Annotated in this window: 101 protein-coding genes and 1 rRNA gene (1 of these 102 only partly in view); 68 read left to right on the forward strand and 34 right to left on the reverse strand. The window is 63.0% G+C overall.

Features of this window, described 5'->3' with window-relative positions:
• Positions 1-158 precede the first annotated feature (158 nt).
• The 3 genes from rrf to J5J83_RS17030 all read left to right on the forward strand — a co-directional run bounded on the left by rrf (position 159) and on the right by J5J83_RS17030 (position 2,301).
• A 5S ribosomal RNA gene (gene rrf / locus J5J83_RS17020) occupies positions 159-272 on the forward strand.
• Positions 273-399: 127 nt separating this feature from the next.
• Positions 400-1,563 (forward strand): UbiH/UbiF family hydroxylase, encoded by a 1,164-nt coding sequence (locus tag J5J83_RS17025; protein WP_212351142.1) that lies wholly within the window; start codon positions 400-402, stop codon positions 1,561-1,563.
• 15 nt (positions 1,564-1,578) lie between these two features.
• Complete coding sequence (locus tag J5J83_RS17030; RefSeq protein ID WP_212351143.1) at positions 1,579-2,301, forward strand: DsbC family protein; 723 nt, start codon at positions 1,579-1,581, stop codon at positions 2,299-2,301.
• Positions 2,302-2,335: 34 nt separating this feature from the next.
• Here the strand turns inward: J5J83_RS17030 and J5J83_RS17035 are convergent, their stop codons facing one another.
• Positions 2,336-3,634, reverse strand: a complete 1,299-nt coding sequence (locus tag J5J83_RS17035) for a murein transglycosylase A (RefSeq protein ID WP_212351144.1) — start codon at positions 3,632-3,634, stop codon at positions 2,336-2,338.
• A gap of 202 nt (positions 3,635-3,836) precedes the next feature.
• Between J5J83_RS17035 and J5J83_RS17040 the strand changes: the two genes are divergently transcribed.
• Complete coding sequence (locus tag J5J83_RS17040; RefSeq protein ID WP_212353349.1) at positions 3,837-4,700, forward strand: ATP-binding protein; 864 nt, start codon at positions 3,837-3,839, stop codon at positions 4,698-4,700.
• A 3-nt stretch (positions 4,701-4,703) separates the two neighbouring features.
• Positions 4,704-5,642, forward strand: a complete 939-nt coding sequence (locus J5J83_RS17045) for a Nudix family hydrolase (protein WP_212351145.1) — start codon at positions 4,704-4,706, stop codon at positions 5,640-5,642.
• Positions 5,643-5,667: 25 nt separating this feature from the next.
• Here the strand turns inward: J5J83_RS17045 and J5J83_RS17050 are convergent, their stop codons facing one another.
• The 11 genes from J5J83_RS17050 to J5J83_RS17100 form a co-directional block, all read right to left on the reverse strand.
• The gene (locus J5J83_RS17050; RefSeq protein WP_212351146.1) at positions 5,668-5,856 is read right to left on the reverse strand and encodes a DNA gyrase inhibitor YacG; all 189 of its coding nucleotides are present in this window, start codon (positions 5,854-5,856) and stop codon (positions 5,668-5,670) included.
• Positions 5,853-6,608 (reverse strand): cell division protein ZapD, encoded by a 756-nt coding sequence (zapD, locus tag J5J83_RS17055; protein ID WP_212351147.1) that lies wholly within the window; start codon positions 6,606-6,608, stop codon positions 5,853-5,855. The genes J5J83_RS17050 and zapD overlap by 4 nt, the downstream gene beginning before the upstream one ends.
• A 103-nt stretch (positions 6,609-6,711) precedes the next feature.
• On the reverse strand, positions 6,712-7,323 hold the full coding sequence (gene coaE, locus J5J83_RS17060; protein ID WP_212351148.1) for a dephospho-CoA kinase: 612 nt from the start codon (positions 7,321-7,323) through the stop codon (positions 6,712-6,714).
• Complete coding sequence (locus J5J83_RS17065) at positions 7,320-8,030, reverse strand: SPOR domain-containing protein (RefSeq protein WP_212351149.1); 711 nt, start codon at positions 8,028-8,030, stop codon at positions 7,320-7,322. The genes coaE and J5J83_RS17065 overlap by 4 nt, the downstream gene beginning before the upstream one ends.
• Before the next feature lie 76 nt (positions 8,031-8,106).
• Positions 8,107-8,823 (reverse strand): type III pantothenate kinase, encoded by a 717-nt coding sequence (locus J5J83_RS17070; RefSeq protein WP_212351150.1) that lies wholly within the window; start codon positions 8,821-8,823, stop codon positions 8,107-8,109.
• Positions 8,820-9,629 carry a biotin--[acetyl-CoA-carboxylase] ligase gene (locus J5J83_RS17075; RefSeq protein ID WP_249115768.1) on the reverse strand — a complete coding sequence of 270 codons (810 nt, stop codon included), beginning with the start codon at positions 9,627-9,629 and terminating at the stop codon, positions 8,820-8,822. The genes J5J83_RS17070 and J5J83_RS17075 overlap by 4 nt, the downstream gene beginning before the upstream one ends.
• Positions 9,630-9,711: 82 nt before the next feature.
• On the reverse strand, positions 9,712-11,139 hold the full coding sequence (gene ntrC, locus J5J83_RS17080; protein ID WP_212351151.1) for a nitrogen regulation protein NR(I): 1,428 nt from the start codon (positions 11,137-11,139) through the stop codon (positions 9,712-9,714).
• 40 nt (positions 11,140-11,179) lie between these two features.
• Positions 11,180-12,247 carry a nitrogen regulation protein NR(II) gene (gene glnL / locus J5J83_RS17085; protein WP_212351152.1) on the reverse strand — a complete coding sequence of 356 codons (1,068 nt, stop codon included), beginning with the start codon at positions 12,245-12,247 and terminating at the stop codon, positions 11,180-11,182.
• 52 nt (positions 12,248-12,299) lie between these two features.
• On the reverse strand, positions 12,300-12,767 hold the full coding sequence (locus J5J83_RS17090; RefSeq protein WP_212353353.1) for a DUF4124 domain-containing protein: 468 nt from the start codon (positions 12,765-12,767) through the stop codon (positions 12,300-12,302).
• A gap of 134 nt (positions 12,768-12,901) precedes the next feature.
• A complete protein-coding gene (glnA, locus tag J5J83_RS17095; protein WP_212351153.1) occupies positions 12,902-14,311 on the reverse strand; it encodes a type I glutamate--ammonia ligase in 1,410 nt (469 codons plus the stop codon).
• Between the two features lie 206 nt (positions 14,312-14,517).
• On the reverse strand, positions 14,518-15,705 hold the full coding sequence (locus tag J5J83_RS17100) for a cation diffusion facilitator family transporter (RefSeq protein ID WP_212351154.1): 1,188 nt from the start codon (positions 15,703-15,705) through the stop codon (positions 14,518-14,520).
• Positions 15,706-15,784: 79 nt separating this feature from the next.
• Between J5J83_RS17100 and J5J83_RS17105 the strand changes: the two genes are divergently transcribed.
• From J5J83_RS17105 to clsB, 4 genes are all read left to right on the forward strand, one after another.
• Positions 15,785-16,237, forward strand: a complete 453-nt coding sequence (locus tag J5J83_RS17105) for a rhodanese-like domain-containing protein (RefSeq protein ID WP_212351155.1) — start codon at positions 15,785-15,787, stop codon at positions 16,235-16,237.
• Positions 16,238-16,323: 86 nt separating this feature from the next.
• Positions 16,324-17,424: a quinolinate synthase NadA gene (nadA, locus tag J5J83_RS17110; protein WP_212351156.1), complete on the forward strand. Its 1,101-nt coding sequence runs from the start codon at positions 16,324-16,326 to the stop codon at positions 17,422-17,424.
• Between the two features lie 32 nt (positions 17,425-17,456).
• A complete protein-coding gene (locus J5J83_RS17115; protein WP_212351157.1) occupies positions 17,457-18,206 on the forward strand; it encodes an endonuclease/exonuclease/phosphatase family protein in 750 nt (249 codons plus the stop codon).
• Positions 18,203-19,360 (forward strand): cardiolipin synthase ClsB, encoded by a 1,158-nt coding sequence (gene clsB, locus J5J83_RS17120; RefSeq protein ID WP_212351158.1) that lies wholly within the window; start codon positions 18,203-18,205, stop codon positions 19,358-19,360. The genes J5J83_RS17115 and clsB overlap by 4 nt, the downstream gene beginning before the upstream one ends.
• Before the next feature lie 27 nt (positions 19,361-19,387).
• Here clsB and J5J83_RS17125 read toward each other — a convergent pair whose 3' ends face one another.
• The 4 genes from J5J83_RS17125 to J5J83_RS17140 form a co-directional block, all read right to left on the reverse strand.
• Entirely contained in the window at positions 19,388-19,801 is a 414-nt protein-coding gene (locus J5J83_RS17125) for a CoA-binding protein (protein ID WP_212351159.1), read from the reverse strand.
• Between the two features lie 12 nt (positions 19,802-19,813).
• The gene (gene gluQRS / locus J5J83_RS17130; protein WP_212351160.1) at positions 19,814-20,722 is read right to left on the reverse strand and encodes a tRNA glutamyl-Q(34) synthetase GluQRS; all 909 of its coding nucleotides are present in this window, start codon (positions 20,720-20,722) and stop codon (positions 19,814-19,816) included.
• Entirely contained in the window at positions 20,719-22,293 is a 1,575-nt protein-coding gene (locus tag J5J83_RS17135) for a Na/Pi symporter (protein ID WP_249116049.1), read from the reverse strand. The genes gluQRS and J5J83_RS17135 overlap by 4 nt, the downstream gene beginning before the upstream one ends.
• Before the next feature lie 258 nt (positions 22,294-22,551).
• Complete coding sequence (locus J5J83_RS17140) at positions 22,552-23,463, reverse strand: MerR family transcriptional regulator (protein WP_212351162.1); 912 nt, start codon at positions 23,461-23,463, stop codon at positions 22,552-22,554.
• Between the two features lie 88 nt (positions 23,464-23,551).
• Here J5J83_RS17140 and J5J83_RS17145 point away from each other — a divergent pair, with 88 nt between their 5' ends.
• The 15 genes from J5J83_RS17145 (at position 23,552) to J5J83_RS17215 (ending at position 35,859) form a co-directional block, all read left to right on the forward strand.
• On the forward strand, positions 23,552-23,791 hold the full coding sequence (locus J5J83_RS17145; protein ID WP_212351163.1) for a hypothetical protein: 240 nt from the start codon (positions 23,552-23,554) through the stop codon (positions 23,789-23,791).
• 186 nt (positions 23,792-23,977) lie between these two features.
• Entirely contained in the window at positions 23,978-25,315 is a 1,338-nt protein-coding gene (locus J5J83_RS17150; RefSeq protein ID WP_212351164.1) for an FAD-dependent oxidoreductase, read from the forward strand.
• A complete protein-coding gene (locus J5J83_RS17155) occupies positions 25,315-26,109 on the forward strand; it encodes a DUF1365 domain-containing protein (protein WP_249115769.1) in 795 nt (264 codons plus the stop codon). The genes J5J83_RS17150 and J5J83_RS17155 overlap by 1 nt, the downstream gene beginning before the upstream one ends.
• Complete coding sequence (locus J5J83_RS17160) at positions 26,109-27,338, forward strand: cyclopropane-fatty-acyl-phospholipid synthase family protein (protein ID WP_212351165.1); 1,230 nt, start codon at positions 26,109-26,111, stop codon at positions 27,336-27,338. The genes J5J83_RS17155 and J5J83_RS17160 overlap by 1 nt, the downstream gene beginning before the upstream one ends.
• A 3-nt stretch (positions 27,339-27,341) precedes the next feature.
• Entirely contained in the window at positions 27,342-27,902 is a 561-nt protein-coding gene (locus J5J83_RS17165; RefSeq protein ID WP_212351166.1) for a chalcone isomerase family protein, read from the forward strand.
• A complete protein-coding gene (locus J5J83_RS17170; protein WP_212351167.1) occupies positions 27,899-29,188 on the forward strand; it encodes an MFS transporter in 1,290 nt (429 codons plus the stop codon). The genes J5J83_RS17165 and J5J83_RS17170 overlap by 4 nt, the downstream gene beginning before the upstream one ends.
• Entirely contained in the window at positions 29,188-29,721 is a 534-nt protein-coding gene (locus J5J83_RS17175) for a DUF3833 domain-containing protein (protein ID WP_212351168.1), read from the forward strand. Before J5J83_RS17170 ends, J5J83_RS17175 begins: the two co-directional genes overlap by 1 nt.
• Positions 29,718-30,512 carry an SDR family NAD(P)-dependent oxidoreductase gene (locus J5J83_RS17180; RefSeq protein WP_212351169.1) on the forward strand — a complete coding sequence of 265 codons (795 nt, stop codon included), beginning with the start codon at positions 29,718-29,720 and terminating at the stop codon, positions 30,510-30,512. Before J5J83_RS17175 ends, J5J83_RS17180 begins: the two co-directional genes overlap by 4 nt.
• Positions 30,512-30,952: a nuclear transport factor 2 family protein gene (locus J5J83_RS17185; protein WP_212351170.1), complete on the forward strand. Its 441-nt coding sequence runs from the start codon at positions 30,512-30,514 to the stop codon at positions 30,950-30,952. Before J5J83_RS17180 ends, J5J83_RS17185 begins: the two co-directional genes overlap by 1 nt.
• A 198-nt stretch (positions 30,953-31,150) precedes the next feature.
• Positions 31,151-32,281 carry a cytochrome c oxidase subunit II gene (gene coxB / locus J5J83_RS17190; RefSeq protein WP_212351171.1) on the forward strand — a complete coding sequence of 377 codons (1,131 nt, stop codon included), beginning with the start codon at positions 31,151-31,153 and terminating at the stop codon, positions 32,279-32,281.
• Between the two features lie 123 nt (positions 32,282-32,404).
• Positions 32,405-34,003: a cytochrome c oxidase subunit I gene (gene ctaD / locus J5J83_RS17195; protein ID WP_212351172.1), complete on the forward strand. Its 1,599-nt coding sequence runs from the start codon at positions 32,405-32,407 to the stop codon at positions 34,001-34,003.
• Between the two features lie 87 nt (positions 34,004-34,090).
• Positions 34,091-34,207: a cytochrome oxidase small assembly protein gene (locus J5J83_RS17200; protein ID WP_212351173.1), complete on the forward strand. Its 117-nt coding sequence runs from the start codon at positions 34,091-34,093 to the stop codon at positions 34,205-34,207.
• Positions 34,204-34,794, forward strand: a complete 591-nt coding sequence (locus J5J83_RS17205; protein ID WP_212351174.1) for a cytochrome c oxidase assembly protein — start codon at positions 34,204-34,206, stop codon at positions 34,792-34,794. The genes J5J83_RS17200 and J5J83_RS17205 overlap by 4 nt, the downstream gene beginning before the upstream one ends.
• Positions 34,791-34,991 carry a DUF2970 domain-containing protein gene (locus tag J5J83_RS17210; protein ID WP_212351175.1) on the forward strand — a complete coding sequence of 67 codons (201 nt, stop codon included), beginning with the start codon at positions 34,791-34,793 and terminating at the stop codon, positions 34,989-34,991. The genes J5J83_RS17205 and J5J83_RS17210 overlap by 4 nt, the downstream gene beginning before the upstream one ends.
• 16 nt (positions 34,992-35,007) lie before the next feature.
• Positions 35,008-35,859: a cytochrome c oxidase subunit 3 gene (locus J5J83_RS17215; protein ID WP_212351176.1), complete on the forward strand. Its 852-nt coding sequence runs from the start codon at positions 35,008-35,010 to the stop codon at positions 35,857-35,859.
• A 51-nt stretch (positions 35,860-35,910) separates the two neighbouring features.
• On the opposite strand, the gene J5J83_RS17220 is transcribed toward J5J83_RS17215, so the two are convergent.
• Positions 35,911-36,111, reverse strand: a complete 201-nt coding sequence (locus J5J83_RS17220; protein WP_212351177.1) for a DUF2909 domain-containing protein — start codon at positions 36,109-36,111, stop codon at positions 35,911-35,913.
• 90 nt (positions 36,112-36,201) lie between these two features.
• Between J5J83_RS17220 and J5J83_RS17225 the strand changes: the two genes are divergently transcribed.
• From J5J83_RS17225 to J5J83_RS17245, 5 genes are read left to right on the forward strand one after another with little or no spacing between them, the layout of a single operon-like run.
• Positions 36,202-36,936: an SURF1 family protein gene (locus J5J83_RS17225; RefSeq protein ID WP_212351178.1), complete on the forward strand. Its 735-nt coding sequence runs from the start codon at positions 36,202-36,204 to the stop codon at positions 36,934-36,936.
• Complete coding sequence (locus J5J83_RS17230; RefSeq protein ID WP_249115770.1) at positions 36,902-37,540, forward strand: hypothetical protein; 639 nt, start codon at positions 36,902-36,904, stop codon at positions 37,538-37,540. The genes J5J83_RS17225 and J5J83_RS17230 overlap by 35 nt, the downstream gene beginning before the upstream one ends.
• Positions 37,537-38,583, forward strand: coding sequence for a COX15/CtaA family protein (locus tag J5J83_RS17235; RefSeq protein WP_212351179.1), 1,047 nt, complete (start codon positions 37,537-37,539; stop codon positions 38,581-38,583). The genes J5J83_RS17230 and J5J83_RS17235 overlap by 4 nt, the downstream gene beginning before the upstream one ends.
• Before the next feature lie 30 nt (positions 38,584-38,613).
• A complete protein-coding gene (cyoE, locus tag J5J83_RS17240) occupies positions 38,614-39,513 on the forward strand; it encodes a heme o synthase (RefSeq protein WP_212351180.1) in 900 nt (299 codons plus the stop codon).
• A 9-nt stretch (positions 39,514-39,522) separates the two neighbouring features.
• On the forward strand, positions 39,523-40,101 hold the full coding sequence (locus J5J83_RS17245; RefSeq protein WP_212351181.1) for an SCO family protein: 579 nt from the start codon (positions 39,523-39,525) through the stop codon (positions 40,099-40,101).
• 56 nt (positions 40,102-40,157) lie between these two features.
• Here the strand turns inward: J5J83_RS17245 and rpoH are convergent, their stop codons facing one another.
• Positions 40,158-41,012 (reverse strand): RNA polymerase sigma factor RpoH, encoded by an 855-nt coding sequence (gene rpoH / locus J5J83_RS17250; RefSeq protein ID WP_212351182.1) that lies wholly within the window; start codon positions 41,010-41,012, stop codon positions 40,158-40,160.
• Positions 41,013-41,213: 201 nt separating this feature from the next.
• Between rpoH and J5J83_RS17255 the strand changes: the two genes are divergently transcribed.
• Entirely contained in the window at positions 41,214-42,686 is a 1,473-nt protein-coding gene (locus J5J83_RS17255) for a cobyric acid synthase (RefSeq protein WP_212351183.1), read from the forward strand.
• Positions 42,687-42,834: 148 nt separating this feature from the next.
• Here the strand turns inward: J5J83_RS17255 and J5J83_RS17260 are convergent, their stop codons facing one another.
• Positions 42,835-43,617, reverse strand: a complete 783-nt coding sequence (locus tag J5J83_RS17260; protein WP_212351184.1) for an enoyl-CoA hydratase-related protein — start codon at positions 43,615-43,617, stop codon at positions 42,835-42,837.
• Between the two features lie 251 nt (positions 43,618-43,868).
• Between J5J83_RS17260 and J5J83_RS17265 the strand changes: the two genes are divergently transcribed.
• The 4 genes from J5J83_RS17265 (at position 43,869) to J5J83_RS17280 (ending at position 48,789) form a co-directional block, all read left to right on the forward strand.
• Entirely contained in the window at positions 43,869-44,189 is a 321-nt protein-coding gene (locus tag J5J83_RS17265) for a DUF485 domain-containing protein (RefSeq protein ID WP_212351185.1), read from the forward strand.
• A complete protein-coding gene (locus J5J83_RS17270; protein WP_212351186.1) occupies positions 44,189-45,865 on the forward strand; it encodes a cation acetate symporter in 1,677 nt (558 codons plus the stop codon). The genes J5J83_RS17265 and J5J83_RS17270 overlap by 1 nt, the downstream gene beginning before the upstream one ends.
• 151 nt (positions 45,866-46,016) lie before the next feature.
• Positions 46,017-47,438 carry a class II fumarate hydratase gene (gene fumC, locus J5J83_RS17275; protein ID WP_212351187.1) on the forward strand — a complete coding sequence of 474 codons (1,422 nt, stop codon included), beginning with the start codon at positions 46,017-46,019 and terminating at the stop codon, positions 47,436-47,438.
• A gap of 61 nt (positions 47,439-47,499) precedes the next feature.
• Positions 47,500-48,789 (forward strand): hemolysin family protein, encoded by a 1,290-nt coding sequence (locus J5J83_RS17280; RefSeq protein ID WP_349251916.1) that lies wholly within the window; start codon positions 47,500-47,502, stop codon positions 48,787-48,789.
• Between the two features lie 9 nt (positions 48,790-48,798).
• Here J5J83_RS17280 and J5J83_RS17285 read toward each other — a convergent pair whose 3' ends face one another.
• Positions 48,799-49,470 carry a GntR family transcriptional regulator gene (locus J5J83_RS17285; protein WP_212351189.1) on the reverse strand — a complete coding sequence of 224 codons (672 nt, stop codon included), beginning with the start codon at positions 49,468-49,470 and terminating at the stop codon, positions 48,799-48,801.
• A gap of 304 nt (positions 49,471-49,774) precedes the next feature.
• Here J5J83_RS17285 and scpA point away from each other — a divergent pair, with 304 nt between their 5' ends.
• From scpA to J5J83_RS17320, 7 genes are all read left to right on the forward strand, one after another.
• A complete protein-coding gene (gene scpA / locus J5J83_RS17290; RefSeq protein WP_212351190.1) occupies positions 49,775-51,940 on the forward strand; it encodes a methylmalonyl-CoA mutase in 2,166 nt (721 codons plus the stop codon).
• A gap of 81 nt (positions 51,941-52,021) precedes the next feature.
• Positions 52,022-53,032, forward strand: a complete 1,011-nt coding sequence (meaB, locus tag J5J83_RS17295) for a methylmalonyl Co-A mutase-associated GTPase MeaB (protein ID WP_212351191.1) — start codon at positions 52,022-52,024, stop codon at positions 53,030-53,032.
• 85 nt (positions 53,033-53,117) lie between these two features.
• Positions 53,118-54,650, forward strand: coding sequence for an acyl-CoA carboxylase subunit beta (locus J5J83_RS17300; protein WP_212351192.1), 1,533 nt, complete (start codon positions 53,118-53,120; stop codon positions 54,648-54,650).
• Between the two features lie 22 nt (positions 54,651-54,672).
• Entirely contained in the window at positions 54,673-56,664 is a 1,992-nt protein-coding gene (gene accC / locus J5J83_RS17305; protein WP_212351193.1) for an acetyl-CoA carboxylase biotin carboxylase subunit, read from the forward strand.
• A gap of 208 nt (positions 56,665-56,872) precedes the next feature.
• Complete coding sequence (locus tag J5J83_RS17310) at positions 56,873-59,317, forward strand: EAL domain-containing protein (protein WP_212351194.1); 2,445 nt, start codon at positions 56,873-56,875, stop codon at positions 59,315-59,317.
• A 224-nt stretch (positions 59,318-59,541) separates the two neighbouring features.
• Positions 59,542-60,933, forward strand: a complete 1,392-nt coding sequence (locus J5J83_RS17315) for a lysine 2,3-aminomutase (RefSeq protein WP_212351195.1) — start codon at positions 59,542-59,544, stop codon at positions 60,931-60,933.
• Positions 60,934-61,048: 115 nt separating this feature from the next.
• The gene (locus J5J83_RS17320) at positions 61,049-61,912 is read left to right on the forward strand and encodes a neutral zinc metallopeptidase (protein ID WP_212351196.1); all 864 of its coding nucleotides are present in this window, start codon (positions 61,049-61,051) and stop codon (positions 61,910-61,912) included.
• 35 nt (positions 61,913-61,947) lie between these two features.
• On the opposite strand, the gene J5J83_RS17325 is transcribed toward J5J83_RS17320, so the two are convergent.
• Both J5J83_RS17325 and J5J83_RS17330 read right to left on the reverse strand, forming a co-directional pair.
• Entirely contained in the window at positions 61,948-62,427 is a 480-nt protein-coding gene (locus J5J83_RS17325) for a VOC family protein (protein ID WP_212351197.1), read from the reverse strand.
• Positions 62,428-62,541: 114 nt separating this feature from the next.
• Positions 62,542-63,444: a LysR family transcriptional regulator gene (locus J5J83_RS17330; protein ID WP_212351198.1), complete on the reverse strand. Its 903-nt coding sequence runs from the start codon at positions 63,442-63,444 to the stop codon at positions 62,542-62,544.
• A 118-nt stretch (positions 63,445-63,562) separates the two neighbouring features.
• Between J5J83_RS17330 and J5J83_RS17335 the strand changes: the two genes are divergently transcribed.
• From J5J83_RS17335 to J5J83_RS17410, 16 genes are all read left to right on the forward strand, one after another.
• Entirely contained in the window at positions 63,563-63,988 is a 426-nt protein-coding gene (locus J5J83_RS17335) for a heme-binding protein (RefSeq protein ID WP_212351199.1), read from the forward strand.
• Between the two features lie 9 nt (positions 63,989-63,997).
• Positions 63,998-65,008: an amidohydrolase family protein gene (locus J5J83_RS17340; RefSeq protein WP_249115771.1), complete on the forward strand. Its 1,011-nt coding sequence runs from the start codon at positions 63,998-64,000 to the stop codon at positions 65,006-65,008.
• Positions 64,974-65,930: a VOC family protein gene (locus tag J5J83_RS17345; protein WP_249115772.1), complete on the forward strand. Its 957-nt coding sequence runs from the start codon at positions 64,974-64,976 to the stop codon at positions 65,928-65,930. Before J5J83_RS17340 ends, J5J83_RS17345 begins: the two co-directional genes overlap by 35 nt.
• Positions 65,931-65,948: 18 nt before the next feature.
• On the forward strand, positions 65,949-66,815 hold the full coding sequence (locus J5J83_RS17350; protein WP_212351202.1) for a fumarylacetoacetate hydrolase family protein: 867 nt from the start codon (positions 65,949-65,951) through the stop codon (positions 66,813-66,815).
• A 1-nt stretch (position 66,816) separates the two neighbouring features.
• Positions 66,817-68,358 (forward strand): bifunctional 3-(3-hydroxy-phenyl)propionate/3-hydroxycinnamic acid hydroxylase, encoded by a 1,542-nt coding sequence (locus tag J5J83_RS17355; RefSeq protein WP_212351203.1) that lies wholly within the window; start codon positions 66,817-66,819, stop codon positions 68,356-68,358.
• A gap of 11 nt (positions 68,359-68,369) precedes the next feature.
• Positions 68,370-68,996: a glutathione S-transferase family protein gene (locus J5J83_RS17360; protein WP_212351204.1), complete on the forward strand. Its 627-nt coding sequence runs from the start codon at positions 68,370-68,372 to the stop codon at positions 68,994-68,996.
• Positions 68,997-69,034: 38 nt separating this feature from the next.
• On the forward strand, positions 69,035-70,108 hold the full coding sequence (locus J5J83_RS17365) for a YCF48-related protein (RefSeq protein ID WP_212351205.1): 1,074 nt from the start codon (positions 69,035-69,037) through the stop codon (positions 70,106-70,108).
• The gene (locus J5J83_RS17370; protein WP_212351206.1) at positions 70,108-72,540 is read left to right on the forward strand and encodes an MMPL family transporter; all 2,433 of its coding nucleotides are present in this window, start codon (positions 70,108-70,110) and stop codon (positions 72,538-72,540) included. Before J5J83_RS17365 ends, J5J83_RS17370 begins: the two co-directional genes overlap by 1 nt.
• Before the next feature lie 9 nt (positions 72,541-72,549).
• Entirely contained in the window at positions 72,550-73,602 is a 1,053-nt protein-coding gene (locus J5J83_RS17375; RefSeq protein ID WP_212351207.1) for a universal stress protein, read from the forward strand.
• An 18-nt stretch (positions 73,603-73,620) separates the two neighbouring features.
• Positions 73,621-74,853: an amidohydrolase family protein gene (locus J5J83_RS17380; protein ID WP_212351208.1), complete on the forward strand. Its 1,233-nt coding sequence runs from the start codon at positions 73,621-73,623 to the stop codon at positions 74,851-74,853.
• The gene (locus tag J5J83_RS17385) at positions 74,850-75,755 is read left to right on the forward strand and encodes an alpha/beta hydrolase (RefSeq protein WP_212351209.1); all 906 of its coding nucleotides are present in this window, start codon (positions 74,850-74,852) and stop codon (positions 75,753-75,755) included. Before J5J83_RS17380 ends, J5J83_RS17385 begins: the two co-directional genes overlap by 4 nt.
• A gap of 65 nt (positions 75,756-75,820) precedes the next feature.
• Entirely contained in the window at positions 75,821-77,464 is a 1,644-nt protein-coding gene (locus J5J83_RS17390; protein ID WP_212351210.1) for a DUF1302 family protein, read from the forward strand.
• Between the two features lie 25 nt (positions 77,465-77,489).
• The gene (locus tag J5J83_RS17395) at positions 77,490-78,836 is read left to right on the forward strand and encodes a DUF1329 domain-containing protein (RefSeq protein ID WP_212351211.1); all 1,347 of its coding nucleotides are present in this window, start codon (positions 77,490-77,492) and stop codon (positions 78,834-78,836) included.
• Positions 78,837-78,852: 16 nt separating this feature from the next.
• Positions 78,853-79,857 carry a formylglycine-generating enzyme family protein gene (locus J5J83_RS17400; protein WP_212351212.1) on the forward strand — a complete coding sequence of 335 codons (1,005 nt, stop codon included), beginning with the start codon at positions 78,853-78,855 and terminating at the stop codon, positions 79,855-79,857.
• 29 nt (positions 79,858-79,886) lie between these two features.
• A complete protein-coding gene (locus tag J5J83_RS17405) occupies positions 79,887-81,026 on the forward strand; it encodes an MFS transporter (protein ID WP_212351213.1) in 1,140 nt (379 codons plus the stop codon).
• A gap of 131 nt (positions 81,027-81,157) precedes the next feature.
• On the forward strand, positions 81,158-82,840 hold the full coding sequence (locus tag J5J83_RS17410) for an arylsulfatase (RefSeq protein WP_249116054.1): 1,683 nt from the start codon (positions 81,158-81,160) through the stop codon (positions 82,838-82,840).
• A 326-nt stretch (positions 82,841-83,166) separates the two neighbouring features.
• Here the strand turns inward: J5J83_RS17410 and J5J83_RS17415 are convergent, their stop codons facing one another.
• From J5J83_RS17415 to J5J83_RS17425, 3 genes are all read right to left on the reverse strand, one after another.
• Positions 83,167-83,892, reverse strand: a complete 726-nt coding sequence (locus tag J5J83_RS17415) for a response regulator transcription factor (RefSeq protein ID WP_212351215.1) — start codon at positions 83,890-83,892, stop codon at positions 83,167-83,169.
• A gap of 1 nt (position 83,893) precedes the next feature.
• On the reverse strand, positions 83,894-85,945 hold the full coding sequence (locus J5J83_RS17420; RefSeq protein WP_212351216.1) for a PAS-domain containing protein: 2,052 nt from the start codon (positions 85,943-85,945) through the stop codon (positions 83,894-83,896).
• A gap of 125 nt (positions 85,946-86,070) precedes the next feature.
• Positions 86,071-87,150 (reverse strand): AraC family transcriptional regulator, encoded by a 1,080-nt coding sequence (locus tag J5J83_RS17425; protein ID WP_212351217.1) that lies wholly within the window; start codon positions 87,148-87,150, stop codon positions 86,071-86,073.
• 137 nt (positions 87,151-87,287) lie between these two features.
• Between J5J83_RS17425 and icmF the strand changes: the two genes are divergently transcribed.
• The gene (icmF, locus tag J5J83_RS17430) at positions 87,288-90,554 is read left to right on the forward strand and encodes a fused isobutyryl-CoA mutase/GTPase IcmF (protein WP_212351218.1); all 3,267 of its coding nucleotides are present in this window, start codon (positions 87,288-87,290) and stop codon (positions 90,552-90,554) included.
• A gap of 196 nt (positions 90,555-90,750) precedes the next feature.
• Here the strand turns inward: icmF and pepA are convergent, their stop codons facing one another.
• A complete protein-coding gene (gene pepA / locus J5J83_RS17435; RefSeq protein ID WP_212351219.1) occupies positions 90,751-91,572 on the reverse strand; it encodes a flocculation-associated PEP-CTERM protein PepA in 822 nt (273 codons plus the stop codon).
• Positions 91,573-91,983: 411 nt separating this feature from the next.
• On the opposite strand from pepA, the gene J5J83_RS17440 reads away from it, so the two are divergent.
• The 8 genes from J5J83_RS17440 (at position 91,984) to J5J83_RS17475 (ending at position 101,926) form a co-directional block, all read left to right on the forward strand.
• On the forward strand, positions 91,984-93,948 hold the full coding sequence (locus J5J83_RS17440; protein ID WP_212351220.1) for an AMP-binding protein: 1,965 nt from the start codon (positions 91,984-91,986) through the stop codon (positions 93,946-93,948).
• A 10-nt stretch (positions 93,949-93,958) separates the two neighbouring features.
• A complete protein-coding gene (locus tag J5J83_RS17445; protein WP_212351221.1) occupies positions 93,959-94,780 on the forward strand; it encodes an ABC transporter ATP-binding protein in 822 nt (273 codons plus the stop codon).
• 33 nt (positions 94,781-94,813) lie between these two features.
• Positions 94,814-95,740: a branched-chain amino acid ABC transporter permease gene (locus J5J83_RS17450; RefSeq protein ID WP_212351222.1), complete on the forward strand. Its 927-nt coding sequence runs from the start codon at positions 94,814-94,816 to the stop codon at positions 95,738-95,740.
• Positions 95,741-95,812: 72 nt separating this feature from the next.
• Positions 95,813-96,880: a branched-chain amino acid ABC transporter permease gene (locus J5J83_RS17455; protein WP_212351223.1), complete on the forward strand. Its 1,068-nt coding sequence runs from the start codon at positions 95,813-95,815 to the stop codon at positions 96,878-96,880.
• Between the two features lie 98 nt (positions 96,881-96,978).
• Positions 96,979-98,301 (forward strand): ABC transporter substrate-binding protein, encoded by a 1,323-nt coding sequence (locus tag J5J83_RS17460; protein ID WP_212351224.1) that lies wholly within the window; start codon positions 96,979-96,981, stop codon positions 98,299-98,301.
• A 175-nt stretch (positions 98,302-98,476) separates the two neighbouring features.
• Entirely contained in the window at positions 98,477-99,313 is an 837-nt protein-coding gene (locus J5J83_RS17465; protein WP_212351225.1) for an ABC transporter ATP-binding protein, read from the forward strand.
• 83 nt (positions 99,314-99,396) lie between these two features.
• Positions 99,397-100,629 carry an AMP-binding protein gene (locus J5J83_RS17470; protein ID WP_212351226.1) on the forward strand — a complete coding sequence of 411 codons (1,233 nt, stop codon included), beginning with the start codon at positions 99,397-99,399 and terminating at the stop codon, positions 100,627-100,629.
• A gap of 130 nt (positions 100,630-100,759) precedes the next feature.
• Positions 100,760-101,926: a CaiB/BaiF CoA-transferase family protein gene (locus tag J5J83_RS17475; protein WP_212351227.1), complete on the forward strand. Its 1,167-nt coding sequence runs from the start codon at positions 100,760-100,762 to the stop codon at positions 101,924-101,926.
• A gap of 24 nt (positions 101,927-101,950) precedes the next feature.
• On the opposite strand, the gene J5J83_RS17480 is transcribed toward J5J83_RS17475, so the two are convergent.
• The 4 genes from J5J83_RS17480 to J5J83_RS17495 all read right to left on the reverse strand — a co-directional run bounded on the left by J5J83_RS17480 (position 101,951) and on the right by J5J83_RS17495 (position 107,253).
• Positions 101,951-102,364: a PhaM family polyhydroxyalkanoate granule multifunctional regulatory protein gene (locus J5J83_RS17480; RefSeq protein ID WP_212351228.1), complete on the reverse strand. Its 414-nt coding sequence runs from the start codon at positions 102,362-102,364 to the stop codon at positions 101,951-101,953.
• A gap of 87 nt (positions 102,365-102,451) precedes the next feature.
• Positions 102,452-104,374 carry a response regulator gene (locus tag J5J83_RS17485; RefSeq protein ID WP_212351229.1) on the reverse strand — a complete coding sequence of 641 codons (1,923 nt, stop codon included), beginning with the start codon at positions 104,372-104,374 and terminating at the stop codon, positions 102,452-102,454.
• Complete coding sequence (locus J5J83_RS17490) at positions 104,371-105,258, reverse strand: ABC transporter substrate binding protein (RefSeq protein WP_212351230.1); 888 nt, start codon at positions 105,256-105,258, stop codon at positions 104,371-104,373. Before J5J83_RS17490 ends, J5J83_RS17485 begins: the two co-directional genes overlap by 4 nt.
• 48 nt (positions 105,259-105,306) lie before the next feature.
• Positions 105,307-107,253 (reverse strand): TonB-dependent receptor, encoded by a 1,947-nt coding sequence (locus J5J83_RS17495; protein ID WP_212351231.1) that lies wholly within the window; start codon positions 107,251-107,253, stop codon positions 105,307-105,309.
• 226 nt (positions 107,254-107,479) lie between these two features.
• Here J5J83_RS17495 and J5J83_RS17500 point away from each other — a divergent pair, with 226 nt between their 5' ends.
• A complete protein-coding gene (locus tag J5J83_RS17500) occupies positions 107,480-108,109 on the forward strand; it encodes a response regulator transcription factor (protein WP_212351232.1) in 630 nt (209 codons plus the stop codon).
• A gap of 98 nt (positions 108,110-108,207) precedes the next feature.
• On the opposite strand, the gene J5J83_RS17505 is transcribed toward J5J83_RS17500, so the two are convergent.
• From J5J83_RS17505 to J5J83_RS17520, 4 genes are all read right to left on the reverse strand, one after another.
• Entirely contained in the window at positions 108,208-108,915 is a 708-nt protein-coding gene (locus J5J83_RS17505; protein WP_212351233.1) for a hypothetical protein, read from the reverse strand.
• A 97-nt stretch (positions 108,916-109,012) separates the two neighbouring features.
• Positions 109,013-109,768 carry a class I SAM-dependent methyltransferase gene (locus tag J5J83_RS17510; RefSeq protein ID WP_212351234.1) on the reverse strand — a complete coding sequence of 252 codons (756 nt, stop codon included), beginning with the start codon at positions 109,766-109,768 and terminating at the stop codon, positions 109,013-109,015.
• Positions 109,769-109,843: 75 nt separating this feature from the next.
• Entirely contained in the window at positions 109,844-113,380 is a 3,537-nt protein-coding gene (locus J5J83_RS17515) for an indolepyruvate ferredoxin oxidoreductase family protein (RefSeq protein ID WP_212351235.1), read from the reverse strand.
• 183 nt (positions 113,381-113,563) lie between these two features.
• Positions 113,564-114,967 (reverse strand): FAD-linked oxidase C-terminal domain-containing protein, encoded by a 1,404-nt coding sequence (locus J5J83_RS17520; protein WP_212351236.1) that lies wholly within the window; start codon positions 114,965-114,967, stop codon positions 113,564-113,566.
• 134 nt (positions 114,968-115,101) lie between these two features.
• On the opposite strand from J5J83_RS17520, the gene J5J83_RS17525 reads away from it, so the two are divergent.
• Positions 115,102-115,343: the 5' end (the start) of a GTP-binding protein gene (locus J5J83_RS17525; protein ID WP_212351237.1), read on the forward strand. It continues 895 nt past the right edge of the window; the window shows 242 of its 1,137 coding nt (coding positions 1-242); its start codon is at positions 115,102-115,104; its stop codon lies beyond the right edge, outside the window.

Genomic DNA, 115,343 nt, shown 5'->3' on the forward strand with positions numbered 1-115,343 from the left:
CTAATTGCCCGTGAGGCTTGATCCTATAACCTTACACACACAGTCGATACTCGTTCTGATTCAACGGCCTCAACAGCCGTGAATCACCAACGCAATCACAACACCCAATCATTACTTCTTCTCGCTTTGCCCTGCCACACGCAGGTGACAAGTCATAGTCTGACGACCATAGCGTCTGGGTCCCACCCCTTCCCATCCCGAACAGGACCGTGAAACCAGACCGCGCCGATGATAGTGAGATTCGCTCTCGTGAAAGTAGGTCATCGTCAGACTAACCCCACGCTTAACCCCTTCAGCTGATCGCTGAAGGGGTTTCTTGCTTTATGGGAGCAGAACTCAGTCGTGACCTCGTATCCGTCATCGTGCAGAATCATGGGCTCGGAGTGTATGGCGAACGGCATGAAATTCGATCTGATCATAGTTGGCGGCGGACTCGCGGGTGCGGCGCTTGCCGTTGCACTGCGAAAGAGCCGCCTTTCCATTGCGTTGGTGGAGGCGGCCGCGCCCCGTCATGCGCAGGGCTGGGACCAGCGTGTCTATGCCTATAGTCCTGCAAATGCGGCCTTTCTGCGTGAGCTCGGCATCTGGGAGCGCCTCGATCACGACCGCTTGTGTGCGGTTGAGCGCATGGACGTAAGGGGCGACCGGAATGGGGCATTGCAGTTTTCTGCCTACCAGAGCGGGCTTGCCGAATTGGCCTGGATTGGTGAGTCCAGCTTGATCCACTGCGAGTTGTGGGAGAGCCTCAGGCGTCAGCACAACGTTATGGTCTTCGCCCCGGCGCAACTCAAGGACATGGTGCTCACGGAGGAAGGGGCCGCTCTGGTGCTTGAAGACGGGCGTAGCCTGTGCGCGGATCTGGTGGTCGGTGCGGACGGGCGCGACTCCAGGGTGCGTGAGCTGGCCGGCATCGGGTCGAGTGTGACGCCCTATGGTGAAAGAGGTGTCGTGGCCAACCTGCGCTGTGAGCAGGCGCACCGGGGCACCGCGTTTCAGTGGTTTCGTGAGGATGGCGTGCTTGCCTGGCTGCCTTTGCCCGACAAGCTGGTTTCGATCGTGTGGTCGGCGCCTGACGATGTGGCCGCTGACCTCTTGTCCTCCGACGATTCGACCTTTTGCGAACGGGTGGCGGCTGCGGGCGGCCAGGCGCTGGGGGCCATGACGCTCGAGACGCCCCGTGCCGCATTCCCGCTACGGCTGATGCGCGTGGATAGCATGATCGGTATGCGCGTTGCTCTGATCGGAGATGCCGCGCATGCGATACACCCCTTGTCCGGACATGGCATCAATCTGGGATTTCAGGATGCGAAGGAACTGGCGGCGTTGCTGTGCGGATTGAAGCCTTGGCAGGGGGCGGGCGATCATGCGCTACTCAGGCGCTACGCGCGCGCCCGCGCGGAGGAGCCCTTCGTACTGCAATATGCGACGCACGGGCTGAATCGTCTCTTCTCGAGCCGGCACCCCGCTGCAGCCCTGCTTCGTAACGTCGGGATGAACCTCACCGATCGGTTGCCGGTCATAACCAACGCGCTCACCCGCTATGCGGTGAGCGGAAAGCTTTAATTCCTGGAGATCCTGATGTCCTTTGTTTCCGGCTACGGCCGAGTGTTGGCGCTGAGCCTGTCATTGTTTTCCATTGGCGCGCATGCCGACGAGAGTTCGGTGCGCAAGAGCATGGAGGCGTTTATTGGCGGACCTGCGGTGGAGACCGTGACGCGGACGCCGTATGGCGGGCTTTACGAAGTGGTACTCAAGAGCGGCGAGCTGGTGTACACCGATGACAAGGTGAGTTTTGTCATCGACGGCCGGGTGATAGACGCCCAGACTCGACGCGACATGACCCAGTTGAGACTGAATCAGCTGTCTGCGATCGATTTCACGTCGTTGCCGCTTGACCAGGCCATCAAGCACGTCAAGGGCAATGGCAAGCGTGTGATCGCAACCTTCGAGGATCCCAATTGTGGCTATTGCAAGCGTCTGGGGAAGGAGCTTGCGCAGATGAAGGACGTGACGATCTATACCTTCCTGTATCCGATCCTGAGTCCGGATTCAACGACGAAGTCCCGTGATATCTGGTGTGCCAAGGACAGGGCCAAGTCATGGAATGACTGGATCGTGGATGCCAAGGTGCCGGCAACGGCCGAATGCGAGGCGGGGGCAATCGATCGCAACGTCGCGCTTGGCCAGAAGCTCCGGATCAATGGCACGCCGACTATTTTCCTGTCGGACGGCAGTCGTATCGGTGGTTACGTTCCTGCAGCCGAGCTAGAGAAGGCCATCGCGTCGATCGCGGTCAAGTAAGTCATGGGGGGCGGCCGGCGCTGTCCCCCTGTGCTCAGTTCCGGGCCAGGGCGTTGCCCGGGCTCACGCCCTTGGGCAGCAGGATCCACATGCGGCCCTGCTGACGCATCTTTCCGGCCTGGGCCCCTGCATCTGCCCCGAAGCCCCAGAAATAGTCAGCCCGAACCGGGCCCTTGATTGCACTACCGGTGTCCTGAGCGAGGACCAGTCGGTTCAGCGGGCGGGTGCTATTGGGCCAGGTGGTGGCGAGAAAAACCGGTGCGCCCAGCGGAACGACGGTGGGATCGATGGCGATGCTGCGTTCATCGGTGAGCGCGACGCCGAGCGCACCAGTGGGGCCGCCGCTCGCAGGCAGCTCGCGAAAGAAGACGTAGCTCGGATTGGTGTTGAGCAACTCCGACAGGCGCGCAGGATTGTCTCGTGCCCACTGCCGGATGCCTTCCATCGACGCGCGTTCCAGCGGTAACTGCCCCTGACTGACGAGCCAGCGCCCGATCGATTGGTAGGGATGACCGTTCTGGTCGGCATAGCCGATCCTGACCAGGCTGCCGTCCGGGAGCTTGACGCGCCCGGATCCCTGCACCTGCAGGAAGAAGAGATCGATCGGATCGTCCGCCCACAACAGCACCTTGCCGGCAAGGCGATCCGGCTGCTGTTCGATTTCGGCTCGTGTCCAGTAGGGGACAACGCTGTTCCCGACCAGCCGGCCGCGCAAGCGGAGCGACTTGAGCTCGGGGTAGAGGCTGCTCAGCTCGACAGTAATCATGTCATCGGGTGGCATATATACCGGCCACCGGCTTTGCGCGGAGCGTGTGCGGCTGCCCTTGATCAGCGGTTCGTAGTAACCGGTCACCAATCCGGTGTCGGTTCCGTCGGCGTTGAGTGATTGCCACGGGGTGAAGTGCTTTTCGAAGAAGGAATGGATATCGCGTGAGGTCATGGTGGCGTGCATGCCGGCAGCCGATTCGCATGCGGTTTTCCACGCGGTCTTGCGCACGAGCGCCTTGCATGATTCAACGAAGGCCGGCCATGCGGCCCCGAGATCGTCGTCAGGCCAGCCTGGCAGCGTCGCCCAGTCCGTGGCAACGAGCATGCCGGGTTGGCTTGCGCCGGACGCGGCAGGCGCGGGCGTCGGCACCGCGGGTGCGGCGGCTGGAGGGGGGCAGGCGGGGCAGGCCGGACAGCTCATTGGTGTCGGCGCCGCGCATGCGGCAGTGTGCGCGCCAACGGCGGGTGTCGGCGGCGTTGGCGGATGCGATGCGCACGCCACCAGCAGGCCGGCCGTCAGGACCGCAACGACAGCGGAAGGAAGAATGCGATGCGTCGGACTCATGATGGGATCGGTTAAACTCGGGACATCAGGTCCGGCAGTATACCGGCGGCCGGCACTGGTGGCCGCTAAACAGGATCGACCGCCTGGAGGGATGCGATGTGGGTGATTTTCCTTGAGGCACTGCTTGCGTTGGTGCTGCTGCTGATCATCGTATGGGCAACCTGGCCGCGGCGCAGGAATGAATTGGACGACGACGATGGAAATGACTGAACTGAGTGCCCTGATCGGCAGGGCGGAGCGCGTGCTCGAGCGGCTCGAGCGGGTACTGCCGGGGCCGGCGGAGGCGCCCGACTGGTCCGCGGCCCATGCCTTCCTGTGGCGGCGCAAGCATGGAAGGGGAAGCCTGCAGCCGGTCACCGTTCCGCATGGCATCCGGCTCAAGGACTTGCAGGATATTGATGATCAGAAGGCTCGCATCGATCGCAACACCCGGCAGTTCCTGGCCGGCAGGCGGGCCAACAATGTCTTGCTGACCGGGGCGCGCGGGACCGGGAAATCCTCGCTGATTAAGGCCTTGCTGAACGAATATGGCGACAGGGGCTTGCGCGTGATCGAAGTCGACAAGAGTGATCTCGTCGATCTGCCGGAGATCATGGACATGCTGGTCGGCCGGCCCGAGCGCTTCATCCTGTTCTGCGATGATCTCTCGTTCGAGGAGGGTGAGGGCGCATACAAGGCGCTCAAGAGCGTACTCGATGGGTCGGTGTCGGCGGTAGCAGACAATGTGTTGCTCTATGCCACCTCGAACCGCCGTCACCTGATGCCCGAGTACCACGACGAGAACCTGCAGGTGCGCCATGTCGATGGCGAGATACACCCCGGCGAGGCAGTCGAGGAGAAAGTGTCGCTGTCGGAGCGGTTCGGGTTGTGGATATCTTTCTATCCGTTTGGCCAGGAAGCGTATCTGGAGATTGTGGATCACTGGCTGCGTGCCTTTGGCGTTCCGAAGCGCAAGGCGGCATCTGCACGCCAGGAGGCGCTGCAGTGGGCAATGATGCGCGGATCGCGTTCGGGACGAGTCGCCTGGCAGTTTGCCCGGGATTTCGCCGGCCAGCTCGAGGATTGAAGGATGGCGAGAAAGATCGTTGATGTCGCGGCGGGCGTCATCACGCGTGCGGACGGCTGCTTTCTCATCGGGCAGCGTGCGCCTGGCACCTTCTATCCGGGTTACTGGGAATTTCCGGGGGGCAAGGTGGAGGCGGGCGAGACGGCCGCGGACGCGCTGACGCGAGAGCTCGATGAAGAACTGGGCATTCAGGTCGAGCGCCTCAATCCGTGGCTCGTGCGCGAACATGACTACGAGCATGCCAAGGTCAGGCTGCATTTTTTCGAGGTGCCGCAATGGCGCGGAACGGTGAGCGATCACGTGCATAGTGCGCTGGCATGGGTGCGGCCGGGCGGCGTCGACCGCGGGCCGATGCTGCCGGCCAATGGTCCGATCCTGAAGGCGCTGAGTCTGCCGCGCAGGATGGGTATCACCTGCGCGGCGACGATGGGTGTCGACGCGCAACTGTCCGCGCTCGACCGTGCGCTGGATCAGGGGCTGCGGCTGGTGCAAGTGCGCGAGGCGGGGCTGGCGCAAGACGCACGTCAGGCCTTCGCCGCGGCGGTCGTGGCGCGCGCGCGTGCTGCGGGCGCGCTGGTGCTGATCAACGACGACGAAGTGCTGGCCGATGCAGTGGGTGCCGACGGCGTGCATCTATCGTCACGGCGGCTGATGATGACCGAACAGCGGCCAGACCGGCCTTGGGTGGGCGCCTCATGCCACACGCGAAGCGAACTGGAGCATGCCGCCGCACTGGGGCTGGACTATGCGCTGTTGGGGCCGGTCAAGGCCACGGCAAGCCACCCGGAGCAAGCCCCGCTGGGTTGGGAGGCATTCTCGGCGCTAAGCGCCGGGCTACCCTTGCCCGTACTGGCGCTGGGCGGCATGGGGGATGCCGACATGCGCGAGGCCCGCAGCGCAGGTGCACACGGGTTCGCCGCCATCCGCACATGCTGGGCATGATGTGATCCTGATGAAGCAATCCTGATCAGGGCGTGATATCTTCGTCGTTGTCAGGCGGAGATGCCGGAACGCGATAGCTTTCCGATGCCCACGCGCCGAGATCAAGCTGTTTGCAGCGTTCGGAACAGAACGGGCGGTAGCGGTTCTCGGTGCGCCATTCGGTCATCTTGCCGCACTGCGGGCAGCGAACAAGTCGGGGCGGAGCGTCGGTCACAGGCTGCAGAAGGTCAGTTCGAAAGGAGTGTCGCGCTCGGCTACGCGCGGGCGGAGTACGGTTTCGGGCATCATGAAGCGGATGTTGAGGGCGTACTTGTTGGCGCTGATCTCCGGAATGACAGGCTCGGAGTTCGGAATCCGTATCCTGAGCATCTGCGCGGTGCGCCCTGCCATGGTCATCTGGAAGGTGCCTGCCTTGGCCCGCAGTTCCTCCGGACGGCCGCTGCTGCGCAGCAGGCGCAGCACGATCTCCAGGCCACCGCGGATTGGCGCCATCGGCCGTCCCCAGGTTTCGAGGTCTCGTCTGCGCACCTCTGCGTCTCCACTGAGCCAAAAGTGGTAGGAGGGAAGGTCGAACTGGCACACCCCACCGGGAATCGCGGCCCGACTGCGAATGCTCATCAACCACTCATTTTCGCGCAGGTACTGCCCGATTTTGCCTGCCATGGCCAGAAGGCCGGAAGAGGCCTGCTCGATCTCGTAAAGGGCGCCAGAGAGTGCTTCTTCGGAGATTTCCGGATTGTTGCGAAACGAGATCAGTATCTGGCGCTGGCGTTCGAGTTCCTGCACGAGGTCGACCTTGAGATCAGCGCGTCCGGCGACTTCGAGGATTTCGAACAACCCGAGCAGGCCGGCGTGGTGGTCGAGCGGAGCATCTCCGCTGCAGAAATGAGCATGCTTGCGAAACAGGTCCTCGAGGCGCAGCAGGGTGCGGATACGCTCATTGAGAGGATATTCGTAACTGATCACGCACACGTTCCGAAGGCTGGTGTAAGTACCGGGTTAGCGGACGATGATAGCACAGGGGTCGAACATGCTCGGCGCAAAGCACCGGTTTGCCGGAAGTGCGGCATCAGCCGGCAAGCGACAGGTAGCGCTGATGCAAGGCATCGACCTGTTGCCACAATGCCTCCAGAGATGAACTGTTATCGATCACGTCATCCGCGGCCGCAAGCCTTGCTTCGCGGCTGCTTTGAGCGGCAATGATGGCTTCCACCTCCTCGACGGACAGGCCGTTGCGTGCGCGAACCCGCTCGATCTGAAGCGACGGCGGACAGTCCACCACGCAGATCCGGCTACAGCGTTCGCGATAGGCGCCCGATTCAATCAGCAACGGAACGGCGAGGATGACGTAAGGGCTGCTGGCTGTCGCGCATTGACGTTCGCTCTCGAGCCGAATCATCGGGTGCAGGATATGTTCGAGCTGCTGGCGTGCCTCGGGGTTGGCAAACACCAGCGTGCGCATGCGGGCGCGGTCGAGCCGTCCGTCGGCAGCGATCATGTCTTTGCCAAAGGCTTCGCGTATCAGCGGGATTGCCGCGCCGTCAGGGCCGGTGAGCGTGTGCGCAATCTGATCGGTATCCACGATGGCGATACCATGAGCGGCAAAGCGCGATGCGACTGCGCTCTTGCCGCTGCCGATTCCACCCGTCAGGCCGATGGTCACGGGATCTTCCCGACTCATGGCGAACATGGATTCCGATGCTGGGCGAGCGCATCATTGGCGATGATGGCGGTCAGGGCAGCGCGTTCGTCCGTGACTTCGATCCGGTAATCAACAGTTGACCGAATCGCAATGCTGGCGCCGCGAACGCCTTTCGCCCGCATCTGCGCAAGGTGTTGGTTGGAGGACGCTTCGGTCTTGAACAGGCCGAGCGAGATGGCAAACTGGTTGGGCCCCGCGTCCTGCACGATGAAAAGATCGGACACGCCCTGCGCGCGCAATTCCTTGACCCTGCGTTCCGCAGCGTCGCGACTTCCCAGCGGGGGAATGCGCACCCACCACGAGCTCGGTGTCTCGCTGCTGGTTTGCGACGGCGTGATGCCGGCAGCGGTCAATCGGGCGCTCAGGCGGTCCGCGTCCGATTCATTGAGCCCGGACCAGACCAGGCAAAGCCGGTCCGGTGCCGCAGCGGCATCGGCTTCCGTTGTGCTCGATGTTGCGGGGGCGACGGTTGGAAGGGGTTCGGCGGGGGACTGGCGCGGTGTCGGCAGTGGCGCACCGTTTGCAGTGCCTGCATCGAGCAGCTTGATGCGCTCGGGATGCAACTGGTTCGAGATGCGCTCCGGTTCGCCATCCGGGGGCGCAAAGCCGAACCAGCCCTTGATCGCACCAAAGGCGAGTGCGTTGAGAACGAGCAGCAGGATCAGCAGAAAACGCAGCATTGTCATGGATGAAGCATACCTGATCGGCACTTTACCGCAGAAGCTCGCCCGCGCATCGTGTTCCGGGTGGCGGTACCGAATCCTAAGCGTCGTCGGCGATACGGGCCAGGCCGTCCAGCACGAGATTGTCCACCCTTTGCACTGGCACGCTCAACAGGTCGGCAAATGCGTCAGCCGCGCCACCGCCGAGCAGGCAGCATGCGTGCGGCGAGGTTTCGATGTGACTGAACATGCGTTCTACCGCGCCGGCCTGCGCCTGCAGGCAACCGGAGAGTATCGCGTCGGCGGTATTGCGCGGGGTGTCGCTGAAGTGACCGGCCAGTAGCGGCAACTGGGCCGTGTTCGACGCCAGCGCGCGCTGCATCAATTCCACGCCGGGCAGGATCAGGCCGCCGAGAAAGTCACCCGTCGCATCGAGGAGGTCGATAGTCGTGGCAGTGCCTGCCATGACGACGACACAGGCACCGGGGTGACGTGCACGGGCGCCGATCAGTGCAGCCCACCGGTCCGCGCCGAGCTGGGTGGGCTGATGGTAGAGATTGCGCACGCCGCAGCGCGAAGCATCCGGCCGCAGCCATTCGAGTTCGAGCCCGCGCTGTGCCGCCATTTCCGCGATGCGTGCGGCGACGCCCGGACCCGCGACGTTTGCGCCGAACAGGCGCTCGATGTCGGGGCAGCGCTCGAGCAAGGCGTCCAGGCGCGCGAGCTGATCGTGTTCGCTCGCGCCTTCGGTCGTGTTGCCGGGTCCTGCCAGTCGCCATTTGATCCGTGTGTTTCCCGCATCGATGAGCAGGATCATGTGACGGGCCTCAACGATACTTCACCCGACAGGATGCGGCTCACTTCGTGGTCTGTGCGGATCAGCAAGGCGCCGTCTTCATCCGCGCCGAGGCAAATGCCGGTGATGTCCTTGCCCTCGCCGCTGATCCGGACCGGTAGTCCGGCAAAGGCATTGCGCTGTTGCCAAGCGCCGCGCAACGCGTCAAAACCGGCTGCCGCATAGGTGTCGAGCAGCTTGTGCAATTCGCCCAGGACTGCAGCGAGCATCGTTTCCTGCCTGGGCGGTGTGCCCAGTTCGGCTGCGAGGTCGGTGACGCCGGCCTGCTCGGGAATCGACACGTCCGGCGGCAGCTGCAGGTTGATGCCAATGCCAATGACGGCGGCCGGGGTAGGGCCTCTGCCCGGCAAAAGCTCGATCAGAATGCCCGCAAGCTTGCGCCCGTGTACCAGCACATCGTTCGGCCATTTCAACTGTACGCCGTGAACCCCGAGCTTTTCCAGCGTGATGGCCAGGGCGAGCCCGACCACCAATGACAGGCCGGCAGGGGCAGGCACACCAGGGTCGAATCGCCACAGGGCGGAAAAGGTCAGGCTGTGGCCGGGCCACGATTGCCATTGACGACCGCGTCGGCCGCGCCCCGCGGTCTGGGCGCCGGCGATCAGCACGTGAACCTGGCCGTCGTCAGCCGGCGTGTGCGTCATCAATTCGGCGTTCGTCGACGCGCAGGTCTCCAACCAGCGCAGTGAGAACGCGGATGCGAGCGGACCCAGCGCAGTGCTGACGGCGGTCAGGTCGAAGGGAGGAGGGGCAGGGAACGAGCTCAAGCGGATAATCCCGGGTGGCGTTTTTCCGGGGATTATCCTTCATCCGGCGTTTATCGACGAGAACTTCGCCTCGCCAGCGTGCTCAGGTGTCGTGATTACCGTCGTGTGTCGTGGCGCGATCGTCGTCCATGCCCAGCTCCTGGATCTTTCGCGTGATGGTGTTGCGACCGATGCCGAGCAGTTGAGCCGCCTCGATGCGGCGTCCGCCCGTGGCCGTCAGTGCGCGCCGGATGAGCGTGCGCTCGAACTCCTTGGTCAGGCGGTCGAAGACTTCGCCGGGCGTGGTGGCGATCAGGCGATCCGCTTCTACTCCGAGACCGTCTGTCCAATTGACTGGAGATTCACGCATGGGCTGATCGCGCATCTCGGGCGGCAGGTCAGCCACCTCGACGATCTGGCCAGGCGCCATGACGGTCAGCCAGTGGCACAGGTTCTCGAGCTGGCGAACGTTGCCCGGGAACGGCAGCGCCTGAAGGTACTTGAGCGCGGCCTCGGAAATGCGTTTGGTTTCGACGCTCAGTTCCTGCGCGCTTCGCTGCAGGAAGTGGCGCACCAGAATGGGGACATCTTCACGTCGCTCGCGCAGCGGCGGCAGGCGAAGACGGATCACGTTGAGACGGTGAAAGAGATCTTCGCGGAACAGGCCTTGTCGCACGCGCTCCTCGAGATCCTGATGGGTGGCGGCGATGACGCGTACGTTGGCGCGAATCGGTTGATGACCACCAACCCGGTAGAAATTGCCATCCGACAGGACGCGCAGCAGGCGCGTCTGCAGCTCGGAGGGCATGTCGCCGATTTCATCGAGGAACAGCGTGCCGTCGGCGGCCTGTTCGAAGCGGCCGCGGCGCTGCGTGGCTGCACCGGTAAAGGCGCCCCGCTCATGACCGAACAGTTCTGATTCGAGCAGGTCGCGCGGAATGGCGGCCGTGTTGATCGCGATGAAGGGCGCATCGCGGCGCGGGCTGTGGCGGTGGAGAGCCCGAGCCACGAGTTCCTTGCCGGTGCCCGACTCGCCATTGATCATCACCGTGGCATGCGACTGCGCCAATCGGCCGATGGCGCGAAAGACTTCCTGCATGGATGGGGCCTGACCGAGAATCTCGGGTGCGACCGTGGTCTCCTCGATCGCACCTTCTTGGTGCGGACTTTGCTCGAGCGCACGGCGAACGAGCGCGACCGCCTGATCGACGTCAAATGGCTTCGGTAGGTATTCAAAGGCACCGCCCTGAAACGCCGACACCGCACTCTCGAGATCGGAGTAGGCCGTCATGATGATGACCGGCAACTGCGGGAAGCGCGTCTTTACCCGTTGCAGCAACGTCAAGCCGCTTTCGCCAGGCATGCGGATGTCCGACAGCATGACGTTGGGTGGCTGGCTGGATGATTCGAGCTCCTCGAGGGCCTCGTTGGCCGAGGAGAAGCTGCGATGGTTGATCTCCTCGCGACTGAGCGCTTTCTCCAGCACCCAGCGGATGGAACGGTCGTCATCGATGATCCAGACGGTATTCATAATGTATGCACTTTTTTGGTGCGGACGGCTGGGCTTATGCTCAACTCCGCTCGGTAATCGGAATCAGAATGGTGAAACAGGTGCGTCCGGGCTGGCTTTCCACATCGATCATGCCTTGGTGCTGTTCGATGAAACTCTGCGCCAGCGACAGACCCAGACCGCTGCCGCCTTCCCGCCCCGAGACCAGCGGATAGAAGATCTTGTCGCTGATCTCTTCTGGAATGCCAGGGCCGTTGTCGATGACTTGCAATTCCAGTGCCAGCTTGAAGCGGCGCTTCGCCAGCGTGACCTGGCGCGCCACCCGGGTACGCAGGCTGATTTCGCCGCGACCATCGAGCGCCTGCGCCGCGTTGCGCGTGATGTTGAGAATGGCCTGGATCAGCTGCTCCCGATCAGCGGTGAGTTCGGGCAGACTGGTGTCGTAGTCACGGCGGATGACCAGCTCGGGGAACTCGGCCAGGATCAGGCGTCGCACCCGCTCGAGCACGTCATGGATGTTGAGTTGAGCAGGCCGCATCATGCTGTGCGAGGTCAGCAGCCGGTTCATCAGATCCTGCAGTCGATCGGCTTCGGCGATGATTACTTCGGTGTATTCGCGCAGCACGGGGTCGGCCAGCTCACGCTCCAGCAACTGCGCGGAGCCGCGAATGCCGCCGAGCGGATTCTTGATTTCATGCGCGAGGTTGCGGATCAGCTCCCGGTTCGCCTGCTGTTGCTGCAGCAGCTGTTCCTCCCGCGCGACCCGCAACTGCGCGTCGATGGGGCGGAATTCGAGCAGAAGCCTGACACCGTCGGCCTCGATCGGGCTGACGGTGCAGTCCAGATGAATGGCCTCGGTACCGGAACGTTGTATCTTCAGGTCCTGCCCGGTATAGCTCCAGCTGGTGCGCAAGGCATTGTGCAGGGCGTTTCCGAGACCGGGAGGTTCGCCGAGCAGGCGCATCAACGGCAGACCGACGAGCTTGCGCCGACTGATGGCGAAAAGATTTTCGGCGCCGGGGTTGATGTAGCGCACGATCAGCCGCTCGTCGATCAGCACGACGGCCGACGACAGAAGCTCAAGTCCCGCAAAGGGCCCCGTGACGGGTAGATGCGAAGGATGTGCCATGGGTGGTTTCAGTTGTTTGCGTAATGCTACGCAAGAACCACGCCAGGCTGAATCAGCGCAGGCCGGAGATTTCCTTGCGTAGCGCGTCAACATTGCGCTGGTGGAGTTCGACCTTGTCCTTGAAGGGCTGTAACCGGTCCAGCACTTTCTGGTAATTGCGCTCGTCTCCGAGGCGGATCGCCTCCTGCTCGGTCAGGGCTTTCCGGGCATCGGCAAGCGCACTCTCCTCGGTTTCGAGTTCCTTCTCGAGCACTTGTCGCCGTGCGTCGTCGCGCTCGCGCTGTGCGTTAGGCGTGACACGGGGAAAACTCGATGGCGTGGCCTGACTGGTGGATGGCCGTGGTGCGGGTATCGAGGAGACAGTCTGGTCGGAATCGAGCGCCTTGCATCCGCGGGCGAGATTCCTGTCGTTGGTATAGGTCGTCCGCCCGCTGTCGTCCACGCATTTGAAGACCTGTGCGTGCGCCAGGGGAGCGGTCAAAAGAACAAGGTACAGCGGCAGTTTTCGCATGGCACTCATGACATTGTCGGATTCCTGGCCTTGCAGGGCAGTCATGCGGCATGACCACCGTGGATCCAGCCTGAGCGGGGATTAAACCCCATAAAAAAGGGACGGGCAATGCCCGTCCCTTCAATGCCGATGTGATCCGGAGATTACAGGCTGTAGTACATGTCGAATTCAACCGGGTGCGTGGTGACGCGCAGACGATCGACTTCTTCCTGCTTCAACGCGATGTAGGCGTCGATGAAGTCGTTCGAGAACACGCCGCCACGGGTCAGGAAGTCGCGATCCTTGTCGAGGTACTCGAGGGCCTGATCGAGGCTGGTACACACGGTCGGGATCAGCGCATCTTCTTCCGGCGGCAGATCGTAGAGGTTCTTGTCAGCCGGATCGCCCGGGTGGATCTTGTTCTGGATGCCGTCCAGACCTGCCATCAGCAGTGCGGCAAAGCACAGGTAGGGGTTGGCCAGAGGATCCGGGAAACGTGCTTCGATACGGCGGCCCTTCGGGTTGGCGACGTAGGGGATGCGGATCGAGGCAGAACGGTTGCGGGCGGAGTAGGCCAGCTTGGTCGGCGCTTCGTAGTGGGGAACCAGGCGCTTGTACGAGTTGGTGCCCGGGTTGGTGATTGCATTGAGTGCGCGAGCGTGCTTGATGATGCCGCCGATATAGTACAGCGCGGTCTCGGACAGGCCTGCGTAGCCATTGCCGGCGAACAGGTTCTGGCCATCCTTCCAGATCGACTGGTGCACGTGCATGCCGGAGCCGTTGTCGCCGACGATGGGCTTGGGCATGAAGGTGGCGGTCTTGCCGTACTGGTGCGAGACGTTGTGCACGATGTACTTCAGGACCTGGGTCCAGTCGGCACGCTGGGTCAGGGTGCTGAACTTGGTGCCGATTTCGCACTGGCCGGCGTTGGCCACTTCGTGGTGGTGAACTTCGACCGGCACGCCGGCAGCTTCGAGTGCCAGACACATTGCGGCGCGAATGTCATTCAGGCTGTCGACCGGGGGAACCGGGAAGTAGCCACCCTTGACGCGCGGGCGATGGCCGGTGTTGCCGCCTTCGAACTTGTCTGCGGTGGACCAGGCCGCTTCTTCCGAGATGACCTTGCTGTAGACGCCGGACATATCGACCGACCATTCGACGGCGTCGAAGATGAAGAACTCGGGCTCCGGGCCAAAGAAGGCGGTGTCGCCGATGCCAGTGCTCTTCAGGTAAGCCTCGGCGCGCTTGGCGATCGAGCGTGGGTCGCGGTCGTAGCCCTTGCCGTCGGACGGTTCGATGACGTCGCAGGTCAGGATCAGCGTGGTTTCGTCAAAGAACGGGTCGATGTAGGCCGAGCTCGGTTCCGGCATGAGGATCATGTCCGACGCCTGGATGCCCTTCCAGCCGGCGATCGACGAGCCGTCGAACGGGTGGCCGTGTTCGAAGTGATCTTCTTCGAATGCCGAAACCGGCAGGCCGACGTGCTGTTCCTTGCCGCGGGTATCGGTAAAACGCAGGTCAATGAAGCGCACTTCATTTTCCTGGATCATCTTCATGACGTCTTGAGCGTTCATATTCACTCCTGTGAGATGAGGCAAAAATTGCGAAAAGATCAGTCGGATAACGGCCAGACTTCCGGTGACGCGGACAAAAGCAGTATCCGTGCCACGAAAACTTTCACGTCAGATCATTGTGCCACAAGGGGGCTTCCCGGTTGCATGGACGCTGATGGATTGCTGAATGCACGAAAATGGTGCGATCATTTCAGCAATGCGCATCATCATGGTGCAATCTGGATGAAGAACGAGATGCGCCGATACTGAGGATGCGCTGCCATCCAGGCGGTCGTGCGCTGTTTGAGGGCGTCGACTGATGCGGGCGCTTCATCCTGGGTAAAGAAAACGTCGACCTCAAGGCGCTGCCCGAGATAGTGAACAAGGGTGCGTCGAGGGTGGGGGCCGTCCGGGCCGATGAGGGCGCCGATTTCTGCTTCGATCGTGGCACGCTCCGGCAGCGGGCCGGCTGGTACCGACTGCATCACGTCGTCGTCTTCGGGATCGATATGGACCAGCACGTCCTTCACTTCGGGGTGCCGAGCGCGAACGGCGAAGTACACGTTGTCGGATATGCGGTGCCCTTCCGAGACGGTAATGCGCGGGTTCACCTGGACATGCGCATCGCACAGCACACGATCGGCCATGCGACGGGTTCTCAACTCGTGCAGGCCGATGACGCCGGGGGTGGACTCGATGGTCAGGCGCAGTCTTGCCACATCCTCTTCGGGCAGGCCGGTATCGATCAGTTCGCGTATCGCCTTCCACCCAAGCTTGAGTCCCATGTGCAGAATCAGGAACCCCACCACCGCGGCGGCCAGTGGTTCCAGGAAGGGATAGCCCGCGATGCTGCCGCCGATGCCGACCGCTACTACCAGCGAAGAGGCGGCGTCAGAGCGCGCATGCCAGGCATTGGCCTCGAGCATCGGTGCCCGTAACCGGCGGCTCGCTGCAAGGGTGTAGCGGAACAATCCTTCCTTGGCGAACAGCGTCAGGATGGCCATGGCCAGCGCAGCGGGATGCACCGGCGGCAGATTGCTCATGTTCTGCAGGCGCACGCCGGAGCTGAGTAGAAAACCGATGCCGACCGCGGCCAGTACTGCACCGAGCAGCAGCGAGGTGATTGTCTCGATGCGGCCGTGTCCATAGGGGTGGTCGTTGTCGGCGGGGTCCGCGCCGTGGCGGCCGGCGAGCAGTACGAGAAGGTCCGTGACCAGGTCCGACAGGGTGTGGGCCGCGTCTGCGACCAGACTGAACGCATTGGCAAACAGGCCGATGATGACCTGGCCGATGGTCAACGTAGCGTTGGTGCCGATCGCGATCAGCGTTGCGCGTTGAATACCCCTGCTGCGAGCAAGGGGCAGGTCTTCGCTCGCGTCGCCGCGAGCGTTGTGAGGGTATTCCGAAGGGTGCATGTCGTTGTCGGAGGAGGATGTATACCGAACGGGGATGTATACTCGGTGTCTACAGACCAAATTCTAGCCGGATGCTGCCATGGGAACCCTCTCTGCCTTGCTCGAGCTTGCTCATCAGCGGGCTGCTGACATGAATCTGCCGTATCAGGGGGCGCTGACACCGGCCGAAGCCTACCAGATCTGGCAGTCCGCACCGGGGGCCAGGTTGGTCGATGTCCGCACCCGCGCCGAATGGGACTGGGTCGGGCGCGTGCCTGACGCGGTGGAGATCGAATGGCTTTCCTATCCGGGCATGCAGCCGAATCCGAATTTCGTCGCCCAGTTGCGTCATCAGGTCGACCCCGAGGCGGTGGTGCTGTTCATGTGCCGTTCGGGGGCACGTTCGGATGCGGCTGCGCGTACCGCGATCGCTGCGGGCTACAGCAATTGCTACAACGTGCTGGAAGGCTTCGAGGGCGACAAGGATGCCAGCGGCCACCGCAATCGGGTTGGTGGGTGGCGGCATGCCGGATTGCCCTGGCGCCAGGGCTGAGATCTTTGCCCGTGCGCCGTTCGAGGCCGGGTATCCGTTTTTGCATGTCCGGCGAAGGCCGGCATTTCTAGAGCGAGTTCTGTCTCATGCAAGTAGCTACCATCAGTTTCGACCGCTTCAACACCCTGGCGGATGCCGATGCACATGAACGCATTCGTGCCGCGCGCGCGCGTCTCGGTGACAAGGCGGTACTGCTGTGCCACCACTATCAGCGCGCAGATGTGTACCAGTATGCCGACCTCACCGGCGACTCCCTCAAGCTGGCACGCCTGGCGTCGCAGACCGAAGCCGATTACATCGTTTTCTGTGGTGTGCACTTCATGGCCGAGGTGGCTGACATCCTGTCCAAGCCCAGTCAGATGGCTATCCTCCCCGACCTTGCTGCAGGGTGTTCGATGGCGGACATGGCGAATCTGGCCAAGGTCGAACGTTGCTGGCGTGAGCTCACCGAGGTGCTGGACACCCCTGATCAGTTCATCACGCCGGTGACCTACATCAATTCGGCGGCGGATCTGAAGGCCTTCTGTGGCGAGCACGGTGGCATCGTGTGCACGTCGACGAACGCACCCACGATTCTCGACTGGGCGTTTTCGCGCAGGGAGAAGGTCCTCTTTTTCCCGGATCAGCATCTTGGCCGCTGGACCGGCTTCAAGAAGGGCATTGCGCTCGAGCAGATGGTGGTCTGGGACCCCGACCTCGAATACGGCGGTCTTACCCATGAGCAGATCCGCAACGCCAAGATCCTGCTGTGGAAGGGGCACTGTTCGGTCCATCAGATGTTCCAGGAGAGCCACATCAAGCGCTGGCGGGCCGCCAATCCGGATGGGCTGGTGATTTCGCACCCCGAAAGCAGTCTCGAGGTGTGCCAGCAGTCCGACTACGTCGGTTCGACCGAGTACATCATCAATACCATCGCGGCGGCACCGGCCAATACGCGCTGGCTCGTGGGCACCGAACTCAACCTGGTCAATCGCCTGGCCGACGAGATGAAGCCACAGGGCAAGACGGTCCAGTTCATGGCGCCGACGGTGTGCATGTGTTCGACCATGCAACGCATCGATCCGCAGCATCTGGCATGGACGCTGGAGAACCTGGCCGACGGTAACGTGGTGAATCGTATCCAGGTGCCGGCACATGAAGCGGAACTGGCGCGGATCGCCCTGGATCGCATGCTGGCGGTGTCCTGACCGCGGGACCGGGCGGCCGGAGCGCTGCAACCATGACGCTGCGCATCTGCACCTACAACATTCACAAGGGATTTTCGCAGTTCAACCGGCGCATGGTCGTGCACGAACTGCGGGAGCGCCTGCGCAGTCTCGACGTCGACCTGGTGTTCCTGCAGGAGGTGCAGGGCCTCCATCTTCATCATTCGGTTCGGCATGCAGACTGGCCGCAGCGGCCGCAGCACGAATTTCTGGCGGAGGACATGTGGCAGCAGACGGCCTATGGCGGCAATGCGGTCTATGACCATGGCCACCACGGCAATGCCATCCTCAGTCGGCACGCAATTCTAAGCACCGATAATCAGGATGTTTCCGACCACCGTTTCGAACGTCGCGGGCTTCTCCATTGTGAAGTGTCGCTGCCCGGCGTCGATGTGCCGGTGCATTGCGTCTGCGTGCATCTCGGTCTGATGGCGGGTAGCAGGCGGCGGCAGATGGAGGCTCTCGCCGAACGCATGGAACGGTTGGCGCCCGATGGGGCGCCATTGATCATTGCCGGCGACTTCAACGACTGGCGCAACCGTGCCGACGAATTGCTGGGCAGGCGGCTTGGCCTCGTCGAAGCGTTCGGGCGCGACGGTGGTCGTCCGCCTCGCAGTTTCCCTAGCAATTTGCCCTTTTTTCGTCTCGACCGGATTTATGTGCGTGGTTTCCGGGTGACGCAGGCACTGGTGCACTTCGGTGAACCGTGGTCGAAAATCTCCGACCACGCCGCGCTGACGGCCGACCTGGAGTTGCTGCGTTGACCGTGTTGGCAGGCGGCAATGCGATCGTCTTGCTGGAGAACGGCCTGCAGTATTTCCCCGCGCTCGAGGGTGAAATCGAGGGCGCCCGCCGCGAGATCTATTTCCAGACTTATATCTTCGATCCGGACGATACCGGGCGCCGAGTGGCCGCTGCGCTGGTGCGCGCGGCCTCGCGCGGCGTTGCGGTCCACCTGCTGGTGGATGGCTTCGGTGGCCGGGCATTCGTGCGTGAATTGATGCCCGATCTGGTGTCCTGCGGGGTGCAGGTGCTGATCTATCGAATGGAGCTGCGCGCGATGTCGCTGCGCAGGCACCGGCTGCGCCGCATGCATCGTAAGGTGGCGGTCATCGATGGCCGGGTCGCTTTCGTTGGCGGCATCAATGTGGTTGATGACTACGCGCGTGGCGCGACGCTGCAGCCACGCTATGACTATGCTGTTCGTATCGAAGGGCCCTTGCTCGAGCCGATACTGGAGTCGGCGCAGCGCCTGTGGCGGATGGTGGCTTGGGCCAGTCTCCGGCGCCGGGTGGCGGTGCCGGTTCTCGCGCCTGCACGGGTGACGGAGGCGGGGCAGATCCGGGCCGCCTTCCTGATTCGCGACAACCTGCGTCACCGGTATGACATCGAGAACGCCTACCTCGATGCAATCGGGCGTGCGCGGCACGAGATCGTGATCGCAAATGCCTATTTCTTTCCCGGGCGGCGGTTTCGCCGTGCGCTCGTGGACGCGGCGGAGCGGGGGGTGAAGATCATCCTGTTGCTCCAGGGGCTCGCCGATCATCCGGTGCAGCAGTACGCGACGAGGGCCCTGTACCCCTTCTTTCTCGAGCGCGGCATTCGCCTCTTCGAGTACCACCGTAGCGTGCTGCACGCGAAAGTCGCCGTGGTCGATGGCTGCTGGGTGACGGTGGGGTCGAGCAATATCGATGTTTTCAGCCTGTTGCTGGCGCGCGAGGCGAATGTGGTTATCGAGGATACCGACTTTGCCACCCAGTTGCGGGCAAGCCTGGACGCGGCAATGTGCGAAGGGGCCCGGGAGTTGCACCAGGCGGACTGGCGGCACCTGCCGCGCCTGCGCCGTGCCTTGAGTTGGCTGGCATATCAGGGGGTGCGGCTGGCCATCGGTATCGCGGGCTACGGCGGAAAGCACTGAGGCCCTCCCCAGGAACAGGCGGGCTGTTCAGGCCTGTGCGAGCAGGCGCCGGTGTTCGATCTTGGTGCAGCGATTCATGACCGTCGTCAGGCCGGCAGCTTCGGCGCGGCGGATGGCTTCGGGCGCGATGACGTCCAGTTGCAGCCACACCGCACGGGCGCCTGCTGCGATCGCATCGTCGACGACATGAGCGACTTCCTCCGGGCGCCGGAACACATCGACCACGTCCACCTTCACCGGGACATCGAGCAGGCTCGGGTAGCACTTCAGGCCGAGCACTTCGTCGCAGGCCGGGTTGACCGGAATGATGGTGTAGCCATGGTCCAGCAGATACCGGGCCACTTCATTGCTGGGGCGCTCGGGGCGTGCGGAGATGCCGACGATGGCGATGGTCCGCGTCGACATCAGGAGCTGTTTCAGTTCGGAATCGGTACTCAGCATGGGTGTGTCCTATCAACAGTGGGGGGCGACCGCATGTCGCAGATGTGGCACCTTGTCCAGCCGCCAGTGCGCGCGCGACCACGACCACACCTCCTGCAATGATGCCTGTCCAAGGTCGGGCGGCGGATTCTGGCCCAGAAAGCGAAGGGCTGCGACCAGTGCGATGGCAGGTCGCTGGTCATCAATGGCGCGAGCAAGTGTCTGCTTTGACAGCTTTTCACCTGCGTCGTTGGTGGCCACCGGGAGGTGGGCATAGGCTGGTTGAGGCACGCCCAGCAGGTGCTGCAGGTGAATCTGGCGTGCGCTCGAGTCGAGCAGGTCGGCGCCACGCACGATGTGCGTGATACCTGCATCTGCGTCGTCGACGACCACCGCGAGCTGATAGGCGAACAATCCATCGGCGCGCAGGACGACATAGTCGCCGACGTCGCGCGCGAGGTCTTCTTCCTGTGGTCCCTGCACCGTATCGTCAAAGCGGATCACACCTTCGGCGCGCACGCGCCAGGCACGGGGGCTGCGCCCGGGCGGCAGACCGTCGCGGCAGGTGCCGGGATAACGCCGGGAGCCGTCCCGGGCGAGTGCCGAATCGGCCATTTCGCGACGGCTGCAGGCGCACGGAAAGACGGCGCCGCTGCGCTTGAGCTGCTCGAGGGCAGCGGCATAGGCCTGGATGCGACGGCTTTGCCAGACGGGGTCGTCGTCCCACTCAAAGCCGAAACGCGTGAGCGTGGTCAGAATGGACTCGGAGGCGCCGGGAACGGTGCGTGGCGTATCCACGTCTTCAATGCGCAGCAGCCACCGGCCACGTTGGCGGCGTGCTTCCAGAAAGCTGCCGAGCGCGGCCACGAGCGAGCCGAAATGCAGTGGCCCCGTGGGCGAGGGCGCGAAACGGCCGACATAGGGCGGTGCAAGGTCGTTCATTGGTGATCCGTGCTTCCGGCTGGCGAGACTTCGAGGGCGGAAGGCGGCAGACCCTCTTCGAGCGAGGCCAGTGTGCGTGCAGACTTTGCGAGTTGTTCGGTCGCCCGCCGCAACAGGCTGCCCAGGCGTAGCCAGTCCTGCATGCTGCGGATATCGATGCCTGCATGGGCGCCCGCGCTCAGCAGGGTTTCCTTCAGCGCGGCGTAGCGCGCTTCTGCGCGTGCGAGCAGGGATTCGACCTCGGCGCTGCTGAATGTCTGGTGACCGGGCACCGAGGCAGCCACCAGTGCACCGACTGCCTCGCGGAACTGCTGGAGCGCCGAATCGACGCCGTGGGCGGGCGGGGTGCCGAGGGACTCGCCCAGGGTGGCGGCCGAACGTGCGGTTTCAACCGCACTCTCCTGATACTGCAGGGCCCTGAGGTTGCGCGCAAGCGCCTCGACCAGGGCGGGTGGCAGGCTGATGGCGGTCACGCTGCGGGTATAGGTGCCTATTGCGGTCGCAAGGGCGGCAAAGGCGTCTCCGTTGCGTTCTACCAGGGTCGTATCCGGCGGGATGTGCACTGCCGCGCCCAGACAGTTGCCGGCGAGTACGTGCGTGCGCGCCAACTCCATGCGCAGGGCGCGCAGCGCCAGATCGGGTACGCTCACCGAGTTGGCGTCCAGATGTTGCGGGCGGGCGGCCGCCTCGTCGCCGCTGCGGAAGCGCGCCGATAGGAAACTCAGCAAGTGCCGGGCCGAGGGCACCATCAGCGCGACCCCAAGCAGGTTGAAAGTGGTGTGAAACATCGCGATCATCACCGCCGGCGTGGCGGGGTGCTCAAGCCAGTTGCTGAGCCATTCCAGCAGTTCGATCAGCAGCGGCAGCAGGACCAGTGCTACCGCACCGGTGACCAGATTGAAGAAGACGTGGGCCGCGGCCAGCCGGCGCGCGTTGGCGGTCGCACCGACGGCCGACAGGATTGCTGTCGACGTGGTGCCGATATTGGTGCCGATTACCATGGCGCAGGCTGCTTCGGTGCTCAACAGGCCGGTTTGGGCGGCGGTAATGATGATGGCGATGGCCGCACCCGACGCCTGCATCAGGATCGTGATTACGGTGCCGATGGCGACCAGCATGACCCATCCCCCGAGCCCGGGCATGATGAACTGCTGCAGGTCGATCCCGCTGCCGAACGAAGAAAAAGTGTCCTTCAGTACGTCAATGCCCAGAAACAGCACGCCGAAACCGGCAAGCGCCTGACCCAGTGCGCGCGGGCGCATGCGGCTCGTTGCAAGCAGCATGACGGCGCCGATGCCGACGAATGGCAGGGCGAAGGCGTCGATCTTGAAGCTGAATCCCAGTGCGGCGACCAGCCACGCATTCATGGTGGTGCCGACGTTCGAGCCGAAAATCACCCATAGCGCGTTCTTCAATGACAACAGACCGGCATTTACGAAACCGATGCCGGCGACGGTCACCGCGCTCGATGACTGCACCAGGGTCGTGATCAGCATCCCCGCACCCAGGCCGCGCAATGGCGTGGAGGTCCATTGCTCAAGCAGGTCTTCGAGGGCGCGACCGGCTGCCAGCTTGAGGCCGTCGGTAAGCAGGTGCATCCCGAGCAGGAACAGGCCGAGCCCGCCAATCAGGCCGCCGATGATCTCGAATGAAGAGGGGGGCAGGGTAGTCAGGTGAGGGCTCCGTCGGCATTAACGTGCGGGAGCGCATGATTGTCGGCGAGCACGGACTGCCGGGGCAAGTCGGCGTGAGTGCGGCTGCGGGTCGGCTGAGCGACTGCCTGTGCAGCCCGGTGGCGCATCCGCCGGTAAGTAATGCCCCGCCAGGGATCAAGTCGAATGCACGCTTCGCCACTCGCGCAGCGCCGTCAGGGTGTCGGCGAGATCCGTGACAACACGAATTCCGGGCAGCCGGCGCTGCTTGTCTTTCAGCGCCGCGCCGCCCGCCCAGATTCCAATATGTGTCGGCAGGGCGTCCCGCAGTTCGACGAGGCCTTCAATCGCATGGCGCGCCGGGTAGGCCACGCTGAACGACAGGCCGACGATATCGAACTTGCCCCCGACCGCCGCGGACTGGATGTCGGCCAGCGGCGTACGCGTGCCGAGCGACAGACAGGAGGCGCCTTCGGGCACCAGCGTGGCCTCGGCCATCAGCAGGCCGAGGATATGGTACTCGTCGGGAAACGTAGTCAACAGTATGCGGGGGCGACCGTTCGAAGTGGTGCTTGCGCCAATCGCGCCGCGCAGGATGTTCTGCACCTGTTCCGTATAAAGATGTTCTTCCGGGATGTCGATTTCGCCCCGAACCCACGCTTCGCCGATCGCCTCGTTGAGCGGCGCGATCGTTTCCGCAACGAAGCGTTGCAATCCCTGTTTCATCAGTCCCTGATGCAGCGCCGCCAGCAGTTCGCCGCTGCGATGCAGTTTCACGTACTGCATCAGTTCCTGCTCGACGACGGCCGGTGTGCCGGGGGCGGACGTAGCGCGATACGACTCGAGCAACGTGGTGAGCTCCGCGGACGTGCTCGGGATGACTTTTGACGGACGCTGGCCGAGGTCCAGCAGTCGTCGGATCAGGCGCAGCTTGTCGACCTGCTCCTGCGGATAGACGCGCTCACCGTTCGCATCCCGACCCGGCTTCGGAAAGTCGTAGCGGCGCTCCCAGACGCGCAGCGTGTCTTTCGAGAGTCCGGTGTCACGTTCGACGGCAGCGATGTTGAAGACGGTTTCAAGATTGGACATGTCTTTGTTTTTGTCTTGGACAAACGGTTGACAAGCGGTTTCGATGAATCTATCTTAGGTTTATCGAACACGTTTGTCTAGGACAAAAATGATGAAACGCCAAACAGTTGGAACGCTCGGCAAGTCCCTTGCAATCGTGCTCACTGCGACTGCTCTGATCATTGCACTAATGGTCCCCGCGAGCGCCTGGATGCGTGCGCACGACACGGCTTCCGAACCCGGTCTCACTAATTTTGTCGTGGACAAAGAGAGTGACGAACGACTTGGCCTGATGCTGGTGATCCATCGCCCCGGCATCGACACGCCGGTCGGGGGGGGATCCAGATGATGGTTTTGCGCATGGGATCGGCTTCATCGAGTTCGTGTTTCCGGGTGGCGCGATCCGTCACCGGTCATTCCCTATCCGCTACAGGAACTTGCGTGAACGCGCCTGACCATCTCTTCCTTTTCGATTTTCGGGCTGCATCCGATCGCAGCGTGCGTGCCGGGATCAAGGGTCCGCAGGAGCGTGATCATGCGCATGGGTGAATTCGACCCGGTAGGCACCGGCGGCCAGCGCCGGATCGCAGTCGTGGGCGGCGGCATTGCCGGGCTCGGGACCGCCTGGCTGCTGTCGCCGCGCCATCAGGTGACCCTGTTCGAGGCCGCCGAACAGGTCGGTGGTCACACCAATACCATCGACGTCACGGTGGACGGCATCCAGCATCCGGTCGACACCGGTTTTCTGGTCTTCAACAGTCGCACCTATCCGCATCTCTGCGCCTTGTTCGACCATCTCGGCGTGTCGTCGGTCGCCAGCGAGATGAGTTTCGGTGTCAGCCTCGAATCGCCAGCGATCGAATGGGCGGGATCCGATCTGGGCACGATTTTCGCCCAGCGTGCCAATCTTGTGCGCCCGGCCTTTCTCGGCATGCTGCGCGACATCATGCGCTTCAATCGCGTCACGACGCGGATGGCGGCCGAGGGCAGGGTGCCTGAGCTTTGCCTCGGCGAGTATCTCGAGCGCGAACGGTATGGTGCGGCATTCCGCGACTGGTATCTGCTGCCGATGGCCGCGGCGATCTGGTCCTGTCCGACGCGTACCATGCTGGCCTACCCGCTCGCGACCTTTGTACGCTTCTGTCACAACCATGGGCTGTTGCAGGTGTTCGACCGCCCGCAATGGAGGACGGTACGCGGCGGCGGGCGCACCTATGTGGCACGGATGGCAGCGTCGCTGGCTGATGTGCGCACGTCCTCGCCCGTGCGGCGGGTGGATCGCGACGAGTTCGGGGTGTGGATTCATTCGGCAGCGGGCGCGGAGCACTTCGACGAAGTCGTGTTCGCCTGTCACAGTGACCAGACACTGGCCCTGCTCGGCAGCAAGGCCAGCGCTGACGAGCGGCGCGTGCTGGGTGCGGTGAACTACCAGGCGAATGTCGCGGTGGTGCACACCGATGTCGCCCTGCTGCCGAAGCGGCGCAAGGTGTGGTCGGCGTGGAACTATCTCGCGGGTGCGGGCAGTGGTGACGAGCGCCCGGTGTCGGTGAGCTACCTGATCAATCGCCTGCAACCCTTGCCTTTCGAAACCCAGGTCGTCGTCTCGCTCAATCCTTTCCGTCCGCCGCGCGCAGACCGCATTCTTCGCACTATTCACTATGCACATCCGGTGTTCGATCAGGCCGCGATCGACGCCCAGCGTGCGTTGCCGTGCATTCAGGGCCGGCATCACAGCTGGTTTGCCGGTGCCTGGACCGGTTACGGATTTCATGAGGACGGCCTGAGGTCAGCGGTCGCCGTCGCCGAAAGTCTGGGCGCTCAGATTCCGTGGGATGCAGACCGCGTCGGGGTGCGCGCCGGAGCGGGTGCGTGATGAGCACGGACACGATGCCCGCAACGCCGGGGGCGCTCGATTCCGCCGTGTGTTTCGGCGCGGTGGTGCATGAGCGTCACGCCGGCGCCCACAACCGTTTCGTCTACCCCACCGCATTCCTGCGTGTGCCGCTCGGCAGCGTCGAGACGCTGAACGTACCGCTGCTCGGTATCGATCGTTTCAACGTGTTTTCCCTGCTGTGGCGCGATCACGGCCGGCGTGACGGCTCGCCCCTGCTGCCGTGGCTGCGGGAGATTCTCGAGCGTCACGACGTGGCCGAGGTGTGCGACGGCGAGGTGGTGCTGCAGACCATGCCGCGCATCGCCGGCTATGTGTTCAATCCGGTCAGTTTCTGGTTCTGTCACGACGCGTCGGGGCGCATCCGTGCCGTGCTCGCCGAAGTCAGCAACACTTTCGGCGAGCACCACAACTATCTGGTCCGCCACCCGGACGGCCGCCCCATCGTCACCGGCGACGAACTGCGTGCAAGCAAGGTGTTCCACGTTTCGCCGTTCCTGCCGCTTCGGGGGGAGTACCGATTCCGCTTCGAAGGCCGCGGAGCGGTGCATGCGGTTGCGATCGACTACTGGGATGGTGGCGAACACCAGCTCACCACGCGTGTCGGCGGTCGCGCACAGGCATTGACCGGCACCGCAATGGGCAAATGGCTGCTGCGCTACCCCTTCATGACGCTGGGCGTTGTTGCCCGCATTCACTGGCAGGCCCTGCGGCTCGCACTCAAGCGTGTGAGCTTTCACCGCAAGCCCCAGCCCCCGATCGAGGAGACGACCTGATGACTGTTGCCGACACTGCACTGCGCCCGTTGGCGCTCGAAACCCTCGGCAAGCTGCCGCGCCCCACCCGGCTGGCGCTCGAGATGCTCAATCGCCTCGAAGGCGGCGCACTGGCCGTCGAGCTGCCAGACAACCGGCACCTGCGCCTGGGGCATGGTCCGCTGGTGGCGCATTTGCGCGTACGCGATCATGCCGTATTCGACGAGGCCCTTGCACGTGGCGACATCGGCTTTGCCGAGAGCTATATGGACGGTGACTGGGACACCGAGGATCTGACGGGTTTGCTCACGCTTCTGTCGTCGAACCGGGCGCGGCTTCAGGACGCAATCTATGGCAGGGTCCTGCGTCTGATCAGGCATCGGCTGACCCACCTGCTGCGTGCCAATACCCGAACGGGTTCCCGGCGCAATATCGAGGCCCACTACGATCTCGGCAATGATTTCTACAGTCTTTGGCTGGACCCGGGCATGACATACTCCGCGGCCCTGTTCGCGTATCCCGACGAGAGCCTCGCAGCCGCTCAGCTGCGCAAGTACCGCCGCATCCTGCAGCAGCTTGCGCCACGACCGGGCCAGATCATTCTCGAAGTGGGTTGTGGCTGGGGCGGGTTCGCCGAAGTGGCGGCAACCGAGTTCGATTGCCGGGTACTGGGTATTACCCTGTCGCCATCACAACTGGCCTTTGCCCTCGAGCGTGCGATACGCGGCGGTTTTTCGGACCGGGTGCAGTTCGAACTGTGCGATTACCGCGACGTCAAGGGGCGCTACGATCATGTGGTGTCGATCGAAATGATCGAGGCGGTGGGCGAGCGCTTCTGGCCGACCTATTTCGGCCAGCTGTCGGCCCTGCTCAAGCCGGGTGGGCGCTGCGTGGTGCAGTCGATCACCATTGCCGATCATCTTTTCGCACGCTACCGCCGGGGTACCGACTTCATTCAGCGCCATATCTTCCCCGGTGGCATGCTGCCTTGCCCGCAGTCGGTGCGCAGGCAGGCCGCGCGGGCCGGGCTCGAGATTGTGGACGACTTCGGTTTCGGGCCGGACTACGGACTGACGCTGGCGCGCTGGCGCGAAGCCTTCGATGCACGCGCGGCGGAGATTGCGGATCTGGGCTTTCCGCAGCGCTTCCTGCGCATGTGGCGCTTCTATCTCGCATACTGCGAGGCGGGATTCAGGGCCGGCGACATCGACGTTCGCCACTATACCTTCGCTCGTGCAGCAGGCCGTTGAGCCATGCGCATCACGGCCGCAATCCTGCTGAGTCTTGTGCTTTACGCCGGACAGGCAGGCGCGTCGCTGCCGGTTCCGTTGCCGGCAGCCGTGCTTGCCGACGCCAGGCAGGTGGCCGGCGAGCTGCGACCGCTGGGCAGCGGAGAAATGCGCTGGTTCGGCTTCAAGATCTACGATGCCGCACTGTGGGTGCCGGCTGGCGTCGGCTGGTCCACCGAGACGGTCTTCGCGCTCGCCATCCGTTATGCACGCGATATCGAGGGCGAGCGTCTGGTTGAAGCCACGCTGGACGAGATGCGGCGCATGGGCCTGGCTGAAGAGGCGCGCATCGCCCGATGGCGCGAGCCTCTGACACGAGCGCTGCCCTCCGTGGCCGTGGGCGATACGCTGGTCGGACTGTCCGTGCCGGACGGCGGCGCGCGTTTCTGGCACGACGGCAAGTCGACCGCGATACTGGAGGACTCGGACCTCGCGCGCGCCTTCTTCGCGATCTGGCTCGACAGCCAGACCCGCGAACCGGCGCTGAGATTGAAGCTGCTGGGGCTCGAGCAGGTGTCGAGATGACGAACCTCGCGCCGGCATTTGGGCGCTCCGCAGTCGTTGCCTATGGTGCGCTCGGCCTGCCGCTGGCCTTTGCGGCGCTGCCACTCTATGTCTATGTGCCGCGGCTCTACGCAGACGGGCTGGGCCTGTCACTGGCCACGGTGGGACTGGTGTTGCTGGGCGTGCGCATTTTCGATGCAGTGTCGGATCCGCTGATCGGCTGGTTCAGCGACCGCCTGGCCGGACGCCGCATGCTGGTGCTGTCGGCCTTGCCGGTGCTTGCGCTGGGCATGGTCGGGCTGCTGAGGCCACCGCCTGACGCAGGTGCCCTATGGCTGGGCGCGCTTGTGACGCTGGTGTCGGTCGCGTATTCAGTCGCGACGATTGCCTACAATGCCTGGGGCGCCGAAGTCGCGCCCACCTCAGCCTTGCGCACGCGGGTGGTCGCCAGCAGAGAGGCCTTCGCGCTGTTTGGCGTGGTGCTTGCCGCGGCGCTTCCCGGGCTGCTGGCCGGGGGCGATGAGTCGCGTGGGCTGGCGCGCTTGGCCTGGCTCTTCATCCCCATCCTGATCCTGTGCGGCGGGTGCACGCTGCTGCTCGCGCCGGCGGCCCCGCCCCGCGTGTGCAGGCGGCAAGCTGTGTTCGGAAGTCTGCGCGCTGCGCTGCGCTGTCGTCCGTTCTCCCGGTTGCTGATGGTATTCGCCGCCAATGGCATCGCTGCAGCCATTCCGTCCGCGACCGTGCTGTTCTTCGTCGCGGACGTGCTTCAGGCGCCGCAACTCGCCGGCCTGTTTCTGGTGCTCTACTTCTTCAGCGCGGCACTGAGCCTTCCGGGATGGGCGGCCGTGTCCTTACGCGTTGGGAAACTGCGTGCATGGCTGGCCGGGATGGTGCTCGCGATTGCGGTCTTTGTCTGGGCCAGCCTGCTCGGGGCCGGAGAAACCACCGCCTACGCGCTGATCTGCATCCTGTCCGGGGTGGCGCTCGGCGCAGACCTCGCGCTGCCGCCGTCTCTGCTTGCCGACCTGCTGGCACGTGACGAGGAGGATGGGCAGGCCCGCGCCGGCGCATGGTTCGGGTGGTGGAACTTCGTCACCAAGGCAAATCTCGCGCTCGCGGCCGGGCTTGCGTTGCCTCTGCTGGGCGGCCTGGGCTATGAACCCGGCACCCGCAGTGCCGATGCACTGGCGGCGCTGACACTCGTGTATGCGCTGGTTCCGGTTGGGCTGAAATGCCTCGCCATCATGCTGCTTTGGCACTGGCGCGACACCGTAGATCCGTATTTCCGCACTGGAGAAACCGTGTGATGAAAAAACGCCTGTTGCTTCTTACCGGGCTGTTGGCGCTGGCCGGCTGCACATCCGTCGATATCGAGGCGTATCGCAACACCACGCCCGAGCTCGATCTGCGAAGTTATTTCAACGGCACACTCGATGCGCACGGGATGTTCCAGAATCGCTCCGGCGAGGTGGTGAAGCGTTTTCACGTATTGATCGAGGCGAGCTGGAAGGGCGATGTGGGTACGCTGGACGAACGCTTCACCTATGCCGACGGCAGCACACAGCGACGCGTGTGGACCATTACCCGTCACAGCGCCCAAGCCTATGTCGGCACCGCGGATGACGTCGTCGGTGAAGCGCGTGGCGAGGCTCGCGGCAACGCCCTGCGCTGGCGCTACGTGATGGCGCTGCCGGTCGATGGCAAGGTGTACAACGTCGACTTCGACGACTGGATGTTCCTGATGGACGACAGGGTCATGCTCAATCGTTCGGTCATGAGCAAGTGGGGCGTGAGGCTGGGCGAGGTGACGCTGTCCTTCTACAAACGGACAGCGCGATGAACCCGTTCGTCCCCCTGAATCCGCCGATTCGTGACTGGCGCGGCCTGCGTGTATGGCTGGTCGGTGCATCCACCGGTATCGGCGCGGCACTCGCGCGCAGGCTGTCCGCTCACGGGGCACGGGTGGCCCTGTCGGCGCGTGGCCGCGACCGTCTGGAGACGCTCGCGGCCGAATGTGCCGACGGTGCGGAGGTGATCGTGGTGCCGATGGATGTCACCTGTGCCGACGATTTCGTGCGCACGCGCGATCATCTGCTCGCGCAATGGGGGGCGATCGACCTGGTCGTACTCAACGCCGGCACCTATCAGCCGCTGCGGGCATGGGAGCTGACGCCGCAGCGTATCCGCGACACGCTCGACGTCAATCTGCTCGGGGTCATGGATGGTGTCGCGGCGGTCGTGCCGACGATGCTCGAGCACGGCCACGGCGCCATTGCAATCGTGGCGTCGGTGGCGGGGTATGGCGGACTGCCCAACGCGGTGACCTACGGGCCGTCGAAAGCGGCCTTGATCAATTTTGCTGAAACGCTTTATCTCGACCTTGCTCCGCGCGGGCTCGGCGTGCACCTGATCTGCCCCGGCTTCGTGGCCACGCCACTGACGGCGCAGAACGAGTTCCACATGCCGGCGCTGATCTCGGCCGAAAAGGCGGCCGAATACATGGTTTCGGGTCTGGCGCGTGGCGCGTTCGAGATCCACTTCCCCAGGCGTTTCACCCGCATTCTCAAGCTGCTGCAGTGCATGCCACGGCGCCTGTATTTTCCGCTGATCGGACGCGCGACGGGGCTGTGATGAAGCCTTTCGACGTTGCCGCCGCTGCCCGCAATGTGGCGACATTCTATGAACATCTTTCACCCGCAGCCTTGCCCCGGATCGGCACATTCTATGCTGACGATGCGCGCTTCAAGGATCCGTTCAACGATGTTCGGGGACTGTCCGTCATTACCCGGATTTTCGAGCACATGTTCGAAACCGTGGAGGCGCCGCGCTTTGTCGTGAATACATTGATCGCCGAAGGACAGCAGGCCATGCTCGGTTGGACGTTTCATCTGAGGCTGCGTGGCCGCGCCCTTGTGATTCAGGGTGTCAGCCACCTCTGTTTCAATGCGCAGGGACAGATCGTGACGCACCGCGACTATTGGGACGCGGCCGAAGAGTTGTATGCGCAATTGCCCATTGTGGGCCGCCTGATGCGTCTTCTGCAGCGCAGATTGTCTGCCGGCGGGGGCTGAAGGCGTCGTTGTTGGCATGCACCAAAGACGGATGAGGGAAAACCCCCAGTCTGCGTCGAAATGCCTTTTCCGATGCGGCATCTATCATTTATTGCGATGCAATATATTGATATTTGTCAAATAAGTATGTTGCGGCCCTGAATTTCGCTGTGGCACCATCGATCCACCTGCTCATCGCGTTCATTGCTGGGGGTCGACATGGGTTTTGCCAGTCGTATTGCAGGCGTCCTGCCTCTCTTCGGGTACGTTTCCGGCGTATTCGCACAGGATGTGCCCAGCCGTTACAACCTGCAGCAGCCCGTTACCCGCATCGCAACCGAGATCTACAGCATGCATACGCTGATGCTGATCATCTGCCTGGTGATCTTCATCGCGGTATTCGGCGTGATGTTCTGGTCCGTCATCCACCACCGCAAGTCGCGCGGCGCCGTGGCAGCCAATTTTCACGAGAATACCGCCGTGGAAATCGCGTGGACGGTGGTGCCGGTATTGATCCTGCTCGGCATGGCTTGGCCGGCCACCAAGACCGTGATTGCGATGAAGGATACGTCCAATCCGGACATCACGATCAAGGCCACCGGTTACCAGTGGAAATGGGGCTACGACTACCTGCAGGGCGAGGGCGAGGGCATCCGCTTCCTGTCGGGGCTGTCGACGCCGCGGGCGCAGATCAAGGGGGCCGAGCAAAAGGGCGATGCCTACCTGCTCGAGGTCGACAACCCGCTTGTGGTGCCGGTGGGAAAGAAGATCCGGGTGCTGGTGACGGCGGCCGATGTCATCCACTCGTGGTGGATGCCCGCGTTTGGGGTCAAGCAGGACGGAATTCCCGGCTTCATCCGCGACACCTGGTTCGCCGCCGACAAGGAAGGTGTCTATCGCGGTAACTGTGCCGAGCTGTGCGGCAAGGATCATGGCTTCATGCCGATCGAAGTTCATGTGGTGTCGGCGGAGAAGTACGCCGAATGGGTCAAGTCGAAACAAGCGCAGACGTCGTCGGCTGCAGCAGATGACGGCCGTGAGTGGGCACTGGCGGAGCTGGTCGATCGCGGCGAAAAAGTCTTCGCTGCGAATTGCGCCGCATGCCACCAGGCCGATGGCAAGGGACTGCCCCCGGCCTTTCCGCCGCTCGACGGCTCTCCGGTGGTCAATGGCGACAAGGCGGCCCAGATCCAGGTGGTGTTGAAGGGGCGCTCGGGTACCGCCATGGCGGCCTTCGGCGAGCAACTGCCGGATGCGGATATCGCTGCGGTGATTACCTATACCCGGAATGCCTGGGGTAACAAGACGGGCGAGGCGGTGCAGCCGGCGGAGATTGTGGCCGGGCGATGATGCCGATCGCCCGATGACGGGATCGAGCGGGGGGCCTGCCCCCTTTCTGAAGTGTGCCGGGTGCGTGATCAGGCCCGGCGGCAAGCTTGTGTCGTCGGATGGACGACAACTGGAGGCGTGCGCATGACTGCCCTGACTCACGATCGGATCGGAGCCCACCCCCCGCATGAGCACGCGCACGGTCCGACTGGCCTGATGCGCTGGGTCACGACGACCAATCACAAGGACATCGGAACGATGTACCTGATCTTCAGCTTCATCATGTTCCTCTCCGGAGGGGTGATGGCGCTGACGATTCGGGCCGAGCTGTTCAAGCCCGGACTGCAGGTAGTCGAGCCCGAATTCTTCAATCAGCTCACCACCATGCATGGGCTGGTGATGGTCTTCGGCGCGATCATGCCGGCCTTCGTCGGCTTCGCCAACTGGATGATCCCGCTCATGATCGGGGCCAGCGACATGGCTTTCGCGCGCATGAACAACTGGAGCTTCTGGCTCCTGCCGCCGGCGGCCATCCTGCTGCTGGGCTCGTTCTTCGTGCCCGGCGGCGCGACCGCTGCCGGATGGACGCTGTACGCGCCGCTGTCGGTGCAGATGGGCATGGGGATGGATCTGGCGATCTTCGCCATCCACATCATGGGGGTGAGCTCGATCATGGGGGCGATCAACATCGTCGTCACCATCCTCAACATGCGTGCGCCCGGCATGAACATGATGCGGATGCCGCTGTTCTGCTGGACATGGCTGATTACAGCCTATCTGCTGATTGCGGTGATGCCGGTGCTGGCCGGTGCGGTGACCATGATCCTGACCGATCGCCACTTCGGTACCAGTTTCTTCAACGCTGCGGGAGGCGGCGATCCGGTGATGTACCAGCATATTTTCTGGTTCTTCGGGCATCCCGAGGTCTACATCATGATCCTGCCGGCGTTCGGCATCGTCAGCCAGATCATCCCCACCTTCTCGCGCAAGCCCCTGTTCGGCTATGCGTCGATGGTCTACGCGACGGCCTCGATCGCGATCCTGTCCTTCACCGTGTGGGCGCATCACATGTTCACCACCGGTATGCCGGCGGTCGGACAGCTGTTCTTCATGTACGCCACCATGCTGATTGCGGTGCCGACCGGGGTGAAGGTGTTCAACTGGGTGGCGACCATGTGGCGCGGCTCGCTCAGTTTCGAGACGCCGATGCTGTGGGCCACTGGATTCATCTTCGTGTTCACGATGGGTGGATTCACCGGGCTGATCTGCGCCATTGCACCCATCGACATCCAGCTTCAGGACACCTACTACGTTGTTGCCCACTTCCACTATGTGCTGGTGGCGGGCTCCCTGTTCGCGTTGTTTGCCGGTGCCTATTACTGGCTGCCGAAATGGACCGGCCACATGCCCAATGAATTCATCGGGAAGCTGCACTTCTGGTGCTCGATGGTGTTCTTCAACATCACCTTTTTCCCCATGCACTTTCTCGGCCTGGCGGGGATGCCGCGGCGGATTCCGGATTACGCGCTACAGTTTGCCGATTTCAATGCGATGGCCTCGATCGGTGCATTCGGATTCGGCCTGTCGCAACTGATCTTCCTGGTCGCCGTGGTGAAGTGCATCCGCGGCGGCAAGCAGGCGGCGGCGCAGTCGTGGGAAGGTGCGGAAGGGCTGGAGTGGACGGTGCCGTCTCCGGCGCCGCATCACACCTTCGAGGATGCACCGGTGCTGGCCAGAACATGAATGGCGTTGTAGCGAGAGCGGGGCGGAGCGGAGAGCCGGGAGAGGGCAGGCTTCGCCCCATCCTCTCATGGTGGCGGACAAGGTGAGATGATGACCCGTGGCGATCGACGTGGCGCGAACCTGCGCACCGGGCTCATCCTGGCCGGTGTCGCGCTGCTCTTTTTCGCGCTCGTGATCATCAAGTACAAGGTGTTTGGGCAATGACGGACACGACCTCGAGCCAACGCCGCCGGACCCGCATCGCGGGAGAGAACCGCCGCCTGTTCCTTCGTCTCGGCGTGGCCGCTATCGTCATGTTCGGTTTTGGCTTTCTGCTCGTTCCCTTCTACGAGCAGATCTGCGCGGCGACCGGCATCAACAACCTGCTGCAGCCGGATACGGTCAGCGCCGACAACACCCAGGTCGACCGGTCGCGCACGGTGCTGGTCCAGTTCGATGCCAACCTGCATGACCTGCCGTGGCGCTTTCAACCGCAGCAACGTTCGGTCCGCGTGCATCCGGGGGAGTTGGTGCATGTCGCCTATGACGTCGCCAACACGCGCGCAGTGGCCATCACTGGCCAGGCGGTACCGAGCTACGGGCCGCAGGTGGCAGGGCAGTATTTTCGCAAGCTCGATTGCTTCTGCTTCACCCAGCAGACGCTGGCGCCGGGTGAGCAGCGGATGATGCCCCTGGTGTTCGTGCTCGATCCGAAGCTGCCCGCGGAGGTCACGACGATCACCCTGTCGTACACCTTCTTCGAAGTGCAGGGGCGCAGTGCGGCGCGGCGCGAGGATGGCGGCAAGTCATGAGCGGGAATACTCGCCGCGCCGGGTTCGTCAGCACGGTGAAGGCGGTGTTGTGGTCGTTCATCGGCATTCGCAAGCGCAAGGACTATCAGGACGACGCCACCTCGCTCGATCCGAAAGCGGTCGTGGTGGCCGGTGTGCTGGCTGGACTGGTATTCGTGCTCACCATCGTGGCGGTGGTGAATTGGGTGGTGAGCTAGTGAGGAGGATGCTGAAATGAGCGAAACATTCGAGCGCTACTTCGTGCCGCAACCGTCGAAGTTTCCGATTCTCGGCGCGGCGGCACTGCTGCTGTTCGGCAGTGGTGCGGCAATGTGGGTGAACAAGGTCGGCGCCGGGCCGTGGATCTTCTTCTGCGGCATCGCCATTCTCATCTACATGCTGTTCGGTTGGTTCGGTCAGGTGGTGCGTGAGTCCGAGGGGGGGCTGTACGGCCGGCAGGTCGGCAAGTCCTTCCGCTGGTCGATGGGGTGGTTCATCTTTTCGGAGGTGATGTTCTTTGCCGCCTTCTTCGGCGCTTTGTTCTATGTGCGCGTCCTTGCGCTGCCGGCGCTGTCGACCGGGGAGAACGAGGCCCTGCTGTGGCAGGGATTCAGCGGTGCGTGGCCGAGTAGCGGGCCGCGTGTGGCGGATGCTTTCACGCCGATGGGGGCGTGGGGCATCCCGGCCATCAACACCCTGATACTGCTCAGCTCGGGCGCGACGCTGACTTGGGCACACTACGGCCTGCTCAAGGGCAAGCGTTCGCAACTCAAGCTCGGCCTGCTGGTGACGATTCTGCTGGGGGCGATCTTCCTCTCGCTGCAAGCCTACGAATACACGCATGCCTACGCCGAGCTCAACCTGCGTCTCGACAGCGGGATTTACGGGTCGACCTTCTACCTGTTGACCGGCTTCCACGGCCTCCATGTGACCGTCGGTGCGATCATGCTGACAGTGATGCTGTTTCGCTCGATCGCGGGTCACTTCACCCCTGAACACCACTTCGGCTTCGAGGCGGCAGCCTGGTACTGGCATTTCGTGGACGTCGTGTGGCTGTTTCTCTTCGTCGTGGTGTACTGGCTTTGAGGCGGAGTTGGGGGGCGACGGGCAGATGCGATGGAGCGTGAGGATGGGTGATCAGAGCTTGCCATCGATGAAGCCGGTGGCAAAACCGGCCATCAGCATCAGGAACAGGGTGATCGACAGCGCAACCCGGATGGCGAGCGCACGCGCGGTTCGAGCGCTGCCGGTGCCGTCCTTGTTGCGCAGGATCGACATCAGTGCGCTGCCAAGACTGGCCACGATCAGCACGAGAAACAGGATCACCACGATTCGCATGTCGGTATGCTCCGGAGACAGACTGTTCGAACCCGCATTCTTGCGCGAAATGGTCTCGATGTCCGCAGTTTTGCGTGGAGCCGCGACGTGATGAGACGCGCATTGCTCATCCTGCCACTCGTCGTCGGGGTGCTGATCGCCGTGTTGACCGTGCAGCTCGGCAACTGGCAGCAGCGCAGGGCGGCAGAGAAGGAGGCATTGCAGGCCCGTATCGAGCACATGATGCAGGCGCCCGCTCAGGCCCTGCGGGCCGATGCGGTGGCGCCGGCGTGGCAGCGGGTGAGACTGTCGGGCGTCTGGATGGATGCCGCCACGCGGCTGATCGACAATCGTACCCACGGCGGACAGGCCGGTTACCAAGTGGTGACGCCCTTGGTGCTGGCCGATGGCTCGGGCGCTGTGCTGGTCAATCGGGGCTGGGTGGCAGCCGGCGACCGTCGGCAGTTGCCCAGGGTGCCGGCGCCCGTGGGCGAACAACAACTCGAAGGCGTCTTGAGCGAACCGGAGACGTCGCCATTCATGCTGGCGCCGGCGTCCGAAAGCAATACGCTCCGCGTCTGGCAACACATCGATACGGTCCGTCATGCCGAGCTGCTGGCGCCGGTGCCGCTGGCGCCCTGGGTGCTGCAGCAGACTTCGGCCGCGGCAGACGGCCTGTTGCGCGACTGGCCGCCGCCCGCGGCGGGTGTCGATCGGCATCGCGCCTATGCTTTTCAATGGTACGCCCTCGCCTGCCTGGCCGCCGGCCTGAGTGCCTGGCATGGCTGGCGCCTGCTTACACGGAGATCCCATGACGACCGCCAGGCTCGACTCGCCCGTGGCTGATGCCGTCGCGAAGAAGGACGCGCGTGGCAATGGCCGCCGTACGCTGCTGCTGCTCGCCTTTATCTGCATCTTGCCGGTGCTCGCATCCTATTTCATGTTCTATGTGTGGCCGCCGCAGGGACGGGTCAATCACGGAGACCTGGTGACGCCAACTCCCTTGCCCGCGACCGTGCTGCCGGGCGCGGGTGGGCAGGGCGATCTGCGAAGTGAAGAACTCGAGGGGCGGTGGACCCTGCTCTTCGTTGGTCCGGCTGCCTGCACGGAGGCGTGCGCGCGCGCGGCCTATGTGTCGCGTCAGGTCCGGATCGCACAGGCCAAGGAGATGGCGCGTGTCGGGCGGGTGTGGTTGCTAGAGGACGCCGCCGACCCGCAGGTGTCGGTGCTCGAGCGGCAGGCGGATCTGCGCCTTGCCCGCGCCGACGCCGCCTGGCTGGCGGCGCTGCCCTCGGCCGCGCCGGGCTCGGTGTGGCTGATCGATCCGCTGGGCAACGTGATGATGCATTTTGCCGATGATGTCGATACGACCGCCGCGGCGCGTGCGATGAGCAAGGACTTGCAGCGTCTGCTCAAGTATTCCGCGCTGGGGCGTGGAGGCCGCGAATGAGACTTTACGGCCGACTCGTGCTGATCGCGCTGGCACTGACCGCGGTGGTCGTGGTGTTCGGCGCCTACGTGCGCCTGTCCGATGCCGGACTGGGCTGTCCCGACTGGCCCGGTTGTTATGGGCAGCTCTCGCCCCATCATGCAGCCGACGATATCCTCGGCGCGCATGCCGCCGATCCGAATGGTCCCGTCAGTCTGCCCAAGGCATGGAAGGAAATGCTGCATCGCTACCTTGCCGCCAGTCTCGGCTTGCTGATCCTTGCCATCGCCGTGCTGGCCTGGCGTCATCGGACAAGGGGCGAGACCTCGCCGTGGGTGGCGACGGCGCTCGTGGGCGTCGTGATCTTCCAGGGGCTGCTGGGCAAATGGACGGTGACCCTGCTGCTCAAGCCTGCCATCGTCACCGGACACCTGCTGGGTGGATTGACCACGCTGGCCTTGCTGACCTGGCTCGCGATGCGCGCGACCGGCGTGAGACGGAATCCGGTTTCCGCGCGTTGGATGTGGGCGGCCCGTGCCGCGCTGTTGCTGCTGTTCGTCCAGATTGCCCTCGGCGGCTGGACGAGCACCAACTATGCCGCGCTTGCATGCACCGATTTTCCGACCTGCCATGGCAGCCTGTGGCCCGAGGCCGACTACGGTCATGCCTTTCATGTTGTACGCGAACTGGGCATGACCGCCGAGGGCGAATTGCTGCCCTTAACCGCGTTGACGGCGATCCACTGGGCACACCGGATGGGCGCGGTGCTTGTCGGCACGGCATTGCTGGCGCTGGGTTGGGCGTTGGCGCGGCGGGTACCGACGGCCGGTAGCGGCGTGGCGCTGATTGCCGCAGTGCTGGTCCAAGTCTGCATCGGTATCGCCAATGTTGTGCTCTCTCTGCCATTGCCGCTGGCGGCAATGCATAACGCCGGGGCAGCGCTGCTGGTGGTTCTGGTGGTGTCGATCAACTATCGCCTGCGGCCACTTGCGCAGCCGGCGGCGGGCAGCGTGCCGCTTGCGCAGATGCTGCAGCTGTCTTCTCGGTCGCGCCATGGCGCCTGACCCCTCGAATCCGTCGGAAGGAGTGCTCACATGAAAACCCTCGCGCTGGGTCATGCGTCCGCCAGCAACCGTCTGCATGCCTTCTATGTGCTGACCAAGCCACGGGTCAATGCGCTGATCGTCTTTTGTGCGGTGATCGGGATGTTCCTTGCCGTGCCAGATGGTCTGCCCGGCGCCGTCACCGTCTTTTGCGCCACGCTCGGCATTGCCTGTGTGGCCGGCGCGGCGGCCGCGATGAACTGCCTGATCGAACAGGGAATCGATGCCCGCATGGCCCGCACGCGGGCCCGGCCCTTGCCCCGGGGCGAGTTGGCGTCGCGAGAAGTGGCAGCCTTTTCTGCCGTGCTGGGGGGCTCGGGTCTGCTGCTGCTGCATCAGACGGTGAATCCCCTGACGATGTGGCTCACGCTGGCCACTTTTGTCGGCTACGCGGTGGTGTATACCATTTTCCTGAAGCCCCGCACGCCGCAGAACATCGTCATCGGCGGCGCCTCGGGGGCCATGCCGCCGGTGCTGGGCTGGGCCGCCGTCACCGGAGAGGTGAGTGCCGACGCCTTGCTCCTCTTTCTCATCATTTTTGCATGGACGCCGCCGCATTTCTGGGCGCTGGCGCTGTACCGGACCGCTGACTATGCGCGTGCAGGGCTGCCCATGCTGCCGGTGACCCATGGCCCGGAATACACGCGGCTATCCGTGCTGCTCTACACCCTGATCCTGTTCGGCGTGACCCTGCTGCCGTTTGCCACGCGGATGAGTGGGGCGATCTACCTCGCGGCCGCGGTGGCGCTGGGCATGCGCTTCATCCATTTTGCCTGGTGCCTGTATCGGGATTACAGTGATGCACTGGCGCGCCGGACTTTCCGCTTTTCCATCCTCTATCTATCATTGCTGTTCGCCGCGTTGCTTGCGGATCATTACCTGCGTTTCTGACCCTCTCCGATGCTTCGTTCCCTGATCGTGGCGGCCGCCGCCGTACTGGCCGCCGCCTGTTCCGCTCCGCCTTCCTTTCATGCCACGGACATCACCGGCGCCGACTATGGCAAGACGCTCGCACTGCGCGATCACAATGGCACGCCGCGTACGCTCGCCGATTTTCACGGCAAGGTGGTGACGATCTTTTTCGGCTATACCCAGTGCCCCGACGTATGTCCGACCAATCTGTCGACGATGAGCGAGGTGATGCGCAAGCTGGGCAAGGATGCGGACCGTGTTCAGGTGCTGTTCGTCACCGTCGACCCCGAACGCGACACTGCTGAGTTGCTGGCACAGTACGTGCCAGCGTTCGACAAGCGCTTTCTGGGCCTGCTAGGCGACGCCGAGGCCACCGCTGCGGCAGCCAAGGATTTTCGTGTGGTCTATCGCAAGAGCGGGGATACGGCGAGCGGGCACTACACCGTCGATCATTCGGCCGGTACCTACGTCTTCGATCCGTCGGGCAGGCTGCGTCTGTACGTCCGGCATGGTGAGACTGCGGACAACATCAGCGCAGATATCCGTCGATTGCTCGACGGGGGCTGAAATGCAAACGGCAGCGTTGCCGCTGCCGTTTTTCGGGATGGCGCCGTGAGAAGCGTTCAGGCGGCTTCGGTAAGCAGTCCGCGCATTTTCTGCATGGCCTTGGCTTCGATCTGGCGGATGCGCTCGGCGGACACACCGTACTCGGCCGCCAGTTCGTGCAGCGTGGCGCTGTCACCTTCAGTCAGCCAGCGGCGCTGCACGATCGCGCGGCTGCGGTCATCGAGTGAGCCCAGTGCATCGCGCAGGCCTTCGTCCTGCAGGCGGGCCATTTCGGCCTGCTCGAGCACTTCGGAAGGTTCCGCGTGGGGGTCGGGCAGGTACGCGATCGGTGCGAAACGGTCGTCCTCGTCATCGCCGCTGCCATCGAGCGTCATCTCGCGGCCGCCGAGGCGGGTCTCCATTTCCACCACTTCTTCGGGCTTGACGCCGAGTTGGGTGGCGATCGCCTGCACGTCGGCCGGATTCAGGGTATTGCTGTCCTTCTTCATGCTGCGCAGGTTGAAGAACAGCTTGCGCTGGGCCTTGGTGGTGGCAATCTTGACCAAGCGCCAGTTCTTCACGATGTATTCGTGAATCTCGGCCTTGATCCAGTGAATGGCGAACGACACCAGGCGTACGCCGCGCGCGGGGTCGAAGCGCTTGACGGCCTTCATCAGGCCGATGTTGCCTTCCTGGATGAGATCGGCGTGTGGCAGGCCATAACCGAGGTAACCGCGGGCGATGGAGACCACCACGCGCAGGTGTGACATGACCAGCTGACGGGCCGCCTCGACATCACCATCGTCGCGCAGCCGGGTCGCCAGGCTCACCTCCTCCTGCTCGGTGAGCATCGGAAGGCGGTTCACCGACTGGATGTACTGGTCGATGCTGCCGGTGGCTGACAGAACGGGAAACGACAAAGCTTGTGACATTGATTCAGGTCCTCCTCGAACCGAATATTAGCACTCGCTGCGTCTGAGTGCTAACGCTTGCAAGAGTTCCCTGTGCGATGTGGAAGCCGGTCCTGCAAACGCCGTGTGGCCCGAGGCTGGCATGCGCGGTGCGAAGTGTGCTCGGGGCCGCACCGGGATGAGCGATAATCGCGGCCCGACTTCACTCATGGACGCGAACACATGCCCCAGGCCTTGGCGCTGATGGTGCAGGGCACCACCTCCGATGCGGGAAAGAGCACGCTGGTTGCCGGGCTGGCGCGCGCGCTGGTGAGGCGCGGACTGCGGGTGGCGCCGTTCAAGCCGCAGAACATGGCGCTCAATTCGGCGGTTACCGCGGACGGCGGCGAGATCGGTCGGGCCCAGGCGCTGCAGGCGGTGGCAGCGCGCATTGCGCCGCATACCGACTTCAACCCGGTGCTGCTCAAGCCGTCGTCCGATATCGGGGCGCAGGTCATCATCCATGGACGCGCGGCCGCGAATCTCTCGGCTCGGGATTATCACAACTACAAGCCGACTGCGATGGCTGCGGTCATGCAGTCGTGGCAGAGGCTGACGGCCGCCTACGACTGGGTGCTGGTCGAGGGCGCGGGCAGTCCGGCTGAAATCAACCTGCGCGATCGCGACATCGCCAACATGGGCTTTGCCGAGGCCGCTGACGTGCCGGTCATTCTGGTGGCCGATATCGATCGCGGCGGCGTGTTCGCGCATCTGGTCGGGACGCTCGATCTGCTGTCACCGTCGGAGCGGGCGCGGGTAAAGGGCTTCGTGATCAATCGTTTTCGTGGCGACATCGGTCTGCTGCAGTCCGGCCTCGACTGGCTGGAGTCGCGCACGGGGCGGCCGGTTTTCGGGGTGTTGCCTTACCTGCACGGGCTGTTTCTCGATGCCGAGGACGCACTCGCCGACGCGGCGCTCGATGGCGGTGGCGAGGCAGCCGTGTTGCGGGTGGTGGCGCCGGTCTACCCCCGGATCTCGAATCACACCGATCTTGATGCCTTGCGCTTGCACCCGCAGGTGGACTTTCGCTGGGTGGGGCCGGGGCAGGCGATGCCCGCAGCCGACCTCATCGTATTGCCGGGTTCGAAGAGCGTGCAGGCTGATCTGGCATGGCTGCGCGAACAGGGCTGGGACGCCGCGATGCTGAGACACTTGCGCTATGGCGGCAAGGTGGTGGGGATCTGCGGCGGCTTTCAGATGCTGGGGCGTACGCTGGGTGATCCGCATGGTGTCGAGGGCGGCGTGGGGAGCGTGCCCGGTCTCAGTGTGCTCGATATGGATACGGTACTCGAGCGCGAAAAGCAACTTGAGAATGTTACCGGCACGCTCTGCCTGAATGCTGCGGCAGCGGTCCGCGGCTACGAGATCCACATGGGTGTCTCTTCCGGCCCGGCCTTGCAGCGACCGGCGCTGCTGCTGGCCGACGGACGGCCGGATGGGGCGCTGTCGGCCGACGGCCAGGTGATGGGAACCTACGTGCACGGGCTGTTCGACACCCCGGATGCGCTGGATGCGCTGTTGCGCTGGGCCGGGGCGGAAGGCGACGTGACCCGCGTCGATCTGACGGTCCGTCGCGAAGCCGATCTCGACCGTCTTGCCGATGCAATCGAGGCGGCTGTCGATATCGACGGTCTGCTTGCGGCCGCTGCCGCCTGAACCATCACACCACGCCGTCTAGTGTAGTGGTGCGTGCTGTTTGGCACTTAAGGTGGCACAACGAAGCACCCTCCCCTTCAAGGGGAGGAGCCCATCAACGACCGCAATCGCCACCTACGATAAGTGCCATCAAGAGCGCATCACTACACTAGCGGCCCTTGAACACGGGCTTGCGCTTGTTGAGGAAGGCGTCGATCCCTTCGCGGTAGTCGTCTGTGGCGAGAAAGTCGAAGGCGCTGCGCCTTTCCTGCTCGCTCAGCGCAGGCCCGGTCGTCAGACGTCGCACCCACTGCTTGTGCCATTTCGCCACCAGTGGCGCGCCGGCGGCAATGCGGGCGGCGGTGGCGAGCGCTTCCGCAAACACGGCTTCGTCGTCGATGACCCGCGTCAACAGTCCTTTGGCGAGGGCTTCGCGGGCGTCGAGAATGCGCCCTTCGAGCAGGATTTCCAGCACCACCGCGGGCCCGACCAGCGCCAGCAATCCGGCCATTTCACCCGGATACATCGAAAAGCCGAGCTTGTTGATCGGCGCGCCGAAGCGTGCGGATGCACCGGCGATGCGGATGTCGCAGCAGCCGGCAATCTCCAGTCCGCCGCCAATGCACGCGCCCTGTATCGCCGCGATCGTTGGGACGGGGCAATCGCGGATGGCTTGCAGGGCCGCGGCCACCAGTTCTTCGTGGTAGTGCAATGCATCGTCCACCGTGGCACGGACGGTCAGGAACTCCTCGATGTCGCCTCCTGCGGCGAAGGCCTTGTCGCCTGCACCGCGCAGAATGATGCAACGCACGCGCTCGTCCTTGGCGCAGCTTTCCACTGCTGAACGCAGGTCGCGCCACATCGAGGCGTTGACCGCGTTGAGCCGGTCCGGATTGGAGAGGGCAACGGTGGCGATGCCGTCGCCGCAGTTAACAACGATCTGACTATCCATGAAGTATTTGACCCTTGTCAAAGGCACGCATGCGAAACACGGCGAGATTGCGACCTGCCGCGCAGCGTGAGAAATGCCCGCTGGCTGCGAGGCAGAAAAAAATTTTATTTTTCCATACGCAATAGTATGGAGTCTTGTGAATGATATATCATCCGCCCGATTGGCATGGGTCGCAGAAGACGGCCCAGCCTTCAGGAGGAGGGTGGAGGAGGCGACGATTTTTTCGTTGCATTCTTGAGGAGGGGTTCCAAATGTCTTCATCTGTCTATGCGCACATCAGGCGCAATCCGCGCTTTGCGGAACTCGTGGCCAGGCGCACGCGCTTTGCCACGATGCTATCCATTGTGGTGCTGGTGATTTTCTATGGTTTCGTGTTGACGGTGGCTTTCGCCCCCGAGGTGATTGCAATGCGCCTGTTCGAAGGCAGCAATCTCACCCTCGGTATCGCACTGGGGCTGTTCCAGTTCGCCCTGTTCTGGATCCTGACGCTGGTCTATGTCCGTCGTGCCAATGGCGAATTCGACGACATCAACAACGAGATCGTCCGTGCGGCGTGGAAGGAAGAAAAATAATGCGCCCATCCCTGATCTCCCGCCTGGCAGTTTCGTTTGCCATGTTTGCCGCGTCGGCCGTCGCCGTGGCCGGTCCCGCAGTCGAAGCCACCACCAAGCAGCCGCTCAATCTGCATGCGATCGCGATGTTCTTCGTCTTCGTGTTGATGACCCTGGGCATTACCTACTGGGCTGCAAGCCGCACCAAGACGACGTCGGACTTCTACACGGCCGGCGGCGGCATCACCGGCTTCCAGAACGGTCTGGCGATTGCAGGTGACTACATGTCCGCGGCGACGCTGCTCGGCCTGACCGCGATGATGTACATGCAAGGCGTCGATGCCTACATCTACATGATCGCCTTCTTCGTGGGCTGGCCGATCATCCTGTTCCTGATGGCGGAACGCCTGCGCAACCTGGGCAAGTTCACCTTCGCCGATATCACCTCCTACCGCCTCAATCAGGGCAAGGTGCGGACCATGGCGGCGATCAGTTCGCTGACCGTGGTGTGCTTCTATCTGGTGGCGCAGATGGTGGGTGCGGGTCAGCTGATCAAGCTGCTGTTCGGCCTTGACTACAATGTTGCGCTGTTCGTGGTCGGCGCGCTGATGATGGTGTATGTCACCTTCGGCGGCATGGTTGCGACCACCTGGGTGCAGATCATCAAGGCCTGTCTGCTGCTGATCGGGGGCACGACGGTGATGCTGCTGGCCTTCAGCCAGTTTGGCTTCAGCTTCGACGAACTGACCACTCGCGCCATGGAGGTGCATCGTCTGGGAGCCAAACTGCTGGCGCCGGGCAGCCTGCTGGCCGACCCGGTGACCGCCATCTCGCTCGGTATCGGCCTGATGTTCGGTACGGCGGGACTGCCGCACATCCTGATGCGCTTCTTCACCGTGACCGACGCCAAGGAAGCGCGCAAGTCGGTGCTGTTCGCCTCCGGCATCGTGGCCTACTTCTTCAACGTCATCGCGCTGATGGGCCTTGCCGCGATCCTGATCGTCGGCCAGAACCCCGAGTACTTCGAAGGCGGCGTGCTCGGTGGCAAGATCATCGGCGGCAACAACATGGTCGCGATGCATCTGGCGCAGGCGGTGGGCGGCAACCTGCTGCTGGGCTTCCTCTCGGCAGTGGCATTCGCCACCATCCTGGCGGTGGTGTCTGGTCTGGCGCTGGCCGGTGCATCGGCGATTTCGCATGACATTTACTCGCGTGTGATCATGAAGGGCAAGGCCTCCGAGACGACGGAGCTGCGCGTGTCGAAGTTCGCCACCATCGGTCTGGGCGTGGTTGCCGTGCTGCTCGGCATGGTGTTCGAGAAGATGAACGTGGCCTTCATGGTGGCGCTCGCCTTCGGTGTCGCTGCCTCGGCCAACTTCCCGGTGCTGATCATGTCCATGTACTGGAAGGGGCTGACCACGCGGGGTGCACTGGCGGGCGGCTATCTCGGCCTGTTCAGCGCGGTGGCTTTCGTCGTGCTGTCGAAGTCGGTGTGGGTGGATGTACTGGGTTATGCCTCGCCGATCTTCCCCTATACCCAGCCGGCACTGTTCTCGATGCCCCTGGCTTTCCTCGCGACGATCATCGTGTCCTTGCTCGACAACAGCGCTGAAGCGCAGAACGAGCGTGAAGCCTTTGGTGATCAGTACGTCCGTGCACAGACGGGCGTCGGCGCAGCAACGGCCGCTGCACACTGATCCGTCTGCTGCCTGAGCGCGTCCAATCGAAGACGCAACCCGGTACAAACCCCGTTCGGCGCTCGGTCGCCGGACGGGTTTTTTGCATTTCCAGGGATCGAATGGGGCGATTGGTGATCCAACCCCAACACTGAATGACCCGGAGAGCGAGATGAGCGCAATGCGTGTCGAGACGGATTCCATGGGGCCGGTCGAAGTGGCCGGAGACCGTTACTGGGGGGCCCAGACGCAGCGCTCGCTGCAGTACTTCGAGATCGGCACCGATCGTTTCTGCTGGCAACGGCCGATGATCCGCGCACTGGGCCTGCTGAAGAAGGCGGCCGCCGAGGCCAATGTCGCGCTCGGCGAGTTGGCGCCCGACCTTGGTGCGCTGATCGTGCGCGCCGCCGACGAAGTGATCGAGGGCCGGCTCGACGATCACTTTCCGCTGGTCGTGTTCCAGACGGGCTCGGGCACGCAGTCGAACATGAATGCGAACGAAGTCATCGCCAATCGCGCGATCGAGATGGCGGGGGGCATGCTCGGCAGCAAGATGCCGGTACATCCCAACGACCATGTGAATCGGGGGCAGTCTTCGAATGACACCTTTCCGACGGCCATGCATGTTGCGATCGTCGGCGAGCTCCACGCCCGGCTGCTTCCCGCGCTGGATCGACTGTGCGATACGCTGGCGGCGCGGGCGGCATTGTTCGGCGATGTCATCAAGACCGGGCGCACGCATCTGCAGGACGCCACGCCGATCACGCTGGGCCAGGAGATCGGCGCCTGGGTCAGCCAGATCGATTTCGGCGTGGAAGCGGTTCGCTCCGCCTTGCCCGGTCTGCACGCACTTGCCATTGGTGGAACGGCCGTGGGAACGGGGCTCAATGCCCATCCGCGCTTTGGCGCCATGGCGGCCGAGCGCCTGGCGCGGCTCACCGCCCACCCTTTCGTCAGTGCGCCCGACCGCTTCTTCGCATTGGCCGCGCATGACGCGCTGGTGCAGACCTCGGCCGCATTGCGCACGCTCGCCGGCGGTCTGATGAAAATGGCCAATGACGTGCGCTGGCTGGCGAGCGGGCCGCGTGGCGGGATTGGCGAGTTGCATATTCCCGAGAACGAGCCGGGGTCGTCGATTATGCCCGGGAAGGTGAATCCGACCCAGTGCGAGGCGCTCACCATGGTGTGTGCACAGGTGTTCGGCAATGACGCGACGGTGGCCTTTGCCGGCACCCAGGGCAATTTCCAGCTTAATGTGTACAAGCCGGTGATGGCGCACAACGTGCTGGAGAGCATCGCGCTCCTGGCCGATGCTTCCGACTCGTTCGAGCGCCACTGCGCACGCGGAATCGAGCCCGACCGCAAACGTATCCGCGAACACCTCGATGCCAACCTGATGCTGGTGACGGCGCTCAATCGCCATATCGGCTACGACCGTGCGGCGGAGATTGCCAAACGTGCTCAGCGGGACGGGCTGGGGCTGCGCGACGCAGCGATTGCCAGTGGCCACGTGAGTGCGGATGAGTACGATCGCTGGGTGGTGCCGGCAGCGATGACGCGGTCGTCGGTGGAGGACGACGACGCTTCGCGGTGATAGACTCGGACGCACTGCCCAGCCGATGCGCATGGCCTCGGCGGTCGGGTCTGGAGTGATCGTGAGCCTGCTCAACAATATCCTCGTCATCTGCGTGCTGATTGCCGTCAGCGCCTTCTTTTCCATCTCCGAGATTTCGCTGGCGGCGGCGAACAAGAACAAGCTGCGGCAGATGGCCGACGGCGGCGATCCCGATGCGCCGCGGGTGCTGCAGTTGCAGAGCAGCCCGGGGAATTACTTCACCGTGGTCCAGATCGGCCTCAATGCGGTGGCCATTCTGGGCGGGATCGTCGGTGAGCAGGCCCTGTCGCCTCATGTCGAAGCGGCCTTGCGCTCGATCCATGATGGCGCAATGGTGGGAAGCATCAGTTTCATCATCGCCTTCGTTGCCGTAACGTCGTCCTTCGTGCTGTTCGCCGATCTGATGCCGAAGCGGCTGGCCATGGTCGAGCCCGAGCGCATTGCCGTCGCCATCGTCGGGCCGATGTTGCTGTGCATGCGGGTGTTTGCGCCGCTGGTGTGGGTGTTCAACGGATTGGCCAATCGTCTCTTTCGCGCCTTGGGCATCTCCGGTGAGCGGATCGAGCGCATCACGGCCGCCGACATCGTGGCGATGGCAGATGCGGGCGCACAGGCGGGCGGCGTGTTGCGCCAGGAGCAGCACCTGATCCGTAATGTGTTCGAGCTCGATTCGCGCTTCGTGCCGTCGGCCATGACCTCGCGTGAGAGCATCGTTTTTCTCAGCCTGGGTGAAACCGAGGACAGTATCCGGCGCAAGATCGCCGAGCATCCGCACGGCAAGTTTCCGGTGTGCGAGCACTCCATTGACAGCGTCATCGGCTATGTCGATGCCAAGGACATCCTGCCCCGCATCCTGCAGGGTCTGGAACTGTCACTGCGAACGCAGCCCATCGTGCGCAAGGTACTGGTGTTGCCCGATACCCTGACCCTGTTCGAAGCACTCGAGCAGTTTCGCGACGCCAAGGAAGACTTCGCCCTCATCGTCAACGAGTATGCGCTGGTCGTCGGGCTATTGTCGTTGCAGGACGTGATGAACACGGTGATGGGCGATCTTGGCAGTCCCTTCCAGGAAGAGCTCATCGTGCGTCGCGACGACAATTCGTGGCTGATCGATGGCGTGACGCCGATCGAAGACGTCATGCAGGCGCTGGACATCGCGGTATTCGAAGGTTTCGAAAACTATGAAACCATTGCCGGCTTCCTGATGTACCGCCTGCGCAAGGTCCCGAAACGCACTGACAGTGTGGTGTATGGCGGCTACAAGTTCGAAGTCGTCGATATCGACAATTACCGTATCGACCAGGTGCTGGTGACACGGGACGCGGGCTGAACGTCGGCGTCAGGCTGCGCGGTTGCGCGCCTCGGCAATGCGGGCAAGCGCCTCGCGCCCGCTGCGGATGTGTGCGCGCATGTGCAATTCGGCCGCATCGGCATCGCGGGCAGAGAGCGCATCGAGGATCGCGCGGTGTTCGGCGAGGGACTGCTCAAGGCGCCCGTCGGAGAACAGCGAATGATGGCGTGACAGCTTGATGACCTTGCGCAGGTCTTCGATGACGTGCTGCAGCCAGCGATTGTCGGCGATGCCTTGCAATGTGTGGTGGAAGGCCTGGTTGGCCTCGAAGAAGCGGTCGATGTCGCGTGCGTCCGCGGCACGCTCCAGATCGGCATGAATGTGCTTCAGCGTCGCGAGTTCGGATTCTGTGGCGCGGGTGGCAGAAATGCGCGCGCATTCGCCCTCGAGCATCGCCATGACCTTGAACACTTCGTCCAGATCGCGTTCGGAAATCTCGGTCACATAGCAGCCCCGGCGCGGCTTGAGCGTGACCAGGCCTTCGGATGCCAGTACTTTGAGCGCTTCGCGCAGCGGCGTCCGGGAGATGCCGTAATCCTCGGCCAGCGCCTGCTCGTCCACCCATGTGCCCGGCTTCAGTTCATGCGCGAAGATGCGTTGCCGCAATCGTTCTGCAACTTCCTGGTACAGCGCAAGCGGGGCGATACGGGATGCGGTCATGGTGCTGAAGGATCTCCTTGGGTGAGGAGCATAGCTGCTTTTTGCTATTGTCCCTACCCATTGCATTCATAATTATGGATAAAGTATTATTCTGCGTGTAGAACAAGTCAACTTCCTTAGCGCGGCGTAGCATGGGAGGCTTCGGGTGAGAACCTGAAGAACATGAGAGGGATACGCCGCGCAGTGGAGCGCCGGCGACCGCCCGCAATGATTGCGGGCGGTCTCGTCGTCGCGTCAAAGCTGCTGCAACTTCGCCAAGCAACGCAATGCCGCTTTCACGGCCAATGTGTCAGAGAGGTTTTTCATGTCGAACGCCAACGAGCCCACCTATTCCCAGCCCAGCCTGGACGCCTGGACCAAGGCCGCATCCAAGCATGCCCCCGAAGGCGATGTGACCAAGCTGAACTGGACGACGCCGGAAGGGCTTACGGTCAAGCCGCTCTACACCGCGGCCGATATCGAGGGCCTGAAGCACGCCGACACGCTGCCGGGTTTCGAGCCCTTTTTACGCGGGCCGCAGCCGACGATGTATGCGGTGAAGCCGTGGACCATTCGTCAGTACGCTGGCTTCTCCACCGCAGAGGCGTCGAATGCGTTTTACCGCAAGGCGCTGGCTGCAGGTGGCCAAGGCGTGTCGGTGGCTTTCGATCTGGCCACCCATCGCGGCTACGACTCGGACAATCCGCGCGTGCTCGGCGACGTCGGCAAGGCCGGCGTGGCGATCGACTCGGTCGAAGACATGAAGATCCTGTTCGACAGCATTCCGCTGGACAAGGTCTCCGTGTCGATGACGATGAATGGCGCGGTGTTGCCGATTCTGGCCGGTTACATCGTGGCGGCCGAGGAGCAGGGCGTGCCGCAGGAGAAACTGTCGGGGACCATCCAGAACGACATCCTCAAGGAGTTCATGGTCCGCAACACCTATATCTATCCGCCGACGCCGTCGATGAAGATCATCGCCGACATCTTCGGCTACACCGCGCAGCACATGCCCAAGTTCAACTCGATCTCGATCTCGGGCTACCACATCCAGGAGGCGGGGGCGAACCAGGCCATCGAACTCGCCTTCACCCTGGCAGACGGCATGGAATACGTGCGCACGGGCATCAACAGCGGCATGGACGTCGACACCTTTGCGGGCCGCCTGTCCTTCTTCTGGGCGGTGGGCATGAACTTCTACCTTGAGATCGCCAAGATGCGCGCCGCGCGTCTGCTGTGGTGGCGGATCATGAAGCAGTTCAACCCCAAGAGCCCGAAGTCGATGATGCTGCGCACGCACAGTCAGACCTCCGGCTGGTCGCTCACCGAGCAAGACCCGTACAACAACGTCGTGCGCACCACCATCGAGGCGATGGCGGCGGTGTTCGGCGGTACCCAGTCGCTGCACACCAACGCGCTCGATGAGGCGATCGCACTGCCGACCGAGTTCTCGGCGCGTATCGCCCGCAATACCCAGATCATCATCCAGGAAGAGACCCACATCTGTAACGTGGTCGACCCCTGGGCGGGCTCCTACATGATGGAAAAGCTTACCCAGGACATGGCCGACAAGGCCTGGGCACTGATCGAGGAGATCGAGTCCATGGGGGGCATGACCAAGGCGGTCGAGTCGGGCTGGGCGAAGATGAAGGTCGAGGAGTGCGCGGCCGACAAGCAGGCCCGCATCGATTCGGGCAAGGACGTGATTGTCGGCGTCAACAAGTACAAGCTCGACAAGGAAGACCCGATCGACATCCTCGACATCGACAACCATGCGGTGCGCGAGTCGCAGGTGGCGCGTCTGGCCAAGATCCGCGCCAGCCGCGACGGTGCGGCGGTGCAGGCGGCGCTCGATGCGCTGACGCGTTGTGCAGAGACCGGCGAGGGCAATCTGCTTGATCTCGCAGTCAAGGCGGTGCGTCTGCGCGCCACGGTGGGCGAGGTCTCTGACGCGCTGGAGAAGGTCTTCGGCCGTTACCGTGCCAACCCCCAAGCCGTGTCCGGTGTCTATGGTGCCGTGGTGGAAAACGACAGCGACTGGAAAGAGCTCAAGGCCGACATCGAAGCCTTCGTGGCGGAAGAGGGCCGTCGGCCGCGCATCATGATCGCCAAGCTCGGCCAGGACGGTCACGACCGTGGCGCCAAGGTGGTGGCATCGGCCTTCGCCGATCTCGGGTTCGATATCGACGTCGGGCCGCTGTTCCAGACCCCGGAGGAGGTCGCGCGCCATGCGGTCGAGAACGACGTGCATGCGGTGGGCTGCTCCAGCCTCGCCGCCGGGCACAAGACGCTGGTGCCTGCGGTCATCAACGGATTGCGTGAACAGGGCGCCGACGACATCATCGTCTTCGTCGGCGGGGTGATTCCGGCGCAGGACTACGACACGCTGTATGCTGCCGGTGCCAAGGGCATCTTCGGACCGGGTACGCCGATCCAGAAGTCTGCGCGCGAAGTGCTCAAGCAGATCCGCGCAGCACGGGCCAAGGCCTGATTGCCGCAGGCAGGGGCGGCGGCTTGAGGGTCGCCGCCCCTGTCTGTGTCCGTCACTTCGACTGAATTCCATTCGCGTTCGATGACCGTCTCCGAAAACCCGTTCTCGCAGGCCGCCCTGAATGAAGCCATCGATCATGAACTGGTCGATGGCGTGCTTGCGCGCAAGCTGCGGCCGCTGGCGAAGACCATCACCCTGATCGAGTCCCAGCGCGAGGATCACAAGCTGCGCGCGCGCGCCGTGCTCGAGGCCTTGCTGCCCCATACGGGCAAGGCCATCCGGGTCGGGATTTCAGGGGTGCCGGGGGTGGGCAAATCCACCTTCATCGAATGCCTCGGCATGTATCTCATCGAGCAGGGCATGCGTGTCGCCGTGCTTGCGGTGGACCCTTCGTCGTCCGTGTCGGGGGGCTCCATTCTCGGCGACAAGACGCGCATGGAGCACCTGAGCCAGAACCCGGCCGCCTACATTCGCCCCAGCCCTTCGGCCTGCAGTCTTGGCGGCGTGGCTGAAAAGACCCGCGAAACCATGCTGGTGTGCGAGGCGGCGGGCTACGACGTCATCATCGTCGAAACCGTTGGGGTCGGTCAGTCCGAGACCGCGGTGGCCGGCATGACCGATATCTTCTGCCTGCTGCAACTGCCCAACGCCGGTGACGACCTGCAGGCGATCAAGAAGGGCATCATGGAGATTGCCGACCTGATCGTCATCAACAAGGCAGACATCGATCCCGCTGCCGCAATGCGGGCGAAATCGCAGATCAAGACCGCGCTGCACATGTTGCGCCCGATGAGCCAGAACTGGACCGTGCCTGTCATTACGCTGTCGGCGCTCAAGCGTGAAGGCGTGGCCGAATTCTGGGAGCAGGTCGTGCGTTACCGCGATACCTTGAGCAGGTCCGGCGAGTTTGAGGCCAAGCGCAGGCATCAGGCTCTGGCCTGGATGTGGGACATGATCGACGCCGGGCTGCGCAGCCGTTTTCGCAGCCACCCGCGCGTCAAGGGCGAATTGCCTCAACTGGCAAGCGCAGTCGAGCAGGGGGCGACCACGCCGTCGGCCGCCGCACTACGCCTGCTGGGGTATCTGAACTGAAGCACCGGAATTACGCAGCACCGAATTGCCCGCTCACCACGTTGTCGTGGTGGGGGACACAGAAAACCCGTTAAGGAGGTCATCAATGCAAGAGATCATTCGTCAGCTGGACGAGAAGCGCGCCAAGGCCCGTCTGGGCGGTGGCCAGAAGCGCATCGACGCCCAGCACGCCAAGGGCAAGCTCACCGCGCGCGAGCGTATCGAACTGTTCCTTGATGACGGCAGCTTCGAAGAATGGGACATGTTCAAGGAGCACCGCTGCAACGATTTCGGCATGAATGCCGATCACGTTCCTGGCGATGGCGTGGTGACGGGCTACGGCACGGTGAATGGTCGCCTGGTGTTCGTGTTCTCGCAGGACTTCACCGTCTTTGGCGGTTCGCTGTCGGAAACCCATGCGGAGAAGATCTGCAAGGTCATGGACCATGCGATGAAGGTCGGCGCGCCTGTGATCGGTCTCAATGACTCGGGCGGCGCGCGCATCCAGGAGGGGGTGGACTCCCTCGGCGGCTACGCCGACGTGTTCCAGCGTAACGTGATGGCCTCCGGCGTGGTGCCGCAGATCTCGCTGATCATGGGGCCGTGTGCAGGCGGCGCGGTATATAGCCCGGCAATGACCGACTTCATCTTCATGGTGAAGGACTCGTCCTACATGTTCGTTACCGGCCCCGAAGTGGTCAAGACTGTCACCCATGAGGAAGTCACCGCCGAAGAACTCGGTGGCGCGATCACCCACAACACCAAGTCCGGCGTGGCCGACCTCGCTTTCGAGAACGATGTCGAAGCGCTGATGATGACCCGCCGCCTGGTGGGCTTCCTGCCTTCGAGCAATCGTGAGAAGCCGCCCACGATTCCGATGGTCGATCCGGCTGATCGGCTGGATTTCTCTCTCGACACGCTGGTACCGGCAAACCCGAATCAGCCCTATGACATGAAGGAGCTGATCGTCAAGATGGTCGATGACGGCGACTTCTTCGAACTGCAGCCCGACTACGCCAAGAACATCATCATCGGCTTCGCCCGCATGGAGGGCTCGCCGGTCGGCATCGTCGCCAACCAGCCGCTGGTACTGGCCGGTTGCCTCGACATCAAGAGCTCGATCAAGGCTGCGCGCTTCGTGCGCTTCTGCGATGCCTTCAACATCCCCGTGGTGACGCTGGTGGATGTCCCTGGTTTCATGCCCGGCACCAGCCAGGAATACGGCGGCATCATCAAGCATGGTGCCAAGCTGCTCTATGCCTACGCCGAGTGCACCGTGCCCAAGGTCACCCTGATCACGCGCAAGGCTTACGGCGGCGCCTACGACGTGATGAGTTCCAAGCACCTTCGCGGCGACGTTAACTTCGCCTGGCCGTCGGCCGAAATCGCGGTGATGGGCCCGAAGGGCGCGGTGGAGATCATCTTCCGCGAGGAAAAGAACGATCCCGCCAAGATCGCGGAGCGCGAAGCCGAGTACAAGGCCCGCTTCGCCAACCCGTTCGTGGCCGGCGCACGTGGCTTCATCGACGACGTGATCATGCCGCACGAGACGCGCAAGCGCGTGTGCCGTTCGCTGGCCATGCTCAAGGACAAGGAACTCGAGAACCCGTGGCGCAAGCACGGCAACATTCCGCTCTGATTGCCGCACGAGGAAATAAGACATGTTTAAGAAGATCCTGATTGCAAACCGCGGTGAAATCGCCTGCCGCGTCATCAAGACCGCCCGCAAGATGGGCATTGCCACGGTGGCGGTGTATTCCGAGGCCGACAAGGACGCCCTGTTCGTGGAACTGGCGGATGAAGGCGTGTGCATCGGCCCCGCGGCCTCCAAGGAGTCCTATCTGGCGATGGACAAAATCATCGCCGCCTGCAAGCAGACCGGTGCCGAGGCCGTGCATCCTGGCTACGGCTTCCTGTCCGAGAACGCGGAGTTTTCGCGCCGGCTGGAAGAGGAGGGCATCAAGTTCATCGGTCCGAAGCACTACTCGGTCGCCAAGATGGGCGACAAGATCGAGTCGAAGAAGTTGGCGATCGAGGCCGGTGTGAACACCATCCCCGGCTACAACGATGCGATTGCCGGCCCCGACGAGGCGGTCGAGATCGCGAAGAAGATCGGTTATCCGGTGATGATCAAGGCATCGGCCGGTGGCGGTGGCAAGGGTCTGCGGGTGGCCTTCAACGACAAGGAGGCGCATGAGGGCTTCGCTTCCTGCGTCAACGAAGCGCGTAACGCTTTCGGCGACGATCGTGTCTTCATCGAGAAGTACGTGCTGGAACCGCGCCACATCGAGATTCAGGTACTGGGCGATGCGCACGGCAATTATGTGTACTTGAACGAGCGCGATTGCTCCATTCAGCGTCGTCACCAGAAGGTCATTGAGGAGGCGCCCAGCCCCTTCGTCGACCCCGAGATGCGCCGCGCAATGGGTGAGCAGGCGGTGGCGCTGGCGCGGGCGGTGAACTACGAGTCGGCCGGTACGGTCGAGTTCGTGGTGAGCGGCGCGACCAAGGAGTTCTACTTCCTGGAGATGAACACCCGTTTGCAGGTCGAGCACCCGGTCACCGAACTCATCACCGGGCTCGACCTCGTCGAGCAGATGATCCGCGTGGCTTACGGCGAGAAGCTGCCGCTGAGCCAGACCGATGTCGGCATCAACGGCTGGTCCATGGAGTGCCGCATCAACGCCGAAGACCCCTTCCGTGGCTTCCTGCCCTCGACAGGCCGACTGGTGAAGTTCCAGCCGCCGGCCGAGGTCGATGGTCAGGTGCGTGTCGACACCGGCGTGTATGAAGGTGGCGAGATCTCGATGTTCTACGACTCGATGATTGCCAAGCTCATCGTGCACGGCAAGGACCGCAATGAGGCCATCGAGCGCATGCGCGACGCGCTCAACGCCTTCGTGATCCGTGGCATCAGCTCCAACATTCCGTTCCAGGCGGCCTTGCTGCAGCATCCGCGTTTCTGCTCGGGCAATTTCAATACCGGCTTCATCGCCGAGGAATATCCGCAGGGTTTCGACGCGTCGATGGTGCCGCACGACGATCCCGCGCTGCTGGCAGCGGTTGCCACCTTCGCGCGCAAGCGTTACATCGACCGTGCCGTCCAGATCGACGGCCAGCTTGCCGGCCACGGCCGCAAGGTGGCTACCAACTGGGTGGTCGTCATGGCTGGCACGCAGTATCCGTTCTCCATTCGTCCGATCGAAGGAGGGTTGTCGCTGACCCATGGCGACACGACCTACGACATTGTCTCCGACTGGACCTTTGGCGATCTGCTGTTCAAGGGCACGGTCAATGGCCAGCCCATCTGTCTGCAGATCGAGCGCCGTGGGCTGCGCTACTGCATCTCGCATTTTGGCCTGCAGGTCGAACCCATGGTGATGACGGTGCATGCCGCCCATCTGCTGTCGCTGATGCCCGAGAAGCTGCCGCCTGATCTGTCGAAATTCCTGCTGTCGCCGATGCCCGGTCTGCTGCGCGAGGTGTCGGTCGTGGAGGGGCAGGAAGTGAAGGCGGGCGAGAAGCTGGCCGTGATCGAAGCGATGAAGATGGAAAACGTGCTCAAGGCGGACTGCGACGTCACGGTGAAGAAGATCGTCGTTGCGCCGGGCGCCAGCTTGTCGGTGGATGAGGTCATCATCGAGTTCGTTTGATCTGAAGTGTAGTTTCTACGCACTGTTTCGTTCGATGGGGAGGGAGACGCTGCCGGCAAGTCCGGCGGGGTGCCCGTCGGAGGGTGGGCCCGCGCAAGCGGGCCCTTTTTATTTTCTGGTGTCATTGCCAATGGCGCGAAACGCGGTGCCATAAACCGGCTATCATTATCCAAAATGACTTAGTGCATATTTGAGGCCAGGACTCGCGATGAAGTCCGCATCTTTCAACGAGATCTTGACGGCGCTCCCGTTCATCGAACGGGAAGGGCCGTTCGTGCGGATCTTTCTCGATGCCATTCCGGACCTCGTCTTTGTGAAAGACCGGAACGGCTGCTACCTCGGTTGCAACAGGGCGTTCGAGTCGAGCATCGGGCGGCTGGAGGCGGAGATCGTCGGCGTCGATGATGGAGCGATTTTTGGTGCGGAAGTCAGGGCGGCACGGGCTGCGCATGATCGTCTTGCATTCGAGCGCGGGGCGGCGGCACGCCGCGAGGAGCGCATCGTTTTTCCCGACGGTCGTGAACGGGTGCTGGATACGCTCACGACGCCGTTTCTCGACGCCGACGGATTCAGTGTGCTGATTGGTATCAGTCGCGACATCTGTGTGCTCAGGCATACCGAAGCGGCCTTGCTCAGCAGCCAGTCTTTGTTGGAACAGGTGCAGACACTTGCCCGTACCGGCACCTGGACCGTCGATCCTGTCACCAGCGAGCTCACCAACTGGTCCGCGCAAACCTATCGCAATCTGGGTATCGCCGAAGGGACACCGGCGACTTACGGCACTTTCCTCAATGCGGTGCATCCGGAAGACCGCGCGCGGGTGAACACTGCATGGCAGGCAGCCCTTGCCGGCGGGCGATACGACATCCAGCACCGGGTTGTCGTCGGTGGCGTGGTCAGGTGGGTCCACGAGCGCGCCGATCTGCGGCGTGACAGCGCGGGGCACTTGCTGGGCGGTATCGGGATGGTCCAGGACATTACCGAGCAGATGCATGCCGAGCAAAAGCTCAAACAGGCCGCTGCGGTATTCGAGAATACCGCAGAGGCTGTTCTCATCACCGATGTCGATCATCGTATCGTCGCCGTCAACCGCGCGTTTACGGTGATAACGGGCTACACCGCAGACGAGGCGATCGGGCGCAAGCCCAGCATGCTCAGTTCGGGCCGTCAAGGCGAGTCGTTCTATGCCGGCATGTGGCGCGAGGTCAGCGTGACCGGGCACTGGCAGGGTGAAATCTGGAACCGGCGCAAGGGTGGCGAGGTCTTCCCCGAATTGCTCACGGTGTCCACCGTGCGTGACGAGGAAGGATTCATCACGCATTTTGTCGGGGTGTTTTCAGACATCAGTGCAATGAAGCAGGCCGAGGCGAAATTGCAGCATCAGGCGCACTACGACGCCCTCACCGACTTGCCGAACCGCGTGTTGCTCAATCTGCGTCTGGAGCACGGCGTGGAGCGTGTTCGCCGCAGCGGGATGATGATGGCCGCGCTGTTCATGGACATCGATCGCTTCAAGAACATCAATGACAGCCTCGGTCATCCGGTGGGCGACGAATTGTTGATCGAGATCGCGCAGCGCTTGCGTGGGCGGATGCGGGCGGAAGACACCCTGGCCCGCCTCGGTGGCGACGAGTTCGTGATTCTGCTCGATCGCATCCAGCGCGCCGAGGATGTCGCCAACTTCGCGCAGGAAGTGATCGATCTGATGAACCAGCCCTACCACCTGAGCAGTGGCCAGGAGGTGTTCGTCGGCGCCAGCATCGGCATCAGCCTCTTTCCGCACGACAACGACGACCACCGCCAGCTTATTCGCAACGCGGACGCTGCGCTCTACGAGGCCAAGGCGGCCGGTCGCAATGTCTATCGCTTCTATACCGAGGCCCTGACTGCTGCGGCGCAGGAACGGCTCGCGCTCGAGGTTGCGCTGCGGCGGGCGCTCGAACGCGATGAGTTGGTGCTGCACTACCAGCCCGTGATTGCAGTCGCATCGGGGCACACCATTGGCGTCGAGGCGCTGGTGCGATGGCGGCAGAGCAGCGGCGAACTGACATCCCCGCAACGGTTCATTCCGGTGGCGGAGGAAACGGGCCTGATCGTTCCGCTCGGGGCCTGGGTCATGGAACAGGCCTGCCGTCAGGGACGCGCCTGGCTGGACGCGGGAGACGTGCTCTCCGTCGCGGTCAATCTGTCGTCGCGCCAGTTTGCCGATGGCGCGCTGGTGGATATGGTGCGTGGCGTGCTGGATCGCACCGGGTTTCCCGCCCCGCTGCTGACCCTCGAGCTGACCGAGAGTGCGGTGATGGCACAGCCGGATCGGGCAGTGGACGTCCTGAAGGCGCTGAAAGCCATCGGTGTCAAATTTTCGATCGATGACTTTGGTACGGGTTACTCCTCGCTGGCGTATCTCAAGCGCTTCCCGGTCGATGCCCTCAAGATCGATCGAAGTTTCGTTGCGGACATCGTGCGCGACGAAAGCGATCGCATGATCGTGTCGACCATTGTGGCGATGGCGCACCAGTTGCGGCTCGATGTCATCGCCGAGGGGGTCGAAACCGCGGAGCAACTGGCGCTTCTCTCCGCGCTTGGATGTGCCGCGTGTCAGGGTTATCTGTTCGGGCACGCAGTCAACGCCAGCGAGATCTGCGTCAGCTGAGGCATCACAGGCGGGTTGCTATATTTGCGCAATAATAATTTGTTGAATATAATTCGCGAACCCAGTGCTGACGGGATCGCCGTCGGCCGCACCCGGACCGGCATTGAGGCGTTCGCCCATTGACCATACCGCCCCCGGTCCCCACCCATCCCCGGATCTGTCTGCCCATTTGACGATGCTGTTCAGTCACGGCGGGCGGTGCCCGACGCAAGGAGGAGATCAAGATGACTCAGCAGACGCAGCATCTGGCGCGAACCTGGCCCATTGCCCGTACTGACGACGTTCAGGATCGACCGTTCCAGATCTATACACAGCGCGATCTCGACCGTATCGAGCCGCTCACACGCCTGTCCGCGGAGGCCCGCTTCGAGATGAAAGTGGTGTCGACCGTGTTGCCCTTCAGGGTGAACCAGTACGTCGTCGATGAACTGATCGACTGGGATCAGGTTCCCGATGATCCCATCTACCAGCTGACCTTCCCGCAGCGTGGCATGCTCGCCGACGAACATTTCGAGCGCATCGCAAAACTGTATCGCGAAGGTGCGGACAAGGCCGACATCGAGGCCGCCGCACATGAAGTCCGGCTCGCACTCAATCCACATCCCGCGGATCAGATGGAAATGAACATGCCGCGGGATGCGGAGGGCAACCGGCTCGAAGGGATTCAGCACAAATATCGTGAAACGGTGCTGTTCTTCCCCAGCCAGGGGCAGACCTGCCACAGCTATTGCACCTTCTGTTTCCGCTGGGCGCAATTTGTCGGCGACAAGACCTTGCGTATTGCCGCATCCGAAGCGCGAATGTTGCACGACTACCTGCGGGATCACCAAGAGGTGACCGACCTGCTGTTTACCGGTGGCGACCCGATGGTGATGAAGACGAAACACCTGCAGGGTTACCTTGAGCCCCTGCTGGCGGCAGAATTCGATCACATTCAGACCATCCGCATCGGTACCAAGGCGCTGAGTTTCTGGCCGCACCGCTTCCTGGGGGCTGCGGATGCGGATGAGCTCATTGCGCTGTTGGAACGGATGGTCAAGGCTGGCAAGCATGTTGCTCTGATGGCGCACTATAACCACTGGCGCGAGATGGAAACCCCGGCAGCGCGTGCGGCGATCCGCCGCATTCGCGGCACCGGCGCGGTGATTCGTGCCCAGGGGCCGTTGATCCGTCACATCAACGACGATCCCGATGTCTGGGCACGAATGTGGAAGACGCAGGTCAGCCTTGGCATCGTGCCGTACTACTTCTTCGTCGAGCGCGATACCGGGGCACGCAACTACTTCGAGGTGCCACTGGCGCGGGCCTGGGAGATCTACCGCGGCGCCATTCAGCAGGTGTCCGGACTTGCACGTACGGCGCGCGGTCCGAGCATGAGCGCCAGTCCGGGCAAGGTCGAGGTGCAGGGCGTGTCGGAGATCAACGGCGAGAAGGTCTTCGTGCTGCGCTTCATTCAGGGGCGGAATCCGGACTGGGTGCAACGCCCCTTCTTTGCCAAATACGATGATCAGGCCACCTGGCTGCACCACCTCAAGCCGGCATTCGGCGAAGAGAAGTGGTTCTGGGAAGACGAATACCAGGCGATCCGCGAGGAAAAGGTGGGCGCAGCCGCCTGATCCGGGCAAGGGCGCAGCTGTGTCATGCAACGGGCCCGGGCAGTCGGGCCCGTTGCAGTTGACGCGGCGGCCAATCGCCGGATGATATCTCTCGTGGCAGGCCGGGGAGTCGTCGATGCGTCTGGATAATGGCAGGGAAAGCAGCAATATCGAGGATCGACGTGGCGAGGGTGGACCACGTCGCGGATTGGGCGGTGGCGGCCGGATTGGTATCGGCACCATCGTACTGGTGCTGGTGGCGATGTATTTCGGCGTCGATCCAAGTATCGTGCTCAACGGCGCAGGGGTGATGAGTCCGCCGACGGCGGAGTCGTCCCGCCCACCTGCGTCCGCGCAGGACGATTCCGCCCGCTTCGTCTCCATGGTACTCGCCGATACCGAGGACACCTGGCGAGCGCTGTTCAGTGGGGGTGGTCGCCGCTACGTCGAACCTCGGCTGGTGCTCTATCGCGGCGCGACTCAGAGCGCGTGTGGACTCGGGCAGGCCGAAATGGGGCCCTTCTACTGCCCTGCCGACAGCAAGGTCTATCTCGACCTGGATTTCTTCGCCGAACTTCGCAGCCGCTTTCACGCGCCGGGGGATTTCGCGCAGGCCTACGTGATTGCCCACGAGATTGGCCATCACGTGCAGAACCTGTTCGGTATTTCCGCCAAGGTTCAGGATGCGCGCCAGCGTCTTTCGGCGCGCGAGTCCAACCTGCTGTCGGTCAAGCTGGAACTACAGGCCGATTGCCTGGCCGGGGTGTGGGCACACCACGCCGAGCGCAGCCGGCAGGTGCTCGAGGCCGGCGACCTCGAGGAGGCACTCGCGGCCGCGGCGGCCACGGGGGACGACACCTTGCAGAAGCAGGCGCGAGGCTACGCCGTGCCCGACAGCTTTACGCACGGTAGCGCGGCGCAGCGTGCGCAATGGTTTCGCACTGGATTCAATGCAGGCAGCTTGCGCGCCTGTGACACGTTCAGCGTCGCCGCTCATTGACCGTCTGACGGGCATGTGCGCGCAGGTGTCCTCACTCAGCCTGCGGCCAGGCGGGCAAACGCGTCCACGACTTCAGGCGGGGCCTGAACCAGTTCGATCAACACCCCTTCGCCCCCGATCGGAAACTCGTCGTTGCCCTTCGGGTGCAGGAAGGTGATGTCGAAGCCGGCCGCGCCGCGGCGGATGCCGCCGGGTGCAAAGCGTACGCCTTGAGCCGTCAGCCATTCCACCGCCTTGGGAAGATCATCGATCCAGATCCCGACATGGTTCAGCGGGGTGGCGTGAACGGCGGGCTTTTTCTCGGGGTCGAAAGGCTGCATCAGATCGACCTCGACCTTGAACGGGCCAGCACCCATGGCACAGATATCCTCGTCCACATTCTCGCGTTCGGAGACGAAGTTGCCGGTGATCTCGAGGCCAAGCATGTCTACCCACAAGGTCTTGAGTTTTTCCTTGCTGGGACCGCCGATGGCAATTTGCTGAATGCCGAGGACTTTGAACGGACGCTGGGACATGAAGGACTCCTGGTTGGCGTGGATTAATAATCCATAATTATAGAGGATGGAGGCTCCAACAACGATGGGAAATCCAACGCGACGAATGGGGCGATTCAGAATGCGCCCGTGAAGCTATCGGCCAAAGAGGTTAAAGATGGTCTGCCTTAGCCAAGCGTGGGCAGGGTCTTTCTGAAACCGCTGATGCCATATCAAGAGCACGTCAATCACTGGGGATTCCATCGGCGTTTCCACGTAACGGAGGTCGCCATGCAAGACCAGCAACTCGGCGAGGTCGCGTGGAATGGTGGCGATCAGGTCCGAACGCTCAATGATGGGTAGCAGACTCATGAAGTGCGAGATATGTACCTTTACCCGTCGCTGGATGCCCTTCGCCTTGAGAAACTGTTCAAAGACATGTTCTCGACCGCCGGGCGTGACCACCGCGTGTTCGAGCATGCAGAACTGCTCGATCGTGAGCGCGTCCCCGATGCCGGGGTGATCCTTTCTGCAGATGCATACATGTTTGCTCTTGAACAGGCGCTGCTGAAAGAAGCCGCCGCGCCTTAGGTCCGGGAAATACCCGATGGCCAGGTCCACAGCCCCGGACTCCAGTGCCTCCGCCGCAACTTCGCGGGGGAGGCCGAACGTCTTCACACTGATCAGCGGTGCGGAAGAGGCGAGTGCCGACAGCAAGTTCGGGAGAAAGTTGACTTCCGCGATGTCGGGCGCCAGCAAGGAGAAGGACCGCTCGCTGAGGGAAGGGTCAAACGTCTTCGGCTTGAGGATGGCGTTCTCGATCGCCTGAACGATCTGCCTGACCTCAGGGCCCAGGGCTTCGGCCCTGGGTGTCGGCACCATGCTGCTGCCAGAGCGCACGAACAGCGGGTCGTCCATCAAGCTCCGCAGGCGATTAATCGCTGCGCTCATGGCAGGCTGACTCAGTCCCAGTGATTCACCGGCTTTGGTGACTTGCCGATGGCGAAACATCGCATCGAAGACCAGCAGCAGATTGAGGTCGGTTGTTCTTGCATCCATGTGGTGGATTTCCTGTATCCATGAAATCGTCTTGGTGGATTCTACATCGCCTTCTAAACTCGTCTCAAAGAATTGAGCTCCCGCCACTTGGCAGGGAAGGTCATCAAGGAGACAAAGCATGAACGAACTTTCGTTGGACGCTGCGCAGCGCATCATTGCAGACGCGCTGGTCGCTTCGCGCGATGCTGGCTACAAGCCTATGGCCGTTGCAGTGGTGGACAAGGCTGGGCACTTGAAGGCCTTTGCGCGTGAAGACGGTGCCAGCATGTTTCGTTCCGATATAGCGCTGGCCAAAGCGTGGGGCGTGGTGGGCATGGGGGTTTCCAGCCGCCAGCTGGCCCAGCGCGCGGCCGACAACCCCAACTTCTTCGTCTCGCTGGCGGCGACGTCCCAAGGGCGGTTTCTTGCGCAGACGGGCGCCGTGCCCATCCGCACCCCCGAGGGCGAATTGCTCGGGGCGGTGGGGGCCAGCGGCGGAACGGGTGACGAGGATGAGCAGGTGTGCATCGCCGGCGTTCGCGCCGCTGGACTCCGGTTCGACTGAGTGCCCGCCATGTCCTGCAGATGTGGTGTTGACGTGCACGCTCACGTCGTTCCTGCGCAGTTTCCCCGGTCGCTGACAAACCCGTCACCCCGTGGTTGGCCGTCGACAGTCGAAGCCGGTGCCTGTCACCGGCAGGTGATGATTGATGGCAAGAACTACCGCACGGTATCCGATCATTGCTGGAGCACCTCTCGCCGACTGGCCGATTTCCAGGAGTTGGGTCTTTCGCTGCAGGTGATCTCTCCGATGCCCGAGCTTTTGGGGTACTGGCTGCCGGCTGCCGACGGTGCCTTGTTGGCCCGCTACATGAATGAACAGATCGCCGCCATGGTGGCAGAGTCTGGTGGCCGGCTGCTGGGCATGGGCACGGTGCCGTTGCAGGACATGAATCTGGCGCTCGCCGAACTGCCGCATCTGAAGCACAGCCTGGGTCTGGTGGGGGTGGAGGTTGGTAGCAACATCAACGGAACGGTGATCGGCGATCTGGCTTTCGACCCGTTCTTTGAGGCTTGTGTCGATCTGGACATCCCGGTCTTTGTTCACGCGCTGCGACCCGCGGGCATGGATCGCCTGGTCGGGCCGGCACCCTTGCAGCAAATCCTGGCCTATCCGACGGACGTGGGCCTGGCTGCGGCATCGGTGCTTACCTCGGGCCTGCTCAGGCGCCATCCTCGGCTGCGCATCGCCTTCAGTCATGGCGGTGGCACGCTCGCCAGCTTGCTGCCACGACTGCGCCAGTCGATGTCCGTGTTTCCTGCGATCGCTGAGTGTCTGGTTCTGGATCCGGCTGAGCAGGTCCGCTCCATGTACTTCGACACCCTCGTGTTCGACGGCCCCATGTTGCGTCATCTCGTGAATGTGTTTGGTGCCACACAGCTGATGGTGGGAACCGACTACCCATTCAACTTCCGCGACCAAAAGCCCATGCAGCGCCTCGAACAGTCCGGATTCGATGCAACAGTCATTGAGCAGTTATCTCACCTGAATGCCCGACGCTATCTCGGCATCACCAACCATTGAATGGAGGAGTTCCGTGTCTCATGCATCGTCTTTGGTTCGCGCTCTGAGGAGCATTGCGCTCTACGTGCCCGACCTCGTAAAAGCGGAGCAGTTCTACACCGAGGTCTGGCATTTGCAGGTCGTGTCGCGTGTGGATAATGCGATCTATCTCGCAGGGGCCGGACAGGATCATCACCTGCTATCGCTGCATCAGCGTGATGGCGAAACGGGCATTCGCCACGTGACCCTGCGCGCATGCGACCTGAAGGCGCTGGATGAAGTTGCGCGCCGAGCCGTGAGCGCTGGGGGTCGTGTCGTGTCGGATTTGGCGCCTTGTGAGGAGCCTGGTGGCGGCACGGCGGTGGTTGTGGCCGACCGTGACGGCCGGCGCTTCCAGTTGGTGTGCGGTGATGAACGGGTGGATGGACGTCCCAGCGATCCGGATCAACCCATCCGCCTCGCGCATGTGGTGCTCAACTGCCAAGACGTTGAGGACACGCAAAGCTTCCTGGAGATGGCGCTCGATTTTTCGCTGTCCGACCGGACCCGCATCATGGCCTTCATGCGCTGCAATAGCGACCACCACTCGATTGCACTCGGCGACACAGACAACAATGCCTTGAATCACATCGCCTTCCTGATGCCGGATCTGGATGCGGTGATGAGAGGCGGTGGCCGCATGCGCGATGCGGGATACGAAATCGCCTGGGGGCCCGGCCGTCACGGTCCAGGCAACAACGCTTTCAACTACTTCATTGGCCCGTTTGGCGAGGTCATTGAATACACCGCTGAGGTCGAGCAGATCGATGACAGCTACCACGTCGGTGGCCCGTCTGACTGGACCTGGCCACCCGGGCGCATTGACCAATGGGGTATTTCAGCTATACCCGCTGCCACTCTGAAGCAGGCGCAGCGCAGTGTGTTCTTCTCAACCCATCCCTGAATCTGCGAGAGATTACTTATGAAACTCATGACATTCATTTCCAGCGGCGCCCAGCACATCGGATTGGTCGAAGACGGCCACGTGGTGGACCTCAATGCGTTCGACGCTTCGCTGCCCGGCAGCATTCGCTCGGCGCTTGAAGCAGGTGTCGATCTGGTGGCGCTCGCAGCCAAGGCCCGGCAATCAGATGCAGAACGCTTGCCGCTGGAGTCGCTTGAACTGGCAACGCTCATCCCGGAGCCGGGCAAGATCGTTTGTCTGGGGCTGAACTATTTCGATCACGCGAAGGAAAGCGGGCGTGAGAAGCCTGATTACCCCTGGCTCTTTTTCCGCGGCAAGAGTTCGCTGATGGGCCATGGCCAGCCGGGCATCGTGCCCAAGGTGTCGGATCGATTCGACTACGAGGCCGAGCTTGCTGTGGTGATCGGTCGCACGGTGCCGCGCCATGTGTCGCAGGCAGATGCGCTGCAGTATGTCTTTGGCTACACCTGTTTCAACGACATGTCGGTGCGCGACTATCAGAAGCGCACGCCGCAATGGACGATCGGCAAGAACTTCGATGCGACAGGCGCGCTGGGGCCCGTTCTGGTCACCGCCGACGAATTGCCGGAGGGGGCCAAGTCCCTTCGCATCCAGGCCCGTCTTAACGGCGCTGTCATGCAGGACGCCGACACCAGCGACATGATCTGGTCCGTGGCGGAAACCATTGCACTGCTGTCCGATTGCATGACCCTGGAGCCGGGGGATGTCATCGCGATGGGCACCCCTGCAGGTGTGGGCCAGTCGCGCACACCGCCGGTCTGGATGAAAGCCGGTGATGTGATCGAGATCGAAATCGAGCGCATTGGTCTGTTGGTCAACCCCATCCACGCCGAGGTGGCTTGACATGTCCGATCGCATCTACGACGTTGCCATTGTTGGTTTCGGCCCGTCGGGGGCGGTGGCGGCCACATTGTTGGGGCAGGCGGGGCTGGATGTCTGGGTGGCCGATCGCTTATCCGAGGTCTATGAGATTCCCCGAGCCATTGCGCTGGACCACGAAATCATGCGGGTGTTCCAGCAGATGGGGGTGGTGCAGGCCATCGAACGGTATCTTGAGCCCTTCACTCCGTCGGAGTATTACGGCGTGGATGGGCAGCTGATTCGGCGCATGACCATGGTGGAGCCGCCGTATCCGCAGGGCTACACCCCATCGTTGGTCTTCACTCAGCCGCCGGTGGAGCGGGCCTTGCGCGCCCGCGTCTCGCAGCTGCCCAATGTGCATGTGGCCTTGTCAACCGAGGTGCAGTCCGTTGAGCAGGACGACAACGGTGTGAGTCTGCACATCAAGCAGGCGGATGGACAAACGGGCCAGGTTCGCGCTCGCTGGGCACTGGCATGCGACGGTGGCGCCAGTGGCGTTCGTGGTCAGCTGGGCGTCGGGCTGCAAGACCTGGACTTCGACGAGCCTTGGCTGGTGGTGGACGTCCTGGTGAACGCCAAAGGGCTTGAGAAACTTCCCAAGACCAGCGTCCAGTTCTGCGAACCCGAGCGCCCTTGCACCTACGTGATCGGTCCCGGGAATCATCGACGCTGGGAGATATCGCTCAAGCCAGGTGAAGACCCCAAAGAGGCCGCGACGCAGGCACGCACTTGGGCGTTGCTCTCGCGCTGGTTGACTCCCGAGGACGGTGAGATCTGGAGGCAGTCGAGCTACCGGTTTCATGCCCTGGTCGCCGAGAAATGGCGTGTGGGGAGGGTTTTCCTCGCGGGTGACGCCGCGCACATGCAGCCACCGTTCCTGGGGCAAGGCATGTGTCAGGGCATCCGGGACGTGGCCAACCTTTGCTGGAAGCTTGTGGCAGTGCTGGGTGACCAGTTGCCGACCGCGGCGGTCGATACGCTGCTGAACAGTTACGGCGATGAGCGTGGTGCGCATGTGCGCGAACTGACCACGCGGATCAAGGCTGTGGGTGCAGTCATTTGCGAACGCGATGAGAACAAGGCCCGCGACCGCGATGCCCGCCTGCTCGCTGAATGCGGTGGTGTTGTGAAGGATACGCCGCGCCAGGACGTAATGCCGGCCTTGAGCGCCGGGTTGGTCAGGATGTCACCAGGTTGTGGCGCGCTGTTCCCGCAGCCATGGCTGCTGGTGAATGACCAGCGCATGCGCATGGACGAACTGCTGGGCAACGGTTGGCGACTGGTCATGATCGGGGCGACGGAAGTGGTGCCGCCTGTCTCGCTGACCGAGAAGCTGAAGCTCTGCGTCGCGGCCTTTGGCCCCGCTCATTTGCAGGAGGCCGACGGTGTCGTCCAGGCCTGGTTCGCTCGTCACGGTGTCACCGCCGCGGTGGTTCGGCCGGACAACTATGTCTACGGCACCGCGAGCGGAGCTGAAGGCACACTCGAGCTGCTGAAAGCCCTGGCCAAGGCGCTGTCGATCTGAGGCGGATGAACATGGGCACGACCTACACCCTCTACTTTTCGCCCGGTGCCTGTTCGCGCGTCGCGATGACGGCGCTTGAGGCGGCGAACGCTGTCTACGACGCGCGCCTCGTGCGACTGGCAGAGGGTGAGCAACTGCGTGAGCCATTTCGCAGCCAGAACCCGAAGGGCAAGGTGCCGGTGTTGGTGACGGCAGACGGTGTGCTCACCGAACTGCCCGCCATTGCGCAATACCTGCACGCCAGATTCCCCGATGCCGGGCTGCTGAGCGATGGCTCCGCGATGGATCGGGCCACATCTCTGGCCTGGATGGCCTGGTGTGCTTCGACTTTGCATCCTGCGCTCTACCGCATCCGCATGTCGCATCGGATTCATCCGGATGCCGCGCAGCATGGTCCGATTCGGCAGGCCGCCGCGGCGGAGCTGACGGACCAGTTGCAGGTGGCGTGCCTGCCCTTGAGCAAGGGCGACTGGTTGATGGGGCAGCAATGGTGCCTCGCAGATGCCTACCTGTACTGGGTGATCGAGCGCGCCCTGGCGTCAAACGCCAATGTGGTGCTTGATCCCGTCATACAGGCCTGGCGCGAACGCTGCGCGGAGTGGCCCGCCTGGACGCGAGCGATACAGCGAGAAGCCTGAGAGCTTCAAGGCAAATACAAGAAATGGAGACACCAATAATGAATACGATAGCAAGATCCTGCAGGCGTTATTCGCCTTGGGCTCTGGTGCTGCTGTCCTGGATGCAGGTTGCCACCGCGGCGCCGGTAGTGCCGGCCCTGATTCGCCCTGCACTGATGGTTAAGGTGCCCGAGAAGTCGGCATTGATGGGCGTCACGCGCGCTGGCAACAGACTGGTAGCGGTGGGCGAACGCGGTGTGATCGTCTATTCCGACGACCAGGGTAAGCGCTGGACGCAGGGGAAGGTGCCCACCAGCGTCGGCCTCACCGCTGTGCAGTTTGTGGACGCGCAAACGGGCTGGGCCGTCGGTCACGGCGGCACAGTGTTGCTCTCCCGCGATGGCGGTGCCACCTGGGCGGTGCAACTCGATGGTCATCGAGCCGCCAAGCTGGCGCTCGATGCCGCCCAAGCCTCAGGAAAGGACGAGGCCATCGCCGAAGCCGAGCGCTTGGTTGCGGACGGCGCCGACAAGCCTTTCTTCGACCTCCACTTCAGCGATGCCAGAAATGGACTGGTGGTGGGAGCCTACAACCTTGTCCTTCGCACAGCCGACGGCGGGCAAACCTGGACCAGCCTGTCGCATCAGTTGCCCAATCCTCGCGCCCTGCACGTCTACAAGGTCTGCGTTCGCGGCCAGGAGGTATTGATGGCGGGCGAGCAAGGTCTGGTAATGCACTCATCGGATGCGGGTGCCTCATTCCGGTCGGTCGAGTTGCCCTATGAAGGCAGCTACTTCACCGCAGAGTTGCCAGGACCGGGTGAGATGATCGTGGCAGGCATGCGAGGCAACGCCTTCATCAGCCGAGATGCCGGAACCACCTGGGAGGCACTGGCGGTGAAAGGCGGTGCGGCATCCAGCTTTCAGGCGTCACACGTCGATCAACGCGGTCGTACCTGGTTGGCCAACCAGGCGGGGGGGTTATTCCGTCTCGATGGCGATCAGCTGCTGCCCGTGGGCAAGAATCTGCCCCCCGTGACGGGCTTGCTCGTGCTCCAGGATGAGCTCGCGCTGACCCTTTCCATGACAGGTGCGCGCGTCTTGCCCCTGAACGTTGCTGGAGGTAAGCCGTGATGCACACTGGAAGCACAATTCACCCGGTGGCGCCCCAAGGCGCCGAGGTGTTCGACCCGCGTACGGGCTCCTGGGTCGAGCGCCTGCTGTTCAACAACCGTTTGCTGATCGTCGCGCTGTGCTCACTGATCACCGTGGTGCTGGGATGGCAGGCGACCAAACTGTCCCTGAATGCCAGTTTCGAAAAGACCATTCCGTCCCAGCACGCCTACATCCAGAACTTCCTGGAGAACAAGAGTGAGTTGACCGGATTGGGCAACGCCGTGCGCATTGCGGTGAGCAACGGCAATTCCAGCATTTATGACAAGCAGTACCTCGAGACGCTCAAGGAAATCAACGACGAAGTGTTCTTGCTTCCGGGCGTGGACCGTTCGTTCATGCGTTCGCTCTGGACACCGGGCACTCGCTGGGTGGGGGTGACCGAGGAAGGCATGGAGGGTGGTCCGGTCATCCCCAACAAGTACGACGGCAGTGCGGAAAGTTTGCGACAGGTGGCGACGAACGTGGCCCGTTCGGGGATCGTTGGCCAGCTGGTCGCTCGTGACGGCACGTCTTCGGTGATCTATGTTCCCTTGCTGGACAAGACAGCCGATGGTGCTGCCATTGACTACGCCGCATTCTCGGCGGCAATCGAAGATATCCGGGTCCGCTACGAAGCTAAGGGCGTGACCATTCACGTCACCGGATTCGCCAAGATCATGGGTGACCTGATCGACGGTGTGCGCGCGGTCCTGGGCTTCTTCGCGCTGGCGGTCGCGATTGCAACAGCCATCGTGTTTGGCTACACCCGCTGTGTTCGGTCAACGGCGCTGGTGGTTACGGCATCGCTCGTGGCCGTCGTATGGCAGCTGGGTCTGTTGCCCACACTGGGCTTTGCGCTTGACCCTTATTCGATCCTGGTACCATTTCTGGTGTTTGCGATTGGCATGAGCCATGGTGCCCAGAAGATGAACGGCATCATGCAGGACGTCGGGCGCGGCCTGGACAAGCTGGTGGCGGCACGCTTCACCTTCCGTCGTCTGTTCCTGGCGGGGCTGACCGCCTTGCTGGCCGATGCGGTCGGTTTTGCGGTTCTGCTGGTCATCGACATTCAGGTCATCCGCGAACTGGCGATCGCCGCCTCCATCGGCGTTGGCGTGCTGATCTTCACCAATCTGATTCTGCTGCCCATCCTGCTGAGCTACACCGGGGTCAGTGCTGCCGCCGCCGAGCGCAGCCTGCGCTCTGAGCGCGCAGACGCTGCCGGGGGCGAGAAGCAGGCGCTGTGGGCCTGGCTGGATCGTTTTACCGGAAAAGCCTGGGCACGCGGCGCGGTGATCTCTGCGCTGATCATTGGGGTGCTGGGATTCGCTGCGAGCCTGCAGCTCAAGATCGGTGACCTGGATGCCGGCGCACCGGAGCTGCGCCCTGACAGCCGCTACAACCGGGACGTGGGCTACATGAACGCATCCTACGGCGCTTCCAGCGACGTCATGGCCATCATGGTCAAGACACCCGAGAGCCAATGTGCTGACTACGAAACCTTGAACAAGGTAGATGTTCTGGAGTGGGAGCTGCGCCAGATCGAAGGCGTGGAGACGACCAACACGCTTTCCCTGCTCAACCGGCGCATGCTGTCGGGGCTGAACGAGGCCAACCCGAAGTGGTACGAGCTTCTTCCCAACCAGGAGATGCTCAACTCCATCACCGGGGGGGCGCCGCGCGGTCTGTACAACGCCAACTGCTCGTTGTTGACGATGTTCGTGTACTTGGCCGACCACAAGGCCGACACACTGAGTCGCGTGGTCCACCATGTCGAGGCGTTCGCTCGCGATAACGACACGGCCGACGTCAAATTCCTCCTGGCGGCTGGCTCCGCTGGCATCGAGGCGGCCACCAACATCGTGGTCAAGGACGCCTGGCGCCAGATGCTGGTGCTGGTCTATAGCGCGGTCACGCTGCTGTGCTTCATCACCTTCCGCTCCTGGCGGGCGGTGGTGGTGGCCGTGTTGCCGCTGATGCTCACTTCCTTGCTGGCAGAGGCATTGATGGTGGCCCTTGGCATGGGCGTGAAGGTGGCCACGCTGCCGGTGATTGCACTGGGCGTGGGCATCGGCGTGGACTACGCCCTGTACATCCTGAGTGTCACCCTGGCGCAGATGCGCGCCGGTGTGAGCCTGTCGCAGTCTTACTACCGTGCCTTGCTGTTCACCGGCAAGGTGGTGATGCTGACTGGCATCACGCTGGCCATTGGCGTGATCACCTGGGTCGCGAGTCCGATCAAGTTCCAGGCCGACATGGGCGTGCTGCTGGCCTTCATGTTCATCTGGAACATGCTGGGCGCGCTGATCCTGCTGCCCGCGCTGGCGCATTTCCTCCTGAAGCCACGTAACCCGGCGATGGTCGCTGTGAATCCCCGCTCTATGGCGGCGTCACCCTCTCTTTCGGTCTGAGGTTCAACCATGCTCTACAAGCACTTTGCAGTACCCGTCGACGGTTCTCCGCTGTCGTCGTCAACGGTTGAGCAAGCGGTCGACCTGGCCAACGCCTGTCAGGCTCGCATCACCTTCATTCATGCCAAACCCGATTTCGCTGCCAGTGGGGACGGTGCACTGCTCCACGCCATGACGCCCGATGCGTTTGCAGAAATATCCGCCGGCGGTGCGCGCGCCATCGTGGCCAAGGCCCAGGCGGCTGCCCGCGCAGCAGGTGTCGCTTCCGAAGCCGTCATCGTGACGCACGACCGTCCGCACGAGGCCATCCTTGCTTGTGCTCAAGAAAATGATTGTGACCTGATCGTGATCGCGTCGCGCGGACAAGGGACCATTGGGCGTCTCCTGGGTCAGTCGGTGACTGAACGTGTCGTGCACGGCAGTGTGCTGCCGGTGTTGATCACCACCGTTCTGCGAAATCGCCCGCTGAACGACGAAGCCCGGGCCGTGGCGGTGATCCGGGACGAGCACCGCTCGCTGGCTGCGGTCATTTATGCCGTGCAGTCCGCGCTCGAGCATCCGCCGATGGACCGGCCGCTGACAGCGCTGCTGGGGGCAATGCTGGACTACATCGAGGCCTTTCCCGAGCGCAGTCACCATCCGAAGGAGGATGCCTACCTCTTCCGCGCACTGCAACGGCGCACCTCCGCCGTGGACGAGGTCCTTCGAGCGTTGGAAGGTCAACATGCCCGAGGTCCCGAGGACATTGCCCAGCTGCGGATGAGCCTGCTCGACTGGACGCAGGGCAAGGACTCAGCCCGTGAGGCCTTCGCTCATCTGTTTGATGAATTCGCTCAGGCCCAGTGGGCGCACATGTCGCTGGAAGAGCGGCTGGTGCTGCCGGCCGCCAGCCAGTACCTGACTGAGCAGGATTGGGCGGAGATCGTTGCTGCATTCGAGGGCAATGGCGATCCCCGATTCCATGAAGACCGATCGTTCGATGCCATGTTCACCCGTTTGCTGAACCTGTCGGTCGGTTTGCCCGTTGGCGACGGGGCCGGTGTGCAGTTTGAAGGCCATTGATTTTTTCAGGAGACTTCCATGAACCACGTATTTACCAATGTGAGTATCTTCGACGGATCGGGCTCCCCACCTTTCCCCGGCGAACTCCGTGTAGAGGGCAACCGCATCACCGAGGTTGTTCGCAGCCCTGCTCAGGTGTCCAGGGACGCAGCTGTCGTGATCGATGGTGGCGCAGGCGTTCTGATGCCCGGTCTGGTGGAGGCGCACGCCCACCTGACGTGGCCGACATCGGTGGAAAAGTTTGTCCCGGGCATGTACCTGCCCCCGGAAGAGCTGGCCCTGACTGCGGCGCGAAACGCCCGCATCCTGCTGGACCACGGGTTCACCAGCGCCTACTCTGCCGGCTCCCTGAGCAAGAAGCTCGAAATTTCGCTGAACGAACACCTCGTCTCGGGCGGTCTCCCGGGGCCTCGGTTGATCCCATCTTCGGTTGAGCGCGAGCCGCCCAACGAAACGGCGCTGGATCCCGGCCATGTGGCCGAACATGCCCGTGGTGCCGAGGGCATGCGGGAGTTCGTCAAGGAGTGCGCCGAGATCGGTGCCAAGGCGGTCAAGTTCCTGATTTCGGGCGAAAGCGCGCTCAAGCCCGGTGCATCGCTTGAACTGCTCTACTCCGAGGATGAACTCATGGCCGCAGGCGAACAGGCGCGGCTGTCGGGGGTGTGGCTGACCGGCCACGCACACGCTGCACAGGCGGTGAAGCTGGGCGTGAAAGCAGGCTTCCGCGTTCTTTACCACTGTACCTATGCAGACGACGAGGCCATCGAGATGCTCGCGTCGCACAAGGACGAGATCTTTGTGGCGCCAACGATCGGGATCGTTCAGGCCACGCTCGACGCCAGCCCGCCTCCGCATTTCGACATGAGCAACATGAAGGCGGACGCGGCCATCGTGCTCGAACGCCAGAAGGCACTGGTGCCCAAACTGCGTGCTCGCGGGGTCAAGTTGTTGCCGGGCGGCGACTATGGCTTTCCGTTCAATCCCAACGGGCGCAATGCGTGGGATCTGGAGCTTTGGGTGCGTCATCTCGGCTACAGCCCGGCCGAAGCGTTGCACGCAGCTACGGCGCTGGGCGGCGAGTTGATGGGCATGGGTCATGAGCTTGGCCAGTTGCGCAGCGGCTTCCTGGCCGACTTGCTGCTCGTGGCTGGGGATCCCACCGAGGATGTCCGCGTCCTGCAGGACAAACGCAACCTCAAGGCCATCATGAAGGATGGGGCCTTTCACAAGACGCCGGGAGCCGCGTCGTGAACACGGCGAACGAGGCGCTGTGGGCGCGCTTGCGCGAGATCGGCAACGATCTGCCCGCCCTCGCAGCGCTGTACGAGCCGGTGCTGCAGCAGCAGTCGCACGAGGGTGTGACGCGTCATGCCGATGTGGCTTATGGGGCGCATGAACGGTACCGCCTGGACGTCTACGTTCCCGAAGGTACGGCACCCGCCGGGGGGTGGCCTGTGGTGGTCTTCTTCCATGGTGGTGGCTTCATCCGTGGCAACAAGGAACACCGCGCGAACATTGGCTGGTTCCTGGCGCAGCAGGGTTTCGTGACCGTGTTGCCCAACTACCGATTGGCGCCCACCTTCCGCTGGCCCAGCGGGCCAGAAGACGTGGTCGCGGTCTGGCGTTGGGTTCAGGAGGCTGTGAGCGCTTATGCCGGTGATGCGGACCGACTGGTGCTGGCTGGGGAATCCGCGGGCGCCGCACATGTGGCCTCGGCGGTGCTGCGTCGCGAATTCCAGCCGGCCGACTGGTCCATCCGTGCGGCGGTGCTGCTGTCCGGGCCCTACAACCCGCGCCTGGAGAGCATGGCGAGGCCGCAGTTCGGCATTGCCACGCCCGACCCTCGCAACGACGCCTACTTTGGAACGGACCCGGCGGTCCTGGCGCAAGCCAGCGTAGTGAACCACGTTTCGGCCCCACCGTTTCCACTGCTGCTCGGGGTTACCGAGCAGGACCTGCCGCACATGCGGGTGGCGGCCGGTGAGCTGTTCGCACGCCTGGTGGCCGAACATGGGTTCTCACCAGACCTGTTGGCCGTCCCTTACCACAACCACTTTTCTGCTGGCTACAGCATTGGGACCTCGGACACCTCGTTGAGTCGGCCACTGATCGACTTTTTGAGCAAGCACACCGCAGTTCAACCGTCAGATTGAGCGGAGTTTTTCCGCTTGCCATTCTCAATGGCAATTTTTCAGCAGCCCATAACTAGGAGACAATGATGAAAAAAATGCCCAGAAACCAGAAGGCATCGAATCGTGCGCCATCTGTATTGCGCCCCACTGCCATTGCGGTGTGCCTGTTTGCAGGTCACGCCCAGGCTTTTCAGATCGAGACGGACAACCCGGATCTGGAGATGAGCTGGAACAACACGGTCAAGTACAGTGCGGCGTACCGACTGGACGAACAGCTGCCAGTGTTGCTTACCAACCGTAACCAGGACGACGGCAATCGGAACTTCGACAAGGGCCTGATCCAGAACCGACTTGACCTGTTCTCGGAGTTCGACGCCAAGTACAAGAACTTCGGTCTGCGTGTCAGCGCTGCGGCCTGGAGAGACAGCGTGTACTTGGGGCGCAACGACCATCCGGGGCCGACTTCCAACCGTCCGCTTTCGGCGCCCCGCAACAGCTTCTCCAACGCGGTGAAGGAGGACCTTGGACAGGATGCCGAGTTGCTGGACGCATTCGTCTACGGTCAGTTTGACATTGACGGCAAGCCACTCACCGCGCGTTTGGGCCGCCACGCCCTGGTGTGGGGCGAAAGCCTGTTCTTTGCGGCCAACTCGATCGCGGCGGGGATGAATCCTACCGACGTGATCAAGGCCCGTTCCGTGCCCGGCTCGACCACCAAGGAAATCCTTCGCCCGGTAGGCAAGCTTTCCCTGGACGCGCAGCTGACCGATACGCTGTCTCTGGCAGCCTACGTGCCCTATGAATGGGAAAGATCCAAGGTGCCGTGGGCCGGTTCCTACTTTTCTGCGGGCGAAAACCTGGCTCCTGAAGGAGAGTTGTCGTACCGTGGCCCGAGCACTTTCACGATCAATGAGATGCAAGAGCCCAAGAGCAGTGGGCAGGGTGGCTTGAGTCTGCGTTGGCGGTCCGACGATCTCGACACCGACTTCGGCTTCCACGCCATTCGTTACCACTCCAACGGTCCGGTCAACTTTGCGTACATCGGCGTCCCTCCTTTTGTTGGAGGACGGTTGCAGTGGTACGCCCACGAAGGAGTCCAGGCATATGCGGTGAGCGCGGCGAAGACGATCGGCAACGTGAGCTGGGGTGCCGAGGCTTCGATTCGCCGCAATGCGCCACTGCCTAGCGATCCCAACACTTTCGCCACTCCGGGCCCGATCGGTTCGTCGAACCCGGCTTATGCAGTGGGTAAGACGGGGCATTTGCAATTGAACTGGATTGCCAACCTGGGCCCCACCTGGATCTCACAGGAGGCGTCATTTGTTGGTGAGGTGGCATGGAACCGGCTGTTGAGCGTGGATTACGGCGGGTCATTGTTGGCTCGACGTTCGACGCGTGACGCAACTGCGATTCGGCTGCAGTACACCCCCACCTACCGGCAGGTGCTGGATGGGCTAGACATCTCCGTCCCGATGGGCATTGGCTACACGATGGGTCGTTCGGCGGCGCTCGGGCCGGCTTTTGGCCCTGACAAGGGCGGCGACATGCGGGTCGGTCTGGCAGGCACCTACTTGAACAAGTGGCTGTTCACCCTGGACTACACTCGGTTCTACGGTAAGGCTGACCTGAACACCACGCCAATCAACGGTGTGGGGGCGCCAACCTTCTCTTATGCACAAGCCTTCAAGGATCGAAACTTCGTTTCCTTCTCGATTCGCACTACGTTCTGACCCCAAGTTCATCGCGGAGACCCACATGTTCAATTCACGCAAAGTACTCTTGGCGGCCATCCTGTCCGGCATGGTGCTGCCGGCTTTCGCGGCGGTAACGGCCGAAGAGGCGGCCAAGCTGCAATCGACGCTGACCCCCTTGGGGGCTGAAAAGGCGGGCAACAAGGCAGGCACCATCCCCGCCTGGACGGGCGGCTACAAAACGGCGATCCCGGGCGACAAGCCCGGTGGTCGACGCGGCGATCCATTCAAGGACGACAAGCCACTGTATTCGGTCACTGCCCAGAACCTCGACCAGCATGCGGACAAGTTGAGCGACGGGGTGAAGGCCCTGTTCAAGAAGTACCCCACAACCTATCGCATTGACGTCTACCCGACCCGGCGCACCGCCTGGGCGCCCGACTGGGTCTACGCCAACACTGCGAAGAATGCGGTCAATGGCAAGCTCAACGGTCACTCGCCAGAGGGCGTCTACGGGGGCATTCCATTCCCGATTCCCAAGAATGGCATCGAAGCCATGTGGAACCACAAGCTGAACTGGCGTGGTAGCTCATGGGAGGTGGATGTCGATCAGTACCAGATCACGGGTGAAGGCAAGGTCGTGCTCACCAACGATGTAAAGTTGCGCCAACGCATGCCTTACTACTTTCAGGACGAAAGCGGGGACAACTTCGACGGGTACTTCTGGGAGGTCAATCTGCAGAGCAAAGGGCCGCCTTTGCGGGCCGGCGAAAGCGTCGTGGGGCGTCAGAACCTCGACGAAGACAAGAGTGCGTCCTACGTGTATCTGGCCGGTCAGCGCCGGGTGCGCAAGCTGCCCAATGCCTGCTGCGATACGCCGACGGCCAACACGGCTGGTCTGATGACCTTCGACGAACTCAGCGTCTTCTCGGGCAAAACCTCCCTGTTCAACTGGAAGCTGGTGGGCAAGAAGGAAATGCTCATTCCCTACAACCAGAACCGCTTCCTGCAGGCCAAGGAGTCCGACATCATCACCGGCAACCACCTGAATCCGGACCACGTCCGTTGGGAACTGCATCGCGTGTGGGTGGTAGAGGCCGAGTTGGCTCCGGGTGAGCGCCACCAGGCCCCGAAGAGTGTGTACTACCTCGATGAAGACACCTGGCAGGCCATGTTGGGTGACCGCTGGGATGCCAACGGGCAGTTGTGGAAGACGCTGTGGGGTTTCAACTACGTGATGCCCGACATCGGCGGCGCGGTGCAGCAAACCTTCGGCTACTACGACCTGCTGTCCGGCACGGGCTATGTCGCCAACGTCATGAACGACAAACCCAGCCATCAGCGTGCCACTGAACGTTGGCCCACGGTGATCTTCACATCGAACGGTCTGACCTCGCAGGGGGGGCGCTGACATGAGCGGGCCGGGCGTGGCCCTCCGCGGTCGCGTGTTCTGGACCGGGGTGGTGGCATCGGTGGCCTGCAGTGTCTTGGCGGCCAGCGTGCTGGCGGCCAATCCTGCCCGCGTCACGGCCGGTCCGGCCTGTGTGCAAGGCGTCGGTCTGCCCGAGGGCTTTGCGCCCGGCAGCCTGGCCGGCATGGTGCAGATACCGGCGGGTCAGGTGCTGCTGGGTTCGTTCAACGGGTACCCCGACGAACAGCCCACAGGCCAGCCCATGCGCGTGTCGGCATTCTGGATGGACCGGTCCGAGGTGACCAACGCCCAGTTCGCCCGCTTCGTCGAAGCGACCGGCTATGTCACCGAAGCGGAACGTGAGGGCGCTGCCGCCGTGTTCCGACCGTTGCAACCCGGTCAGGTCCCCCGGCGTGATGGTGAATGGTGGCACTGGGTCAAGGGGGCCAACTGGCGACAGCCCGAAGGCCCCCAGAGCGTGCTGCGGGCACAACCCAACGAGCCCGTGGTCATGGTCACCTACCAGGACGCCATGGCCTACGCGCGCTGGCTGGGGCGCGACCTGCCGACAGAAGCCGAGTGGGAGTATGCCGCTGCGGGTGGCGGGGCGCCAGAACGGATCGACCGCGAACCGCGTGACGGCAAGGGCCGCCCGGTGGCGAACTATTGGCAAGGCGTCTTCCCCGACATCAACGTCAAGGAGGACGGCTATGCCGCACTCGCCCCCGTGGGGTGCTTTGACGCTAACGGATTCGGGCTGGTCGACATGATCGGCAATGTCTGGGAGCTCACGCGTGACCGCTACACCGGAGCCCACCAGGCACACGGCAACGGCGATATCCACCCTTCTTTGGCCGAGGCGGGAGCAGCGGTGCGCAAGGGGCAGCCTTTGGTGATCAAAGGGGGCTCGTTCCTGTGCGCGACCAACTATTGCCAACGATACCGGGCAGCCGCCCGCCATCCGCATGAGGCAGACATGGCGACTTCGCACGTCGGCTTCAGGACGGTGTTCCGGCCCTGACCTCCATCCCTTTATTCGCAGGTATCCAAATGTCAAGTTCCGAGAAATGGCCAGGTCGTCTGGCGCTGATGGTCGCGCACTGCGCGGGCATGGTGGATCTCGTTGCACTGCCCGTCTGGGTGGGCGCGTTGATGGGGCATTACCGGTTCGATCCCCAGCATGCGGGCGGACTCGCGACACTCTTTCTCGCGGGTGCCGTTGCGGCGAGCCTTTTCTTTTCCGCGCGCTTCAACCGCTATCCGGTCAGGCTCATGGTCAGCGGCGCATTCGCGTTGGCGAGCCTCCTGTTCCTCACGCTCTCCACGGTGTCCGACTATGCCACCATGGCCGTGCTCCACCTGGGCGCGGGGCTTGCCGCAGGGTGCGGTCTGAGCTTTACCCACGGCACCATCGGCCGATCGGCCCGGCCTCACTTCCTGTTTGCCATGGTGGGCATCGCGCTGGGGGTGTTCGCTGTCGTCTTTTTGGGCACAACGCCCAAGCTGGTCGACCAGTTGGGTGGTGAGGCCCTGTTCGTGACTTTCGGGGGGGTGATGGCCGTGGCCGCATTGTCTTCCCTGATGGCGTTCCCCCGGCCCGAAGCCAATGCGTCGGTGGATGGCGAACGTGCACAACAGACGCCCTTGTCGTGGTCGGTGAAGTTCTGTGTGGTGGGGGTCACGCTCATGTCGCTGGTGCAGGCCATGACATTCAGCTTCGTGGAGCGGATGGGGTCGGACCGAGGCTTCAGCGTGGAGGCCATCACCGGCGTCTTCATTGCGCTGGGGCTGTTCAACCTGGTGCCGCCCGCGCTGGCCGCCGCACTGGAAAAGCGACTGGCAGCCGGATGGGTGCTGGTGCTGGGGCCCATCGTTCAGGCTTGCATTGCGCTCCTGATCACGCTGAGCGTGCAGTTCGTGCCGTTTGCCGCCGGGGCCATCCTGTTCACGGCGGTGATGATTTTTACCCACACCTTCGCGTTTGGCACGCTGGCCCGTCTTGACCCGACCGGGCGGGCGACGGCGGCGACCCCGGCCATGCTCATGGTGGGGTCTGCCATCGGGCCGCTGCTGGGCGGCACGCTGGTCAAGTTCTTTGGCTACACCAGCCTGGGAATCGCCGCGGCGCTGCTTGGCTTGATCGCCGTGGGACTGTTTCGGCAGGTTCGGGCTCAGCCCGTGCCGGCATGAGGTGTTCAGTGCTTGCCCCAATGCATGGACGCATATCGACTCTTGGATTTTCAGACGAAGGATTTCCCATGAAACTCGTGTACCCCCGCCTTCGCGCGTATGCCATCACGACTGGTATCAGCATCGTGGCGATGTCGCTTGCCGCTTGTGCCGTTCCTGCCGGCTCGCCCCATTCAGCCAAAGCGGACGGCGCTGCCGTCAAGCGCCAGCCCAACGTGTTGCTCATCGTGGCCGACGATCTCGGCTACTCCGACCTGGGCGCTTTTGGCAGTGAGATTCCCACCCCGAATCTGGACCAGTTGGCTCGCGAGGGGCAGTTGCTTACCCATCACTACGTGAACCCGACCTGCTCGCCCACCCGTGCATCGCTGATGTCGGGCACGGACAACCACCTCGCCGGCCTGGGCACCATGGCTGAAAACCTGCGGAGATCGCCCGGTCTGCGCGGACGCCCCGGTTACGAGGGCTACCTGAATGAACAGGTGAGCTGGCTGCCTGAGTTGCTGCGCGACGCCGGCTACTCCACAGCCATGGTGGGTAAATGGCACTTGGGCCGTGACAAGGCGACCTGGCCAATCGCCCGTGGTTTCGAGCAGTCGTTCGCCGCCTTGGCAGGGGGTGGTTCCCATTTTGGAAGTGTGCCCGGCAAGCCGATCTTTGCCGACCGGTCACCCTGGGTGCAGGATGATCAGACCGTGACGCTGCCGCAGGACTTCTATTCGAGCACATCATTGACGGACCGGTTGCTCGACTATTTGAAAGGCAACGAAGGCAGTAGCAAGCCCTTCTTCGCCTACGCCGCATACACCGCACCGCACTGGCCCCTGCATGCACCCGACGAGGACATCGCACGCTTCAAGGGACGCTACGACGCCGGTTACGAGGTAATCCGTCAGGCCAGGCTGGAACGGCAGAAAGCCTTGGGCCTGATCCCGCGCGACTTCAAGGCGGCAGAGCTGCTGCCGGCCTCGGCGGATTATCCCTCATGGCAGATGCTCAGCGCTGAAGAAAAAGCGCGCGAAGCCCGCAAGATGGAGGTGTATGCCGCGATGGTGCACAACCTCGACCGTAACATCGGCCGCCTGGTCCAGTACCTCAAGGCCAGCGGTCAATTCGACAACACCCTGATCGTGTTCATGTCGGACAACGGAGCCGAGCCGAGCGACAGCTTCTTTCCCAACAACGCCAACACCGACAACCGCACCGAGAACATTGGCCGCCCGCTGTCGAACGTCGGCTATGGGGCGCGCTGGGCCGAGGTGAGTGCCACCCCCTTCCGGTACTTCAAGGGATGGACTGGCGAAGGCGGCATCGCTTCGCCCGCGTTCGTCCGCCTGCCCGGTGCCGCAGTGCCTGCGCGTCGGCTGGACGTTCCCACTCACGTGACCGATATTGCCCCCACCGTGCTGGCGCTGGCGGGCATCCGCGTGCCGCAGGGCGATTACCGCGGCCGCCAGGTGGTGCCCATGACTGGCGAGAGCCTGCTGTCCGTGTTGACCGCCCCGCAGGCCAACAGCGCCGCCGGACGGGAGATTGCCGGGGAGCTTTTTGGCGGCCGCTGGCTGATTGATGGACGCTGGAAACTGGTGTCGGTGATGCAGCCGTTTGGCGACAACCAGTGGCAGCTGTTCGACATTGCGAGCGACCGGGGAGAAACCCGTAACGTGGCCGCTGAGCAACCTGATGTGGTGGCGCGGTTGACCGCCCAGTGGCAGCGCTACGCAGATCGCAATGGCGTCGTTTTTGAACCCAATGCCGACATGCCAGACCTGCGATGGGGCAAGCGGCCGATTCCAGAGTCGCAGATGAAATAAGCAGCACGGTATTGGGTGGCGCGGTGGATTCTACGGAACAGGAACCCCCGCGCCACCGCAGTTCTGCGTATGTGGGCCCGAGCGTTCAATACCTGGCCCCTTGACCGTAACAAGGGCTTGGACACGTCCAGGTGGTGACGGTTAATCAGCCGTTTGGTCAGGCGGGCATCACCTACCTGCGCCTCGCCAAATTCGTCCATTGCCGCTTCGACAGCCGCGACCCGATGGGGCTGGGCCTACGCGGGCGGCAACCTCATCCGCTACACAGAGCATGAGGCATTGCTATGAGGGAAAATTACGGGTCGGCCTCTGCTGTTCATGCTCGCTCATTCCCAGCTGACCTGTGTCGAGAACAGGTAGCCCGCGCCGTACACGGTCTTGATCAATTTCGGATTGTGCGGGTCGTCGTCGAGTTTGCGCCGCAGGCGCGAGATACGGACATCGATGCTGCGATCGAAAGGGTCGACGTCGCGTTCGCCCAGGAGTTGCTCTCGCGACAGGATCTTGTTCGGGCGCTGCAGCAGCATGGTCAGCAGGCCTGCCTCGGCCGCAGACAGACTGACCTCGCGTCCGTCGGCTGCGGTGAGCGTGTGTCGGCCACTGTCGAACTGCCAGTGGCCGAAACGCGCCAGCGTGCGCTCTACCGGGTCGGCCGGCGCGGCGCGCTGATAGCGCCGCAGGATGGAGCGCACACGGGCAACGAGCTCACGGGGCTCAAACGGCTTGACGATATAGTCATCGGCGCCCAGTTCGAGGCCGAGTACGCGGTCGGTGACATCGTTGCGCCCGGTCAGGATCAAGACCGCACATGGGCTGATTTCCTGCAGTTCGCGGACGACCTGCATGCCGTCCATGTCGGGCAGGCCCAGATCCACGATGCACAGGTCGGGGGCGGACTGGCGTGCGCGCACCAGCAGTTGCCCGCCGGTGGAGAGGTGCTCGCAGCGAAAGCCGTACTCGGTCAGACTGGCGCAGATCAGTCGCGCAATCTGTGCTTCGTCCTCCAGCACGAAAATGCGCGGGGTGCCAGTCTCGGGGCGTGGGCTGGACATTTCAGCGGGTCTCCTCGGGCGGATCGAGCTCGTCCAGGGCGGCGGCCAGCGCCGCCTGGTCGAAGGGTTTGCGTAATACGGGAATGTCGGCCGTCAGACCTTCGTCTTCCGCAGCGGTGCTGGCGTAGCCGGTAATGAGCAGAATCGGCAGCTGTGGCCGCAGTTTGCGGGCGTGCGCAGCGAGCTCACGGCCACCGATCCCTCCGGGCATGATGGTGTCACTGACCAGCAGCGAAATGTCGGAGACGTTCTCGAGCAAGGGCATTGCCTCCACCCCGCTTTCGGCCTCTATCACTGCATGTCCGAGCGCCGTCAATTGCAGGCGGATGACCTTGCGCACTTCCGGTTCGTCCTCGACCAGCAGTACCGGCCCCTGGATCGAACGTGGCGACGGTGCAGGACGCTCCGGTGCGCCAGGGCCGGTGTCCGGCGCTTGCACGCGCGGCAGCACGAAGCGCACATTCGTGCCCTTGCCCGGTGTGCTGACGACGCGAATGTTGCCGCCGGACTGGCGGACAAATCCATAGACCATCGACAGCCCGAGTCCGCTGCCGCTGCCGAAAGGCTTGGTGGTGAAGAAGGGCTCGAAGACGCGTTGCAGCAGTTCTGGCGCGATGCCGCTGCCGCTGTCGGTCACGTCGATCTGCACGTATTGCCCTGGTGGCACCTCGACCAGTCGCGACACGTAGGTATCGAGTTCGCGCTCCGACACCGCGATCGTCAGTTCTCCACCGTCAGGCATGGCATCGCGTGCGTTCAGGGCAAGATTGAGCAGCGCGTTCTCGAGCTGATGGGGGTCGGCGAGGGCATACAGCGGCTCGCCCGGGAGACGCAACCTGACCTTGATCGCCTCGGTGAGCGAGCGCACCAGCAGGTGCGTCATGTTGTGCACCAGTGCGCCGACTTCGACGCTCGTCGGCTCGAGGGGCTGCTTGCGCGAATAGGTCAGCAGTCGCCGGATCAGCTCGGCGCCACGCCGGGCAGCCTGCATTGCCGGGTCGACATGGGCGACCGACTGTGCCGGGCCGAGTTGCGTCTGCAGTGCCGACAGGTTGCCGATGATGATGGTGAGCAGGTTGTTGAAGTCATGGGCAAGCCCCCCGGTCAGTTGGCCCACCGCCTCCATCTTCTGCGCCTGGATCAGCGCAGCCTGATTTGCCTTCTGTTCGGTGATGTCGATCGACAACACGTAGTAGCCCTGGAATCCCCCCTCTACCGATACATCCGGGACGACGACACTGCGCGCATGAACGGTGCGTCCCTCCGCATTCTTGCGCGCGTATTCGTAGCTCACCCGCTCCCCATTGGCGGCTTCATCCAGATGCGGACGAATCGCCGTGTAGGCGTCCGTGCCGAAGACCTCTTCGATGCTGCGGCCGACAATGCTCTCCTTGGTGAAGCCAAACCACTCGGCGTAGCTGCGATTGGCAAATCGATAGCGCTGACCGGCGTCGACATGGGCGATCAGGGCCGGGATGGAGTCGAGGATCAGGCGCAGTCGCTCCTCGCTCAGGCGCAGTGCGCCGGCGATCTGGTCGACCTCCCGATTGGCGTCCTTGAGCCGGGCATTGGCCTGCTCCAGCTCCATGGTGCGTTCTCGCACCCGTGCTTCGAGCTGGGCGTTCTGTTGCTGGATGACCTCCTCATAGCGACGCTGCTCGGTGATGTCGGTCCACAGCGACACGAAGCCCAGGTTGGGGATCGGCACCCCGCGGATGGCCAGTACCTTGCCGTTGGGGCGCGCGCGCTCGATATAGTGCGGCTGGAAGGCGCGTGCCGAGGCCACGCGTTCGAGCACCAGGGTGTCGATGTCTCCTGGTCCGTATTCCCCTCGTTCGGCATTGAAGCGCACGAAGTCCTCGAAGGGCGTGCCTACCCGCACCATCGATTCGGGAAAGTCGAGCAGGCGCAGCATGGCCTTGTTCCAGGTCACCAGCTTTGGGGTGGCGTCGAACACGGCGATAGCCTGATCGAGCAGGTCGAGCCCGGCGAGCAGCAGGTCGTAACGCCTGCGTTGCTCGGGCGTCAGTGAGTTGTTGCCGGCTTGCACCATGCGATGGCTGTCTCCCCGTGCATACTGTCTCTTGTTATACGTGGATGGTGCCACGCCTGCGCTCAGGCTTGAAGCCGGATGAGCGCCAATTTCGCCGCCTAGTGTGCCTCAAGTTGACGTAAACGTTAATTGGAAATGGGGACGCCGTCGCGCGCAAGCCGGTTTCGATAGCGCTCCGGAGACACGCCCGACCATGATACGAAGGCGCGGTAGAACGCCGACGGGTCCGAATAGCCAAGATCGGCCGCAAGCTGTGCAATCGGCTGCCGCGTCTTGGTCAGCCGGGCGAATGCGATATCGCGTCGGGTCGCGTCCTTGATCCCGCGAAAGCTCGATCCCTCTTCCTCGAGGCGCCGCGCAAGGGTGCGGGGTGAGAGGTGCAGGTGCGAGGCGACGGTCTCGAGCGACAAGTTGTCGGGCAACGCGTCGCGTACCAGATCGCGTACCCGGAATACCATCTCGCGGTCGCGCCGGTAGAGCATGCTGATCTTGCCCGGTGCGCCTTGAAGGAAACTCGCCAGCGCCGCCTCGTCCCGGCGAATGGGCAGGTCGAGCAGATTGGCCTGAAAGCGCGCGCTCAGCACGTCGGCATCGAAACTCGAGTGTTCGGTGTAGACGAGGGCGTAGTCGTCGGCGTGTTGCGGCCTGGCATAGGGGAAACTCACCGCGTCGAGTGCCAGGCCGCGTCCGACAAACCAGCACGCCACGCCATGCAGCAGGCGCAACAGCCATTCAAGCGCGAACACCCTGGCCGGGTCATTGCGCTCGGCGGCGATGGGTGTCAGTTCGACAATGTCGAGTCGCGCGCGCTGCCCTTCGCGCTGAATGTCGATTCGAAGCGTCGGCAGCACGATGCGCATGAAGCGGCCGGCGCGGTTGAGCGCGACACCCAGCGTCGCCGCGCCGAGCATGCCGCGACATAGAAACTCGAAGGTGCCGGGCGCCATTCTGTGGGGAAACAGGCCGAAGCCCTCGTCTTCGAGTTCGGCAACGACCAGGTTGTACAGCATGGCGTAGCGCTCGACCGGTATCCGGCTGGCGGCATCTGCAAGGTCGATCCCTACCGCGTCGAGAAGAGGGCGTGCTTCGCACCCGCGCCGGTGCAGCCCTGCGAGCATGCCGGTGACGAAGCCCATGGCCACGGATGCCCTGGCTCGCCGCTGGCGATGGGGTTGTTTGGTGCGCAATGGCGAAGCGTCGGTCATGGCCGGTTTGCCGCGGTTACCCACAGGGTGATGGTTGGCGGATTTTGCACGATTGACGTCGCCTGCGGCAATGGCAATGTGCCCGCCGGCCTTCTACTATGCCAGGAACAGACTCGACAACCCCGGGGGAGACAGACATGACCGATATGAGCGTGGCGCACAAGTTGCAGTCGTACAAGCCAAAGAACAAGGTACGTTTTGTGACCGCTGCCGCACTGTTTGACGGCCATGATGCATCGATCAACATCATGCGGCGCATCCTGCAGTCGACCGGCGCCGAAGTGATCCACCTCGGCCACAACCGTTCGGTTGGCGAGATCGTCAATGCTGCGCTGCAGGAGGATGTGCAGGGCATTGCCATCACCAGCTACCAGGGTGGCCATGTCGAATTCTTCAAGTACATGATCGATCTGCTCAAGGCCCATGGCGGAGAGAACATCAAGGTTTTCGGCGGCGGAGGTGGTGTGATCGTGCCGTCCGAGATCAGGGAGTTGCACGACTACGGCGTGACCCATGTGTTCTCGCCCGAAGACGGCGCCAAGCTCGGTCTGCAGGGGATGATCAACAGCGTGGTCGAGCGTTCGGACTTCGACCTGACCGGTGCCGCGCCGAAGAAGGCCGACGAGGTGCTCAAGGCGCTGGCCAAGGGCGACCGCCGTGCGCTGGCAAAGATCATCACCGCGCTCGAGAACGGTGGATACGGCGATGACGTCCGCAAGGCACTCATCGACGCTGCGGCCAGGACCACGGTGCCGACGCTGGGCATCACCGGCACCGGCGGCGCGGGCAAGTCCTCGCTGACGGACGAACTGGTGCGCCGCTTCCGTCTCGACCAGGACGACAGGCTCAAGCTTGCCATCGTCTCCATCGATCCGTCGCGCAAGCGCACTGGTGGCGCGTTGCTGGGTGATCGCATCCGCATGAATGCAATCGAGCACGAGAACATCTTCATGCGCTCGCTCGCCACCCGCGACACCGGATCCGAAGTATCCGCCGCGCTGCCTGAGGTGATCGCCGCATGCAAGCTCTCGGGGTTCGACCTCGTTATCGTTGAGACCTCTGGGATCGGTCAGGGCAATGCCGCGATCGTGCCCTTCGTCGACAAATCGCTGTACGTGATGACGCCCGAGTTCGGCGCCGCCAGTCAGCTCGAAAAGATCGACATGCTCGACTTCGCCGATTTCGTTGCCATCAACAAGTTCGACCGCAAGGGCTCTGAGGATGCGCTGCGCGACGTGCGCAAGCAGTACCAGCGCAACCGCGAGCTGTTCGCCACCCCGACCGAAGAGATGCCGGTTTTCGGTACCATGGCAGCGCGCTTCAACGACGATGGCGTCACCGCGCTGTATCAGGCGATGCTGCCGTCGCTGCTCAAGGTCGGCCTCAAGGCCAAGCCCGGCAAGTTGCCGGTGGTCACCACACGGGCGTCCAGTCAGGGGCGTGCCATCGTGCCGGCCGAACGCATTCGCTACCTGGCCGAGATTGCCGACACCGTGCGCGGCTACCACAAGCACATCGAACAGCAGGCGCGTGTCGCCCGTGAGCGTCAGTCGCTGAAGATCGCCAAGGCCTTGTTTGCCGAATGCGGCAAGCCGGGCGAGCATTTTGACGAGCTGATCAACTGGAAGGACGGCGAACTCACGCCAGCGGCGAAGAAGCTGCTCGAGCAATGGCCGACGACCAAGGCGCTGTATGCCGCCGACGAGTACGTGGTGAAGATCCGCGACAAGGAGATCCGCACCCAGCTCACCTCGCAATCGCTGTCGGGCAGCAAGATCCGCAAGGTCGCGCTGCCGGACTTCGACGACGAAGGCGAAACGCTGAAGTTCCTGATGAAGGAAAACGTTCCCGGCTCCTTCCCCTTTACCGCCGGTGTGTTTGCGTTCAAGCGCGAGGGCGAGGATCCGACCCGGATGTTCGCGGGCGAAGGCGACGCCTTCCGCACCAATCGCCGCTTCAAGCGCGTCTCCGAAGGGATGCCGGCGCACCGACTGTCGACCGCCTTCGACTCGGTCACCCTGTACGGCTGCGACCCCGACCTGCGTCCCGACATCTACGGCAAGATCGGCAACTCCGGCGTGTCCATCGCCACCCTCGACGACATGAAGGTGTTGTACGACGGCTTCGACCTGTGCGCCCCGACCACCTCGGTGTCGATGACGATCAATGGTCCGGCACCGATCATCCTGGCCTTCTTCTTCAACACCGCGCTCGATCAGCAGATTGCAAAGTTCAAGGCCGACAATGGCCGCGAGCCGACCGAGGACGAAGTCGCCAAGATCCGCGCGTGGACGCTGTCGTCGGTGCGCGGTACGGTACAGGCCGACATCCTGAAGGAAGACCAGGGTCAGAACACCTGCATTTTCTCCACCGAGTTCGCGCTCAAGATGATGGGCGACATCCAGGAGTACTTCGTTCATCACCAGGTGCAGAACTTCTACTCGGTGTCGATCTCCGGCTATCACATCGCCGAGGCCGGCGCGAACCCGATCAGCCAGCTTGCATTCACGCTGTCGAACGGCTTCACCTATGTCGAGAGCTATCTGGCGCGCGGCATGCAGATCGACGACTTCGCGCCCAACCTGTCCTTCTTCTTCAGCAACGGCATGGACCCGGAGTACTCGGTGATCGGCCGCGTCGCCCGCCGCATCTGGGCGGTGGCGATGAAGAACAAGTACGGCGCCAACGAGCGCAGCCAGAAGCTGAAATACCACGTGCAGACCTCGGGCCGCTCGCTGCATGCGCAGGAGATGGACTTCAACGATATCCGCACCACGCTGCAGGCGCTGATCGCGATCTACGACAACTGCAACTCGCTGCATACCAACGCCTACGACGAGGCGATCACCACCCCGACCGAGGAGTCCGTGCGGCGCGCGATGGCGATCCAGCTGATCATCAACCGCGAATGGGGCCTGGCGAAGAACGAGAACCCGAACCAGGGCGCCTTCATCATCGATGAACTCACCGACCTCGTCGAAGAGGCGGTGTTGAAGGAGTTCGAGGCGATCGCGTCGCGTGGTGGCGTGCTCGGCGCGATGGAGACCGGCTACCAGCGCGGCAAGATCCAGGAGGAATCGCTGTACTACGAGCACAAGAAGCACGACGGCTCCTACCCGATCATCGGCGTGAACACTTTCCTCAATCCAAAGGGGCAGGCGCAGCAGGAGATTGAGCTGGCGCGTTCGACCGAAGAGGAAAAGCAGAGCCAGCTCAAGCGCCTGCACGATTTCCACGCCCGTAACAAGGCCGAGGCGCCGAAGTGGCAGGCCAAGCTGCAGCAGACCGTGATCGAGAACGGCAACGTGTTTGCCGTGCTGGTCGATGCCGTGCGTTACTGCTCGCTGGGGCAGATCACCGAAGCCTTGTACAAGGTCGGCGGCCAGTACCGCCGCAGCATGTAAGCTCTCGCCACGGACCGCCGGTTGGCGGCCGATGGATGGGTGTTTCCAAGCTTGACGTGGTCTTGATGATTGAGCAGAAGGGGCAAGCGTGCAGCTTGCCCCTTCTGCTTTGCTGGCAGCCCCGCACTGCCAGATTCGTCAGCCAAGAGCGAGGTTGCCAGCCTGTGGGAAGGAATGCGCCGCGAGCGCCTGTCCGTCAGGTGCGGCGGCGCGGGCGCATCAAAGCCAGCGTTGCGAGGCTGAGGCCGAGCAGGGTCAGCGGGGGCGGTTCAGGTACGGTCGAAAGTGACGCGCTGCCGCCGTCCTGCACCGCAAAGGCGAGTTGAGAGTTGAAGAACGGGGTTCCGTCGCAGCCGGGGCCCTTGTAGTCCGCAAGTCCGCAGATGACCTCGGAAATCATCATCTGATCGGGATTCACCATCTGGTTGAAGACGGAGAGGGTCATTTCCGTGTTGGCTGCCGTGCTCATGTCGCGACCGTCGGCGTCGAAGAAGTAGCCGTCGAGCATGCTGCCCGCACGTGCACGGGCGATGACTTTGACCAAACCACCAGCACCCGGTCCGCCGCCAAAGATGTCGAAAGTGGCGATCAGTGTGCCGTTGTTCGCCCCGTAGTTCGCCGTTGCGGTGCCGAAATCGAAAGCGGCGTCGGAATAGACGTTGATGATGCCCGCATCGAATGTCAGTGCGCCTGGGTCGAGAAAACTGCCCGTGCCCGATGTTGTATAGGTGATGGTCAGGTCACGGCTTCCGAAGGCCCCTGTGCCGGCCTCGTTGAGCGCGCGATAGGCGCCGCTTTCGCTGAAGCGGAATAGATATGGCGCGTTGGCGTCGGGTGAGGTCTGTACGAAACCGACGCCGGTGACGTTGAGGCTGGCGATCGACGTCGCGCCTGCAAGGCCGCTGCCGTCCGTATTGATCTGAAAGACAGGCGCGGCCAGTGCCGCCTGGGCGAGCATGCCCAACGCAAGTGCGACCGCGCGCCGATATAGGCTCGAGGGGTTGGAGAGGGAAATCATTCGTGAATCCTGCATGAAATTCGATTGAGGGGAAGTGGCAGGGCGCGCGACCGCCGGGCATGTACTGCCTTGTCATAAATGCCAAAGGCATGTTTCAGATTGTAATGCCAAATGAGAATTTTGCAAGGCGGCCGTGTGCCCGGAGAGGGGCGTCCGCGCCCGATCCTGTCTCTGTGTTCGATCGTGATTGGCGATTGGCGCGCCGCGAGGCTTGGGGACGGGCAGGCAGGAGCCGGGCAAATGCTTGCCGCTGCAACAATTCAGTACATTGCGCAAACAGTTGCGCAAACATGCCCTGCGACACTAAGCCCTGACAAAAGACCAAGGCGCCAGAGTGCGCCACATCCGATTGGCTGTACGCAGTAAATGTCGGGTGGGGAGACAGGCAGGATCAACCGAAGGAGGATGGGCATGTCCGATACTCACGGGCAGACGGGGCTCGACACGTTTCCGCGACTGCTGATGCATCATGCGCAGACGCGTCCGAATCGACCGGCAATGCGGGAGAAGGAGTACGGCATCTGGCAGACCTACACCTGGGCCCAGGTTGCCGAGAACGTGCGGGCGATCGCCTGTGGCCTGGCCGAACTCGGCTTCAGGCGCGGTGATCGCCTTGCCATCATTGGCGACAATCGCCCGCGGCTGTACTGGTCGGTTGCCGCCTGCCAGTGCCTGGGGGGCATCCCGGTCATGCTGTACCAGGATGCGGTGGCCCAGGAAATGACCTACGTGCTGCAGGATGCTGAGATCCGCTTCGCAGTGGTCGAGGACCAGGAGCAGGTGGACAAGATGCTGGAGATCCAGGGCGAAGTGCCTCTGCTCGAGCATGTGATCTACGACGATGCGCGCGGCATGCGCCATTACACCCAGACGCTGTTGATGGGTCTGGATGAGTTGCAGGAGATGGGCCGCATCCATGATCGTAACCAGGGCGATTTCCTCGATGCAGAGATCGCGAAGGGGGCGCCCGATGACATCTCGGTGATGCTCTATACGTCGGGTACGACGGGGAAGCCCAAGGGCGTGTGTCAGACTCACGGCGCCTTCATCGCCGCTGCGCGCGGAGGTGTCCAGTTCGACAAGTTGACCGACCGCGAGGACATCCTCTCCTACCTGCCGATGGCATGGGTGGGCGATCACCTGTTTTCCTTTGCCCAGGCGATGCTGGCCGGTTTCACCATCAATTGCCCGGAATCGGGTGAAACGGTGATGACCGATCTGCGCGAAATCGGTCCCACGTACTACTTCGCACCGCCGCGAGTCTTCGAGAACTTGCTTACCCAGGTCATGATCCGGATGGAGGATGCGGGCGCATTCAAGCGCGGGATCTTCCACTATTTCATGGATGTGTCACGTCGCTGCGGTGCGGACCTTCTCGATGGCAAGCCGGTGTCTGCGAGCGATCGTTTCAAGTACTGGCTCGGCAACCTGCTGGTCTATGGTCCGCTGAAGAACGTGCTCGGCATGAGCCGGATTCGCGTCGCGTACACCGCGGGGGCGGCCATCGGTCCCGACCTGTTCCGTTTCTATCGCTCGATCGGGGTGAACCTGAAGCAGCTGTATGGTCAGACCGAAACCTGCGCCTATGTCTGCCTGCAGCCGGACCGTGAAATCAAGCTCGATTCGGTGGGCAAGCCCGCGCCTTTCGTCGAGGTCAAGCTGGCCGACAATGGCGAGATCCTGGTCAAGGGGCCGATGCTGCTCAAGACCTATTACAAGCGGCCGGACGCCACCGCCGAGTCGATCAATGCCGATGGCTACTTCATGACCGGCGATGCAGGCTTTTTCGACGATGACGGCCACCTGAAGATCATCGATCGCGCCAAGGATGTCGGCAAGCTCAATGACGGCTCGATGTTCGCGCCCAATTACATCGAGAACAAACTCAAGTTCTTCCAGCATATCAAGGAGGCGGTGAGTTTCGGCAATGGTCGCGATTTCGTCACCGCCTTCATCAACATTGATCTCGAGGCCGTAGGAAACTGGGCCGAGCGCAAGGGCATGGCCTACTCGGGCTATACCGATCTGGCCTCGCAGGATGCCGTCTATGCATTGATCAAGGAGGGTATCGAGACGGTCAATGCCGACCTTGCAGCGGATCCGAAGATGAGCGGTTCGCAGATCAAGCGCTTCCTCATCCTGCACAAGGAGCTAGACGCTGATGATGGCGAGCTGACGCGCACGCGCAAGGTGCGGCGTAACTTCATTGCCGAGCGCTATCAGGTCTTGATCGACGGCCTCTATGCCGGCGCGAAGTCGCAGTACATCGAGACCGAGGTCAAGTATGAAGACGGCCGGATCGGCAAGGTGAGCGCCAACCTGCGCATCGAGGAGGCGCAGACCTTCGCGCCGCAGGCCGCCAGACAGGCTGCGTGAGGAGACGGGGATGATGATGAACGACATGGCGCAGGGCGCCGAAACCAGCAGCGGTAGGCGTATCGGCGAGGTCATTCTGGATCTGCAGAATATCTCCCTGAGCTTCGGCGGGGTCAATGCCCTGACCGATATCAGCTTCAATGTACGCGAACACGAGATCCGCTCGATCATCGGTCCCAACGGTGCCGGGAAGAGCTCGATGCTCAACGTGATGAACGGCGTCTATCACCCGCAGAAGGGCAAGATCCTGTTCCGCGGTGAGCCCAGGCAAAAGATGGATCCCCATACGGCTGCCGCACAGGGCATTGCCCGCACCTTCCAGAACATTGCGCTGTTCAAGGGCATGAGCGTGCTCGACAACATCATGACCGGGCGCAACATGAAGATGAAGTGCAACCTGCTGCAGCATGCGATTTTCTGGGGCAAGGCGCAGAAGGAGGAAATCGAACACCGCGTGAAGGTCGAGGAAGTCATCGATTTTCTCGAGATCCAGAGCATCCGCAAGACGCCGGTCGGGCGTCTGCCCTATGGTCTGCAGAAGCGGGTCGAACTCGGCCGCGCACTCGCCGCGGAGCCGAGTCTGCTCCTGCTCGACGAGCCGATGGCGGGGATGAACGTGGAGGAAAAGCAGGACATGTGCCGTTTCATCCTCGACGTCAATGACCAGTTCGGCACCACCATCGTGCTGATCGAGCACGACATGGGCGTGGTGATGGACATTTCGGATCGCGTCGTGGTGCTCGATTACGGCAAGAAGATCGGCGACGGCACACCGGACGAAGTCAAGAACAACGAGGACGTGATCGCGGCCTATCTCGGCACCTCGCACTGAGCCCGCCGGACCAGGAAGGACAAGGAGACAACAATGGGTTTCTTTTTCGAAGTGCTGATCGGCGGCCTGCTTTCGGGGGTGCTCTACGCCCTGGTCGCGCTCGGCTTCGTGCTGATCTACAAGGCGTCGGGCGTGTTCAACTTTGCCCAGGGCGCGATGGTGTTCTTTGCCGCGCTTACTTTCGTCGGTTTCAAGGAACTGCTGCCGGGCTGGACCGGGCTTGAGGAAAGCAGTGTGGTGGTGTTCTGGCTCGCCTTCGCGCTCGCGCTGGCATCCATGGTCGTGCTCGGCATTCTGACCGAGAAAGTGGTGTTACGCCCGCTGGTCAACCAGCCGCACATCACGCTGTTCATGGCCACCATCGGTCTCACCTTTCTGGTCGAGGGCATTGCGCAGGCGATCTGGGGGGCGAACGTGCGTGGCCTCGATCTTGGCATCACGGACGAGCCGATCGAATGGATTCTCGACAGTGCGGACATGATCGTGTCCAAGTTCGACGTGTTTGCGGCAGCATTGGCCGGCATCCTGGTGGCCTCGCTGGCACTGTTCTTCCAATACACCAAGGTCGGCAGGGCGCTGCGTGCCGTCGCGGATGATCACCAGGCCGCGCTGTCGATCGGCATTCCGCTGCAGCACATCTGGGCCATCGTGTGGGCCGTGGCCGGCTTCGTGGCCCTGGTCGCCGGGCTGATCTGGGGCGCGCGCAGCGGGGTTCAGTTCGCGCTGACCTTCACCGCGCTCAAGGCGTTGCCGGTGCTGATCCTCGGTGGCTTTACCTCGGTGCCCGGCGCAATCGTGGGCGGGCTGATCATCGGGGCGTCGGAAAAGCTGGCTGAAGTCTATATCGGACCGATGGTGGGCGGCGGGATCGAGGGCTGGTTCCCCTACATGCTGGCACTGTTCTTCCTGCTGGTACGGCCGGAAGGTCTGTTCGGCGAGAAGCACATCGACAGGGTCTGAGCGCGCTCGAGCCCGCCACGCCCGGGGGCGTGCGGCAGGTGAGCCATAACGACAGGTTTTTGGAGACAACACATGCTGTATCGTGAAGCAGGCCAGTTCAAGGCCACATACCAGGAAGATCAGCAGATCTTCCCGATCCGCCAGGACAGGGTCGGGATGGCGGTGATCCTTGCCTTCTTCTTTGCTGCCGTACCCCTCATTGCCTCCGAGTACTGGCTGCAGGCCATCCTGATTCCGGTACTGATCTTCTCGCTGGCGGCCATCGGGCTGAACATCCTGACCGGTTATGCCGGCCAGCTCTCGCTCGGTTCGGCTGCGTTCATGGCAGTGGGCGCGTTCGGAGCCTACAATTTCATGTTGCGTATCGATGGCATGCCGTTCCTGCTGGCGGTGGTGCTCGGGGGGCTGTGCGCGGCGGTGGTCGGTGTGGCTTTCGGCCTGCCCAGCTTGCGGATCAAGGGTTTCTATCTGGCTGTGGCCACGCTGGCGGCGCAGTTCTTCATCGTATGGGCGCTGGTGAAATTCTCCTGGTTCTCCAACTACTCGTCCTCCGGCGTGATCTCGGCGCAGGAGGTAAACATCCTCGGCTTCGCGTTCGACACCCCGATCCTGAAGTATTTGCTGACCCTGGCCATCGTCGCCGTCCTTGCCCTGCTGGCCAAGAATCTCGTCCGCTCTGCTACCGGGCGGCGCTGGATGGCGGTGCGCGACATGGACGTCGCGGCAGAGGTGATCGGCATTCGCCCGATGCGGGCAAAGCTCAGTGCCTTCGCGGTGTCCTCCTTTTACTGTGGCGTGGCGGGGGCGCTGTATGCCTACACCTATCTCGGCACCGTCGAGCCGGAAGGTTTCAATCTAGACCTGTCGTTCAAGATCCTGTTCATGATCATCATCGGTGGCGTGGGCTCCATGCTCGGGTCCTTCCTTGGCGCCGCCTTCATCGTGTTGCTGCCGATCTTTCTCAATGTTTCGATGCACACCATGTTCGGCGACAGTCTGCCCGCCGGCCTGGGTTCGAACCTGGAACTGATCGTATTCGGTGGGCTGATCATCTTCTTCCTGATCGTCGAGCCCCATGGACTCGCACGCTTGTGGGCGTTGGCCAAGGACAAGTTGAGGCTGTGGCCCTTCCCGCACTGAGCATTGAGCATTTCAAGGCCGTCATAATGGCGACGGCAGTTTTCGAAGCAGTAGGCAGTCGTTCTGGCAGTACCACACACATAAGAGAGGAGACACTCATGAAACTGAAGCAAACCGCGCTCATCGGCGCAGCGATCGCAAGCATGCTGGTCAGTGGCTATGCCGCTGCGCAGGAGCAGTTCATCGGGCTGCCGAGCTATCGCGTCGGCCCGTACGGTTCGAATGGCGCTTCACTGTATGGTGGCTGGATCGATTACATGGCCATGGTCAACGCCCGTGACGGCGGCGTGAATGGCGTCAAGCTGACCTGGGAAGAGTGCGAAACCGAGTACAACAACGCCCGTGGCGTCGAGTGTTACGAGCGTTTGAAGAACAAGGGCCCCACCGGTAATTCGGTGTTCCAGCCGCTGTCGACCGGTATCACCTACTCGGTTCTTGAAAAGGTCGCGCAGGACAAGATTCCGATGGTCACCATCGGCTATGGTCGTACCGATGCGGCCGATGGCAGCGTGTTCCCGTGGGTGTTCCCGATGGTCACCACCTACTGGTCGCAGGCGTCGGCGATCGTCAATTACATCGGCACCAAGGCCGGTGGCATGGACAAGCTAAAGGGCAAGAAGATCGGCCTGCTATATCACGACTCTGCCTACGGCAAGGAGTCGCACGCGATCATGGACAAGCTGGCCGAGAAGCACGGCTTTGAAGTGCAGAAGGTCGCCGTTGCCCACCCGGGCAACGAACAGCAGGCGCAGTGGCTGCAGATCCGTCAGCAGAAGCCCGACTACGTGATCCTGTGGGGCTGGGGCGTGATGAACGCCACCGCACTGCGCACCGCTGCCAAGACCGGCTACTCGCGCGACAAGATCATCGGCGTGTGGTGGTCCGGCTCCGAAGAGGATGCGATCCCGGCGGGTGATGCCGCCAAGGGCTTTGTCGCGGCCGGCTTCAACGTCGCCGGTGCCAACTACCCGGTGATCAAGGACATCCAGACCAACGTCTACGCCAAGAATGCCGGCAACATGGAAGACAAGGAGCGTGTCGGCAGCGTGCTGTACAACCGTGGCGTGGTGCACGGCATCATCACCGTCGAGGCCATCCGCACCGCCCAGGAGAAGTTCGGCAAGGGCAAGCCGATGACCGGCGAGCAGATGCGCTGGGGCTTCGAGCACCTCGATCTGGACGGCAAGCGCCTCGCTGCGCTGGGGGCAGCCGGTTTCATGCCCGACCTCAAGATCAGCTGCCGCGATCACGAGGGCGCCGGCAAGGTCAAGTTCCAGCAGTGGGATGGTAGCAAGTGGAAGGTCGTGACCGACTGGATCGAGGCCGACAAGCCCTTGGTGCGCGGCATGATCGAGGAGTCGGCTGCTGCCTATGCCAAGGAAAAGGGCATCACCCCGCGCGACTGCTCCAAGGAGATGTAAGCCGCAGTCCTCCGCACAGGAGGACAAGGATGGCCGGCGGGCGCATGTCCGCCGGCGCAGGCTCCCCGCGCATGCGGGGGTCTGCAGGGCGTTTGTGCGTACATGCACGAGGGCCCTGCAGACCCTCTGCCGGCATTACCCGGGGAGGTGGGACGGAGACGAAAGGCAGAAAATCATGACCAGTGCAGCCACCGCAAACGCCGCCAGTGCGGCGCCCTACCTCAGCATCAATAACGTCGAGGTGATCTACGATCACGTCATCCTCGTGCTCAAGGGCGTGTCCCTTCAGGTCGAAAAGGGCAGCATCGTCGCACTGCTCGGTGCCAACGGAGCGGGCAAATCGACGACACTGAAGTCGATATCGAACCTGTTGGGCGCGGAGCGCGGCGACGTCACCAAGGGCAATATCGAATTCAAGGGCCAGCGCATCGACCAGATGACGCCGAACGACCTGGTCAAACGTGGCGTCATCCAGGTGATGGAAGGCCGTCACTGTTTCGGCCACCTCACCATCGAGGAAAACCTGCTGACGGGAGCCTACACCCGCAGCATCTCGCGCGCCGACCTCAAGGAAAGCCTGGAAAAGGTCTATCACTACTTTCCCCGCCTCAAGACCCGGCGCACTTCTCAGGCCGGCTACACGTCGGGTGGCGAGCAACAGATGTGTGCCATCGGCCGCGCGTTGATGGCCAAGCCGGAAATGATCCTGCTCGACGAACCTTCGATGGGCCTGGCGCCGCAGATCGTGGAAGAGATCTTTGAAATCGTGAAGGACCTCAACAGCCGCGAACAGGTCAGTTTTCTGCTTGCCGAGCAGAACACCATGGTTGCGCTGCGCTATGCCGACTATGGCTACATCATGGAGAATGGCCGCATCGTCATGGAGGGTGCCGCAAACGAGCTTGCGACCAACGAGGACGTGAAGGAGTTCTACCTCGGCCTTGCCGGCGAGGGTCGCAAGAGCTTTCGCGATGTGAAGCACTACCGTCGCCGCAAGCGCTGGCTGAGCTGAGGCTCGCGCTTGGAACACTGCATTTTCCACCAGGATTCGGCGCGTGGCACGCGGCCGGGTCCACCCCAGACCAGGAAACCAGCATGCGCCATTACGAACAACGAGAAAGCCGCGATCCGGCTGAGCGCGAGCGCGACCTGTTTGCCCGCCTGCCAGCCCAGATTGCCCATGCACAGGCTCACGCTCCCGCTTTCGCTGCATCGCTCGGACACGTCGATGCAGCGTCGGTGACGACGCGGGAGGCGCTCGCGCGCCTGCCGGTGATCCGCAAGTCCGAACTGCTGGAGCAGCAAAAGCGTGCGCGGCCCTTCGGTGGCTTTGCTGCAGTGGGCTGGGGGCGGGCGTGTACCCGTGTGTTTGCTTCGCCGGGGCCGCTGTACGAGCCGGAGGGCGCCCGTCCCGACTACTATCGCCTGGCGCGCGCCCTGTTCGCAGCAGGCTTTCGCGAGGGTGACCTGGTTCACAACACCTTTTCCTATCACTTCACCCCCGCGGGCTCGATGATGGAAACGGCTGCGCATGCGCTGGGTTGCACGGTGTTCCCGGCAGGTGTCGGCCAGACGGAAATGCAGGTGGCCGCGATCGCGGATCTGCAGCCCAACGCCTACGTCGGTACGCCTTCATTCCTGCGCATCCTGCTCGACAAGGCAGACGAGACCGGCGTAAGGCAGACCTTTACCAAGGCCTTCGTGTCGGGAGAGGCGTTTCCGCCGAGCGTGCGTGAAGCCCTCGCTGCACGCGGAATCGCGGCCAGCCAGGCCTATGCCACGGCAGATATCGGCCTGATCGCTTACGAGACCTCAGCCGACGCGGGCATGATCGTGGACGAAGACATCGTGCTCGAGATCGTTCGCCCCGGCACCGGCGATCCCGTCGCGCCGGGAGAGGTGGGGGAGGTGGTGGTGACGACATTCAATCCGGACTATCCGCTGATCCGCTTCGGCACCGGAGACCTGTCGGCGATCCTGCCCGGTCTGTCGCCCTGCGGAAGGACCAATCAGCGCATCCGGGGCTGGCTGGGGCGCGCGGATCAAACGACGAAAATTAAGGGCATGTTCGTTCATCCGGCGCAGGTTGCCGACATCGCGCGCCGTCACCCTGAGATCCTGAAATGCCGCCTGGTGGTCGACAATCCGTTGCTCAACGATCGCATGACCCTGCACTGTGAAACCATGGCGGGCGACGATGCGCTGGCGGGCGCGATCGTGACCAGCATTCGCGAACTCACCAAGCTGCGCGGAGAAGTGAGGTTCTGCCCTCCCGGCAGTTTGGCAAACGATGGCAAGGTCATCGACGATATTCGCAAGTACGACTAGTACGCTACCGAAGTTGTGTGTGGGCTGCTTCGGCCCGGCTTTGCCGGGCCGATTTTTTCCTTGCCCTGCCAATGAGTGCCATTCGCCGCGATGTGTCATCCTCGCAGGCGTTTCACTGATGAGTTCTGTTATGCAAAACCAACCCTTGTCCGGCCTGCGCATTCTCGATCTGACCCGGCTTCTGCCCGGACCACTCGCCACTCAGCACCTTGCCGACTATGGCGCCGAGGTGATCAAGATCGAGGATACGGTCGCCGGCGACTATGCGCGCACGATGGGGGCAATGGCGGGCGACAGCAGCTACTTCTACCAGGTGGTCAACCGCAACAAGCGCAGCATCCGTCTCGACCTCAAGCAGGAGGAGGGGCGGGCGATCTTCGCGCGTCTCGTTGCAACGGCCGACGCAGTGGTCGAGGGTTTTCGCCCCGGGGTCATGGACAAGCTTGGCTTTGGTTACGATGCGCTGGCGGCATTGAATCCGCGCGTGGTGCTTTGCAGTATCACCGGTTACGGACAGAGTGGCCCCTATGCGATGCGTGCCGGACACGACATCAACTATATCGGCTATGCCGGCGTGCTCGACCAGATCGGTAGCTCAGACGCTGCGCCCGCCGTGCCCAACCTGCAGATCGGCGATCTGTTGGGTGGCACGATGACGGCGGCGATGGGGCTGATGGTGGCATTGTTCGAGGCGCGGGCAAGCGGGCGCGGCCGGCATGTCGACGTTGCCATGACCGATGCCGCACTCGCCCACGCCATATTTCCCCTGGTCGAGGTGCTGGCGCACGGCCAGGTGCGACCGCGCGGAACGGATCTGCTGACCGGCGGCGTACCATGCTACGGCGTCTACGAAACGGCCGATGGCAGGCATATGGCGGTCGGTGCGCTCGAGCAGAAGTTCTGGTTCGCGCTGTGCGACACACTCGGTCGCCCCGAACTGAAGCCGGCACACGTCGATACGGGGGACGTAGGCATGGCGGCGCGCACGGCGCTTGCGGACATCTTCCGCGGACGAAGTCAGCGCGAATGGACGGACATGTTCGATGCCGTCGATTGTTGCGTGAGCCCCGTGTTGCGTCTCGAAGAGACTTTGTCGAATCCGCAGGTGCAGGCTCGAGGTATGGTGATCGAGGTAGCCGGCATTCGCCAGTTCGCTCCGCCCTTCCGATTGTCGTCACATGAACCGCCGCCGCCAGCTCCCGCGCCTGCTGCCGGCGCGGATACCGATTGCATTTTGGGGGCCTTGGGACTGTCCGATGCCGACCTCAGGCGCCTGCGCGCGGCCGCCGTCATCTGAGCGCAGCGGGGAAGGCGCGCGACGCTATTTTTCGGCGGTCTTGCGCCGTGAAGCCGGTTTGGGTTGCGCGGGTGGTGGTTCGCTTGCCGCCTCTGCCGGGGGTTGCGTCATCATGTTCCACGGCCACATGGCCGCCGCAGCAAAGGGATTGCCGTCACCTTCCGCCACTGTCTTGTCGCCGCCTTCGCGCATCTGCTGACTCATTGCCTTGACCGCTGCAATGGTTGCTCGCTGCATGTCCAGCCCCTGGATCGTGATCTGCAGCATGTTCAGGTTCATCTTCAGCCAACCCTCGACTGCGCGCATGTCCGCAATGCGTTTGTCGAGTTCGTCGACGTCGAGTGTCGGCGTCACCATCCCGGGGAGCGTGAAGCCCATGTTGTTCCACATGCCGCGGACGAAATCGAGCGGATCCTGTGCTGCCTGATCGTTTGACATTTTTCTTGCTCCCGTTTTGGCCTACCGTTTCATGGTAACCGATGCACGTGCCATCGCGCATGGCGCACAGCAGCATCGGCACCCGTGTCAGCCTGGCTCGGTCAGACGATGGATCAGGGCACGCAAGCGGGCGGGCCGCACGGGCTTGTGCAGCAGCGGAATTCCTGCCTCCTGGGCAAGGCGCAGCGTCTCCGCGCCGGTGTCGCCGCTGATCAGGATTGCGGCCAGGCCGGGACCCACTTTGCCGCGTACGGCGTTGATGATGTCAATTCCGTTGTGCTGGCCGTGCAGTCGAAAGTCGCTCAACATCAGCTCGGGCGGCGTCGGGGCGGATGACATCATGTCTAGCAGCATTTCCGGTGATTCAGCAGACATGACCTTGCATCCCCAGGAACTGAGCAGGCTCTCCATACCGGCGCGTGCCAGCGGATCGTCATCGACCAGCGCGACGTGGAGTCCCTGCAGGTCGCCCGGTGCGCGCTCCTGCTCGGATGGCGTTGCACTGGGTTCGGGCTCAGCCGCCTGAATGTCGACGGCAAACACCGAGCCCGCACCCAGTCGCGAGCGCAGGCTCAAGCGGTGCCCGAGCAGTGCGGCCAGGCGGCGCACGATCGCCAATCCCAGTCCAAGCCCTTTGTCGCGGGCACGCTCGGCGTTGTCGAGCTGGATGAACTCCTGAAAAATGATCTCCTGCGATTCGGCCGGGATGCCCAGTCCGCTGTCGCGAACTTCGATGCGTACCTTGTCGCCGCGTTTTCTGCACGCGATCAGGATGCTGCCGGCTTCGGTGTAGCGGATTGCATTGCTGACCAAGTTTGTGATGATGCGCTCGAACAGCACCGGGTCGCTGTAGGCCCAACACGCGGTGTGCCTGGCCTTGAGGCGCAGCTCGCGTTCTTCGGCTGCGGGGCGCTGGCTTGCCGCAATGCGCTCAAGGATCGGATGCAGCTCAAACGCGCGGGGACTAGGGTGAAGGACCCCTGCATCGAGTTTCGAGATGTCCAGCAGGCTATCGAGCAGGTTGTCCATGGCCTCGGCCGACGCGGCGATGCGCTGCACCAGGCGACGGCTCTCGGGGGCATGGGTCTGCTGCGCGAGCTGGGATACGAACAGGCCCAGCGCGTGCATGGGTTGCCTCAAGTCATGGCTGGCAGCGGCCAGAAAGCGCGACTTCGCCAGGTTGGCGCGCTCGGCCTCTTCCTTGCGGATGCGCATTTCCGACGTTGCTTCGTCGATTTTTCGAACCAGCTCTTCATGGGCACCGGACAGGCGCTCGGCCATGTCGTTGACCCCTTCCGACAGTCTGGCCAGGCTTCCGCCTCCCAGCACGGGAACGCGTTCGTCGAAGTGCCCTTGGCCGATGCGGGTGACGGTCTCGGCAACCTGACGGATCGGACCGCTGACACCGCGACTCAGGCGGGATGCCAGCCACAGGCTGCCAAGCAGGACCAGCAGTACGAAGCCGGCGCTGGTCCATAGCAGTTCGTCACGCTGGTGTTGCAGGCGTCGCAGCGAGATCTCCACGACCACACTGCCCAGGGGCTCCTCGCCCAGTGGTGCGGCGGCACCCTGGGAGATGGCGGCGAAGCCATCGTCGAGTTCGAGACGGCTTGGCCGAATCGGCTCGATCAGCCTCAGAGTGGGGCCCTGTACGAGTTGCGTCGGCGCATTGGGCACGCGTGACGGCAGGGGCGGCAACTGGCCGTCGAGCATGCCGCTGCGCGCCAGCGTTTCACCGCGGCTGCCGACGATGCTGATGCCTGCGATGTCGTCTTCGGCCAGAACCGCCCCGGCGATCTGCTGCAGGGCATCGCGGTTTCCCGAGAACACGGCGTATTCGCTTGCGGCCGCCAGCTGGCGTGCGACCGCCCGGCCGCGTGCGCTCAAGGCGTCATCAAGGTCCGCGAGTCGGGAACGGGTGTGGAAGACGGTCAGAAACACCGCAAGTGCGAGCACCGGTACGACCGCTGCCAGCATCACCCGCGCGCTGATGCCCCAGCGGTCTATCATGGTTTGCCCTTTTCGTCCTTGGCCAGCGTGGCTGTCAGCACGTCTGCACTGTCGAGGGTCACGCCCAGCGAGCGCGCGACGTTGAGGTTGGTTGCGACCTGAAAGTACTGCGGGGACTGGACCGGCGGCATCGGGCGGCCGCTGATGAGGCGCATGACGAGCTCCGCGGTCTGCCGCCCAATCTGCGCCGGAGTTGAATACAGTGCCAGCAGTGCTCCCGCGTGGACATAGGCCGCAGAGAAGCCGAGAACCGGCGAGCGGTGACGATACGCGGTCAACAGCACATTCTGAACGGTGTAGCTATTGAAGATCCTGGCGTCGGGTGTGACGATCAATACCGCAGGCTCGGAAAGCACGCGTTGCATGGCCGGATAAAGATCTCCCTCGACGTCGACGATCGCCTCCCGCACTTCGAGCTGCGCGCTTCTGGCCGCGCCCGCCAATTGTTGCCGACGCGTGCTTGCTTCGGAACCGGCAAGCAAGGCAATGCGCCGCCATTCCGGTAGTGCCTGTCTGATCAAGGCGATCTGACGCTCCGCCGGCTGATCGAGCACGATCGCGGTCGCTTCGGCGGCGCCGCGCGCGCGCGGCGGTAGCGCGAGCCACGCACTCTCGGGCAGCAAGCTATGGATGACCGGCTGGGACAATCTACGTTCTGCTGCGGTTCTGGCCGCGAGAGAACCGAGGCTGACAACGATGCGTGCGTCCTTTAGCCTGAGCTCGTCGACTGCGGAAATATCGACCTTGTTGATCTCCATCTCGGGGGCGACCGAATGAAGGGTGTCTCGAATGGCTGCGTAGGCCTGAACATGGGCATTGTCGTCGGTGCGCATGAGAACGGCGACCTGCGGCCCGGTCCCTGCTCCATGACCGTCGGCGATCAAGCACAGCGGTAACAGCCAGCACAGGAATAAGGACCGCCGCATCAGGCTTCAGAATTCCACGCGCAGGCTCGCATGGGCGATCGGGCCGGACACGAGTGCGGGCAGATAGTCCGCATGATCGGGGCCGGCATTCGAGAGCGTGAGCGCAAATTCGTTTCGGGTCGGACCGACTTTGAAGCGGTGCGCAATGCGCAGGTCGGTGCGGTGATAGGCTGGCAACTGGTCAACCTTGCTGCGGTACCAGGACATGCTTCCGGTACGGTGATAGTTTGCGCTCACGGTCCAGTCGGGCACGGGGTTCCAGCTTGCAAGAATAGACCAGCTTGCGCGGGGCGCGGAGCGGACATAGCGGTCGTTGCTGCTGTCGATGTCGATCCGGCTGTAGTTCATGCCGAGCCAGGTCGCGATTGTTGGACGCCAGAGCACGGCCAGCTCGGCACCGCGCAGCGTGGCTTCACCAACGTTCTTTGCCATGGGGGCTTCCCACAGCGCTTTCGACGACAGAAACGGTGGGCGCGGCAAGGGGCTGTCGGCAGCCCTGAACTGGATCAGATCGTCCGTCCTCTCCTCGAACACGCGCAGGTCGACGCTGGTCCGAATGGCAGCGTATTCGCCGAGATAGCCCAGTTCGCGAAAACGCATGCGCTCGGCCTCGACGTCTGGCGCCGGCTGGTAGGAGTGTTTGAGCAGGATGTTGGTTAGCACTTCGGTAAAGCGCATGTCGGCATAGCGCTCGAAGGGCACCGGGTTGCGGTAGGCCAGCCCGGTAGCAGCGCGCAGGGTGTGTCCGCCGCCCAGATGGTAATTGAGACCAAGTCGAGGTGAAAGCTGCGCATCGTCCCCCCCACTACGTTCCGCCATCGCACCGATGTTGGCGAGCAATTCTGGCGTGATGCTCCATTCGACGTTGCCGAACAGCCTGCTCGAGCGGTAGGCGAGCGCATCCGTTCGCGCGAACATGCCCGGACTGCGAACCTTGTCTTCACGATAGCCTACGCCCCAGAGTGCACGCACATCACGTGCTGGATGCATAGTGTGCTCGAGTTCGATGTCATTGCGTGTGATATCGTTGTCATAGTTCACGTCGACATGCGCAAGCGGTGGAAAAAGCTGGAGCAGGGGCACATCGGCCGCGGTGAGGGTGTAGGCGTCGCGAGTGGATTCCTCCTGGTGCGAATAGGTGACGCTCAGCTCATCACCGCCATCCTGTTGCCAGCTCCAGCGCAGTTGGCCAAAGCTCACTGCGCTACGTTGCGTGCGCACGGGGTCAGTGGTTCCAGGCATGTCGTTGCCAATCTGCTCGCGCAGCTTTACCGTGCCGGCCTGTAGTTCGAGGCGCTGGTTGGGTGCGAGCTGGAACTCCACCCGTAGGTCGCCGCGGTGACGGCGGTAGCTGTCGGCCAGCCCGGGGAGGCCTTCATCGCCTTCGAGGCCGGCGCTGACGCGCATGGTCATGACGTCGGTGCCGTAGCCGAGGCTGACATTGCGGTCCTGGATACCGTTCTCGCCCTGGTCGATGCGAACTCTTGCCCTCGGGGTTTCCGCGGCCGTGCGGGTGATGATGTTCACCGTGCCCATGAACGCCTGGCTACCATAAGCGACCGTGTTGGTGCCGCGGAACACCTCGATGCGATCGATATCGTCGATGTCGACCGTCAGCTTGTTCCACTCGATCCCGCTGGTCACGTACGGCGCGTAGGCCGAACGTCCGTCGACCCGCACCAACATCCGGCGCGGCGCGTTGTCGGCCAGTCCGTGGTAGGTTGTGACGGGCTGGTGGCCATTGATGGCGCCCACCTGAAAACCGGGTACGAGGCGGAGCAGTTCCGGTATGGAGCGCGCGCCCGAGTTACGGATCATGTCGCGATCAATGACCGTGACCGCGCCTGGCGCGTCGCGCGTTGGTTGTGACAGGCGCGAGGCAGACAGCACGATCGGAAGCTCTCCGAGAAAATTCAGCTCAGGGAGATCGTCTTCTGCCGCCAGTGCGGGCATTATTCTCGCCACAAACGAGAGGGTCAGTAGAATCTTGCTGGAATGTCGCACTTTGATCGCCTGAACATTATGACTTTCGTCATGGTGCACCCCGGGGTGCAGGATTGACCAGCGGGAATTTTCGCTGTTTTGACCCGATACTGATAGTGGGCAAGGCAGGGGTGATGTGTCTGTGATATGCTTCGCGCATCTTTTGCCCGGATGAAAGCAACTTATGGAGCCACTTGTGATCAAGATACTCGTCGTTGAGGATCATGCGCTTGTGCGTGAGGCCGTGGCACAGACGCTTTCCCGGCTGCAGGACGGCGTGGAATGCGTCGAGGCCAAGGGCGCAGACGATGCGCTGTCCAAGCTGGAGGCGTCCAGTGACTGGGACTTGGCCGTGATCGATCTGATGCTGCCGGACATGAACGGATTCTCGCTGCTTGCCGTCCTGGCAAAGCGCTTCCCTGACGTGCCCGCGATCGTGGTGTCGGCGATGGATGACGAGGCGTCAGTCCGTCGAGCCATCAAGGGCGGTGCGTCCGGGTTCGTGTCGAAGTCCAGTTCGAGCGAGGAAATGCTGCAGGCCGTGCGGGTGGTGCTTGGAGGTGGGGTGCATACGCCGGACAGTACGGACCGGGCGCCGGGGCGCCGTTCAGGCGCGCCCGTGAGCGAGCGCTTCGGCCTCACCGCAGCTCAGACCCGGGTGCTGGAACTGTTGGCCCAAGGCAAGACCAACCGCGAGATCGCCGATTTGCTCGGCTTGTCGGAAGGTACTGTGAAAGTGCACATGTCGGCAATCTTCCGCGCGCTTGGCGTGTCCAATCGCGCCCAGGCGCTTGTGGTCATCTCGCGGCACGGCACCCGGCTCTGAGCGACGGTTGACTCTGCTTACCCGGCAGCACTGGCGGTCGAGTGGTGCCGGGGCTGCATTTTTTCAGGCATTTGCACCGCCTGGGCCCTGTGCCAGCGTCAGTGCGGACGACGCGAGGTGACGCTCAGGCGCATCGGCATTTCCGCCGCGGGCAGTCGTTCGCCAGGGACGGATTCGTCTCTGACCTCGCAGCTGTCGCCGATGTCGATCTCCAATATTTCGAGAACTTGACGCGCAACCGCGCGGCAGGCGTTCGCAAGCGGGGTCGGTAGCTGTTCAGGGACCTGCTTCTGCAGCAGCAGCTTAGAAGCGGAAAGCGCGCCGACCGGATTCAGGATCCGATGCCGGTACGCGGCCATCAACTGCGCCACATTGCGATCGGCCGCATCCCGCTGCCACGCATTACTGGGCCATTGAGACGGCACTGCATAGGCGCGAGGGAACATCTCCAGATCGCGAATGACGGTGCGGATGTCTTCATGCGACTCGCGGAACGGCAGCAGCACGATGTCCGACATCGCATAGAGCTTGCGGTCCATCTCGGTGCGGTTGCCCCCGCCATCGATGATGCCGATCCACTCGTCGAGCATGCGCAGCTTGTCCACGACCTTGGTCAGGGCGTCACGGGTGCGGGCATCGGCAGTGATGTAGCGCCTTCCGTCAGGGGAGAGCGGTTCGCGGGAAGTGTCGGTCAGTACGCAGGCGGAGCGATGCCCGAGCAGGCCGAGCCCCTGGCACAGCATGTGCGAGAGCGTCGTCTTGCCGGTACCGCCCTTGTTGCCGATCACGCAGATGATCTCAGCCATGAATCCAATCCTCAACTCTGGCAATGGGTTGCCGTACGCTTGCATTATTGCGCTTTCCTGCGCTGCTGCAGGCGCAGAAAAGCGCCTGTTCGTCTGGCTAATTCCGCGCTTTCGGTACCTTGATGCGATAGACGAAAAGCCGCGTACGACGACGATCGTCCACCTCGATGACACGTTCTGGCTTGCAGTCCGGCACCTGGAAGCTGTTACTGATCAATATGCTTCCGGGCGGCATCTCGGCTGTCGCCTTGCGCCACACCGCAGCCATGGGCACCGGCGAGAGAAAAGCATACACCACGTCCTTCCCCTGCCACGAGTGCTGAAAGAAATCGCCGCGATGCCATGCCAGGTTCGCCATGGTCCGGCCTTGTATCCAGCCCAGTGCCCAAGGCCCGGGCGCGCTCTCGATGCCGGCAAAGTGGCAGTCGGGGCGCAGCCGGGCAAGCACGCGTAGCAGCGATCCGGTGCCGCTGCCGATGTCGAGAACCTGCGCGGGGCGATCCGGAGGCAGCAGGTCTGCCACCGCCGCCGCGGTCTTGCGATTGCTCAGGTAGAGCGGCACCTGAGTACGGAAGCTGCTCCAGTAGATCAGCGCCAGCGTGATGAAGGCCGCCAGATACCAGCCCGGCGCGAGTGCCAGTGTGCGCATCGCCAGCGCGAGTGGCACGAACAGCAGGTGGATCGGCAGCCACCAGCGCGCACTTCGAAGCAGGGCGGCAACCATTACGGCGCCAATCGCCTGCGCGAGCGCCAACGGCCACAGGCCGGGAGGCAGCAGTCCCGCCAGGCCCATCAACCAGGCGATGAGGCCGCCCGCGAGCTGAGACGCGAGGGCTTTGAGGGCAGGAGGCATGAGGGCACGTGCGATCGACAGGGGTCGCCATCATAGCGAACCCGCTGTCGCGCTGTGTATTCTGATCAATAGTGTTCAGGCGACGCGCGCGGGCACGCCGTCGGCGCTGCGCCACCGGGTCATCAGGCGTTCGCGCTTTTGTGCGGCAAGTGCCATGTTGCGCATCTTGACGTGACCGAAACCGCGAATATCCTGAGGCAGGGCTGCGATCTCCAGTGCCAGCGGCAGTCGCGTGTAGCCGAGCGTATCGAGCAGTTCGGCGATGTCGCGCTCGTACTCGGTAATGAGCGCACGCTCCGCGCGTCGCTCTGCAGTGCGCCCGAACGGATCCCAGCGCGTACCCCGCAGTCCCTTGAGCTTTGCCAGTACCCGGAAGACTCGCATCATGCCTTCCCCGAAAGCCTTCTTGGGGATGCGTCCGGTCAGGGGGTCGAGGCGCGAAACCAGTGGCGGAGCAAGATGGAAACGCACGTCGAAGTCGCCTTCGAAAGTCGCATGGATTTTTTGCCAGAAGGCGGGATCGGTGTACAGGCGTGCGACTTCGTACTCGTCCTTGTACGCAAGAAGCTTGAAATAGGTCTGAGCAACGGTCTCGGCCAGACGGCTGCTGTGCCTGCTCACGCGCAGCGCTTCGGCCTCCTGCACCCGTGTCACGAGGAGGCGATAGCGCTCGGCATAGGCCGCATCCTGATAGGCGGTGAGAAATTCGACACGTTTCGTCACCAGCTCATCGAGCGTCGGTGGCCGGATCGGGATGGCGTGCTGCGGCTGCATGAAGCGCTGGACGGCCGCAAGATCGTGCGCTGCCCGGCGGCCCCACAGGAACGCACGGCGGTTCATGTCGAGTGCGACACCATTGAGCTCGATGGCCTGCATCAGCGCATCGTGGGAAACCGGCACCATGCCCTTTTGCCATGCATAGCCAAGCAGGAACAGATTGGTGGCGATGGCGTCGCCGAGCAATGCGGTCGCCAGCCCCTGTGCATCGACGAAGTCGACGTTGTCGCCCCCTGTGGCTTCCCGAACGACCTCCTGCATCTTGTCGAGTGGGAACTGCCAGTCGGGATCGTGGGCAAAGTCAGACGTCGGCGTCTCGGCGACGTTGATGACCGCGCGGGTGTGCCGGGCCGACATCTTTGCCAGCGCCTCGACGCTGGCACTGACGATCACATCGCCGCCGATGACGGCATTGGCCTCTCCGGCGGCGATGCGCACCGCGTGGAGATCGTCGGGCCGGTCGGCAATGCGGATGTGGCTGTACACCGAGCCCCCTTTCTGGGCGAGGCCGGTCATGTCGAGTACGGTCACGCCCTTGCCGTCGAGGTGGGCGGCCATGCCGATGAGGGCGCCGATGGTGACCACGCCGGTGCCGCCGACACCGGTCACCATGATGCCGAAGGGGCGCGCGGTATCCGCGAGCGCCGGGTCCGGCAGCGCGGCGAAGTGTGACTCATCGGCCTGCAGGGCACTGCCCTTGCGCACCCTGCCGCCTTCGATCGTGATGAAGCTCGGACAGAAGCCGTTGAGGCAGGAGTAGTCCTTATTGCAGGAGGACTGATCGATCGCTCGCTTGCGTCCGAGCTCGGTCTCGACCGGTACGATGGACATGCAGTTCGACTGCTCCCCGCAGTCGCCGCAGCCCTCGCATACCGCTTCGTTGATGAACACGCGCCGGGCCGGGTCGGGGAAGGTGCCGCGCTTCCTGCGTCGGCGCTTTTCGGCGGCGCAGGTCTGGTCGTAGATCAGTGCGGTGACGCCGCCCGAGGCGCGCAATTCGCGCTGGATAGCGTCGAGTTCGTCACGATGGCGAACGGGAACGTGCGGGATGTCGGCGGGACCGTACGCGCGCTCGGTGCCGTCGGTGACCACGACGATGTTGTGGACACCCTCGGCTTCGAGCTGGCGCACGATCAATGGCACCGTCAATACGCCGTCATGCGGCTGGCCGCCGGTCATCGCCACGGCGTCGTTGTACAGAATCTTGTAGGTGATATTCACCTTAGCCGCCACGGCCTGCCGAATGGCAAGCAGTCCGGAGTGGAAATAGGTGCCGTCGCCCAGGTTGGCGAAGATGTGCTTCTCGTTGGTGAAGGGCGCCTGTCCTACCCAGGGCACGCCCTCGCCGCCCATCTGGGTGAAGGTGCCGGTGCGCCGCTCGGGCATCCACGTCACCATGTAATGGCAGCCGATGCCTGCCAGGGCACGACTGCCTTCCGGGACGTGGGTCGACGTGTTGTGCGGACAGCCGGAGCAGAAGGTCGGTACGCGGTCAATCGTAATCGTCCGCCCGGCGAGCGAGCGCTCCTTGGCCTGGAGAAAGGTGAGCCGGGCCTGGATCCGCTCCGAGGTGAAGAAACGCTCGATGCGGGCCGCGATCACGCGCGCGATCATGGCCGGCGTGAGTTCGCCGGCTGCAGGCAACAGCCATTCTCCGTGATCGACGGTGCCGTCACTGTGGGCGATGTGCGCCCATTCACCCTTTTCGTCGAATTTGCCGATGACGCGCGGGCGTACGTCTTCGCGCCAGTTGTAGAGCTCTTCCTTGAGCTGGTATTCGAGCAGCTGGCGCTTTTCTTCGACGACGAGTATCTCGTCGAGGCCGTCGGCGAACTGGCGCACGCCGTCGGCCTCGAGAGGCCACACCATGCCGACCTTGTAGAGGCGAATGCCGATCTCGGCAGCGAGTCCTTCGTCGATGCCGAGATCGTCGAAGGCCTGACGCACGTCGAGATAACTCTTGCCACAGGTGATGATGCCCAGTCGTGCCGAAGGCGAGTCGATGACGACCTGGTTGAGGTGGTTTGCACGGGCATAGGCGAGCGCCGCATACAATTTGAAGTGCAACAGGCGCTTTTCCTGAACCAATGGCGGATCCGGCCAGCGGATGTTCAGTCCGTCGGCCGGAATCGCGAAATCCGCCGGGATCACGACCTGCACCCGAGCCGGGTCTACGTCGACCGAGGCCGAGGTTTCAACGGTGTCGGCCAGGGCCTTGAATGCCACCCAGCAGCCCGAGTAACGCGACAAGGCATAACCATGCACGCCGAAGTCGATGTATTCCTGGACGCCGGCCGGCGCCAGCACCGGCATCATCATCGACTTGAAGAAGTGATCGGTCTGATGCGGCAGCGTGGATGACTTGGCCGCGTGGTCGTCGCCGGCGATGACCAGCACGCCACCATGTTTCGACGACCCGGCCGCATTTCCATGGCGAAACACGTCGCCGCTGCGGTCGACACCGGGCCCCTTGCCGTACCACATGGCGAATACGCCTTCGTACTTGGCCTGCGGCGACAGGTTGACCTGCTGCGAACCCCAGACTGCGGTGGCGGCGAGGTCCTCATTGATGCCGGGCTGGAACACGATGTCGTGGCTTTCGAGGTGCTTCTTCGCTTTCCACAGCGTCTGATCGAGACCGCCCAGCGGCGATCCGCGGTAGCCCGATACGAAGCCGGCGGTGTTCAGCCCGGCGGCGCGGTCGCGTTCCTTCTGGATCATCAGCAGGCGCACGAGCGCCTGGTAGCCGGTCAGATAGACGCGACCGGAGACTCGGGTGTATTTGTCCTCGAGGCTGGGCGTCGGTGCGCTGCCAAGCGGATCTGCTTCGGCCATGGCTGGACTCCTCCCAAAAATCGTATTTTCGGAGTGCTGCACGTTGCGTCCACCGTGCGCCTCGTGGGCGGACGACGGGCGAATGCAGGCAGGTTAGTCGCGCACAGCGGGCGACTCAATCCTTGGATACCCTAACCAGTGCAAAGGTTGCCGAAGCAATGTCGCGGCAGCGGCCGTCGGCGTTCAGGCCGGTGGCAGGATCTTGCCCGGATTAAGCAAATTGTCCGGGTCGAGGGCTTGCTTGAGCAGGCGCATGGCGTCGATGGCCGCGCTGCCGTGCTCTTCGAGCAGGAAGGCCTGCTTGCCGATACCAATGCCGTGCTCGCCGGTGCAGGTGCCGCCGAGTGCGAGCGCGCGCTGCACGATGCGGTTGTTGAGCGCCTCGGCGCGCGCGATCTCAACCTCGTCCGCGGGGTCGACAAGGATGATGGTGTGGAAATTGCCGTCGCCGACGTGGCCGACAATGGGGGCGATGAAGCCTGAAGCGTCGATGTCGTCACGGGTGCCGGCGATGCACTCGGCCAGTTTCGAGATCGGCACGCACACGTCGGTGGTGACGCCGCGGCAGCCGGGGCGCAGGTTCAGGCTGGCGAAATACACGTCGTGACGCGCTGCCCACAGCCGGCTGCGGTCTTCCGGACGGCTGGCCCAGTCGAACGCAAGCCCGCCATGATCCGCTGCGATTTCCTGCACCGTCTGCGCCTGTTCTTCCACGCTCGCCGGCGAGCCATGAAACTCGAAGAACAGCATCGGAGACTCGTGCAGCGTGGTCTTGCTGTAGCGGTTGATCGCCTGCACGGTGAGGGCATCGACGAGCTCGATGCGCGCCACCGGCACGCCGAGCTGTATCGTCTGGATCACCGTGTTGACGGCGCTGACGATATCGGGGAAGGCGCAGGTGGCGGCAGAAACCGCTTCGGGCAACGGATGCAGCCGCACCGTGAGCTCGGTGGTGATGGCCAGTGTCCCCTCCGAGCCAACCAGCAGATGTGTGAGGTCGTAACCGGCAGAGGACTTGCGTGCCCGGCCGCCGGTGCGAATCACGCGGCCGTCGGCCAGCACCGCAGTCATGCCCAGTACGTTTTCGCGCATGGTGCCGTAGCGTACGGCATTGGTGCCCGAGGCGCGTGTGGCAGCCATGCCGCCAATGCTGGCATCGGCACCCGGGTCGATGGGGAAGAACAGGCCGGTGCCATGCAGCGCGGCGTTGAGCTGCTTGCGGGTGACGCCGGGCTGGACGACGACGTCCATGTCCTCGGGATGGATGGAGAGCACCTGGTTCATCTCCGAGAAGTCGATGCAGACTCCACCGTGGATGGCGAGGATATGGCCTTCGAGAGAGCTGCCGACGCCGAACGGGATGATCGGCACCGCGTGCTCGCGGCAGGCCTCGACGATGGCGACGACGTCTTCGGTGCTGTGCGCAAACACGACCGCGTCCGGCAGTGCGTCGGGGAAGTGCGATTCGTCGTGGCCGTGATGGGCGCGTACGCCTTCGGCGGTGGTGAAGCGTGTGCCGAAGCGCTCGGTCAGCGTGTCGATGAAGGCCTGCGGCAGCGGTTTGCGGAAAGTGTGGGGCGCGTTCATGTTCATCTCGCGGACAGTCGAGTCCTGATTATCGGCCTTTGCGACGCTGGATGAAATGCCGGGCCGTGCGTGCTGCCATGCCCGAGCGCCCGATTAGGTGCTTAAATGGCGGGCCCCTGTATGCGATCGCCAACATGAACACCCTGAACCCGCAGGCAATGCCGGCTGCCGACCGGCGCATTCCCGTGACCGTGCTCACCGGTTTTCTCGGCGCGGGCAAGACGACCCTGCTCAACCACCTGTTGCGCCAGCCCGAGATGGCGGGGGTAGCGGTGCTGATCAACGAGTTCGGCGAAGTCGGCGTCGATCACCATCTGGTGGAGAAGGTCGATGACGCCATCGTGCTGCTCGACGCCGGGTGCATCTGCTGCAGCAT

Source organism: Azoarcus sp. L1K30 (assembly GCF_018122735.1).
GTDB lineage: Bacteria > Pseudomonadota > Gammaproteobacteria > Burkholderiales > Rhodocyclaceae > Parazoarcus.

Coding starts and splice junctions, on each gene's coding strand:
- J5J83_RS17300 (WP_212351192.1), top strand. CDS start 53,118: ATGCAAGAGATCATTCGTCAGCTGGACGAGAAGCGCGCCAAGGCCCGT.
- J5J83_RS17475 (WP_212351227.1), top strand. CDS start 100,760: ATGCAAAACCAACCCTTGTCCGGCCTGCGCATTCTCGATCTGACCCGG.
- J5J83_RS17410 (WP_249116054.1), top strand. CDS start 81,158: ATGTCGCTTGCCGCTTGTGCCGTTCCTGCCGGCTCGCCCCATTCAGCC.
- J5J83_RS17370 (WP_212351206.1), top strand. CDS start 70,108: ATGCACACTGGAAGCACAATTCACCCGGTGGCGCCCCAAGGCGCCGAG.
- J5J83_RS17450 (WP_212351222.1), top strand. CDS start 94,814: ATGGGTTTCTTTTTCGAAGTGCTGATCGGCGGCCTGCTTTCGGGGGTG.
- J5J83_RS17470 (WP_212351226.1), top strand. CDS start 99,397: ATGCGCCATTACGAACAACGAGAAAGCCGCGATCCGGCTGAGCGCGAG.
- J5J83_RS17225 (WP_212351178.1), top strand. CDS start 36,202: ATGAGACGCGCATTGCTCATCCTGCCACTCGTCGTCGGGGTGCTGATC.
- J5J83_RS17505 (WP_212351233.1), bottom strand. CDS start 108,915: ATGGCTGAGATCATCTGCGTGATCGGCAACAAGGGCGGTACCGGCAAG.
- J5J83_RS17100 (WP_212351154.1), bottom strand. CDS start 15,705: ATGCACCCTTCGGAATACCCTCACAACGCTCGCGGCGACGCGAGCGAA.
- J5J83_RS17025 (WP_212351142.1), top strand. CDS start 400: ATGAAATTCGATCTGATCATAGTTGGCGGCGGACTCGCGGGTGCGGCG.
- J5J83_RS17155 (WP_249115769.1), top strand. CDS start 25,315: ATGAGCACGGACACGATGCCCGCAACGCCGGGGGCGCTCGATTCCGCC.
- J5J83_RS17455 (WP_212351223.1), top strand. CDS start 95,813: ATGCTGTATCGTGAAGCAGGCCAGTTCAAGGCCACATACCAGGAAGAT.
- J5J83_RS17140 (WP_212351162.1), bottom strand. CDS start 23,463: ATGTCCAATCTTGAAACCGTCTTCAACATCGCTGCCGTCGAACGTGAC.
- J5J83_RS17375 (WP_212351207.1), top strand. CDS start 72,550: ATGCTCTACAAGCACTTTGCAGTACCCGTCGACGGTTCTCCGCTGTCG.
- J5J83_RS17335 (WP_212351199.1), top strand. CDS start 63,563: ATGAACGAACTTTCGTTGGACGCTGCGCAGCGCATCATTGCAGACGCG.
- coxB (WP_212351171.1), top strand. CDS start 31,151: ATGGGTTTTGCCAGTCGTATTGCAGGCGTCCTGCCTCTCTTCGGGTAC.
- J5J83_RS17220 (WP_212351177.1), bottom strand. CDS start 36,111: ATGCGAATCGTGGTGATCCTGTTTCTCGTGCTGATCGTGGCCAGTCTT.
- J5J83_RS17065 (WP_212351149.1), bottom strand. CDS start 8,030: ATGACAATGCTGCGTTTTCTGCTGATCCTGCTGCTCGTTCTCAACGCA.
- J5J83_RS17320 (WP_212351196.1), top strand. CDS start 61,049: ATGCGTCTGGATAATGGCAGGGAAAGCAGCAATATCGAGGATCGACGT.
- pepA (WP_212351219.1), bottom strand. CDS start 91,572: ATGATTTCCCTCTCCAACCCCTCGAGCCTATATCGGCGCGCGGTCGCA.
- coaE (WP_212351148.1), bottom strand. CDS start 7,323: ATGAGTCGGGAAGATCCCGTGACCATCGGCCTGACGGGTGGAATCGGC.
- J5J83_RS17440 (WP_212351220.1), top strand. CDS start 91,984: ATGTCCGATACTCACGGGCAGACGGGGCTCGACACGTTTCCGCGACTG.
- J5J83_RS17180 (WP_212351169.1), top strand. CDS start 29,718: ATGAACCCGTTCGTCCCCCTGAATCCGCCGATTCGTGACTGGCGCGGC.
- J5J83_RS17040 (WP_212353349.1), top strand. CDS start 3,837: ATGACTGAACTGAGTGCCCTGATCGGCAGGGCGGAGCGCGTGCTCGAG.
- J5J83_RS17480 (WP_212351228.1), bottom strand. CDS start 102,364: ATGTCAAACGATCAGGCAGCACAGGATCCGCTCGATTTCGTCCGCGGC.
- J5J83_RS17145 (WP_212351163.1), top strand. CDS start 23,552: ATGATGAAACGCCAAACAGTTGGAACGCTCGGCAAGTCCCTTGCAATC.
- J5J83_RS17285 (WP_212351189.1), bottom strand. CDS start 49,470: ATGACCGCATCCCGTATCGCCCCGCTTGCGCTGTACCAGGAAGTTGCA.
- J5J83_RS17230 (WP_249115770.1), top strand. CDS start 36,902: ATGACGACCGCCAGGCTCGACTCGCCCGTGGCTGATGCCGTCGCGAAG.
- icmF (WP_212351218.1), top strand. CDS start 87,288: ATGACCGATATGAGCGTGGCGCACAAGTTGCAGTCGTACAAGCCAAAG.
- J5J83_RS17255 (WP_212351183.1), top strand. CDS start 41,214: ATGCCCCAGGCCTTGGCGCTGATGGTGCAGGGCACCACCTCCGATGCG.
- J5J83_RS17340 (WP_249115771.1), top strand. CDS start 63,998: ATGTCCTGCAGATGTGGTGTTGACGTGCACGCTCACGTCGTTCCTGCG.
- J5J83_RS17270 (WP_212351186.1), top strand. CDS start 44,189: ATGCGCCCATCCCTGATCTCCCGCCTGGCAGTTTCGTTTGCCATGTTT.
- J5J83_RS17460 (WP_212351224.1), top strand. CDS start 96,979: ATGAAACTGAAGCAAACCGCGCTCATCGGCGCAGCGATCGCAAGCATG.
- accC (WP_212351193.1), top strand. CDS start 54,673: ATGTTTAAGAAGATCCTGATTGCAAACCGCGGTGAAATCGCCTGCCGC.
- J5J83_RS17165 (WP_212351166.1), top strand. CDS start 27,342: ATGCGCATCACGGCCGCAATCCTGCTGAGTCTTGTGCTTTACGCCGGA.
- J5J83_RS17150 (WP_212351164.1), top strand. CDS start 23,978: ATGCGCATGGGTGAATTCGACCCGGTAGGCACCGGCGGCCAGCGCCGG.
- nadA (WP_212351156.1), top strand. CDS start 16,324: ATGCAAGTAGCTACCATCAGTTTCGACCGCTTCAACACCCTGGCGGAT.
- J5J83_RS17265 (WP_212351185.1), top strand. CDS start 43,869: ATGTCTTCATCTGTCTATGCGCACATCAGGCGCAATCCGCGCTTTGCG.
- J5J83_RS17045 (WP_212351145.1), top strand. CDS start 4,704: ATGGCGAGAAAGATCGTTGATGTCGCGGCGGGCGTCATCACGCGTGCG.
- J5J83_RS17125 (WP_212351159.1), bottom strand. CDS start 19,801: ATGCTGAGTACCGATTCCGAACTGAAACAGCTCCTGATGTCGACGCGG.
- J5J83_RS17170 (WP_212351167.1), top strand. CDS start 27,899: ATGACGAACCTCGCGCCGGCATTTGGGCGCTCCGCAGTCGTTGCCTAT.
- J5J83_RS17245 (WP_212351181.1), top strand. CDS start 39,523: ATGCTTCGTTCCCTGATCGTGGCGGCCGCCGCCGTACTGGCCGCCGCC.
- J5J83_RS17420 (WP_212351216.1), bottom strand. CDS start 85,945: ATGGTGCAAGCCGGCAACAACTCACTGACGCCCGAGCAACGCAGGCGT.
- J5J83_RS17510 (WP_212351234.1), bottom strand. CDS start 109,768: ATGCCTCCTGCCCTCAAAGCCCTCGCGTCTCAGCTCGCGGGCGGCCTC.
- J5J83_RS17515 (WP_212351235.1), bottom strand. CDS start 113,380: ATGGCCGAAGCAGATCCGCTTGGCAGCGCACCGACGCCCAGCCTCGAG.
- J5J83_RS17445 (WP_212351221.1), top strand. CDS start 93,959: ATGATGATGAACGACATGGCGCAGGGCGCCGAAACCAGCAGCGGTAGG.
- J5J83_RS17415 (WP_212351215.1), bottom strand. CDS start 83,892: ATGTCCAGCCCACGCCCCGAGACTGGCACCCCGCGCATTTTCGTGCTG.
- J5J83_RS17350 (WP_212351202.1), top strand. CDS start 65,949: ATGAAACTCATGACATTCATTTCCAGCGGCGCCCAGCACATCGGATTG.
- J5J83_RS17485 (WP_212351229.1), bottom strand. CDS start 104,374: ATGATAGACCGCTGGGGCATCAGCGCGCGGGTGATGCTGGCAGCGGTC.
- J5J83_RS17205 (WP_212351174.1), top strand. CDS start 34,204: ATGACGGACACGACCTCGAGCCAACGCCGCCGGACCCGCATCGCGGGA.
- J5J83_RS17355 (WP_212351203.1), top strand. CDS start 66,817: ATGTCCGATCGCATCTACGACGTTGCCATTGTTGGTTTCGGCCCGTCG.
- J5J83_RS17325 (WP_212351197.1), bottom strand. CDS start 62,427: ATGTCCCAGCGTCCGTTCAAAGTCCTCGGCATTCAGCAAATTGCCATC.
- rpoH (WP_212351182.1), bottom strand. CDS start 41,012: ATGTCACAAGCTTTGTCGTTTCCCGTTCTGTCAGCCACCGGCAGCATC.
- J5J83_RS17405 (WP_212351213.1), top strand. CDS start 79,887: ATGTCAAGTTCCGAGAAATGGCCAGGTCGTCTGGCGCTGATGGTCGCG.
- J5J83_RS17390 (WP_212351210.1), top strand. CDS start 75,821: ATGAAAAAAATGCCCAGAAACCAGAAGGCATCGAATCGTGCGCCATCT.
- glnA (WP_212351153.1), bottom strand. CDS start 14,311: ATGAACGCTCAAGACGTCATGAAGATGATCCAGGAAAATGAAGTGCGC.
- J5J83_RS17175 (WP_212351168.1), top strand. CDS start 29,188: ATGAAAAAACGCCTGTTGCTTCTTACCGGGCTGTTGGCGCTGGCCGGC.
- J5J83_RS17200 (WP_212351173.1), top strand. CDS start 34,091: ATGATGACCCGTGGCGATCGACGTGGCGCGAACCTGCGCACCGGGCTC.
- J5J83_RS17465 (WP_212351225.1), top strand. CDS start 98,477: ATGACCAGTGCAGCCACCGCAAACGCCGCCAGTGCGGCGCCCTACCTC.
- fumC (WP_212351187.1), top strand. CDS start 46,017: ATGAGCGCAATGCGTGTCGAGACGGATTCCATGGGGCCGGTCGAAGTG.
- J5J83_RS17380 (WP_212351208.1), top strand. CDS start 73,621: ATGAACCACGTATTTACCAATGTGAGTATCTTCGACGGATCGGGCTCC.
- gluQRS (WP_212351160.1), bottom strand. CDS start 20,722: ATGAACGACCTTGCACCGCCCTATGTCGGCCGTTTCGCGCCCTCGCCC.
- J5J83_RS17210 (WP_212351175.1), top strand. CDS start 34,791: ATGAGCGGGAATACTCGCCGCGCCGGGTTCGTCAGCACGGTGAAGGCG.
- J5J83_RS17260 (WP_212351184.1), bottom strand. CDS start 43,617: ATGGATAGTCAGATCGTTGTTAACTGCGGCGACGGCATCGCCACCGTT.
- J5J83_RS17105 (WP_212351155.1), top strand. CDS start 15,785: ATGGGAACCCTCTCTGCCTTGCTCGAGCTTGCTCATCAGCGGGCTGCT.
- glnL (WP_212351152.1), bottom strand. CDS start 12,247: ATGGCACATCCTTCGCATCTACCCGTCACGGGGCCCTTTGCGGGACTT.
- scpA (WP_212351190.1), top strand. CDS start 49,775: ATGTCGAACGCCAACGAGCCCACCTATTCCCAGCCCAGCCTGGACGCC.
- J5J83_RS17330 (WP_212351198.1), bottom strand. CDS start 63,444: ATGGATGCAAGAACAACCGACCTCAATCTGCTGCTGGTCTTCGATGCG.
- J5J83_RS17070 (WP_212351150.1), bottom strand. CDS start 8,823: ATGATCCTGCTCATCGATGCGGGAAACACACGGATCAAATGGCGACTG.
- J5J83_RS17090 (WP_212353353.1), bottom strand. CDS start 12,767: ATGAGTGCCATGCGAAAACTGCCGCTGTACCTTGTTCTTTTGACCGCT.
- J5J83_RS17160 (WP_212351165.1), top strand. CDS start 26,109: ATGACTGTTGCCGACACTGCACTGCGCCCGTTGGCGCTCGAAACCCTC.
- J5J83_RS17030 (WP_212351143.1), top strand. CDS start 1,579: ATGTCCTTTGTTTCCGGCTACGGCCGAGTGTTGGCGCTGAGCCTGTCA.
- ntrC (WP_212351151.1), bottom strand. CDS start 11,139: ATGAATACCGTCTGGATCATCGATGACGACCGTTCCATCCGCTGGGTG.
- J5J83_RS17115 (WP_212351157.1), top strand. CDS start 17,457: ATGACGCTGCGCATCTGCACCTACAACATTCACAAGGGATTTTCGCAG.
- J5J83_RS17360 (WP_212351204.1), top strand. CDS start 68,370: ATGGGCACGACCTACACCCTCTACTTTTCGCCCGGTGCCTGTTCGCGC.
- J5J83_RS17235 (WP_212351179.1), top strand. CDS start 37,537: ATGAGACTTTACGGCCGACTCGTGCTGATCGCGCTGGCACTGACCGCG.
- J5J83_RS17520 (WP_212351236.1), bottom strand. CDS start 114,967: ATGAACGCGCCCCACACTTTCCGCAAACCGCTGCCGCAGGCCTTCATC.
- cyoE (WP_212351180.1), top strand. CDS start 38,614: ATGAAAACCCTCGCGCTGGGTCATGCGTCCGCCAGCAACCGTCTGCAT.
- meaB (WP_212351191.1), top strand. CDS start 52,022: ATGACCGTCTCCGAAAACCCGTTCTCGCAGGCCGCCCTGAATGAAGCC.
- J5J83_RS17310 (WP_212351194.1), top strand. CDS start 56,873: ATGAAGTCCGCATCTTTCAACGAGATCTTGACGGCGCTCCCGTTCATC.
- J5J83_RS17365 (WP_212351205.1), top strand. CDS start 69,035: ATGAATACGATAGCAAGATCCTGCAGGCGTTATTCGCCTTGGGCTCTG.
- J5J83_RS17495 (WP_212351231.1), bottom strand. CDS start 107,253: ATGCCCGCACTGGCGGCAGAAGACGATCTCCCTGAGCTGAATTTTCTC.
- J5J83_RS17345 (WP_249115772.1), top strand. CDS start 64,974: ATGCCCGACGCTATCTCGGCATCACCAACCATTGAATGGAGGAGTTCC.
- J5J83_RS17035 (WP_212351144.1), bottom strand. CDS start 3,634: ATGAGTCCGACGCATCGCATTCTTCCTTCCGCTGTCGTTGCGGTCCTG.
- J5J83_RS17185 (WP_212351170.1), top strand. CDS start 30,512: ATGAAGCCTTTCGACGTTGCCGCCGCTGCCCGCAATGTGGCGACATTC.
- J5J83_RS17395 (WP_212351211.1), top strand. CDS start 77,490: ATGTTCAATTCACGCAAAGTACTCTTGGCGGCCATCCTGTCCGGCATG.
- J5J83_RS17425 (WP_212351217.1), bottom strand. CDS start 87,150: ATGACCGACGCTTCGCCATTGCGCACCAAACAACCCCATCGCCAGCGG.
- J5J83_RS17315 (WP_212351195.1), top strand. CDS start 59,542: ATGACTCAGCAGACGCAGCATCTGGCGCGAACCTGGCCCATTGCCCGT.
- J5J83_RS17215 (WP_212351176.1), top strand. CDS start 35,008: ATGAGCGAAACATTCGAGCGCTACTTCGTGCCGCAACCGTCGAAGTTT.
- ctaD (WP_212351172.1), top strand. CDS start 32,405: ATGACTGCCCTGACTCACGATCGGATCGGAGCCCACCCCCCGCATGAG.